The following is a 115343-nucleotide window of genomic DNA, read 5'->3' as shown; positions in this document are numbered from 1 at the left end:
AAAAAAGCTACCCAAAATGGATAGCATTACAATTTTTATTAAAAATATAGTAATTATAGCTTTTCTGAATGGAAAAATGTCTAAAACTAACGATTAAGTCGTATCAGCGCTCCACTGCCACTTTTCTTACTCTCTGCGGCTAAATATAATAATTCTTCAGCATGTTTTTTAGTGAGGTCGGTTATTTCGGATCCAGATATCATTCGGCCGATTTCATTAATTTTATCTTCAACCTGCAATGGAGTAACAGAAGTCTTTGTTCTTCCGCCTTTTATAATTTTGCTAATAAACAAGTGGGTATCAGCCATCGCAGCAACCTGAGGCAAATGCGAAATACATAACACCTGGGATTGGCTTGCCACCTTATAGATTTTCTCGGCAATTGATTGAGCAACCCTGCCGCTGACACCAGTATCAACTTCATCGAAAATAATCGAAGTTACGCCTTGATGCTGAGAGAAAATACTTTTTAGAGCCAGCATAATTCGTGATAATTCTCCTCCTGAAGCAACTTTTGATAAAGGCTTTAATGGCTCACCAGGATTTGTTGATATGTAAAATTCGACATGATCCACACCATTTTTGGTAAACTGCATTGTATTAGACTCAAAGCGAATTTCAAAAACGGTTTTCGCCATATACAATTCTTTAAGCTCTTTATGTATTAACTTTGTAAGTTTGTCTGCCCATTTCAGACGAATTTCCGTTAACTGTTTCGCTTCTAGCATTAAGTCTTTTTTTATCGATGCTAATTCTTTTTCTAATCCGCTTATATGTGTTTCTTTATTTTGTAATGTTTCAATTTCTTCTTCAATTTTTCCGGCGTATTCTAATATTTCATCAATTGTTTTACCGTATTTCCGTTTTAGTCGATTAATTTCATTTAGACGATCTTCAATTTCATGCAATCGCTGCGGATCAAACTCTAATGCGTCTAATTCCGTTCTTAAGGATCGTGCAGCATCCTCCAATTGGTAGTAGCTGTTTGAAACAGCTTCATACATGTCCTTATATACGCTATCAATGGAAGCAGCATCCTCCAGATGCCCCATAACCATACTAATCCAATCAAGCCCCTTCTGTTCCCCTTGTAGGGCGGTATGACTCGATTGAAGAGCCTCAAACACTCGTTCAAAGTTATTTAGTTTTCTTTTTTCTTCAAAAAGTTCTTCATCTTCATTAATCTTTAAATTTGCATTTTGGATTTCATCCAATTGAAACGAAATGAGATCGAGCCGGTGAGCAGTCTGTTGGTCATTTTCACTTAATGCCTTTAACCTTTGCACTGTTTGCTCATAACGCCGAAAAACTTGCTGGTATTCCCCTTGAGAAGGGCAAATATCATCGGCACCAAATTGATCAAGCAATGTTAAGTGTCTCGACTCATCCATTAATTCTTGATGCTCATGCTGGCCATGAATATCAACAAGTGTTGACCCAATTTCCCTAAGAGTGGCAATCGTCACTAACTTCCCATTCACCCGGCAAATACTTTTACCCGACTGGGAAATATCTCGTCGTAATATAACCATTCCTTCATCAATGTCGATTCCAAATTCAAGAGCTTTAGCAATGACAGGATGTTTACTATCATCTAGCTGGAAAAGTCCTTCAATTTCGGCACGCTCCTCGCCATGTCGAACAAATTCTGCAGACCCTCTGCCGCCAACTAATAAGTGAATAGCATCAATAATGATCGATTTTCCTGCCCCAGTCTCTCCCGTTAAAACCGTTAACCCCTTTGAAAAAGTTACAGACAAGGTTTCGATAATAGCGAAGTTTTTAATAGATAATTCTGCTAACAAGGAACATTCCCCCAATTAAAGCATATCTAGGAACCGATTTGTGATAACTTCAGTATCCTCTGGAGTTCGGCAAATAATTAACATCGTATCATCTCCGCAGATGGTTCCTAATATTTCTTCCCAATCCAGATTATCAATTAATGCGCCAATGGCCATTGCATTACCTGGTAAGCACTTCATGACAAGCAAATGACCTGCTGAATCGATCCGCACGAACGCATCAATTAATGATCTTTTTAATTTTTGTAACGGATTAAATCTTTGGTCGGCAGGCAGGCTGTATTTATACCTTCCATCGCTTAAGGGAACTTTAACAAGATGTAATTCCTTAATATCCCTTGAAACCGTAGCTTGGGTTATATTGTAGCCCGCATTCTTCAGTTCATCGACTAAATCATCTTGTGTCTCTATGTCATTACTTGCAATAATTTCTCTTATTTTAATATGACGTTGGCCTTTATTCATTGTCTCACCCCATAATCATTAAAAACATTTATCTATGTATTATGTACTAAAACATGCTTCTACCCATATGTTAGCCGATTTTTATAAACTTGTACATTTTTTCTTTTAAAAATGGCTGTGTTAAATGTGGCTGTTGATTAAGGGCCTTGAATACGAAGAAAAGGATAAGCATCTGCCTATCCTTCTGAATTTTGTTTTGTTTTAAATTCCAAATGGGAGTCCTTTACAATTTCAACAGGTGTGACAGGTAATTGATTGTCGCCGGTTTCCCGTTCGCCTTCCCATTTTAAGTGGAGCAAGTATTCAATATTCCCATCACCACCAGTAATTGGTGAAAAGGATAAGTTTTTAATTGTATAACCTTGTTCCAGCGCAAAATGAATGATTTTATCAATTACTTGAAGATGCACTTTCTCATCACGAACAATCCCCTTTTTCCCAACCTGTTCACGACCAGCTTCAAATTGAGGTTTAACCAGAGCCACTACATCACTTTCAGTAACTAAAAGTGTTTTTAAAACTGGCAAAATTAAAGTTAACGAGATAAAGGACACATCAATTGTGGCGAAATTCGGCATTTCTCCAATTAAATCAGCAGGTGTAACATAACGGAAATTGGTCCTTTCCATCACTACAACTCGTTCATCCTGTCTAAGTTTCCAGGCGAGTTGATTATAACCTACATCCAAAGCATAGGACATCTTTGCTCCATTTTGCAGTGCACAATCTGTAAAGCCTCCCGTAGAAGATCCAATGTCTAAGAGCACTTTATTTGCAACACTGACATCGAAAACTTTTAAGGCCTTCTCAAGCTTTAATCCCCCACGGCTAACATATGGAAGCATTTTTCCTTTTATAGAAAGCGGGATATCAATTTTGACTTTCTCTCCAGGTTTATCCAACCGTTCTTCATTCGAATAAACAAGCCCTGCCATAATTGAGCGCTTGGCCTTTTCCCTTGTTTCGATTAAGCCTCTTTCCACTAGTAATATATCTAAGCGTTCTTTATTTTTCATTTCTTAAGCCCTTTGTTGTTTTTTTCTAGCTAGAATGGACATTCTTTTGACTACCTCTTCGGTTGTTAAACCAATCTCTTCAAGAAGGGAGTCAACATTCCCATGTTCGATAAATTTGTCTGGAATTCCGATTCTATCAATGTGTGAATGATAAAAGCCATGGTTTTGCGCAAACTCAAGAATTGCACTCCCGAAACCGCCTTGTAAAGCAGCCTCCTCAATGGTGAGAATCGGCATATGTTTTGAAAGGAGATTAGTAAGCATTTTTTCATCCAATGGCTTAATAAAACGGGCATTTACAACCTTGACAGATATCCCTTTCTTTTTAAGGATCTCAGCAGCTTTTAACGCCATCGGTATAGTTGTTCCAAAGGTTAAGATTGCTGCATCATCGCCTTCTTTAAGAACTTCCCATGTACCAATTGGAATATTATGATATTCCTGATCCATTGGAACCCCAAGTCCATTTCCACGTGGGAATCTCATGGCAATCGGGCCGTCATCATAATTTAGTGCGGTGTAAACCATATGTTGGCCTTCATTTTCATCCTTCGGCATCATTAATACCATATTGGGAATATGTCTTAAAAAAGCAATATCAAATACACCTTGATGGGTTTCCCCGTCTGCACCAACCAAACCGGCACGGTCAATTCCCATAAAGACATTTAAATTTTGCCTGCAAATATCATGAACAACCTGGTCATAGGCTCGTTGTAAAAAGGTTGAATATATAGCAAGAAAAGGTTTCATATTTTGTGTAGCTAAACCAGCTGCTACTGTCGCAGCATGCTGCTCAGCAATCCCAACATCATACATTCGCTCAGGGAATTCACTCGCAAAGCCTTCAAGTTTAGAACCAACAGGCATCGCAGGTGTAATCGCAACAATTCGGTCATTAGTTCGAGCAAGCTTACGAACAGTTTCACTCACAAGACTGCTCCAGGCTGGCGGTGGAGTTTTTGCGGGCTTAACGAAGGCGCCTGTATCCATTTTATATGGTCCAGTTCCATGCCATGTTCCTGTTTTGTCACTTTCCGCTGGATGGTACCCTTTTCCTTTTTTAGTAATTACATGAAGAAGGATTGGGCCTTCTGTCTTTTTGGCATAACTGAAGTTTTCAAATAACGCTTCAAAGTTATGGCCATCAATTGGACCAAGATAAGTAAATCCTAATTCCTCAAAAAACATTCCTGAAACAAATAAATATTTAAGGCTGTCTTTCACTCTCTCAGCAGTTGCTGCTAATTTCCCACCCACTGCAGGTACTTTTTTCAGCAGTACTTCTAATTCATCTTTTACCCATTGATACTTTCCAGCTGTACGTAATTGGCCAAGAATATTATGAACGGCACCGACATTAGGTGCGATTGACATCTCGTTATCATTTAAGATAACAATCATGTCTTTCTTCTCGTGACCTATATGATTTAAGGCTTCCAACGCCATTCCACCAGTTAAGGCACCATCACCGATCACCGGAATGACAAAAGATTTTTCCTTTTTTAAATCTCTAGCTATGGCCATTCCCATCGCCGCTGAAAGAGATGTGGAACTATGACCAGTTTCCCATACATCATGCTCACTTTCAGTTCGTTTCGGGAATCCGCATAAGCCTTTATATTGGCGCAATGTATCAAACTCACATGCCCTGCCGGTTAAAATTTTATGAACATATGACTGATGTCCCACATCCCAGATAATCTTATCTGTAGGACTGTTAAAACATTTATGTAGAGCAATAGTTAATTCAACAACACCCAAATTTGGTCCAATATGGCCTCCAGTAACAGACAGCTTTTCAATCAAAAATTTTCGGATATCTTGACTTAAAGCCTCCAATTCGGTATTCGACATGCCTTTTAAAAAGGCCGGGTCTTTTATTGATAATAGATCCATTTTTGGACCACTCACTTTCATACGTTTATGCATTCTCTGTTTAGTTGCTGTGTAAAAAGGACACATTCAGAAAATTTAACTTTGATTAAAAAATAGCCGCTAACACTTGAGTGATAACGGCATTGACAACGTTTTCTACAATGAAAATAATTATAACACACTTATTTCAATGCCTCAAATTCCGTTTATTAATGGTCTCTTGAAGCAACTAAATCAGTTATTTCCAAAAGTAGGTTTGTATTCAACCCCGTCATGCCTAAATATTTCTTTGACAGGTTAATTTGTTTATGCAATGCTGCAGCTGCCCCTTCAAGTGTTAACAATTGCGGATAAGTACTTTTATGATTATTGGTATCACTTCCAACAGGCTTCCCAATTATTTGTTGATTCCCAACTAAATCAAGAATATCATCCTGAATTTGAAAAGCGATACCTAAATGATGTGCGAATGCTGAAAGGTTTTCTAATTGGTTTTGACTTGCACCTGCCATAATCGCCCCCGCAAGAACACTGAACTTAAGCAACTTTCCTGTTTTATGGATGTGTATATACTCAAGTTCTTCTAAAGTTAAGGATTTTCCTTCTCCTTCCATATCAGCCACTTGGCCGCCAACCATTCCTTCTGTTCCTGCAGCCTTTGCTAATTCAAGCACTAATCTTAGTTTCGTTGCATCTGATGCAATCTCAGGCGGTATTTTCCCTATTACCTCAAAACTATAAGTTAATAATGCATCTCCAGCTAATATAGCTATTGCATCACCAAAAACTTTATGATTTGTCGGCTTTCCTCTCCTTAGATCATCATTATCCATGCTTGGCAAATCGTCATGTATGAGGGAATATGTATGGATCATCTCAATAGCCGAAGCAGCAAGAAGCCCTTTTTGCGGCTCTACTCCAAATGCGTCTAAAGTAGCGAATAGTAATAGCGGGCGTATACGTTTGCCACCTGCTTCAAGGGAATAAATCATCGATTCCTTAATGATAGGAGGGGCATCAAGCTTATTAACCAGAATCCGAAGCTCCGAATCAAGCAGAAGTTTATGTTCGTGTGCAAATACATCTAGTAACCCGGTTCCCAAGTCTTATACCTCCTCGTCAATGGTAAAACTCTCTGTTCGACCGTCCTCCGTAATAATCTGTGTTAATTGGTCTTCAACACTTTTCAATTTATCGTGGCAAAGTTTAGACAACTCCATCCCTTCTTTATAGAAGCTAATTGCTTCTTCTAAAGGTACATCACCTTCTTCAAGCTTATCCACAATTTGCTCTAATTTAGTCATTGCATCTTCAAAGGATAGTTTATTTTCAGTCTTCACGTTTTTCGCTCTCCTTAATATTCTCAACTTTACAATATAGACTGCCATCTGTTAATTGAATCTGAACTTGCTCGTTCATATTCACTTGATGAATACTTTTTATCAGTCTGTTCTCTTCCGAATATGCTAAACTATAGCCACGTTCCATAATTTTTAAAGGGCTTAATGCCCCTAAGGTGGAAAGAATTCGTTCAAATTCAGTTTGTTTTTTTGAAAATACTTGGAGCATGGCACGTTTCATTTCTTTATTGGTAAGTTCTAATCGCTTATTTGCTTCCTGTAAAGATTGGCTAGGATGGTTTCTCTGTAAGCGTTTATGAAGAATTTCGTGTTGCCCTTTTTTAATTTGGGACAACCTAGACGCCCCGCGGACAAGCATTTCCGTTAGTTTATCAACCTGTTCTAGTTTTTGTTCATATAGTCGATGCGGATAACGAAAGGCATATGATTTCTGAACACGTGTTAACCGTTCTTTTTCTAACTGAAATTTTCCTTTCATTGTACGTAGAAGGCGAGTTTGCCGTTGCAAGACTCTTTCCATTAGCTCATCAATATGCGGAACAGCAAGTTCAGCTGCACCCGTTGGAGTCGGTGCACGTAAATCTGCGACAAAGTCAGCAATGGTAAAATCAGTTTCATGCCCAACGGCTGAAATGATAGGAATGTCTGAAGAAAAAATTGTACGTGCAACGAGTTCTTCATTAAAGGCCCACAATTCCTCGATGGAACCTCCACCCCGTCCAACAATTAACACATCTATTCCAGTCATGCTATTTGCTTTAGAGATAGCCTTAGCAATCGATGGTGCGGCATTTTCACCTTGTACGAGGGCAGGAAAGACAAGGATATTTGCAATGGGATATCGCCTTTTAATTGTTGTAATGACATCTCTAATAGCAGCCCCTGTGGGCGAAGTAATCACACCAATTGTTTTTGGATACAATGGTATCGTCTTTTTTGCTTCAAGTGCAAATAATCCTTCTGATTCAAGTTTTTGTTTAAGCTGTTCAAAAGCTAAAAACAATTCCCCAATTCCATCTGGAAGCATTTCTTTTATATAGATCTGATATTGACCACTTGGTTCATATACCGAAATTTCACCTTTTACGATAACTTTCATGCCGTTTTCTGGCGTGAATTTCATGGTCCGAGAGTGACTCGAAAACATAACGGCAAGAATACGGGCTTTTTCATCCTTTAAGGTAAAATACATATGTCCGCTCGAATGCTGTTTAAAATTTGAAATTTCACCTCTTACATGCACATCACGTAAATGCGGGTCTGCATCAAATTTTCTTTTTATGTACTTGGTTAGAGCATTCACAGTTAAATATCTTTGTTCCTGCATATGTAACTCCTTTTTTACCCAATATTAAAGAACACTTCGATTAGCGAAAAACAGTCCTTATCTAAAATAACAGATAAGGACAATTCCTACCTCTAATTGCGGTCAAGGCTTTCTGCAGCTGATTTTAGGGTATTATACATAAGCATCGTAATTGTCATCGGACCCACACCTTTAGGAACAGGTGTAATGTATCCGGCTTTTTCGGACACTTCAGCAAAATCAACATCACCACAAAGCTTTCCGGCTTCATTACGGTTAATACCTACATCAATGACGACAGCACCATCTTTTACATGCTCAGCTTTAATAAAGTTTGCTATCCCAACAGCAGCAATCAGGATATCCGCTTGATTCGTATGGAACTTTAAATCTTTTGTTTTCGAATGACAGTATGTAACAGTCGCATGCTGATTAAGGAATAATTGTCCAACCGGCTTGCCGACAATATTACTTCTCCCAACCACAACAACATGCTTCCCTGCTATTGAAATACCTGTCTCTTCTAGGAGGACCATAATTCCGTAGGGAGTACATGGAAGGAAGGCATTCTGCCCTGTCATCATTCTTCCAATATTTATTGGGTGAAATCCATCAACATCTTTAAATGGAGAAATCGATTCAATCACTTTTTTCTCATCAATATGTTTAGGAATAGGTAACTGCACTAAGATTCCGTGAATATTATTATCGTTATTTAACTCATCAATTTTTGACAGTAATTCCTCTTCGGAAATCTCCTCTGGCAATTCAATTAAAACAGAATTCATTCCAAGTTCTTTACAGGCTTTTTCTTTATTTGTTACATATGTCCTAGAAGCGTGGTTATTTCCGACTAGGATAACAGCAAGTCCAGGAGTTACCCCAAGTTTTTTTATCCTGCTAACTTCTTCAGCTATTTCCATTCTTTTCTTTTCTGCAATTTCTTTTCCATTAATAATTATTGCGGTCATTTTCTCTTCACCCTTTACTCTCCTAAATTCTCAATCCATTAATCGTTTAAAAGCTTATGTTTCACCTTTGAAAGCACACCATTAATAAACTTACTTGATTGGTCATCTCCATATATTTTTGCTATTTCGATGGCTTCATCTAAAATGACATTTTCCGGAACTTCCGTTCGGAAGAATTTCATTTCATAGGCAGCTATTCTTAATAAATTTCGATCAACTGTTGCCAAGCGGTCCATCGACCATTTTTCTAAATTATCACTGATTAAATTGTCAATTTCGGCTTTTTGCTCGATTACCCCTAGAACAAGTCTAGTTAGATATTCGTCACCCGCCTCTCCTTCCAATACATGTTCAATTGCGTCTGAAGGCTCAGTATTACTTATATCAATTTGAAAAAGTGCCTGCAGTGCCTTTTCCCTTGCTGTTCTTCTTTTCATTATACATTTAACTCCTTTAGAGAAATTAATTAAATTTTGTCTATTTTTCATACACATTAATAGTAATAATTCATGGAATAGGTTTCACATTAACGATAATAGCATAACTAAAAATGATTCGCACTCTAACCTTGTTATTTTTCCAATATGTAAGCACTTTTATTTATAACAATATTCCAGAAATAGAAAAACCAAAGGAATAAACTCCTTTGGTTTCCAAATTTTAGACTTCCGTGTCAATTATTTCTGGTTCAATCTTTTGGTTTTCAAATTGTATGCCTACCACATGAATGTTTACTTCCTCAGCATCTAGAGCAGTCATATTCAGCAATGCTTGCCGAATATTATCCTGAACTTTACTTGCCACAAATGGAATCGAGATTCCAAACTTCATCATACAATAAACATCAACTTTTATTCCTGACTCGGTGAGTTCTACTTTTACGCCTTTACCATGGTTTTTTTTCCCTAAGCGTTCAACTACACCTGTTGCGAAATTCCCACGCATCGCAGCAACACCTTCTACTTCAGAAGCAGCAATTCCTGCAATAACTTCAATCACTTCAGGAGCAATTTCAACTTTTCCGTGTCCGTTATTGCCTTGTTCCATTTCCAAGACACTAAACTCACTCATTCATTACACCTCCAAATTTTAATGGGACTTCATCACATCGTGCAATTCCAAGAATTTTGTATTAAAGCCGCCTTCTACAAATTTTTCATGATCGAGCAGTTTTAAATGGAATGGAATGGTTGTATGAATACCTTCTACAACAAATTCACTTAAAGCACGTTTCATTCTTGAAATTGCCTCTTCCCTGCTTGCGCCATATGCAATGACTTTCGCAATCATGGAATCGTAATATGGCGGAATCGTATACCCTGGATAAGCTGCTGAGTCAATTCGTACACCAAATCCACCTGGTGGAAGATACATGTTGATTTTTCCAGCGGACGGGAGAAAATTCTTTTCCGGGTTTTCGGCATTAATCCGACACTCGATTGCCCATCCAGTGAAAGTTACATCCTTCTGATTTAACTTTAATTTCTCTCCAGAAGCCACTCGGATTTGTTCTTTAATGAGATCTATCCCGGTGACCATTTCTGTTACAGGATGTTCCACCTGGATTCGGGTGTTCATTTCCATAAAATAAAATTTTCGATTGCGGTAGTCATATATAAATTCTACCGTGCCGGCACCTGAATAATCAACAGCTTTTGCAGCTTTTACAGCTGCATTTCCCATTTCTTCTCTTATTTCTCCATCTAATGCTGGTGATGGTGTTTCTTCAAGAAGCTTTTGGAGTCTCCGTTGAATCGAACAGTCTCTTTCTCCTAAATGAATGGTGTTACCATAGGAGTCAGCAAGGACTTGGATTTCAACATGACGAAAATCCTCAATATATTTTTCAATGTAGACACCAGGATTTCCAAAGGCTGTCATCGCTTCTTGCTGTGTGATACTTATGCCTTTTACTAATTCCTGTTCGTTCTTGGCAACGCGAATTCCTTTGCCGCCTCCGCCCGCTGTTGCTTTGATAATTACTGGATATTGGATTTTTTTTACAAGTTCAAGTGCCTCATCGATGTCGTTAATAATCCCAGTTGACCCTGGGACAATTGGAACACCGGCTTCCCGCATGGTTTCTCTTGCAATATCCTTTGTACCCATCTTTGTAATCGCTTCTGGGCTTGGACCGACGAATGTAATATTGCATTCCCGGCAAAGCTCTGCGAAATCAGCGTTTTCAGCTAAAAACCCATAACCTGGGTGGATAGCGTCACAAGCTGTTAACCTCGCTACACTAATAATATTTGTTACATTTAAATAACTGTCTTTTGATGAAGTTGGTCCTATGCAGTAGGCCTCGTCTGCCAGCTGAACATGTAATGCTTCTCGGTCTGCTTCAGAGAAAACAGCTACCGATTCAATTCCCATTTCACGGCATGCACGAATAATTCTAACTGCAATTTCCCCTCTGTTTGCAATTAACAGTTTTTTTATCATCCTGTTATCGCTCCTAACTTAAGGTTTTACTAAAAATAAAGGCTGTCCGTATTCTACTAATTGACCATTTTTAACAAGGATTTCAACAATTTCTCCGTCAATTTCTGCCTCAATCTCATTGAATAATTTCATTGCTTCAACAATGCATACAATGGAATCTTTTGTTACGTTCGATCCCTGTTTCACATAATTATCAGCGTCAGGAGTTGGTGAGGCATAGAAAGTCCCTACCATAGGCGATACAATTTTGTGAAGATTTGTTGTATCGGCTTGCTTTACTGTTTCTTGCTTTTGAACTTCCTGGCCTACTTCCTGAACGGCAACGGATGGTGTTGCAGTTTGAACGATTGGTGCTAATGGAGTTGGTACAGCTTCAATTACAGATGGAGCAGCACTAACTTGTGAAACATATGTAGCCGAAACATTTTTTTTCATTTTAATTTTTGAACCTTCGTTTTCATATACAAACTCATCAATACTAGATTGGTCCACCAATTTTATTAATTCGCGAATTTCTTGAACTTTTAACATTGAGTTACACCCCTCATACAACAAAATTATGACTAACTACTATAACTATACGATAATATCTAGTGAAAGTTCAATGATGTATATTATCACCATAGAAAATCCCACCCTCTGCCTTATACCTCTATCTTAATATTTTTATGAACAAAAGGGAATTTTGGACAGTGGATGTCTCACAACATATTATTTTACCCTATTTGAGGGTCCACAATCAAAAAAAAGGAAAGTCAGTGACTTTCCTTTTTGGTCGTAACTTATTTTGTTGGCTGGAATTCTACTGCTACATAATTGGTTTCACCAATTTCTTTTTTCACTTGTAAGATGATTTTATTTGCCTCAGTTGCGGAAGGCTTATTCTTAGATTTAACGGTAACTCTTACTTCCTCACCATCAGCTCTGACCAATGCATCTTCATAACCCATTGTTTTAATTAGGGTTTCAAGTATTTCTTCTTTTTGTGCTGTTTGATTCAATTTATCCATTTGGTCTTTTACCTTGCTGCGTTCGACAGCTGGAAGATCAGTTGAGGCAAGCTCAGTCGTTAAATCCTCTTGCTGTTGACTCCTTAGGTCATCTAACTTCATTCGAAGTTCTTCAAACTCTTGATCACCAGCAACGGTTGATACAATTGTTTTATCATCCTTAGCCTCTGTTTTGGTTGTTGTTGTTTTTGTTGTTGTTTTTCCTTTATTTTGTTCCTTGGCATCTTGCTGTATAGCTGCAAGATCATTACTCTTCTGCTCTGGTGAAGTAATGTAATATACAGATAATACTACAACTAAACTTAACATCGTTAATAACCAAACTGTTTGTTTTTTCAATAACATCTAAAAACACCCCTTTTATTTTTTAGGCATTACTGCTACGCGATGGCTTGGTACATCTAAGGCGCGTGTAACGGCTTCTACAATCCACTTTTTTACTTGAATATTGTCTGCGCCTTTCGCAACGACGAGAACACCTCGAATTTCAGGCTTTTTCGTTTCAACCACAATAGGAACCTCTTTTTCACCATCACGGATGATGACTAGTTGCTCATCTGTTGAGGCCTCTTGAACTTTACGTTCCCCGCCTTCTCGATCTGTTTCTTCTGTCGTTTGTGATTTGGAAACCCTATTTTTTTCTAGAACCTTTTTATCAGTTGAATCGATATTGACGACAACTGTAACATCCCTTACCCCTAACATTTGCTGGAGGGCTTTTTTAAGTTGATTTTCATATTTTTCCTCATATTCGGACACAGCCTTATTGCCTGAACTCTTGCTTTGACCAAAGGCAGGTACATCTTCGGCATTGACCTTATCACTGGCCGTAACCGGGATATCTGCTGAACTCTGGTTTTTTTTGAAAACAATATTGCCAACAAGCATAAAGGCTGCACCAATGCATAAAACAACAATCATATATTGGTATTTACCTGGCTTCTTTTCAGAATTCCCTTCGAATTTCAGCACCTTTTTAAGCCATGAAAATGGCCCCTGGTTTTTATTATCCATTTTTGTTATTACTCCCCCCTTCAATCGAAACTTCAACTGTTTTTTCGGTCACATTCCATTTTTGCGAAAGAAAAGCGGCTATTTTTTCAGTTTCTTCTGTTGAGCTTTTAGATGGAAGAGGTGTTTCTGTGTTAATTTCAACTTGTTTAATTGCTTCGACTGTCTTCACTTCATTTTCTGGTTGTTTCAGAAGAACCATAACCTTTTGGAGGTTTTCAGGGAATGCTTGGTCGCTTTCTTCATTTGTGGCAAGATCAATTTTCGCGATCTCCAATCCGTATTGTTCCATCAACTCCTCTTTCACGTCCTTTTCCAGTTGGACAGCCATTTCTTCTAAAATATATGCATGTTGTATGGCTTGTATTTCTTTTTTCTTCAAATCTATTGAATTTTTCATATTTTTTTCTCCAGGGGCTTGATATGAAGGGATAGATCCAAGTGCAGTTTCAAAATCCTTGGAGATCAATTTAAAGATTGGGGTTAGAATAATGGCAATTAAGAGGAGCCCCGTAACCATTTTCGTATATTTTTGCATACTTGAATTTGGGAGGAGCATATCAATTACCGTTGCTAATAAGATAAAGAGAATAATATTCGTTACCCACTCTATTAAAAAATCCATTTTTATCCCCCCTATCTTATCATCATCGTCAGATTTCCAGCTGCTACAATAACTGTTACACATAAAAAGAACATGAGTGACACAATACCCAGTGCAGCGAAAACATATATGACACTTTTACTAATAATATCTAGACAGGTAATGATTGGACCGCCGCCTAACGGCTGTAAAATTGCAGCAGCAAATTTATAAATAAAGGCAATCATTAATATTTTAATAGCCGGAAAGGCTACGATAATAAGTAAGATTCCTACCCCAGCAATACCTACCGTATTTTTTAATAGGACCGATGCACTAACGATCGTATCTGTAGCATCTGTAAACATCCTGCCGATTACAGGAATAAAATTTCCTGTTACAAACTTCGCTGTCCTGATTGTTATCCCATCAGAAACCGCAGCTGAAGCCCCTTGTACTGAGATAACACCAAGGAACACCGTTAAAAAGAGTCCCATTAGCCCAATACTCCAATTTCTTAGCAGCGCAGCTAATTGTGACACTTTATATTGCTCGGACATCGTACTCACAATACTCAAAAGTGTAGCTAGAAAAAGGAGAGGCAGAATGATGTACTGCATAAATAATCCGCTCATATTCATAAGAAATAAGACCACCGGATGAAAGAAGGCTGCTGAAATCAGGCCTCCTGATGCTGCAATTAATGCAAGTAAAAGTGGGACAAGAGCAAGCACAAACGAGACCATCGAACCGATTGCCTCATTTGTATAACTGATTGCGATATGGAAGCTATTTAGAGCAATAATGACTAACACCATATAAACAATCGAATAGGCAACTTTGCTAATGGCGCTTTTCTCGAAAGCATTTTGCATCGACTGAAGGAACATACTAAAAATGGTTAACATAATCAATGAACCTAGTAATTTACCGTTTGCAACAAATTCTTGAAAGGCAAATTTTACGATTCCCAATCCCCATTGCTTTAAAGAAAATTTTTTCTCACCACTAATGAAGTCATACAAACTGCCTTTTTGACTTTCTGGAAGGAATCCCCCATATTTATACTTGATGTCCTCCCAAAATTGTTTAAGTTCTGTGATATCGAGCGATTTGAGCTGTTCATCAACCAACTCCTGGGGGGAAAGCGGATTGGTTTGGTCTTTTCCCTCTTCAGCAGCTTGTACACTTGGAATCAATAAAAAAAAGAATACGAGAATGATAATAGGAATAAACTGCCATCGCTGCTTCAATTTCTTTAACACCTCTTTTTCAGGTATGTCATTAACTTGGAATAAGCTTGATGATTGTTTCTATTAAAACAGTTAAAATCGGAATAGCCATCGCAAGAATAATAATTTTTCCAGCTATTTCAATTTTGGAGGAGAGTGCTCCCTGACCTGCATCCTTGGTAATCTGGGCAGCAAATTCAGCTATATACGCAATTCCAATGATTTTAAGGATCGTTTCAATATAAACCATATTCACATTTGCATTCACTGCCAGTTTTTCAAGCATATGAATAATTTCATATATTTTATCTATTAAAAATAGAAATATGACACAGCCTACAAAGACGACTAAGAGAAAAGCAAAATTAGGCTTTTGTTCCTTTACAATTAATGCGAGAAAGGTTGCTACGAGTGATATGCCGACGATTTTTATGATTTCAATCTTAGGGCCCCTCCTTTCATTGAAATAGAAATACGGATTTAATTTTTTGAAAGAGATCATCCACAATGGAAGCTACCTGAAATAATATATAAATAAACCCAAACAGCGTGACCCACTGAGCGTATTCTTTTTTTCCCACTTGGTCCAAAACGGTATGCAAAAAGGCAACCACGATTCCCACACCGGCAATTTTAAATATGATATCCACTTCTAACCCCATTGCTTTTCCCCCTAAAATAATAAAATAATCAGTAATAATCCTGACAAAAATCCCAGGCTCTTTACCATTTTTTCGTATGTTGCTTGTGCTTGAATCGCTTCTGCCTCTTCTCTTTCTAGATGTGTCAGTGTCAGCATTATGTGTTTTTGCTGGGAGATACGATCATGCCGACCTAGGGTTTCCCCGAATTGCTTCATAATTTCAAATTCTCCCTGCTTTAATGCTGTGGAACTCCATATATCTCTTAAACTCGTTTCCCAGGCTTCTTTAACCGTTGTCTCAGTGTCTGTTAATTTCTTGGAAAAGGCTTCAAAAAAGGGCGAAAGTGGTTTGGATAATTGGTCGGCTAACCTTCGGGCCGCTTCATGTAACGGTGTATGACCGTACATGATTTCTGCTTCAAGTGATTGAAGTGCAGACCTTAATGCCCTGAGCTGTCTTGGTCGTTCACTAAAGCGTCTGGAAATCTCAAACCCAATCCAGGTTGTCGCGACAATTATGAAAACAGCACCTATAAGCTTAATCATTTATGTCACTCTCACTTTTTGATTCATTTCATTACCATTCGCATCTAAAATATGTGTAATTGTCCCCGGGCCCGATGACCTATCTAAGACAATAAAGCGTTGAAAAATTCTTTGTTCGAGAATATATCGTAGAGATGGTCTGTTCTTTACTTCTTCCATGCTCGTCCCATGTGTGGTCATCATCAAAGTGATTCCTGCATGAACAGCCTCTTGGATCGCCTCACTATCTTCTTTCCGTCCGATTTCATCAACTACCAATATATCTGGACTCATAGAACGGATCATCATCATCATTCCTTCAGCTTTCGGACAGGCATCTAATACATCCAAGCGGTCACCAAAGGTCAATTGCGGGATTCCATTAACACAACCAGCAATTTCACTTCGTTCATCTACAATTCCGACCTTACTTGACTCTATTCCCCTTACTCCGAATCCCGAGGAAGCAATTCTTGCAATATCACGTAGTAATGTTGTTTTACCTGTTTGGGGCGGTCCAATCACCATCGTATGCATCCATCTGGCTTGAAAGATGTATGGTATAAGCGGTTCTGCTATCCCTACCTTCTCTCTGGCAATCCGGATATTAAAAGAGGAAATATCTCTAATCGCCTTCACCTTACCACCCTCAAGAATTACCTTGCCTGCGAGTCCAATCCGATGTCCTCCAGAAACAGTTATAAAACCCTGCTTAAGCTCTTCTTCAAGTGTATAGATGGAGAAATGACTTATTTTATTCATTAGATGAATAGCATCTTCCGGTTGGATAATATAGGATAAAAATCTGGGTTTCCCTCTCATTGTTATTTCAATTGGTCGATTGATGCGAATACGAATTTCTTCTAATTCTTCTTTTAGGTTAGGAGGGATTTTGCTGATTAGGTCTGCTATTTTTTTAGGTAAAAAGTTTAGGATTTTTTCCACTAGTGCAACCTCCTCTTAATTGCATTTATCATTATTTAAAATGTATGCCTGCTTGGTCACATTATGACTTTCAAATCTGTCATTTCTTCTCAAATTCAATCCATATGGCTAGAAGTAAACTTTATATGTAAAAAGGGGAATTAATTTTCGGAATGTTTCTTAAAATGGGTCGTATTTTATAGGAAGGAAAAACCACGAAGGAGGAATTTAAAAGTGGACAATTACAATTACCCTCCCCATAATCGAAATGGACACTCTCAAAAGGGTCACTTCATTAAAGTATCAGGTGAGGGGGAAATAGCCGTACAGCCTGACTCGGCTTCAGTAAACCTAGGGATTATTACTGAAGGTAAGCAATTAATCACGGCGCAGCAACAGAATTCCGTTGAAGTGACAAAGGTAATCGACTCTCTCATTGCACTGGGCATAACTAAAAATCATATTCAAACCTTCGATTATCGAATTGAATCCGATTATGATTATGATCAAGGGAAACAAATATTTCGAGGCTATAAAATAACTCATATTTTGAAGGTAATAATTGATGACTTATCAATCATCGGAAAGGTTGTAGACACAGCTGTTCAGAACGGGGTAAACTACATCTCTAATGTTCAATTTACTGCAAAAAACAAGGAATTATTTTATCAGCAGGCTTTAGTTCTTGCAGTAAATAATGCCACTGAAAAAGCCAAAACGATTGCAAGCACACTAAATGTATCGTTAAATCCTACACCCATTCTAGTTGTCGAGGGAGGAAGTTCGGTTCAGCCTGTATTTACTCAGTCTGCCACTTTCATGAAAACTTCCACACCACTAGAACCCGGACAAATCATAGTCAAAGCAGAAGTAATCGTAGAATTTAAATTTAAGCCTTTAAATTAAAAAAGGATGGAGCCGATTTGTTGGTTCCATCCTTTTTTGTAGTTTAGTTATCATATTTCTTTGCCCAATTATATAATTGCATTTCTGTCACTGGTCCATTAAAATGCTCTCTTATTACCCCTTGTTTATCAATTACAAAGGTTTCAGGCTGGCCTGTCACATTATACATTTTCGAAACTTTAGCATTATAATCGAATAAATAATTCATTCCAGCTTTATTTTTCTCTGTTACTTTATTAATCTTATCCATGGTCTCCCCGCGATTAATCATAAGGAAGTTGTATTGATTCCCATATTCTTTTTGGAACGATTCTAGTTCCGGTAGCTCTTCCTTACACGGAGCACACCATGAGGCAAAATAATTCAATATTACAACTTCTCCCTTAAAATCACTGAGTTTGGTTGTACTTCCATCTAAATTTGGCAGTGAAAAATTATACGCTTTATCCCCTACATCTGTATGTTTGCCTTTTGTTACTAAACTATAACCAAAGAAACCGAACATACCTACAATAAGAATCAATACGAATAATTTAATGACCCGCTTGTTCATCGTATTTCCTCCTGACACCTCTAAGGTTCTATGCAAAAGGCCTGTTAATTCAACACAGGCCCTAAATTACATATTAATTATTTTTCTAGTTGTTTTAAGAATTCAATTTCTTTCTTCAGTTTTGTATGTCTCTTACCAAGTATTAGCATATATGAGAATATAACAACCCACGCCACTGAATACGCACCATACATAAATTCAAATCCCATGATTAATTCCTCCTATTTTTCCAAGTCTTCTCGTAATTTTTCTTTATACCGCTCAACTCTAAGTTTCATTTTTTCAAAGGAAACACCTTTATGAAGAAGGTAAGAATAAAGAATGGTAAATGCTGCAAGTGAAACAAACAGGGCTACTAACATGGTACCTTCAATACCTCCGCCTTTTTGGGAAGGTCCCTCACCAAATACTATTGGGTGGAATTTTGTTTGCCACCAGCGAATCGCGAAGAATACAATCGGAACATCAGCAAACCCGATAATTCCAAATACAGCAGCCAGCCTGGCTTTTTTATCCCAAACTCCATCCATCTGTCGTATCATAATGTAGGCTATATAGATGAAAAATAGAATCAACGTTGTAATTAACCGCGGTTCCCATACCCACCAAGTATTCCACGAAGATTTTGCCCAAATCGGACCTGTCGTTAAAACGATGATTGTAAACACCACACCAATTTCTGCAGAAATATAGGCATAGGTGTCAAATATTCTTTTTCGCTTGATTAAAAACAAAATACTAAATACAAATGTTACAAAGAATGCCATGAATGCAAGCCATGCAGAACTTACATGAAAATAAAAGATTTTTTGGGCCGCTCCCATCGTTACTTCTTCAGCCGCAAAGATAAAGATAAAATACAGGGCAACCAGCATAGATATAACTGTCGCACCAAATAAAATCTTTGACAGATCCAGGCTCTTTTTAACATTTATTTGAGTTCCAGGAAGTACTGCTTTCTCCCGTTCGAGATTCATACTCATCACTTAAACCTCCAGCACATAATCTATTAATAAGAAACAAACAACAAAGAAGATAACATCGTACGCTGTAACCAACTGGATCCAAGCCACGGCACTTGAAAATTTCTCCATGTTGGTTAGGATGATTCTTGTTGCTTGAACAACACCGATTAAGATGGGTGTCGTTATCGGAAACAGCAATAGCGGAAGCAGCATTTCGCTGCTTTTAGAATTGGCTGCTAATGCAGCAAGGAATGTACCAATGGCGATAAATCCAAAACTTCCCAAGAAAACTACTAAGATAAAATAAGGAATACTTCCATAGAATTTGAAATCAAACAATAGGAACAAAAATGGGATCGAAACAAGTTCTACGATCAGCATCATGGTAAAATTGGCTAAGAACTTTCCTAAATAAATGCTGGCTGCCTCCATTGGTGCCACCAATAATCCTTGCATCGTGTCATTCCGCTGCTCTGAAATAAACGACCGGTTTAGACCTAATATTCCTGCAAAAACGATAATAACCCAAATAACCCCAGGAATAACTGCTTTGGTTGTATTATTAGCAGGGTCAAAGGCAAAGCTGAAAACCACAATCACTAGACCAGCAAATATAATTTGTGTGACCATTATTTGCTTCGTTTTTAGCTCGGAATATAGATCCTTTTTAGCTAGTAAGAGGGCTGTTCGAAAAAGGTTCATGATACGCCCTCCACTAATTGCTCATATTTCTCAGAAACATATCCTAAGTTTTGATTTTCAATCCTAAAATCATCGACAATCTTTCCATTTTTAACAATAATAATCCTGTCGCAGATTTCAGCTGCTTGTTTAAAATCATGTGTTACCATCAAAGTAGTCGTCCCTTTTGCTTTCATAGAAAGGATCACATTGTTCAATATCCCAATAGCTCCTTGGTCCAACCCTGTGTGCGGCTCGTCCAATAAGAGTATTTCTGGTTCATGAACAATTGCCCGTGCGATAGCAATCCTTTGATTCATCCCGCGTGAGAAGTTCTTTACAGGTTCATTCAAAAAGAATGATAAGCCTACCTCTTTTACAAGCTCCGTTGCTCGTTGTTCAACATTTTTAACACCATATATATTTCCGAAGAAGACAATATTTTCTAACGGTGTGTAATGATCATAAAGCAAACTGGAATGGGGTAAATAACCCATTATTTTTTTTATTTTTATATGGTTTTTTTTCAAATCCATACCATTAACCTTGATCAGTCCTGATGTAGGTTTTATTAAGGTTGCCAGCACTTTAAGAAGTGTACTTTTCCCTGCTCCATTGGGTCCGAGTATGGCAACTGTTTCTCCTTTATTTATTAAGAGGTCTACACCACGCAAGATAAGTTTATTATCGGCTTGCTTCGTTAGCTTTTTTATTTCTATCATTTGCAGTCTCTCCCATCCCAGCTGCTACTCTACATAGTTACGCAGATTTAATTTTACTTGGACAAGATGTTGTTTATAAGCTTCAAGCTTTGCGTGGTATTCATCCTCTGAAAGCTTCCCATCACCGAAGGATTCTTCCAATTCTATGATCTTATCCATAATTGCTTTTTGCTTGGTCATTAATAGTTTAAATGCTTTCTCTTCCTTATCTGCTCCAAGACGTTCGTCTAGTATTCTTGCTTTCCTCCTAAAATAGATATAATAAGAGATTCCTGCAATGACAATCGCCACTAAAATAATCAAGAACACATGCGGGTTAAAGCGATGTAATGGGGATTGTGCCCAGATTCTTAAATGACCAGGATTATGGAAAGCAGGCGCTGTGTGTGTGACCGAACTATTATTTTCACTTTCACTAGTTGCTTCCGCCTTCTTGGTCTCATCTGCAGGTGGCTGAACATCTTTGTTATAAACCAGAGTAAACGCCTGGTTAGCCTTAAGTCCTTCAATACTATAGCCAAAGTAATTTTGGTCATCAAATTTGAAGCTGCCTTGACTTGTCGCTTCAGCGCCCTTTACTTCAATACTTCCTCTTCCTTCTGGAACGAGAATCTGCATCATTTGTACGGGATAGTCCGATTTTAAACTTATTACTTTCCCCTTTGCCATTCTATAGCTGTATGGCAATACCATCGTTTGATTGGCTGGAATTGGTGATGTTGTAATGAACCCCTTATCCATCTCTTTAAAAGCAATTTGATTATCTAAAAAGTTAAGATCTTCTGCACCTTCAGGAAGGGTTACATTTAAGACTGCTTCACTTTTTCCGTCACCTTTAAATTCTTGTCCAGCGGTATTTGTATAGTTAACCATATTCATCATATTCGTCCCACCGTCTTCTGTAGGACTAATCACGATATAATGCATATCAATTGAAACCTTTGAATCTGATGCCGCTAAACCATGAAATGGGATTAACAGCATCATCCCGAGGAAGAAAACGGTGATTTTTTTGATCACTTTCCTTCCCCCTTTTTGTTCTTATAGGTCTTCATCTGAGCTTCAATTTCTTTTTCCACTTCATCCATTAAATCTCTGTCGATATTCGTTTGCATTAATTCTTCTTCTTCCTTCATAATACTAGCAACTTCTGTCTCATATTGTTTCTTTAAATGCTTATAATCAGCGTGTGAGATTTTATCCATCTTGAACTCAAATTCTATTTCATTTAGAGTGGTCAAAAGTGCTTCTTTGGTAGCATTGATATCTTTCCCTTTGGAAGAAACCTGTATATACGTATCCCACTTAAATAAAGGTGATAAGATTAGAAATAGACAAGCAAGCGCTAAAATGGTTGTAAAAATCATCGAAATGACGGTGATATCTTGCATATTGTTCACATCCTAAAGATACTTTTTGCGTTCTTCATCAATGATGGAGGAAAGGATTTCTCCTTCTACTTCATCCTCGGGACTCTCGTATTCCGCCACATCTTCTTCTGTTCCTTTTTTCTTCACCCATTTACGGATGATAAAAAACACAGCAATTCCAGCAGCGCCTATTACAACAAACGGCAGGACCCAAGCGGTTAGACTAAAACCACTTTTCTCCGGTGAAGTTAATATCTCTTCCCCGTAAATATTGATGTAGTATTCACGTATTTTATCCTTATCCCATCCCTTATTCATCATCTCAACTAAGTCTGCTTTAAACTCAGTTGTTAGATTACATGTATTGGGATCACATTCATAATGATTCTGACCGCAGCCACATGTACAAGCGAATTGCTGAGCAACTGCTTTGAATTCGGCAGATTTATAGTCAATCTGTTTTGCAGCTTCCACGCGTAGGAATGATCCTTGAAAGATGGCCAAGAAAATGAGAAGCCCAATATAAATTTTATTTTTCATATTATGACACCTCTTTACGAACTCCTGTGTACCTCGGAGTTACATTTCCATATTTTCCATTCCAAACGGCAAACAGTGCACCAATAACAATCATGAAAGATCCAATCCACAACCAATTCATCATTGGATTAACCTTTACAACAAATGTAGCTTTTCCATCGTCTTCCCATGCGCTTAATACGATGTATAAGTCTTCCTTAAGCGAGGAAATAATGGCAACCTCAGAAGATGGCTGTTCCCAGTTCCCATAAAACACCTTTTCAGGCTGGTATGTGCCCAGCTTTTTACCATTTCTAAACACGGTTACATCGGCATAAACGATGTCATTAATTCCTTCTTTTTTCTGATCTAACCGGTCATAATTGATTCGATAATCTTGTAATTCAATTGACTTTCCTAAATCGACTGTTTTCATTGTTTGTAAATCATAGTTCTGTGAACCAATAATCCCCATTGTAATAAAGGCAATTCCAAGGTGTACGATATATCCTCCATATCTGCGTCGATTTCGTATCATTAAACGATAAAGGGCAACTAATGGAGATTCCTTGGTCATCTTCCTTCTTGCTTTCACACCTCTATAAAACTCTAAGAAATGAGTAATTAATAACAGACTGATAACTCCATAACCAATGACTGCCCAGGCCTTTTGAATTCCTAAAACTACCATTAAAATCATCGCTAGGATCGCTAGGATTGCCGGAATCATAAAGTTTTTCCTAAGATTTTTTACGGTAGATTTCTGCCAAGCAAGCAATGGACAAACCGCCATGATAAACATCATTGATAATAAAATCGGTGCTTCAACCTTATTAAAGAATGGAAGTCCAACCGTAACTTTTGTACCCCGGACTGCTTCCGATACTAACGGGAAAATGGTTCCCCAAAATACAGCAAATGCAGCCCCAACAAGTAATAAATTATTAACTAAGAAGCTGCTTTCTTTAGAGACAAAGGAGTTAAACTCACCTGCACTCCTTTTTAGCAGGTTGTAGCGGCTCATCAATACATAAAGCGCTCCAATCACCGCCACGCCCATAAAGATTAAGAAGTATAATCCTAGGTTTGAATTGGCGAAGGCATGGACAGATGTCAGTACCCCGCTTCGTACAAGGAAGGTACCAAATAAAGTAAGTGCATAGGAAACAATGATTAAGCTAATATTCCATATCTTTAACATGTTTTTTCGTTCTTGAATCATGACGGAGTGCAAGAATGCAGTAGCCGTTAACCACGGCATAAAGGAAGCATTTTCAACTGGATCCCATGCCCAGTATCCGCCCCATCCCAGTTCAACATAAGCCCATTGCCCGCCAAAGATATTACCCAGACTTAAAAATAACCAAGCAATAATCGTCCACCGTCTTGTCATTTTAATCCAGAAATCATCAACATTTTTTAAGATCAGTGCAGCCATCGCAAAGGCAAATGGTATGGCAAGACCAACATATCCTAAATAAAGTGTGACTGGATGTATAATCATACCAGGGTTTTGAAGCATTGGATTTAAACCCTTACCTTCGATTGGAATCTCATCTAATAGAATGAAAGGTTTTGCTACAAAGCCTAGAATAAAGAAGAAGAAAACCGCATTTGCTAGTAAGATGGCAGAAATATATGGGACCATTGGGTTCCCCTTCAACTTCCGTGAGAAAGCAATCATACAGGTATATAGAGTTAAGAAAAACGTCCACAATAACAACGAACCGGCATTACCCGCCCATAGTGCGGTCAGCTTATAGATGATAGGGAGTTCACTGCTTGTATAATCATGAACATATTCATATTGAAATTGAGACGTTGCTAAAAGGTAGAACAATGATAGCATTGCAAGTGAGGAACAAACTAATAATGCAATTAATCCGCCTTTACCACTGTTAACGTATTTTTGATTTTTCTTGCTAATCCCCAACGTGATAATAAGAAGAGAATAAATCGCAATGGCTAAGCCTATATAAATTGTTGCATTGGCAAATAAATACATTTCGTCACCTTCTTAAGTTAGCCTGTTATTTTTCTTTCGGTGTTTTATTTAACTTATCTTTATGTGTCTCAGGGTCGTATTCCTTGATGTCTTTTCCTTCATATTTTGACGGACATCTTGTTTTTACTGTTTCTGCAACGAATGTGTTCTTTTTGGTTGGTGCTCCTTGGAGGATTGTTATGACACCTTCTGAGAAATTATCCGGCTTAGTTCCATTGTGAATGACGTGCATTACATTACCATCGTTATCTTTTACATCAAATTTTAATTCAATTTTGTTTGCATCCCATTTAATCGAGTCTTCAATTAATAAACCCTCAACTGTAACAAAATCATCTTTATGTTGTTCTTGAGTAGCCAATAGTTCTTTCATTGTTAGTTCGACTCCACTTGACCCAGGAGTTGCTGCCATCAATAGGAAAACAATGGCACCCGCAATAATAAACCCACCAAGCATGACAATCGTATTTTTTTTCATTCTATTCACCTCATTAGATTAATTTTTTCATTTCCTCTTCGTACATTTCTTGATCAATCTTTCCTGTTAACAGCTTTTTGCGTAATTCTTTCTTTTCCTCAGAATTTGCGATTTTGTTGTCCTTTTTTGCCGTTTGAGTTTGTTTCTTTGGTTGTGTTTTAGTTTGTTTGGTAACCTTAGACGCTGATCGAGAATTTCCTTTTAAGCCCAGGAATACAAAGAGCCCTGCTATAACAATCGCTATTCCAATGATTGCTGCACCACCAAGTCCGATAATTGGACGGTTGGAAGTACTGGTAGTTCCACCATTTTTAACCACTTGATCAGTTGCAGTTACTCCACTATGGTTTTCATCGTTTGGCGGCTGCTGTTTGTTTATTGCTTCCATCGTAGATTCCGTACCATCTTTTTTATATGAGAAGGAGTATTTTAAGCCTGCATCAGCTTTTACATTTTTGTATTGGTAGTAATAAAGCTCTTCTCCATATTCATTTTTCGAATTGTTCTCGGCCTTTGGCTCAATTTTTATTTCTTTAGCATCCATGGGAGCATAAAAAATTACATCTAAAAGATCGATATTAGCTTTATTTTTAAGCTCATATGTAAAAGTCTTGTTGTCCTTAACATTTATCGATTTTGTATAGTACTCAATAACAAATTCGTAAGTTTCATTATTCTTAATCGCCTTAGCTGGCTTCCAAGTAATAAGTCCTTTTTCTTTATCAACATCATACGGACGCTGAACTTCAGGCTTATCTTTTTCAGGAAATTCTGCTACCAAGAAGGCTTCAAAGCCTTTATCCATTGCTGGAACGGCAATCTCAATCTTCCCATCATAATCTTGACCACTTTTATTGGTAATGGTTCCGTATTGACCAACTAATAAGGACGGAATATCACGTGACCAACCTTCAGGATAATCAAACTCTGGCATTACTTGAATCTGCATTTCCTTAAAAGGAAATTTTTCTGCCTGAAAGGCTGTTTCAGCACCAGCCTTCGGGGTGATGAAATTCGTTAGAAATGATGTGATTACAAATAATGCCAGCCACTTTTTCTTTAGCATCTTAATCCTCCTTGACTTGAAGAAAATACTATTTTTTACTATAGTCCTCTTTGAAATAAATATAATCTTTATCCGAACTTATTTGTTGAATCACTCTTGAACATTTTGTTAAAGGATATAAATCGTTGCGTTTTCGTCAAAAAACCACCACAAAATGTTCACATTTGGTCCATCATGCAAAAAAGACCTGAATCCACTTGATAGATTCAGGTCTTACAACTATATTCCATTTATTACTTCTCTAACGATCGGATATAAGTAACAATATCGCTAATATCCTTTTCTTTCAGTTGGCGGGCACCTTCTAAACCCTTTAATGATGGGCCCATCCGTGTTTCTTCACGACCATATGCAGCATCAATCCATATTTGTTTATCAGTAGTGTATTTCAAATATTGTGGATTAGAAAGCGCCGTTCCCATTTTCTCCTTACCAATACCAGCTTCACCATGGCAGTTAAGGCAATATAAGTTAAATTGCGCCCTCCCACGCTCTGGATCACCAGATATTGTTTTTGGGACATCATATTCAATTTCCTTTGTTTGCCAGTCTCTTATAAAAGCAACAAGATTCTTTAAGTCCTTGTCTGATAATCTTGGGCCGTAGGCAGGCATAACTGTGCCTTCTCTTCCATGCTTCATATAATTATATAGGTCTTTATCGGATACATTGCTTAAAAAATTCTGGCTATTTAAGGCCGTTCCAGTTTTTGAGCCTTCTCCTTTTCCTGTCTCACCGTGACAAGAGATACAATTTTTATTGTATATTTTCTCACCTGCAGCAATAGCCTCTGACTTCTTGCTATCAAAAATGCCACTATTACTAATACAGACAATAATGCCAATAATAATCAAAATATAAAATCCGATTAATATTTTCTTCATGGGTTACCCTTACTTAGGTTCGGGCGTTGGGGTTGGCTCCCCAATATCTTCATATTTACCTGTAATTAATTGATAAATTTTATTAGGACTCTTTCCACTAAGATGCATCTCAACTGCATCTCTGGCTATATCGATGCAAGTGTCGCAAGATATTCCGTGAGAATCCCACTCTGTCACTATATTATTTCCACCAACCTGTTTTACAAAGCAATCTAAATTGCTCTTATGTCCTTCAACAACGCACCCACAATAGCAAGGAACCGAAGCTACGACTTCTGGATAAGTTGCAGCCATAACATAAGTTTCATTAATCTTTTCAGATGTATTCAGAACAAAATCAGGTAATGGCGAATGTTTTTTATCAAGTTTCCAAGTTTCATCACTTAGTTTGGAACTGCAGCCAGCTGCAACAATGGCAAACAAAATCCCAAGGAACAAGAGAGATGTAATTCGTTTCAATATCTGTTGCCCCCCTTCCTTATAGTTTTAAATACTCTTTTAGTTTAGCAAAAAGAAATTAGTCAAAAAGTAACTAAATCTTACTATTTCGTGAAGTTTTTTAAGTAGTTTAAGTTATTAACTTTTTCCTCATCACTTATTCATCCTTTATTACATATTCATCATATCGTGACTAGAAGTTGAACCGGTACCAAGCGATGGGTCAATCATCCCAAATATCATTGCGATGTGAGCAACTACTAAAAAAATACTTACAAAGATGGCATGAATTTTCAGCTTATCTTCCTCCGATTTATTTCTATAAATAATTCCTAAATCAAGCAGTGCCATGCCAAGGAATGGAATAATTCCTAGTAAATAAAAAGTAACAGCTACAACGTCAATCCAACCTTTCCACTCCCCATTTACAGTTAATGGAATGTAAGCTGTTTTCATAAGGTAAATAAATATTCCTGTAAAATAAAAGCCTGCAAAGATTCCTGTTACTTTATTCAATTTTTTTAGTGCGCCATCTAATTTTCTTGTAAACAATATCGCTATTTCCGAAATCGCAAGGATTTCTGCACAAATGACTGGAACCGCCATAAAAATTAATAAATTCCAAGGTTGATTGTCTGCTAATAATCCCATATAATGCGTCATATTCATATTCATCTTCTCCTTTAATTTTTCTACATCCTTAATGTAGTGAAAAAGTGTGCAGAAACTTAGGAGAAATTATGGAGAAATTGTTAAAAAAAAGCCTTAATCCGACAATTTTCGGATTAAGGCTTTTATAATAATTATGCACGAGAAACGTATGAACCATCAGAAGTGTTAATAATTAATTTATCACCTTGATTGATAAAGAATGGCACTTGAACATTAAGTCCTGTTTCAAGGGTAGCATTTTTAGTACCTCCAGAAGATGTGTCTCCCTTAATTCCAGGTTCAGTTTCAGCTACTTCTAAAGTAACGTTATTTGGTAATTCGACCCCTAGGGTTTCATAGTTAAACATCATAATGTGTACTTCCATGTTTTCTTTTAAGAACTTTAATTCATATTCAATGTTTGCTGCTGGTAATTCTACCTGCTCATAAGATTCCATATCCATAAACACGTGATTATCGCCGCTTGCATATAGGTATTGCATTTTACGATTATCAATTTGTGCTTTCTCTACTTTTTCACCTGCACGAAACGTTTTTTCTTGAATGGCACCATTACGTAGGTTACGAAGTTTGGAACGAACAAACGCCGCACCCTTACCTGGCTTTACGTGTTGGAAATCGAGAACACGCCATAGGCCTCCATCGACTTCAATCGTTAATCCTGTTTTAAAATCATTTACAGATATCATGTTAAAATCCTCCTAAAATCGTTACAGTATTATTAGTTCTTTTGTAGAATGTGTAAGTGCTTCGTTATGGTCCTTTGTAATCAACGTATCATCTTCAATTCGTACACCGCCGAGACCTGGGATATAAATGCCTGGTTCACATGTTACCACCATTCCAGGTTCTAGAACGACATCTGATTTCATCGACAATCCAGGACCCTCATGAATCTCAAGTCCAATCCCGTGTCCAGTTGAATGGCCAAAGTATTCACCATAACCTTTTTCTGTTATGTAATCTCGTGTGATTGCATCTGCTTCCTTACCGGTCAATCCTGGTCTGATTCCCGCCATCCCACGTAATTGGGCTTCAAGAACAATTTCATAAATCTCTTTAAGCTTGGCATCTGGCTCGCCAACTGCCACAGTTCTTGTAATATCAGATACATAACCATTGTAATAACATCCATAATCCATTGTTACAATATCTCCAGCCTCAATAACTTTGTCACTTGCCACACCATGAGGAAGTGCAGAGCGATGACCTGAAGCAACAATCGTATCAAATGAAGAAGATGTAGCACCAGCTCTTCTCATAAAAAACTCTAACTCATTCGATACTTCTAATTCCGTTTTTCCTGGACTAATGAAGTCTAAAATGTGTTTAAATGCAGCATCAGCAATATCAGCTGCCACCTTTAATATCTTAAGCTCTGAATCCGTCTTTATCAAGCGTAACTTTTCAATTACTCCGGAAATCGGAACAAGTTCAGCTTCCATTTCCTTATCATATAATTTAAAAGAGGAAAACGTTAGAAAATCGGCTTCAAATCCAAGCTTTTGAATGCCAAGTTTCTTTACTTGCACCGCTACCTCCTCAGGGATAGATCCTGTAGTCTTTATAATCTCAAATCCTTGACATTGTTTTGTTGCTTGTTCAATATAGCGGAAATCTGTAAGAAATTGCGCTTTATCTGCACTAATTAAAACAACACCTGCGGTACCAGTAAAGTTAGATATATACCTTCGATTAAATGGACTTGTGATCAAGATTCCATCTATTCCATTTGTTGAAAAATTAGATCTCAATTTTTCTATTTTTTCCATGATATTCTCCACTCTCCTTTTCAAATCAAATGAGGACAAAAATATTTTATCATAACCTACCAAATCCGACTAATCGAAACTTAGGCTGATTCCTCTTTCTCTTGAACTTTATTATTTTGATACTCATAATTTATGGAATATCCAATAAAAATTCCATATACGATATATATACAAATGGAAGTAATGATTGTATCTCGGTTTAAATCAAAGAAAGGCTTTATTCCTGGAAATAGTGGATTGAGTAAGAAAAATACCACTGCAAACAATACAAGGCCATACCCAAGACCAAACCAAAAACCTTTGAACTTTTTCAAGGCAGCATAATAAATAAACGCAGCAACCACTGAACAAATTCCAATTAAAATGATGGAAATGAGTGTACCAAGCCATTCATGCTTCCAATCGCCTAGCGCCCAGGGCTCCAGTATGACAGTGGGACGAATTTCTGTAAAACTTAAATAGGAAGCTATCCAGCCAATTGTTCCCCAAAACAAGCCTCCAAATAACCCTGTCCAAAAGACCATTACCGGAAAGGACATGGGTTTAGGATAATTACCTATTTTTTGTTCATTTGCCATTATAACAACCTCCATTAACTTTCTGCTTCTTCGCTGCCTTAATTGCCGTCCATCATTCTTGTAATACTGTCCCTAAAACAATACAGGGTCAACAAAAGGCCATAATAAATTCCATTTTTTATTATGTCCTTAGGTATACAATCCCTTGCATAAAAAAAAACTTTTTAATTGGAAATATTATGTCATTCCTAGAGGTTTTTTTGTTTTTCTAGTAGAATAGAATTAAGTACATACAGATTTTTTCTACTTCTGCTGTTGTGCAACTTTTGATTAGGTTGGTGTTATGTATATGTCTAGTTCTCAAAAACCTGTTTATGGCGGCCAAGCGGTTGTCGAAGGTGTTATGTTTGGCGGTAAGCATCATTATGTTACTGCGGTTCGCAGAAAGGATCAATCTGTAGAATATTTTCATTTGCCACGTAAAGCAAATCCTTATTTTACAATGTTAAAAAAAATCCCTTTTCTACGTGGGATTATTGCCATTATTGAGTCGAGTGCAAATGGATCTAAACATTTAAACTTCTCAACGGAAAGATTTGATGTTGACCCAAAAGAAGATGAAATCATAAAAGAAAAAGAAGTCTCTAAATTAACCATGTATCTTGGAGTAGCAGCAATTGGTGTCATCTCATTTTTATTTGGTAAATTCGCTTTTACATTAATTCCAGTATTCCTTGCCGTTTTAACAAAACCAATATTCCCTTCTGATTTTGCTCAAGTGCTAGTGGAAGGCTTTTTTAAACTGATCTTGCTAATTTCTTATATTTATTTTGTCTCACTTACTCCATTGATAAAAAGAGTGTTTCAATATCACGGAGCTGAACATAAAGTAATTAATACATTTGAAGCCGGTGTAGAGTTAACTGTTGAAAATGTGCAGGCTCATTCCCGTCTCCATTACCGCTGTGGCAGTAGTTTCATCTTATTTACCGTAATTGTAGGTGTTTTCGTTTACATGTTTGTACCGACAACTCCGCTTTGGTTACGAGTTGTCGACCGGCTCCTTTTAATCCCGGTTGTATTAGGAATCGCCTTTGAAATCCTGCAATTAACGAATAAACTCAGAGATGTTCCAGTATTAAAGTATCTAGGGTTACCTGGTCTTTGGCTTCAACTAATAACAACGAAGGAACCACAAGATGATCAAGTGGAAGTGGCGATCCTTTCTTTTAACAGATTATTAAAAATGGAGAAGGAATCTGAGTTCTCAATAGAAAGTGAAGAAATTGTCTAAATCTTTGTTTGATCGTGTTTAAAAGATCATAAAAATGCTTAAGATGCTCTTAGGGAGGTGGCTTTCTTGAAAAATCGGACATTTGTTAATGTGGTTATTGGGGGACTTATCATTCTTGCATTACTTGGTGTTATTGGTACATTTACAGCTAATCCAGCCGGTTTCATTCAAAGTATAGCTGTCATGGCACTGGTTGTTTTAGTCGTTTATTTCCTAGTTCGAAAGTTTACCAGCTCAAGCCCTCAGAAAAAAGAGCAGCGGGCATTTCTAAAAGCAGCAAAAAAATCAAAAAAACGATTACAACAAAAGAGTGGGGAAGGTACTGTTAAGACATCCTCTCTCGGGACCTTAGCATCATTGAAGAAAAACAATAAGTTAAAAAAGAAATCCCCTGCTCATTTGACCGTTATCGACGGCAAAAAGGGGAAAAAGAAAAATCGAGCGTCACTATAGGCGCTCGATTTTTTATATTTTTATGCACGGGCATAAGACAAATCTTAATTAATACCCCCATGTTTTCAAAAATTGTTTCGCTTTTTCTTTTCCTAAATTAAATAATTCGAGTTTCTTTTCCTCAGTTAAAGAAAATTCAGTAGATAAAACACCCTCCGTTGGGATAAAGATTATATTCTTTACATGTTTTTTGGAAATATATCTGGAATCGTGGGCATCTTTCATCGTTTCAAATAAAGCAGCAAATAATTGTACCGCATTTTTGATTTTATGTTTTTCATGCCCATACTCACTAGAGTTTAATTTAATTCCGAGCACTGGTCTTACTTTTTGTACATTTTCCCTATCAAAAAGCCACATTGGAAAATTGCTCAGAACTCCTCCGTCAACTAATACATTCATTCCGTCCATTGAACGCATTTTAACCGGCTCAAAGAAATAAGGGATACTGCAGCTGATTCTTATCGCTTTAGCAATGGGGAATGAGCCCGGTGAAATGCCATATTTCGGTAAATCATCAGGTAAAACAATCATTTGCCCATTTGAAAGGTCTGAAGCGATGACCCTAAGTGCCTGAGGGGGTAAATCTGCGAATGTTTTTAACCCTTTTGCCTCAAGTTTTTCACAAAGCCATTTTTCAAGCACGTTTCCTTTATAAAGTCCTAGCCTCCAATAGACAAGCAGCCATTTTGCAAATGGGAATGGAATGATTGTTTTGCGGGCATCCAATAATTTTGAAAGATCTAATTCGTCGACCAGTTGGAAAATTTCTTTACTGGTATAACCGGCGGCTATTAATGCGGCAACGATGGATCCTGCACTTGTTCCTGCCAACCTTACAAATCGTAAACCTTTATCTTCTATTTCTGCACAGGCTCCAATTAGGGCAAACCCTTTTATTCCTCCTCCGGAAAAAACGCCGTCTATAAACATGGCAGTCACTCCTAAAGATGAAGTTATTTTTACATCTTTAAGCAGTTGCATTAATAAATAGTACGGTAGACAAGCAGAAAATTTATAAATAAAAAAGAACATCGTCTTTGCACGATGTTCTTGGTTTATTAATAATTTTGAAAACGCTTAACTATTCATTAAAATCTTTTTGCTCCAATAAATCTTGGCTTCCAATAGCTGTTGCTTGTATATGCGATTGAAACGCCCTTTGAAGATGATGATTGAATCATTTTTCCGCCACCTATGTATATTGCCACATGACTAGGTTTGCTAGCCTTATTTTGGGAGAAGAACATTAAATCTCCAGCCTTTAAGGATGTAACACGGTATCCTTTTTTGTAAAACATTTCAGCTGCCGTTCTTGGCAATACTTTTCCAGCCTTACCATAAGAATATTTAACCAAACCTGAGCAGTCAAATCCTCTTGGTGACAACCCGCCCCATCGATATGGAACTCCGAGATTTGCTTTTGCAACATTGATTGCTTTTGTATGATAATAGGCCGCTTCCGCTTTATCACCCATAGTGGTAAACAATGAACTAAGAATAATTGTCATAGCTACGGCTGCAATGAATTTTTTCAACATCTTGTTTAATCCCCCTGTGTGCTTCGATACTATTAATATACAAAAAAAGAATAACACCGAAGTAACAGCTAGATTACAGTTAAATTACAAATTTCGACTTTATTCTAAAAATTCCAGTAAATATATTCATGTATTTTGTAGTATTTTAAAATACTTATCAGTTTTATCGACATTTATTACACAAAAAAAATGGGGGAAGTTCTTCCCCCATTAATTACAAATTATAAACCACATTTTAATTGGGCTCCGCAGTTTGTACATGTGTTACAGCCGCCCATTTCTTTTACTTTACCAGTACGGCACACCGGGCATGTGTTCCCGACTTCAGATCCGATTGTAACACTTGTTGAACGAAGTTCGCTGATTGTATCAACAAGGACTACATGCTGTTTTGGTTTTTCATTAAAAATGGATAATTGTTCATTTGTGTTTTCTTCTGCTTTCAGTGTTAGTACCTGTGAATCGCGTGAGCCATCAACATAAACAGTTCCGCCTTTAGCTCCGCCACGGTATAAACGCTGGTATACTTTTTCAACCTGTTCTACGCTATACCCTTTGGGTGCATTGACCGTTTTACTGATGGAGCTGTCGATCCAGCGTTGAATGACACATTGAACATCTGCATGTGCTTCCGTCGTAAGTTCCATCGCAGTAACAAACCAGTGTGGCAGATTGTTTTCATCTGCATCAGGGTGCTTATCTAGGTATTCTTTGACGATATCCGCTTTTACTTCAATAAATTTACCAAGACGTCCGCTCCGGAAGTAAGAGAATGAGAAATAAGGCTCAAGCCCGGTGGAAACTCCAACCATTGTCCCAGTAGATCCCGTGGGAGCAACAGTTAATAAATGAGAGTTTCTAATTCCACTGTCTAAAATAGATTGGCGGATATCATCTGGCATTTTCTTCATATATCCTGTATCGATGAAAGCTTGTCGTAATCGATTGGTTTCATTTGGTGTTTCCCCAGTTAAGAATGGGAAGCTTCCTTTTTCTTTCGCCAATTCAATTGAAGTTCTGTATGCAGTAGTTGCAATTACTTCAAAAACTTGATCGACTAGTTCGTTTCCTTCTGGTGATCCATACTTCGTTTCACAATAAATTAGCATGTCATGTAAGCCCATTACTCCAAGTCCCACACGTCGCTCACCAAGTGCCTGCTTTTTATTTTCTTCAAGGAAGTATGGTGTTGCGTTGATTACATTATCCTGCATCCGCACACCCACGGCTACCGTTTTCTTAAGTTTTTCAAAATCAACAGTTTTTGTTTCTTTATCAGCCATTTCCGCCAAGTTGACTGCTGCGAGGTTACAGACGGAAAATGGTGCAAGTGGTTGTTCTCCACATGGGTTTGTTGCAACTACCTGTTGGCCATATGCTTTTGCATTGGTCATGTCGTTTGCGTTGTCGATAAAAAATATTCCAGGTTCTGCTGAGTAGGTCGCGCAAATATTGATTAGGTTCCATAGTTCTTTTGCTTTGAACTTTTTATACACCCTTACTTTATGTCCAAGTTTTTCCCACTCGCGGACGTCACCAACTCTATGCCATTCTTCATTATAAATCTTCATTTCTTCTTGATCATAGTGTTCAACATATGGGAAGCGTAGTTCGTATTCACTATCGTTTTCAACAGCTTCCATAAATTCCTTTGTTAAACACACAGAAATGTTTGCCCCTGTAAGGAATTCAGAATTATGAACAGTATAATTACCACCCGTTAATAATTTCTCTTCTGCATCAGCAATGATGTTTTCATCAAATCCACCGAAGCCTTGAATGTTTTTATAATTTACAATTCCTTGGTACATTGCAGTTTCTCTAGGAGTTAAAGGTGTAAACTTTAACTTATCTTTAGCAAGCTTTTTAATGGTTTCATCATTTGTATTTTCAATTAAGAATCGTAGAATTCTAGGATTTTGCATCTTAGAAATAATAAATTCAATAATGTCTGGATGCCAGTCAGCTAGCATGATCATCTGAGCTCCGCGTCTTGATCCACCTTGCTCAACCAAATGCGTTAATTTCGCAATATCATCCAACCATGAAACCGAACCAGATGATTTACCATTCACGCCTCTAGCTAGTGTATTACGCGGTCTCAATGTTGAGCCATTTGTTCCAACACCGCCGCCGCGGCTCATAATCTCCATTACCTGCTTCCGATGGTCAGAGATCCCTTCACGTGAGTCTGGGACGAAAGGCATAACATAGCAATTGAAGTAAGTGACATCGGTATCTGCCCCAGCACCGTAAAGGACGCGGCCTGCAGGAATGAAGTTCATGTTGACAAGTTCTTGATAAAACCGTTCCGTCCATTCTCTTCGCTTCTCTTCCGTTTCTTCTACAGAAGCAAGACCCGTAGCATTACGCTTCGCAATTTGCTCGTAGAAAAGCTCTAACGGCTTTTCAATCACATCTAAAGACCTAATAATCACTCCTGTGCTAGCTTCTTCAGGATCATCGAGTACTCCTCTAAATTCCTCTTCCACTAAAACTTTTGCTTTTTTCTTTTCCCAGTCGATTTCCTGGATATAGCCAAGGCCGCGAGCTGGAAATTTTGGATCCTCTTTAATAGTTAAAACAACGAAGTCGCCGTTTGTGAGAGTTATTTTTGCAGTGTCTTTAAAGGTATAGCGGTCCAACATTACCAAACGAGAAACACCTTTGTGAGTTATTTTCATATCTGGGGTAACTGGATGCACCTGGGGGAATAAGCGGATATCCTCATTCAACCTTTCAAAATCAATATTCATTGTTTGTCTAAAAACTACAGACATGAGAACAACTCCTTCATGTAAATATCTACCTATTGTGCTAAATCTAGCTGTATTACGCTATATCTAGTTGGCTTGTATTTTTAGGTTATCATAGGCACCCAGAATAAATCAACTAAATATCAACATATAGTACCGAAAATATTTTCGACACCACTATATATTGTGAATCAAACAAACAAGATTCATTTTGTCAAACTCAAAAAATAATATAATTAATAGTAATCAATAGCATTAATACGATTTTCGTCATAAATCAGGAAAATTCAACAAAATTCGCAGGTTGCTTATTTGCTAAAATAACAAAAAAGCGACGAGTCGCCGCTTCCAATTATCTCTTATAATTCCATTCATCACTCTCATAGCGCTCTTTTGCAATCTTTTCAACGTAGGCTAGTTCTTCTTCATTTAATTGATAAGGCTCTAGCTCAATATTTAGACCTTCCGCAAAGCCCTTATAAAAAGCTTCCTTTGCTTCCTCAAGAGAAATTCTCCTCGGACTAATCGCGTTGATGGCAACCGCTTTATCCTTAAAGGCTTTCCTCATTCGTTCCTTTACTCTTTCACTAGGGTATTTAAATAAACTAAATAATTTATCCTCATCTAAATCCAACAATATGGATCCATGCTGTAATATGACTCCCTTTTGCCTTGTTTGTGCACTGCCCGCTACCTTTCTGCCTTCGACCACAAGCTCATACCAACTTGGAGCATCAAAGCAAACAGCAGAGCGAGGGTTTTTCAATGCATCTCTTTCTTCCGCTGTTTTTGGGACTGCAAAGTATGCCTCAAGTCCTAAATGGTGAAATCCTTTTAAAATACCTTCAGAAATCACACGATAGGCTTCCGTCACTGAATTTGGCATTTCTGGATAGTCTTCAGAAACGATTACACTGTAGGTTAGCTCGTGCTCATGAAGCACTCCACGACCGCCTGTAGGTCTCCTGACAAAACCTAATTGGTGAGCTTTGACTGCTTCCATATCAATTTCCTTTTCCACTTTTTGAAAATATCCTACTGACAGGGTTGCCGGGTTCCAGCCATAGAATCGAATCACCGGAGGTATTTTCCCCTCACTATGCCAATCAAGTAATGCTTCATCTAAAGCCATATTAAAAGATGGTGAACTATTTCCGGTATCAATAAAACGCCAAACTTCTTTTTTCATTTAAAAACCTCATTTTTTATATTATTTCGAGTTTAAGTCTACCAAAATCTGATATAGATTCAAAATAAGATGTTTCTGCTATAATTAATTTAGGCAGTTTTGAAAAGATTTTTTAGCATTCATCTTTATCTTTATGAGATTGGCTTATATAATAAACTAGTGCAGGAAAGCTTGAAAGGAGCAAAAAGAAATTGAGTTCACTTTATCCCTTATTAATTATCATTGCAGCAATTATTATCTATTCCGTTTTCACCTTTTTCTATCAGAAAAGGATTGTTAAAACGGTAACAGAAGAAGAATTCCGTGCGGGATACAGAAAGGCACAACTAATAGATGTTCGTGAAGCAAACGAATTCGAAGGCGGCCATATTTTAGGATCACGTAATATCCCAATGTCACAAATGAAAATGCGCATGAAAGAAATTCGTCCTGATATGCCGGTATATTTATACTGCCAAAGCGGGATGCGCAGTGCCCGTGCAGCACAATTCTTACACCGAAAAGGCTACAGAGACCTAACCCAACTTCAAGGCGGGTTCAAAAAATGGTCTGGTAAAGTTAAAACGAAAAAATAAGAACATAATCTTGGTTCCGGTTATCTATCGGAACCTTTTTTAGTGTAATAAATTAAAAGGTCAGATTCCATAATCGAATCTGACCTTCTTTTTATTAAGCTTGTTGATATTTTAAGACTGGTTTACGAGCAGCTTTTGTTTCATCCATGCGGCCGACCACAGTTGTATGTGGTGCTTCTTGAACGATTTCTGGATTTTCTTCTACCTCTTTAGCTATTTGGATCATAATATCGATAAACGAATCCAATGTCTCTTTTGATTCCGTTTCTGTAGGTTCAATCATGATACATTCTTCTACATTCAACGGGAAGTAAATGGTTGGCGGATGGTAACCAAAATCGAGCAGGCGCTTCGCAATATCCAATGTACGGACACCTAGCTTCTTCTGGCGTCTGCCGCTTAGGACAAATTCATGCTTACAATGACGATCAAATGGTAGATCATAATATTCAGCAAGTCTTCTCATCATGTAGTTCGCGTTTAATACAGCATACTCTGTTACTGCTTTTAAGCCATCCGGACCCATTGAACGAATATATGTGTAAGCACGAACATTAATGCCAAAGTTTCCATAATATGGCTTCACTCGACCAATAGACAGTGGACGATCATAATCAAGAACAAACTCTTCGCCTTGTTTTGTGATAATTGGTTTTGGCAGGAACGGAATCAAATCTGCTTTGACGCCAACTGGTCCAGAACCAGGACCGCCACCACCGTGTGGGCCAGTGAACGTTTTATGAAGATTTAAGTGAACAACATCAAATCCCATATCTCCAGGTCTAGCTTTTGAAAGAACCGCATTTAAATTAGCTCCATCATAATAAAGCTTTCCACCTGCTTCATGAACAATTTCAGCTAATTCAAGAATGTTTTCTTCAAATAAACCAAGCGTATTCGGATTAGTAAGCATTAGTGCTGCTGTATCTTCACCAACCACTCTTCTTAAATCTTCAAGATCAACTAGACCATGTTCATTGGATTTAACGGTAATGGTTTCGAGACCTGCAATTGTTGCTGATGCAGGATTAGTCCCGTGTGCGGAATCAGGAACAATGACTTTTGTACGTTTCATATCACCGTTGGCTTCATGGTAAGCGCGGATCATCATTAATCCGGTCCATTCCCCATGCGCACCAGCTGCTGGCTGTAGGGTCACTTCGTCCATCCCGGTAATTTCAATTAAATGCTCCTGCAAATCGTATAAAAGTTCAAGAGCACCTTGTACAGAACTTTCATCTTGCAGCGGATGGACATGTGCAAAGCCGTTAAAGCGGGCTACATTTTCATTAATTTTCGGATTATATTTCATCGTACAAGAGCCAAGTGGATAAAATCCTGAATCGACACCATGATTTCTTCTTGAAAGTGCCGTGTAGTGGCGCATGATGTCAAGTTCCGAAACCTCAGGAAGTTCTGGTTCTTCAGTGCGAATATAACCATCAGGAAGAAGGCCATTGAGATCTAGTTCTGGTACATCCATTTCTGGCAGACTATAGCCGATGCGGCCTGGTGTGCTAAGTTCAAAAATGAGTGCCTGGTCTTGATTATGCATGGAAATCCCCCAATTCTTTCACTAGAGTATCAATTTCTTCCTTCGAGCGTTGTTCTGTTACAGCAATCAGCATATGGTTAACTAGTTCTGGATAATCACGACCTAAATCATATCCGCCAATAATTTCTTTTTGTAAAAGCTGTTGATTAATTTCCTTGACAGGTTTATTTAATTTTACAACGAATTCGTTGAATGAATGACCTTCATAAACCACTTCAAAGCCGGCTTCCTTAAATGCATTTTTTGCATAATGAGCCTTTTGTAAGTTGGCTGCTGCTATCTCACGGACACCCTTTTTACCAAGAGCCGTCATCGCTACAGATGCTGCAAGGGCATTTAATGCTTGGTTGGAACAAATATTTGAAGTCGCTTTATCACGACGGATATGCTGTTCACGAGCTTGCAAGGTTAATACAAACCCACGGCGGCCTTGGTCATCTGTCGTTTGTCCAACAAGACGTCCAGGAACTTTTCTCATTAACTTAGAAGTAACTGCAAAATAACCGCAGTGTGGCCCGCCAAAAGCGGTTGGAATTCCAAACGGCTGGGCATCACCAATCACAATGTCGGCACCAAATTTACCTGGAGGTGTTAGCACCCCAAGGGATAATGGATTACTTGATACAACAAACATAGACTTGTTGTCATGGATAATTTCTTCAAGTTCTTTTAACGGCTCGATTCGGCCAAAGAAGTTTGGATATTGGACAATCACAGCTGCAACATCCTCATTAACCAGCTCTTTTAATGAAGCTATATCCGTAACCCCATCTTTCACAGGTACTTCGACCACATTTAGGTACTGTCCCTTTGCATAGGTTTTAAGAACATCGCGCGCTTCTGGATGTACTGCACTAGAGACTACAATTGTTTTTCTTTTTGTATGGCCTGCACTTAGCATCGCTGCTTCAGCAAGTGCGGTTCCACCATCATACATAGAGGAATTGGCCACATCCATGCCAGTTAATTCACAAATCATCGTTTGAAATTCAAAGATTGCTTGAAGTTCACCTTGAGATATTTCTGGTTGATATGGTGTATAAGCTGTATAAAATTCTGATCTTGAAATAACATGGTCGACAATAACAGGCATGTAATGGTCATATACACCTGCACCTATAAAAGAAACATTTCTTTTTAGGTCAGCGTTCCGGCTAGCCATCTTAAACAGTTCTTTCATTAAGTCTGTTTCAGACTTGGCTGCTTTGATATTGTATTCACCCTTAAATCTTACTTTTTCAGGGATATCGCTAAACAGTTCATCAATAGAGGAAACACCAATTGCCTCGAGCATAGCCTTCTTATCTTGTTCAGTCATAGGTAAATAGCGATGTTTCATAAACCTAACTCCCTTCTGTTATTTCTTTTCTCTTTTATAAAATGGTGTTGGAACGACAGTAGCCTTTAAGCGTTTGCCGCGAATCTCCACTTCAACAACGGATTCAAGGCCTGTAAATTCCGAATTAATTAGAGCAAGACCAATATTTTTCTTTAACGTTGGTGATTGAGTGCCTGTTGTAACCTCACCAATTAACTGGTCATCACTATAAACAGGGTATCCATGGCGAGGAATCCCACGATCAATCATTTCAATTCCTACCAATTTTCTAGTTAAGCCCTGTTCTTTTTGCTGGATTAACGCTTCTTTCCCGATGAAATCAGCTTCCTTTGATAATTTCACGGCGAAGCCAATCCCTGCTTCTAGTGGTGAAATTTCTGCAGAAAGTTCTTGGCCATAAAGTGCTAAAACTGCTTCAAAACGCAATGTATCGCGGGCACCTAACCCAACAGGGATTACTCCGTCTTCCTTACCTGCGGCTAAAATATCTCCCCAAAGGTCAACTGCATCCTCTGCATCACAATATACTTCAAATCCATCTTCACCGGTATAACCTGTTCTTGAAACTAAAGCTTTTTTTCCATTAAGGATTACCTCTTGCTGGAATTTGAAAAAGCCAATCCCGCTCAAATCTGTATTCCCAGCGAGCTTTTGCAATACTTTTTCTGCAAGTGGTCCCTGAAGGGCGAGTTGTGCTGTTTTATCTGATAAGTTTTCTAAGCATACATCGCCAGTTAGATGGTCTTCCAGCCACTTATAATCTTTTTCAATATTTGATGCGTTAACTACTAAAAGGTAATGATTGTCCTCAATTTTATAAACCAGCAGGTCATCGACAGTACCGCCATTTTCATAACACATGGCAGTGTACTGGGCACCTCCATTTTTAATTTTTGAAATGTCATTCGTCATCATTTTTTGTAAAAAATCCAAGCTATTAGTGCCTTTTACTTCCACTTCACCCATATGGGAAACATCAAATAATCCTGCACGTGTGCGAACAGCTTCATGCTCATCTTTAATGCTGGAAAATTGGACTGGCAGCTCCCAACCTCCGAAATCAATGGTTTTTCCTCCCCATTCCTTATACACATCAAAAAGCGGAGTTCGTTTTAATTCAGACATTCTTAATCCCCCTTCAATCTTTGGCACATAATATTCTTAGGATAACCATAAAAAAGGACAGAAACCTCCCATGTAACGTAAGAAGGTCTCTGTCCTTGCACCTGAAAGTTTACCTCTAAAGGCTTTCCCCTTTGGTGGCTGAAAAATCTAATCAGCACTCTCCAGAGCTGCGTCAAACAAGAGTTCTTTTGCCTGAGAGATTCACATTTCTGCTTGCTCCTTCGGCGCTACAAAGGTAGTCTCTCCCCTTGTTATCATTCGCATTATAATATTATCCAAAATGGTCATACTAATTATACTTATAAAATAAATTACTTTATTAAAATATTTAAAACATTCAAGACTATTATCATCCTACCATTAAAATTATACATTGGGCAATAACTTTATTAGAAAAGAATATAGCTGGAAATTGTAAAAAAGGAGTTGACACCATGTCGATCGAAATTGAATTTGATTCCTCTTGGAAGGATGATTTTCTACATAGAATCGATAACGATGGTCCATGGGGGAATTGGGACCTTTTTAAACTTGCAATTGGAGTAGAGAAACATCTCGTTGTTCCTGATTTCAACGGTTTATTAGCACCAAGTCATTTATCTAATTTAACCCCGCTTCCACACCAACTCGAAACAGCGAAACAAGTGATTGAAAATATGAACGGAAAAGCTATCCTTGCTGATGAAGTTGGGCTTGGAAAAACGATTGAAGCTGGATTAATTCTAAAAGAATATATGATACGCGGATTGGTGAAAAAGGTATTAATTCTTGTCCCTGCTTCCTTAGTTACACAATGGTCGATCGAGCTAAATAGCAAATTTTTCATCCCTGCCATATCACAAAGAAAAAGCTATGTGTGGGAACAGTGTGATGTCGTCGTTTCGTCAATTGATACAGCTAAACGTAATCCACATCGTGACATTATCTACAAACAGGACTATGATCTCATCATCATTGATGAAGCACATAAACTAAAAAATAACAAAACAAAAAACTACGAATTTGTTCAAAATCTGAAAAAGAAATTTTGTTTATTGTTGACGGCAACTCCGATTCAGAACCGAATCGAGGAAATTTTTAATCTAGTTTCGTTATTAAAACCAGGACATTTAGGGAGCGAAACGGCATTCTATGAAAAATACAAGCGTGATGCACGATCCTTAAATGATGATGAACATTTAAAAGAATTAGTAAACAAGGTCATGATTCGGAACAGGCGGGCAGAAACAGGAATCGAATGGACAAAACGGCATGTCGAAACGATTCCAATAGAATGTACCCCTGAGGAGAAAGGTCTTTACGAGTCAATTACTGACTTAAAATGCGAAGGGAATTGGGTACAAACTAGTTCATTCTCAGTCATGACGTTGCAGCGTGAGGCATGCAGCAGCAGAGAGGCCGTTTTTTATACATTAAAGAATATGCTGCAAAAAAAGGAAAACCCAACTCCAGCTTTCGAAGAACAAATTCAGTATTTAATGAAAAAGGTCGAAGCTGTTCAGAAAAATTCCAAAGCGGAAAAAGCTTTAGAGTTAATTCAAAAGGTAAATGATAAAGTGATTATTTTCACAGAATATCGTGCCACCCAAATGTACTTACAATGGTATTTAAAACAGCATGGAATAACATCTGTCCCTTTTCGCGGCGGGTTTAAACGCGGGAAAAAGGACTGGATGAGAGAATTATTTCAAAAGCATGCACAAGTTCTAATTGCGACAGAAGCAGGCGGAGAAGGAATCAACCTTCAATTTTGCAACCACATAATTAATTTTGATTTGCCATGGAATCCAATGAGGCTCGAGCAGCGGATTGGTCGTATTCATCGTCTCGGGCAGGAAAAAGATGTCATGATTTATAACTTTGCAATTAAAAACACTGTCGAGGAGCATATCTTAAAGCTACTTTATGAAAAGATCCATTTATTTGAAAAAGTAATCGGCGAACTTGACGATATTTTAACAAAGTTGGAATTTGGCAATATTGAAGACCACTTAATAGATATATTCGGACAATCCTCTACTGAAGGAGAAATGCGCATTAAAATGGAAAATTTATCATCAATGATTGAATTTGCAGAATCGATGAAGAAAGGAGATTCCCATGCAGCAGCAGGAAATTCATAATTTTCTATTGACCTATTTTCAGGCCAATGATTGTGAAATTGTGGAGAATGGCCCTGGATATTTAATGGTTCAGTTAACAGTGGAACTTGACAAGGAATTAATGAACCGGCCTTTTTACTGGCACTACTTAGAAAAAACAGGCGGAATTCCAAATCCGATGAGGCTAACCTTTATCACGAATCAAGATGCCGCTCCTGAAAACATCAAAGGGGAAATCATTCATTTTGGTTCTCCTCGTCTACATCAAATTTTTGCTTCGACAAAGAAACTAGCCAGCTATATGCGGCTTTACGAAAATCATCGCCATCAGAACAGGCAGACTCCCTTGCTGCCATGGCTATGTATGAATGTTAAAATCTCTTATCAATGTGATCGTAAGCGTGATATTTTTAAGTCAATCGGTTTACAACTTATAAACGGAACAATGGTTGAAGATTTCCATAACAGGCTTCTGCAAATTCCGTTAACACCAAAAATTCCGGATTATTCCTTTACCTTATCACCATTAGTGAGGCCGCAGAGTGGGATGTCAAGGATAGAAACGTATCTATCTTCCGAGATTGAGAAAGATGACCACTCCTGGGCTGAAGACGCAAGAAAACGCTGGGAGCAGGATTTACGACTCTTAAATCATTTTTATGAAGATGTCGAAGAAGAAAATGAAAACTTTGAAACGGAAAAACTAGCCCTAAAAGAACAATACGAACCAAAAATCACCATCTCCTTCATCAACGGAGGCCTCTTCTATCTAACTGACAAAGCTATATAACGGAAAGGGTGTCAGGCACCATGTGAAAATTTCACATGGTGCCTGACACCCAAAAATATTTTGCCGAAAAAATAAAAATATTTTTTGAAAATAAAAAAGGATTAGCAGGAACTCTGTCGAATATTATCAAATGAAAAATAATAAAGGCGGTGGTACCTATTGTTAGCGCGATAGAAATCTTAGCAAATCGAATTATTGCAGATGCGGCACGGAACCAGGCAACAGATATTCACATTATACCAAGGAAGAATGACACACTCATTCAACTACGATTAACCAACAAACTCATTCCCCGACTATCCCTTCCAAAAGACGAATGCGACAGATTAATTTCACATTTTAAATTCACAGCCAATATGGATATCGGCGAAAGAAGACGGCCTCAAAGTGGAGCATTTTTTTGTGAAGTTGACGGACAACTAATGGGCTTAAGACTATCCACACTTCCTTCTAATAACAGAGAGAGCCTTGTCATCCGGCTGCTGCCACAGCAAGAACAAATCCCTTTTCACCAACTCTCACTATTCCCATCAATGACACGAAAACTACTCGCCCTTCTCAAACATGCTCATGGTCTTATCATTTTCACCGGGCCAACTGGCAGCGGCAAAACAACTACACTTTATTCCCTTTTAAATGAAACAGCCCACCTATTTCACCGCAATGTCATCACGCTCGAGGATCCCATCGAAAAAAACTATGACTCCGTCCTGCAAATACAAGTCAATGAAAAAGCAGGTGTAACATATGCAGCTGGTCTAAAGGCTATTCTACGTCATGACCCAGACATTATTATGGTCGGTGAAATTCGCGATGCTGAGACGGCGAAAATTGCAGTAAGAGCTGCCTTAACAGGCCATCTTGTCCTCTCCACGATGCATACTCGCGATGCGAAGGGGGCGGTCTATCGCCTGCGAGAGTTCGGAGTGAATTGGTTAGAAGTTGAACAGACGCTGATTGCGATAACAGCACAAAGATTAGTTGAACTCTCCTGCCCTTTTTGTGAGGGGGAATGCACCCCTATTTGTTATTCCTATGGCAGATGGAAACGTGCGAGTGTATTTGAGCTATTATCAGGAAGAAATTTACACGGTGTAATGAAGGCAGCCCAAGGCGATAAAATAAATCCGCGTTACCGCACCTTAAAAGATGTAATAAACAAAGGTATTGCCCTTGGTTATATTCAAGAATCTGAATACGAGCGATTGGTGTATGATGATGAATCGTCATAAATGGACAGTGAATGAACAAGCAAATTTCTTGAGAAGAACTGGTGAACTTTTGGCAAGGGGATATCCAATTGCACTTGCAATTGAATCCATAGCATTACAATTACCCTCTAAACGAAAGGAGGAACTTAATGATTGTTTAGAAGAATTGAAAAAAGGTTTACCATTTCATGTTGCCTTAAATAATCTTGGCTTCCAAAAAGACTTAGTCGGTTATGTCTATTTTGCCGAACAACATGGCTGCTTTGCGGATGCTCTGCTGGAGGGAAGTGAACTTGCATTACTTAAAGACAAAGATTTACGCAAGCTTCTAAAACTGCTTCAGTATCCTGCTTTGCTTATCGTCATTACAGGTTTTCTATTTATTTTCGTCGAAAATACATTACTGCCAAGGTTCACAAGTCTTTTTTCGTCCCTTGGTCTAGAAGCAAATTTTTTCATGAATGTCATTTACACTTTTGATCGTTATTTTCCAATTGTTATCAGCATCTTGCTTTTTATTCTAACTTTGGGGGCAATTTATTACTTGCTTATATTTCGAAAACTCTCAGTCCTAAAACAAAGGGCACATCTAGTTCGCATCCCAATTGTTGGCAGGATCCTCAAATTACTGTTTACTCACTACTTTTCCATTCAACTAAGCTTCTTACTTTCCGGTGGATTATCGGTTTCTGAAGCACTCCTACTCTTTGAACAGAATCTCAGACATCCTTTTTACAGTCACTTAGCTACTGCAATGAAAAGCAAGCTTATTACCGGAGAAAGATTAGAGTCAATTTTGGCAACCATGTCATACTTCGAAAAAGAATTTCCGATGATTGTAAAACATGGACAAGAAAATGGAAAGTTGGAGCAGGAACTGCTATTTTTCAGCAAGCACTGTATCACAAACATGGAAGAAATGATTCAAAAACGCTTATCAACCATTCAGCCTATTCTTTACATTATTATTGGATTCCTTGTGGTATCGATGTATTTGGCCATCCTATTACCCATGTTTCACCTACTTGATGGTATTTAAAAAAATTGGAGGTTAGTTAGAATGATGAAAAATGAAAAAGGTTTTACATTAATAGAAATGATGATTGTTATGCTAGTAATCTCAGTACTGTTAATTATTACAATTCCTAACGTTGCTAAACATAATTCAAATATCAACAATAAAGGCTGTGAGGCCTACGTGAAAATGGTCCAGGCACAAGTACAAGCATATGAAATGGATAAGAACAAAATCCCCACAATTGCGGAACTAAAAACAGAAGGATATTTAAAGGAAGACGCTAAAGGTTGTCCGAATGGAAAGACAGTTGCAATAGACGTTGATGGTAATGTAACTGCAACAGAAAGTAACTAATCCCTAATGAAAAACAATCAAAACGGCTTCACTTTAATTGAGTCCCTGTTAGTTCTCTCCATCTTCATGATTATCTCCTCAATTACAATTTTCTCCTTAAAACCGCAGCACTCAGTCCTGGAGGATGAGGCCTTTTTAACCCAATTAAAAGCAGACCTATATTATTCACAACAATATGCTATATCTCATCAACATGAAGTATCCGTTGTGATTCTTCCAACGCAGTATAAGTATTACATGCTATTGAGAACCGACCTGCCGCCAATCCTCATGCGAAATTATTCAAGAAATATTTATCTTGCGGAAGGTTCCATACCCTTATATTTCAAATTCCTAAACGATGGAAATGTGAACCAGTTTGGTACCTTTCTCATCCAAACCAAAAATAAAACCTATCAAATGACCGTGTTAATCGGAAAGGGACGGTTTTATGTTAAGGAGTTCTAAAGGCTATTTTCTGCTTGAGCTTCTGCTTTCCCTATCAGCATTGTTTATAATTAGTTTGTTTTTACTGCCATTATTGACCGAACTAAGAGAACAATCCCGACAATTGGAATTAGAAAATAAGGCCCGACAGTTGATGTACGAAGAATTACAAGCGAATTTAGTCAGTAATCGGGGAACATCAAATTCCACTTCTATTCAAAATGGAATTGAATATCAAATCATATGGAAAGACAGTGAGTTGGCTGGACAAAAGGAGGTGTGTGTGAGAGTTGAAAAAAATTCGTTCCTTCCTGAAGTCGAAGTTTGCGGGTTGCTTGAATGACGATGCATTTACACTTATTGAAGTGCTTATTTCTTTTTCTATTTTCACAACAATTATTTTTTTTATGACACCATTATTCCAAATAATTCTTAATAATAAGGATACGGAGGCATCTTTACAAGCAATGGAGTGGGATGTTTTTTCGAGCCAAATAAAAAAGGAGATTCGGCTTTCCAGTCGTGCAGAGGTAATCTCGAATCGGTTAATTCTAACAAAAGAAGCGGAAACCATCCAGTATGAAAAGTACGGAACAAACCTTAGGCGCCGTGTGAATTCAACTGGTCACGAAATACTCCTCCAAAATGTTTCACAGTATTCGTTCACTCTCATAAATAATGCCGTCAAAATCGATGTAACTGACCTAAGGGGAAGAAAATATTCAGTTACTGCTTTCTTAATGGGAAATTGGCTGAATGTCCCATGAAAAATAATGAGAGAGGCTTTACTTACCCACTTACCTTGTGCCTTCTAATCATTTTTTTATTATTTCTTTCGGGCCGAATTGAAGTTTTGTTATCCGAAAGAAAAATGGCTCACGAAACGAATACAATCATGCTCGAGGAGTATTATTTCCTCTCGTCAGTAAAAAAAGTTGAAGCGATGTATCAAAAAACTAGCACATTGCCTGCTAAAGGGACGATTACGTATGTAAAGGGAAACATGGATTACCAAACTGAAACACCCATTGGGTATATTCAAAAAGTCAATTTTACATTGCACCTCAATACTGATGATATAACAGTTAACGGAAGGGGATATTTTGATTCACGGACCAAACGATTATCCAAATGGCTTGAATTGAAATAGTTAAATATGGGCATACTTGTTCATGAAAATTAAAGGCAGGTGTGTGTCCATGAAAACCAATGACTATGTAAAATTCATGACCCAAACGATTGTAAAATATGCAGATCAACCGAAGGATGAAAGGAAGCGTCTTCGTACCGAGCGAAAAGAAACAAAAGCTTCTTTCTGGTATCGTTGGTTCGGTATACTTCCTTACATCCTCTATTTTGAAGTTAAAAAGAGGCGAAGAATGTAACTTCTCAATAAGCTTTATTTTTCCAAAATAACGATATTTTTACTGTTGACAACTGATTTCATTACCGTAACTTGCTGTCTTTTTAACATATTGTTACAATATTAAGTCGCTAATTGTGAACATTTTCTAAACATACTGTGTTAACATTGTTAACCTCATTCCCATGTTAGAAGGGCTGTATTATAATGGAATAAATTATGGGGGTCCGAGGTGAACAATGATGGAACAAACATTAAAGATAACAAACGTTTTATCAGATCCAACACGGTACTATATTTATCAATACATTACCAAACGGCATCAAGAAGTAACAGTACAAGAAGTGGCAGAAAACTTTAATATTCATCCAAATGTTGCACGATTGCATTTATCAAAGCTTGAAGATGTGAATATGTTATTGTCTGAAACGAAGAAAACTGGTAAAGGCGGCAGACCGAGTAGATTATATCGTCTATCAGATGATGTAATACAGTTGCATTTCCCATTTCGTGACTACATGCTCTTATCTAAAGTCGCAATCCAAACCATGATTTCACTTGGAGAGGCTGGAAAAAAAGCACTTTTCCTTACTGGAAAGCGTTTCGGTGCAGAGCTAATTGAACAAGAAAAGGCAAAAAGGGCGTTTGGAGAGGAATTAGAATTTGACCAAAAGCTAACAATATTAAAAAGTGCTGCAACTCTTGCTGGCTTTTATCCTGAATTTGAAGCAAATGGTGATAAAACAAAAATCTATTTCCAAATTTTCAATTGTCCATTCAAAGAAGTGGCCGAAAATCATTCGGAAACGGTTTGTAGTATGCACCATGAATTCTTGAAGGGAATGTTTGGGGCACTTTTTGAATCAGTTGAGTTAATTGAAAAGGATAACATTATTTCTGGATGTGAAACTTGTTCTTATCAAGCGCTTGTAACAAACTAATTCGAAACCATTATTTACATTGTACCTCCTTTTACTTTATAATATTGTAATGATGGGATCGCAGGGTAAAAGGAGGGATACATATGGATCGCATGTTCAGAGTTTGTGGTTTCTGGACGGGCATTTTTACAGTAATGTTTTATCTTGGTGATTTGGATAAGACGGCAATGTTATTCTTAGCCCAGACAGGTTTTTTCGTTCTGCTTAGCTATCTAAAACTATCCGAGCGCATGTATTTGTGGGTATTCGGAGCTTATTTAACCGTTTTCTTCGCAGGCTTCACTTATTGGACAACGTTCATGATGACGCCTGGTGCAGGACATTAAGTAACCAATAGAAAAAAACGCCGGAAAACTCCGGCGTTTTTTCTTTATTCGATGAAGATATCACTCAATTTTAATTTAAGCCCTTTTTGCTGGATAACTACATGAAAGTAGGAACTAATCCCTGAGGGCATAATTAAACTGCGAATCGCTCGATTCCGTTTACTTACCTCTGAAAAGGGATTGGGATCATAATGGTTTGCTAATTCTTTCAGAATACCTGCCTGTAATAAAAACTCATCCTGCCTTAGCTTTGAAATAATTTCTAAGTTTTCCTGTTCACCTTTTCGAATAAGATAATCAAAATGGATATGAGTTGTGATATCCATTTCACCAGGGTTTTGCAAGATGTCATCAATCATCTGGTGCTGATAATAACCTCTTAAACTCCCCTTTACCCTTCTAGGGTCCATCCACTCCTCATTTGTATAACCATAATCAGCTGTTACTACAATCCCTTTTAACAATGCACGGGAGATTTCCTTTATCATCTCCACCATGGCTAACGGGACCTCCAACCGCTGCTTTTCCTTTAATTCAATCTGGCTTTCCTTTAAAAACAATTTGATATCTGAATTGGTTAAAGGTACCTTTTGTTCATACAGTTTATTATTTCGAATTCCTATCATAACTTCATGAAGTTCATCCTTTTCTTTTTCAATGACATGAACTGGTAATGCATCAAAGAGTTCGTTAGAAAAAATCATTCCTTCAAATGCGGTAACTTCGTTAATGTTCTCCACTTGGACAATTGGAAAATCGGCCATTAACAGTTCCCGTTGCAGTTTCCGATGAAAAGGGCTGCTTTCAACAATAATATATGTTAAAGGGGTTTGAATCCTTTCTTTCCATTCCTGTAAAAACGCTTTGGCGAAACGTCCATTTCCAGCACCTATTTCACAAAATACAGGGTCAAGTTGTGCCCTCTTACATACTTGAGAAAACCATGTTGCCATCAATCTTCCATATATATCAGAAATATTACTTGTTGTTATGAAATCACCTTGCCGCCCAATTTTTGGTTTATCCTTCATATAATAGCCAAATTCAGGATGATACAATGCTGAACCAATGTATTTTTCATAGGTGATTAACTCATTGGGAGAAGTTGAAAATAATGTTCTAAAAAATGTGTTCATATATGCTCCTTTTCAAATAAACACTATTGACACAGTGAAAACTTTATAATATTGTAAGGTTAGTAGCTTAAACTTTATCCCCTCCCATATTAGAATAGAATATCCCCCAGAAAAACCCTTCTCATTTCGGAGAAGGGTTTTTCTAAATTGTCTCCCCTAGTTGCTAAAATCCATTCAAAAACGGATTACTGTCCATTTCCTCACCAATAGTTGTCACAGGTCCATGACCAGATAATACAAACGTTTCCTCAGGTAATACAAGCAGCTTATCGTGTATACTTTTTAATAACTGTGATGCGTTCCCTTCCGTTAGGTCTGTACGGCCAATACTGCCCTGAAAAAGGGCATCTCCAGAGATAACAAATCCTTGCTCTTCAAAATAACAAGAGATACTTCCTGGTGAATGACCAGGGGTATGAAAAATGCTAAATTCAAATTCACCTATTTTCATAACGCCTTCATTTTTAATAATCTGATCAGCCGGATTGACTCTTATTGAATCCTGAATCATAAAAAATTGTGAACCATTTCGTGCAGGGTCACCAAGCCAGTTTTCTTCCTTTTTGTGAAGATATACTGGAATTTTATAAAAGTCCCTTACTTCATCGACACCTCCGATATGATCAAAATGTGCATGAGTTAGAATAATGGCAAGTGGTTTCAGTTTTCTATTATTCAACAAATGAATGAGCTTTTTCCCTTCACTGCCGGGATCAAAAATTAAACATGATCGGTCGGAATTTTCTACGATGTAACAGTTAGTTTGAAGTGCCCCCAATGGAATTTGTTGCCATTTCATATTTTCGTACCTCCAATTGAATTTGCGATATCATTATTTTACACTAAGTATTAAGCAGAGAGAAAGAATACAAATTCACTCGAGTTCTTTTTTGCTCTCGACAAACGAAAGAAAAAAATATAAAATAAGAATCGAATGTAAATAATATAGGTACATAATTTTCTTTAATTTGTTTGATGTATGCCTGCTTATAATAATAAAAGGGGGATTTTTCATGGGTTTAGTAATTATCTTTGCTATCGTAACAATCCTTGCGGCTTACGGTGGATTTTCAGCACTAAAGAAAAAAAATTTCTTAGCTGCATTTTGGGGTGTAGCTTCATTTGTGGTTTTCGGCTGGTTTACAGTTATGACCATCATTAATTCTGGATTTCCAACAGGAACTCACTAAGAATTTTAAAAGACTGCCAAACGGCAGTCTTTTTATTTTACATGGAGTGAAATTGTCCACAACTCACATATAACTTCTTTGTAATCCCTTTGCGTTTAGACCTCATTTAAAAGGCTAGTAACCCGGTCTACTTTATATTCCATACTTCGCTTGACATCTCTTCTGTCATCAATACGAATCGTTGTAGCCACCCGCTGGATTCCTTCAGAGAAGGGTACCTCGTGCATTTCTTGAATAACTTCAAATAGGATGGAAAGTTCACCTTCGATAATGGTATTCATGGGTGTTAATTGAAAACGTATTTTCCCTTCCTCTTGATATTTTCTCAAAACCTTTTGAACACTTGCTACATATTTACTAACACTAGGAGTTTCTGTTCCAATTGGAATAACAGTTACATCTACAATAGCCATGACTGAATACCTGCCTCTTTAAGTTTTTGATTCAACGTGATTTTATCATAACAGAAGCTAAAATAAAAAAATGACGCTGTCCATACTAGTGTCATTCTCTTATCAAGTCATATATTTTCTTATTATTAAGGTCAATAATTTTTTCAAACCGATTCCCATACAAAACAGCCTCACCTGAAGGTGACAGTATCAATGGCTCATTTTCTAATCCTTCCATTATTAGATCGCTGCGGCCATTCTTAAGATTATAATTTACAAGTTGGAAACCCTCTGAATAAGCATCTGATTCTCCACCTGATAGGGGTCTTAGGGTAGTAAATTGGCTTTTTTCTTCATTATAGCCATAAAAAGGAACTAACCAATCTGAATACTTTGTTAACTGCGGCATTGAAAAAGTAGATAGTTTACGTAGTTCTTTATCATAAAATGAATAACTGGACATGGATTGGTTTTGTTCATTTATGGTGATTGTCATGGTTAAGTCAGGAAACGCAGAAAAATGAATAACTGAAGAAAACAACTTCTTCTCAATCCCAGTTTCTAAATTTCTAGCATTAAGTGGTGCAAATAAGGATGGCTGATCTTCATTCCAATTAATCCAAGCTATCTGATTTCTAGCTATCCACTTCATAAAAGGCTGAGGCACATCAAGTTCGGTTGTGGTTGATTGTTCCAAGTCCAGTAATAACACTTGAAAACTCCAATCCTCAGCAAATTTTGTTACTAAGACCTGAGAATCATTATACGGATTCCATTCAAATGCTAATTCATAGGATGGAAAATCCTTTTGAAGGATTACTCTTCCTTTTGTATTAATTATTGTAACTAATCCTTCGGCTGCTGATTGCGAAGTATGGATAAGAATATTTTTTCGGGAAGGACTAATTTGTACATTGATGATGGGATATTCACTTTTATAAATTAATTCACTGTTACCTGCAAAGAGATCGTAGCGGTATATACTTGAAGATTGTTCTAGATTCGTAATATAGAGGACTTGTTTCTCAGAAAGCCAGCCGGCAAGTTTGGAAAATTCACCTTCAGGGATAGAAATTGGTAATTTCCACTTATCTCCAGAAGCAGTGGTAACCGGAGATTTAGGCTTTACGTTTTTAGCAGGAACTTTTAGTTTTACTTGCTCGTTTTGAGCGCATGCACCTAAGATGAGAATCAAAAATAATAAATAGAGGACCGGAAACTTTGGAATTATACTATTTCTCCTGCTCAATTTAATCAATACTTCCTCCTCTCTTATTCTCTCTCAAAAATAAGTACGTTTTTTGAACTAAAATGTTTCAATATTATAACAAATTTTTCAAAATAGAAAAAAAGCCATACATGTCTATTACAAGTAAAGTAATAAAGGAAAAACCGCACCACTGCGGAATTCCCTTTATTTTCTACTGATTCAAGTTACTTTTAATAAGCCATGCAGCACCAAGTACACCTGCATCATTTCCGAGTGTAGCCAATGCTAGTTTTGTTGAGTCACCAACTGCTGAAAAAGCAAACTTCTCAAAATTACTTTTTACTGGATTTAATAAAATATCGCCTGCTTTAGAAACACCGCCTCCAAGAACGATTTTTTCCGGATTAAGTGTATTGGCAATACTAGCTAATGCAAAGCCTAAGTGAAATGAAACCTCATTCAATACGGTCTGAGCCAACCGATCATTATTGCGTGCCGCATCAAAGACGTCTTTAGCAGTAATCGTGTTATTCTCAGTCATTTTTGCAGTTAATTCACTTTGTATCCCCTTAGCAAGTTCCATTCGGGCTAAGCGTACAATTCCTGTTGCAGAAGCCACGGTTTCAAGACAACCCGTTTTCCCACAGTTACATTGTGCTCCATCAAATGGAATGGCAGTAATATGGCCGATTTCACCAGCTGCACCATTAATACCTTGAACAACTTTTCCACCAGTAATAACACCTCCCCCGACACCTGTTCCAAGGGTAACGCAAACAAGATCCTTCGCACCATTGCCTGCACCCATCCACATTTCACCCAACGCTGCACAATTCGCGTCATTCTCAATCGCAGCTGGGAGTGAAGTTGCGTTCTCAAGAATTTTCTTTAAAGGATAGTTATTTGGCCAGCCTAAGTTTACAACATTTAAAAGTATGCCCTTTTCATAGTTAACCGGACCGGGTGACCCCATACCAATTCCTATTAAATGATCTTTTGTTTGACCAAGTTCCGTTAGTTTTTCATCAATTGCAATTGCGATATTATTGGTTATGTTTTTTCCTTCATTCGTATTATCCGTTGGAATTTCCCATTTACGAACGATCTCGCCATCCATTGTTATAAAAGCTAGTTTAGTTGTTGTACCACCAAGGTCAACACCGACAATCCATTGTTTCGACAATAAAATCACCTATCTTATTTTTTTTCTTTTTGAAATTGTATTTCATGCCTCAAAATTAATAATGCGGTTTGGAATTCTCTTGGTTCTATTAGTTGTGATTGATATAGTTCCTTTAATTCCATTTCCATTAATTCAAGGTCAGCAACCCGATCACCAATATAAATTATTGTTCCAAATCTCTTTAAAAATTGTTGAATATCATAAATTGTTTTCATCCTATATCTCCTAGTTATTTAATGGAGAAAAAAATATTATCCAAGAAAAAGTATAACCTACCGCGGCATCTATCCTCAAGAAAATATAATCTTAGTTTTAGAGAAACTTCAATTCTACTCCCCATTATTGGAAGTTTGGAGTTGGCGATTAATCTCTTGTAGTAAATCAGCATAATCCTGTTGATTCGGATTAAGCTTCATAGCCTGCTGTATATTTTCCTTAGCTTCTTCCAATTCTTTTTGTTCCAGGTTAATAAGCGCTAAATTAAAGAAAGCCTCATCAAAACTTGGGTCTAGTTTTATTGCCTTTTCTAAATGTGTCTTGGCTTCTGTGAGCATTTCCTTCTTAATTTCTACGAAGGACAAGAGAAAATAAGTTTTCTCTGATACATTCACTGCATTTTTTTCAGATTCCTTTAATACGTTATATGCCTTATCATAATTGTTTTGTTTTATATATTCCTGTGCCATTAACAAACTGGAGTTTTCATCATGAGATTTTCCAGATGCACTATAACCGTATAATAGAGAACCCCACAACAGTGCTGCGGATGCAATTAAAAATAACATTTGCAGCAGTATTTTTTTCTTCTTAGGCAAGTAGACAACACCAGCGGCAAGGAATCCCCCAACCAATCCACCTAGATGTCCAGCATTATCTATTCCAGATGCAGAGAACCCAATCATCAAATTTATTCCGAGCACAACAAGCAAATTTACTCCCATTGTTCGGAAAAATAATTTCGGGTAAATAACTCCGAAATAAAGTAACGCACCAAAACAGCCAAAAATTGCACCACTTGCCCCTGCTGATAAGTTAGCACTAAAGATAAAACTAGCAATAAAGCCTGTAACTCCGGCAAATAAGTAAATCACTAAAAAGCGAAGGCTTCCATAAATTCTTTCTACTTCTATACCAAGAAAGTATAAAGCTAATGTATTCATCGCTAGATGGACGAAACCAATATGAAGAAAAACCGGAGTAATAAATCTCCACCATTCCCCATCAACAATCAATTGATTGACTTTTGCTCCATATTTAATCAAAGTGGAAGTATTGGTGCTCCCGCCATTAACTTGAAGCCAGAAAAAAACAGCAATCTGGATTGCGATAAATACATAAGTAAAGAATGGTTTACCACTTAATAGAATCGCTCGTTCCGTCTTTACTTTTTTTATTGCATAATCTAAGGCTGCTTTCTTCATTAATTCAACATCTTCTTCTGAATAGTTTTCATTTATAGAAAAAGAAATATCAAGCGATAGCCTCTCGGATAAATGTCTGAAACCTTCCTCGTATTGTCCCTGCGCAAATAGGACCGAGGTAACCATGGTCTTATTTCCATCTGAATGAACAAAAGGCTTTGCGAGACGAAATTCGTATTCATCAACAGGTGGAAATTGACTGACGTAGATGTTAACGACCTTCAACTCATGACGACCAATTTGTTTTCGGACTTTTTCTCCATTGGCAGCAGTAAACTCAATATCCCGCTGCATGGCATTACTCCAGTCCAAATTGTGATGCAGCATGCGAATGATAGGTGCTTTTTTATTTTCGAGCTTTTCGAGCCATAATTCTTTTTGATTTTCAAATAATTGAATAATACGATAACCATGATCAGATATCAATGAATAGGCCAAATTCCAAAAAATGAATCCTTCTCTATTACTCATTTCCCCCCAACTTCCTATGTAAGAATAAGCTTCAGGCAAACCTGCTTTCATTTTATTCGTCTTTAACTTTCATTATAAACGAAATCGTTCGTTACAATAATCAAACAAGTTGATTATTTTTTGCAGCCAACTTAATAAATTAAAACAAAAAAACCATCTGTGGTTTTCACCATTCAGATGGTCTTCCAAACATCGATTGCATCATTTTTTGCTTTAAACCTGGGAAACTCATGATTGAGCCTACAGCAATTCTGCGCATCCAACTAGATCCTAGAAGGACATTAATAAGTCGGAATTTGTACTTATAAACCAAATACCCTATTGAACCAATCATTAATATGGATGTTAATATGCGAGACATCATCATCCCTCCTTCTTCTATTTTGTGATGAAGAAGAATAAATTATCCAATAAAAATGATTGAATTCTTATTAATAGTTCTTAAAGACAGGTTCCATTGTTTTCTTTAATACATTCACGGAATTCTCGAATTTTGCTTGCTCTTCTTGATTTAAATTCAGTTCAACCACTTGTCTAACTCCCTCACGATTAACTACGGCTGGAACACCAATAAAAATATCGTTTTGTCCGTATTCTCCATCTAGATAAGAGGAGACAGTGAGGACAGAATTTTCATCACGGAGAATTGCTTTGGTCAATCTGACAAGACCCATAGCAATTCCATAATAGGTTGCACCTTTTCGTTCAATGATATGGTAAGCAGCATCCCGAACATTTAGAAAGATTTGATCAAGGTCCGTTTGGTTAAAACCACTTTTGATTTTTGACCAATCATTAATGGAAGTTCCAGCAATATCAGCATTGCTCCACACAGGCAATTCTGTATCGCCATGTTCTCCAATGATATAGGCATGCACGTTTCGGGTGTCCACATCAAAATAATCACCCAACAAAAACCGAAAACGAGCTGTATCTAAAATCGTCCCTGAACCAATTACCCGTTCTTTCGGTAAACCTGAAAATTTCCAAACCGCATATGTTAAAATATCCACTGGATTTGTGGCCACAAGGAAAATACCGTCGAAACCACTTGCCATAATTTCGTCCACAATTCCTTTGAAAATTCTTGTATTCTTTTCTACCAAGTCAAGCCGTGTCTCTCCTGGCTTTTGATTAGCACCTGCTGTGATCACGACAAGATCAGCCTGACCACAATCCTGGTAACTACCATACCATATCTTTGTTCGCGATGGAGAGAATGGTAAGCCATGATTTAGATCCATCGCGTCTCCTTCTGCTTTTTCCTTATTTAAATCAATTAAGACTAGTTCTTCCGTAATGCCTTGATTTAATAGTGCAAAAGCATAGCTTGAGCCAACAAATCCGGTTCCTATGAGAGCAACTCTATTTACGCGTCGATTTACCATGACCATTCCTCCATTTGAAAGTATAATAATACTGTTACAAGTTCAGTTGATAGGATGGGTTACTTATTTAAGTACGTGATTATGATTGCAAGCAAAGCAGCAATAAATCCTGAAAGAAAATTCACCATATCATTATCTACAAAGCCCCACCCTTTTATTCTAGTGGTCTGCATCTGACAATGACTCTTCTTCTCAGTTTCAATACCACATTGCCCACATACATATACCTGTTGGTAATAGGCTCCAATCAACGTATCAATGACATTCCCGAGATAACCAAATAAAAATACCAAACAAGTTAAAAAAAGATCTAAATCAAAAAGCCAAAATCCGATAATTGAAATGAGGAAAGAGCCTGCAAATGATGCCGCACTTCCTAAAAAACTAATCGCTCCAGATGTCCCTTTTTCGACTCGTTTAAAGGTGCGTATGTATAAGGGGTCTTGTTTACTTAAACTGCCAATTTCAGAAGCCCATGTATCAGAATTTGCACTTGCAAGACAAACTAAAAAGCCAATTAACCAAATCATATCATGATTAAAATAATGAATGATACTGAAAAGTCCCGCAGCTCCTCCATTCGCAGCAACTTGACCCCAATCTCTTGTAGCGCCTTTTGCCAACTTTTCTTCTATTATGTACTTTGAACTACTCTTATATTTTGACCAAAAACTTGATGAAGTATAAAAAGCACCAAGCAGGCAAATACCGTTCACACCGAATCCTAAATAAACCGCTAGTCCAACAATACTTGCTGCAAAAGCACCCGATTGGGTCAAAGATTTAAAGTGATAACCTGAAGCGGCTGCTAAAAGGATAAAAATGAAGATAATAATGGTTTCAATCATCTTATCTTGATAACCTCAACGTTTGTAATAATTTTTGAAACAGGAATATCATGATCCTCCACAAGAAATTGTGGCACCAGCTGCTCGGCAAAGGCAAGTGAGAGGGTTTTACCAGAGTATTTTTGTAAATAACGATCATAATAACCTCCTCCAAAGCCCAAACGGTAACCTTCTCGTGTATAGGCCAAACCTGGAACAATGAGTAAATCAATCCTATCAGCCCTCATTGGATTGGTTATTTCCTCAATTGGCTCTAGTAAACCATAAAATACTGTCTCGAGTTGCGAAAAATCGGTGATTGTTCTAAAAGTCATCTTCTTTTCCTTGGGGTCACATTTTGGGACAACTACTTGTTTCCCTAATTCCCATGCTCTCTCAATAATTGGATATGTATCAACTTCTGGCTTTTTTGATATGGTTAATCCTATCACTTGTGCTTGTTTCCAATCTTGATCCTCATAAAGTTTGGACGCTATTTTATTTGAATAATCTTCGTATAAAGGTTTTGTAAGACTCGAAAGTTTCTCTTTCATATCATTGCGAATAGACACTTTATTATTCATCACAGGAAACCTCACCTCTAATTTTTAGGCAACAAAAAAAGCAGCAGGAAGCCCTACTGCTTATTTTGTTTCACGGTGTGCTGTTGTACGTTTTTCTCTTGGGCAATATTTCTTAAGCTCAAGACGATCTGGATTATTACGTTTATTTTTTGTTGAAATATAGTTACGATCTCCACACTCAGTGCAAGCCAATGTAATATTCACGCGCATGTTTATTTCCCTCCAAACAATTAAGCATTTCATTCATACGACTTATCCATAATATCATTTTTTAAAAGGAAATGCTAGTATGTTTTTTTTAGATAATTATTGTATTCATTCCGTTTGCTTTAAAAGGGCTTGCTCCATTGAGAGTAATTCGTTTTTATTGGACCCTGTAATCGTCCATGTGCTCATTTTTCCAATATCATGCGGACCTAACGACATTTTTATTGAAAAAATACTAGAGGCAGGCGTTTTTGCCATTGGCAGGTAATTTAGGTTCCCTTTCTGAAGAGAATTCCATATTTGATCAGTAAAAACCTTCCATTGTGGCATGGCCGTGTATTCCTTCATTCCAACTCCATTATGTTCTCCATTAACCAGATAATTATTATTATTTGCATGATGAAAGATTCTTTTATCTGTCGGTGATACAAAGGCAAGATTGTCTTGAGTAACAATTGGATAGTAATGCATGGCCAAAACTTTCATCTCTTTCGTTTCCTTGCTGTGATTACTAATATAGACGCTTGAATATCGAATTTTGGAGTGGGGTTGCTCCTCTTTCACTTTGATAACTATTTCTTCGTTATGTAAAACCTTTTCCTTGCAATCTTGGAGCCAAAAGTACTTTCCGTTAACCCATAAACCGGGAATAAACTGAAGTGTTTCCTGTGGAAGGTGGGGGCTAGGTTTCTTTTGTTGTAGCTGTTTAATTTTATTCATCGAATTACACCTTTTTATTCATTATTTAGTGTTTCATTTACTTCATTAGAATGTTCACGTTTGTTTAAATGATACATACTACTATAATCCATCCTTTTTTGCGGATGCTCTTCATATTGCTTAATTTGAATTAGATCATAATTGATGTCAGTTCGATTCGGTATTTCCATCATCGGAGTCTGAATGATATTGGAGCGAAACAGCGGAAAAAATTCTTTATCTGAAACATTAATCCCTAATTCTGCAACATAATCTCGATTTGCAAACAACCCTTTTATGAACCAATGTCCATTTTGATAGGGAATCTTGATTTCAAAAAAATGGTGAGCGTTTTTACCAGTAAAATCCAAATCGGTAACATCATAAATTCGAACAACTGGCTTCAGTCGATAAAAATTTAGATGAAAATATCGTTCCATAATTGTTTGGGGTATGTTAGAAACTTCCCAGAAGAGAAGCATTTTACGGGGAGTAACTAGCTTAGCAATCATTTGACTCTTAAGCGGAAGATAGTCTGTAGATGGATGGTTAGTTATATTTCTGCCATCTCCTTTTAAATTAGTAGTTTCATAAACCATTTTGTCCTCCATTTCTGCAACTGATTAATATATGCGCGAATTTTCGAATTATTCTTAATAGATGATAATTTAATCGTACCACCAGTTGCTACCGCACACAATAAACGCAAATTGTCGTTTCTTGGAAACTTTGAGATCCAATACTTTCCGTATTACTAAAAAAAGATAAGGCAGAAAACGCCTTATCTTTTACAACTCTATGATCCTTTAGGCATTTAAATTAACTCGGTTTCCTGTTACAAGGTAAATGACATGTTCTGCAATATTCGTTGAATGGTCTGCGATTCTTTCGATATATCTACAAACAAATGCCAATTGAATAATTTGGTTGGTCGCATGTGGGTTTTGTGGAATATGGCCTAACAATTCTTGTATTAAAATTCCAAACATTTTATCCACTTCATCATCTTTTTCTGCACATTTTTTTGCAACCTTAATATCCTCTGAATAAAAGGCCTTTATGGAATCTGAAACCATCTCCAAGGCCATTTCCATCATTTTTGGGATATCAATTATTTCTTTAAAATGCTTTTCATTACCAATATGCAATGCTGATTTAGCAATATTTACTGCAATATCTGCAAATCGCTCAACCTCAGATGATACTTTTAAAGCTACATTTATTTTCCTAAGATCAGTCGCAACTGGTGATTGTCTTGCAATTAATAATAATGCTTTATCATTTATTTCATATTCTAAATCATCGATTTCATTATCACCATCGATAACTTGCTTAGCCTTTTCCATATCCTGATTAATAAGAGCAATCATCGCTTCCTTGATTGCATGCTCCGATTTTTCAGCCATTGTTAAAAGCAAATCTTTCAACTCTTTTAAATTATTATCAAAAATTGCCCTTGTACTCATAGTAGACACCTCATCATCCGAATCTTCCTGTAATGTATCCTTCAGTCCGTTCGTCTCTTGGATTTGAAAAAATTGTCGATGTTGAATCTAATTCGATTAATTCACCCATTAAAAAGAATGCAGTCTTATCTGAAACCCTTGATGCCTGCTGCATGTTGTGGGTTACAATAACAATCGTATATTTTTCTTTTAATTCTAAAATCATTTCTTCGATCTTTAGCGTAGAAATTGGGTCTAACGCAGATGTTGGTTCATCCATTAATAACACTTCTGGTTTGGTTGCCAGTGCTCTTGCAATACATAACCTTTGCTGTTGTCCCCCTGATAGTCCCAATGCAGGAGCATGTAAACGATCCTTGACTTCCTCCCATAGCGCCACATCCATTAGTGATTTAATGACAATTTCATCAAGATGCTTCTTTTTTGTGATCCCATGGACTCTTGGTCCATAGGCAACATTATCAAAAATAGATTGCGGAAACGGATTTCCCTTCTGGAAAACCATTCCCACATGTTTGCGTAAATCGACGAGATCCACTTTCTTATCTAATATATTTTGGCCATTAATATTAATTTCGCCCGTCATTTTTACATTTGGGACCATATTAATCATCAAGTTTAGCGTTTTAATAAATGTAGATTTACCACATCCCGAGGGGCCGATGATAGCGGTAACCTCTTTCTTGTTTATCGGAAAATTGATGTTTTTTAATGCATGATGCTCACCATACCATAAATTCAGATCTTTTATATCAAAAACCTGTCTGGTTAATGTTGAAGTTTCCACAACTTTTCCCCCTTATCCAAACCTTCCAGAGATATATTCCTCTGTCTTTTTAACAGATGGATTGGTAAAAATCTTTTCAGTATAATCATATTCAATGATATCACCGCTCAAAAAGAAAGCTGTTTTATCGGAAATACGGGATGCCTGCTGCATATTATGTGTAACGATGATTATCGAATATTCCTTTTTTAAATCAACGATTAAATCCTCCACTTTTGCATTGGATATCGGATCTAGCGCCGATGATGGCTCATCAAGAAGCATGACCGTAGGTTTCATTGCAATCGTCCTAGCAATGCAAAGACGCTGCTGCTGCCCGCCTGAAAGGGATAGTGCAGATTTATGAAGCCTGTCCTTTACCTCTTCCCATAATGCAGCTTTTTTCAAACTCTCTTCGACAATTTCATCCAGTTTGCTTTTCTTCTTGATTCCAGCAAACTTAAGGGCATGCGTAATATTTTCATAGATTGATTTTGGAAAAGGGTTGGGTTTTTGAAAAACCATCCCTATTTCCTTACGGAGAGCAACAACATCTATTTGCTCCGACAAGATATTAAGATCTTCATAAATGATTTCTCCCACTGCTCTTGCACCTGGAATGAGATCATTCATTCGATTGATACTTCTTAAAAAAGTCGACTTACCACAACCGGACGGACCGATTAGGGCAGTAACGGAATTTTTTTCTATATCCATTGAAATTCCATTTACTGCTCGTTTTTCACCATAGAATATTTCTAAATTATTTACCTCTAATATTAGATCATTTTGTAATTGGCTGTTTGATCGAACAGCTTGGTTTACCATTTCCTTTTCCTCAAAAGCATTAACCATTCTATCTCCCCGCCTTTTATTTAGATGCAGTAACTTTCTTATGAATCATACTTCCAATCCACCTTGCAAGTAAGTTAAATACTAATACCGATAATACTAAAACAGCAGCTGACCCATTGGAAACTTCTTCAACATCAGGTATTAACCCTTGTGTGTTTACGGACCAAATGTGAACAGCAAGCGTTTCAGCCGGACGAAAGATATTTAATGGTGATTGAGCGGAAAATGGATTCCAGTTTGCGTAATCAAGTCTTGGTGTTGAAAGTCCAGCAGTAAATAATAGTGCAGCTGCTTCCCCAAATACACGCCCTGCAGCAAGAATCGCTCCCGTTAAAATAGACGGAAAAGCACTAGGTAATAAAACAGTTTTTATCGTATGCCACTTGGTAATCCCTAACGCAAGACTTGCCTCTTTCAAATCTCTTGGGACTGCACGAATTGCATCCTCACTGACACGAACAATTACCGGTAAGTTGAAAACAGTTAATGCTAAGGCTCCTCCCAAAATGGTGTATCCCCAGCCTGTTAAATTAACGAACATTAATAAACCAAACATCCCAATAACAATAGATGGCAGCGAGGCTAAAACTTCTATACAAGAACGGATTATGTCGGTAATCCTTCCTGGCTTTGCATATTCCGCCATATAGATTCCACCGCCTATACCTAACGGAAGAGCGATTAACATCGTAATAAATAATATATAAAACGAATTGAACAACTGGTCGCGAATGCCCCCACCGGCACGTACATTGCTTGATGGAGTGGTTAAAAATTCAAGAGAAATATGTTTAAGTCCATTAACCAAAATATAATAAAATAAACCAGCTAAAATAGAAATGATTATGATTGCAATGGTAATAAATACGCCTGTAGCAATTCGATCTGCAGTTTTACTGTTCATTACATTTTCCTCCTTGACGATAGGTAGCGAATGAGGAGAATAAACGCGAACGACATGATTAATAAAATTAAGCCCATTGACCAAAGCGTATTATTTTCTACGCTACCATAGGTTGTATGACCCATGTTTAGAGTAATAATGGTTGTTAAGGTTGCTGAAGCATCTAATAAACTTGTTGGCAGATCTCTTACGTTACCAATAACCATCTGTACCGCAAGTGCCTCTCCAAATGCTCTTGCCATACCAAGAACAATAGCAGTTAAGAGGGTAGGTAATGCTGCAGGTATTAATACTTTTCGTATCGTCTGCCAGCGAGTAGCGCCGAGTGCATACGAACCTTCACGAAGATTTTTAGGCAGTGAACTCATCGCATCTGTTGCAATCGTTGTTACAGTCGGCAAAATCATAATTGATAAAACAATGGTACCTGATAGCAAGCTAAAACCAAGTCCTCCCACATGCTCCCTAATAAATGGGACTAACACTGTAAGCCCAATGAAGCCATAAACAACAGATGGAATTCCAACCAAAAGTTCTATGACTGGCTGCAAAATCTTTCTACCCCATGAAGGTGCAATTTCTGTCATAAAAATGGCTCCGCCAATACCTAATGGTGCTGCAACAATGGCTGATAGAAAGGTTACCGCAAATGAGCCAAAAATAAACGGTAACGCTCCATATTCAGGTTTCGCTTGATTTGTAGGGTTCCAATGAGTACTGGTTATGAATTCAATAAGACTTACACCATTTTTAATAAAGGATTGTAAACCCTTTGAGCCCAAGAAAATGGTGATCGAGATTGTTGCTGATATCATTATGACAGCACACAAGATAACGAGAATTTTCCCGCGTAATTCCCCATCCAGCCAATTTTTCTTAGACTTTAACAATCTGTCTTTTGCAGGTACTAACTTTTCCATAATGCACCAAACACCCCTAAAATACGTCATAATAGGGTAAATGCCTACTAGCATTTACCCTTTCATTATTCAACCCGATTTCTAAAGATCTTTTTGATTCCCTTTAGCATCGCGTTCTACTTTCATTTTTGTGACAGGAAGATATCCTTGTTCTTTTAATAGAGTGTTTTGGATATCGTCAGACATTAAATAGTCAAGGAACGCTTTAGCAAGATCTTTTGCTTCACCTTTTGTATAAGAGTGTTGGTAAGCCCAAACTGGGAATTTACCAGATTGTACATTTTCTTCTGTTGGTTCTACACCATCGATTGCAAGTGGTGTGACAGATTCGTCAGTGAAGTATGAGAATGCAAGGTAACCAACAGCACCATCCGTTTCATTAATAATCTTTTTAACTGTGTTTGATGAATCTTCGGTAATTCCTTCCGCAGGTGTAGCACCATCAAGAGCGAACTTATTGAATACTGCACGTGTTCCTGAAGAGTCTGGACGATTCACAAGAACGATTTTTTGATCAGCACCGCCAAGTTCTTTCCAGTTCGTAATTTTTCCAGTGAAAACTTTAATTAAATCTGCTTTTTTAATATCTTTAATACCAACTTTAGGATTAACAGCAGCAGTCATACCTACAACAGCTACTTTATGGTCAACAAGTTGATCAGCCGGGATGCCTTCTTTTTCTTCTGCAAATACATCGGAGTTACCAATCTGTACAGATCCTTCAGCAACTTGTGATAAGCCTGTACCAGATCCACCAGCATTAACTTGAACATCGACTTTTGGATTTTCAGCCATAAATTCTTCTGCAGCAGCGGCAACTAATGGTTGCATCGCAGAGGAACCAGAAACGCTTAAGGTGCCAGAGAGTTCAGTGGTTTTAGTATCTTTATTTTCAGTTCCTTCATTTTTATCAGTAGAAGCTCCGCCACATGCAGCTGCAAATACCATTAATGCGGCAAGAGTAAGTAATAGGCCGAATTTTTTTAAGCTTTTCATTTGTTTAATTCCCCCTGTGAATTTAGATTTGTTTTTATTTGTTCTGCCTTACATGTATAAGAATAAAGCTAAACTGTTAACTGAGTTTTAATCTTATGTAAAGGTTTTGTAAATGAATGTTGAGTTTTTGTAAATTATGAATAAAAAACACCTGTCTCCGACTTGAGAGACAGGTGTTTGGGTTGTTGAGTTTACTCGTTGTTACTTGTGGTTTCTTCCTATTGTTCAGATGTTGATTTTTTTTCTTTTTCTTGACGTTCTTTCTTTAAATCAAAATAAGCATCCAAGACTCTTCGCCCTATTAGGTTATTAATACTTGGACCACTGTTTCCTTGATATGCCCACGGTACGACAACAGCCATAGCTACCTCGGGATTATCAGATGGTGCAAAGCTGACGAGGCTTAGGTTCATTACTTCTGTGCCACGCTTTGATTTATCAGATCCATCATAAAACGCCTGTGCCGTTCCTGTTTTTCCTGCAGGGGAATAATCTGCACTCTTAAAGTAACTTACAGCAGTACCGTCACCCACCTGCATGACCATTCGAAATCCTTCTTGAACCCGTTTTATCCATGATTCTTTCATATCTAACCGGTTTAATACTTTAGGTTGGATTTCCTCGACAATCGGACCTAATTCATTATTTTCCATGACAGGTTCGCGAATTTCCTTAACGAGATGTGGCTGGATACGATTACCACCATTCGCTATTGTAGAGACGTACTGCGCTAGTTGGATTGGTGTATACGTATCATACTGACCAATCGATAGGAACAGGAGTAAACCAGGAGTTCTTTCAGGACCTGGAAAGCCGCTCATTTCATTAGGCAGGTCAATCCCCGTACGCGTACCTAAACCAAACTGACTGAATGACTGCCGCATCGTATCAAAGGCTGAATAATCGAGCGGTAATGGTTGATTAGCACGATACTGTCCACCTGCCATCGCGATAACGGTTTTCCACATATAGACGTTGGAAGAAACCTGTAGTGCCCTTAAATCATTTATCCGGCCAAATGTTCTCCATGAAGACATAACAGGTGAGCTAGCAATTCTCAAAGGTTCGTCTAGTTGGGTCGAACCAGGTTGAATTGCCCCCGTTTTATAACCAGTTAAAATCGTTGCTCCTTTTACTGCAGACCCAACGTTATAGGAAGTCGTAATATTTCCTCCAGCAAAGTCATTCATGACTGTTTTACCTTTTTTATCTTTACTAATTTGTTTTCCAGCCAGTGATAAGACTTCACCGGTATGGGGATCCATTAGAACGACGAAAGCACGATCGAGTAGAGCAGTATTTGGTTTTTGCTTTGCACTCCACATTTCTTCTTCGATGATATTTTCTACCTTCTTCTGAAGATCCATATCAATCGTTAAAACAAGATCTTTACCCCTCTTGCCTTCAGAAACTACTTCTGTGGAAAGGATTTTCCCCGTCTTATCGGTTACATTTTTCACTTTTGCCTTTTGACCATGCAGGACATCTTCGTATTTTAATTCAAGATAACTTTTTCCGACTCGGTCATTACGGCTGTAGTCACGGGCCATATATTTTTCTAACTGCTCTTTGGGAATCCCTGCTTCAGAGGTAGTAACATCTCCTAATATTGACTTTAGTGTCTTCCCAAAAACATACTTTCGTGTCCAATCAGTTGTTGTATCAACACCAGGTAAATTTTCTAGGTTTTCACTGACAACCGCGAATTCTTCAGGTGTAACGTCTTTATTTTTAACAATTTGTGGTGTTAAGGCATAACCACTGTTAAAGACTCTATAGATCGCAAGAGTTTCAAGCTCTTCACCAACAATACTTTTCACTTCTTTATCAGTTATTCGATCAATCTGAAGTTTATAAATTTGCTTATCATCTAACTTCTCTTGTTTATAGAGGTCCCATTCTTTTTCAGTAATTTTTGCTTTTGCTTCTTCGGGATGTTTTATAATCCAATAATCCTTTCTATCCCGAATAGGAACTTTTTTTGCATCTTCAGTTTTGTCAATGATTTTTGCCAATTTTGCTGCGCTTTCTAACATTTCCTCTTGGGTAGTTTGTTGATATTTTGTGTATGTAATCGCGTTTAATGGCGTATTATCAACAATAATTTTCCCATTACGGTCAAACATTTTCCCCCTAGGAACAGGGTTATTTACTGTAACATCTTCTGTCCGTTCAATTTCACGTTTAAAATCATCCCCAAAAACGATTTGTAATTCGCCAAGTCTTAGAATGAGGACAGAAAATAGCATGAATACCACAAAGAATAACATGTTTAAACGAAATGGCACATGTTCCTTCTTTTTTTTCTTTTTATTATTCAAGGGATAAAAACACTTCCTTTTTCACGGCTTAAGCTTAACTTTCTCTATTTTATAGGATTAGTCTGCTTTTTTCTATGAAAAACCCTTACCAATTTCTCTGGAAAAAATGCCAAAGAAAAAAATGCGCTGAGTAAAAAATCTACTCAACGCATTTCGGGGCTGGTAAGTGTACCCTTTTAAGAAAAAAATAGATGCATGTATGCCCAGCACCTAAAATGAGAAGGAGAATGGGAATACTGTTTTCAGCTTTAAACCAAGTGATAGCTGCTAAAAAGGATACTATAGAAACGATTCTGCCCAGATTCAAGTATATTTCTCGAACAACAATATATTCAATCCTCATTTCAGCAGCCTTCCATCCAGTTCCAATAACATCGTATGTAGTTGACATATACGGCACGAGTAAAAGCGGATAAGCGATTGCAATCATCCCTCCATAGATTAGCAATTTAACAAAATTAACGTCCCAAACAATTAATAGAACAGATGCATATAAAATAATCCCACCAATAAGGATGGCTTTTTTTCGATTTTTTTGTTTTATTAATCGTGAAGCAAAATAATACGCTACAAATGATACGCCTGAATTAAGAAGACCGAATGTACCTAGAGACAATTCACTTCCCGTCGACAGGTAAACAAAAACAGAGATAACAAATGCAAAGGTACCTTCCCTCAAGCCCTGAAAAAAGTTAGCATTCGTAATTAAACGCCAATTTTCATTTTGTTTTCTTTCATTTAGAATTTGCATGAAGCAATAGCTGCCCGATGATGGCCGTGGTTTCAACGAAAAACTCATAAAAACCGCCAGCGCGAATAAAGCAAGTGATAGCCCAAAAACAATCGTGTAGCCTGTATATTTTTCAAATCGTGTAATGATGAACCCAGCAGCGATGGGGCCAATCATTCCGCCAGCAGATGATAATATCCCTAAAAAACCATTAAAAAAATCTCTGGTATCTGGTTCGGTAATTTCAAACGTTAACACATTGTAGGCAAGCCAATAAAAACCATACCCTACTCCTAAAAAGCTACCTAAAAGAAGTAAATAGGTTGAAGCATTTGTTCCAAATACTAAAACCATTACATAAAATAGAGCTAAAAAAATTACACCAATTCTAAGCACAATTACCCTGTCAATTTTTTTCGCCCATCGTCCTGCTAAGATAAATGTAAGCAATTGTAGAATAACGGTCGATAGGTTATAGAAGGCGATATCTGAGTATTTTCCCGTCTGTTTCCAAAGATAAATATTCACAAAGGTGTTAGACAAAGCAATGCTTAATGAGTATAGCCCTCCAATAATCAGCAATAGTGATAAATCTTTTGTAAGTTTAACATCACCCAGTATCTTAAATTTTTTTGCCATTAAAAACTCCCCTTTATCTTATGGGTAGTCTTTATCAAGCCAGTTTTTCTTATTCACATAAAAAAAGACAACCAAAGGGCTGCCTTTTTTCATTAATATTATTTTGCTTGGCTGTAGCGTTTTGACACTTCATCCCAATTTACTACATTCCAGAAAGCGGAAATATAGTCAGGGCGCTTGTTTTGATAGTTTAAGTAGTAAGCATGCTCCCATACATCAAGACCAAGGATTGGAGTTTTGCCTTCCATTAATGGAGAATCTTGGTTTGGTGTACTAGAAACTTCTAACTCACCATTGTTTACAGATAACCATGCCCAACCAGATCCGAAACGAGTAGTTGCTGCTTTAGCAAACTCTTCTTTAAAGCTTTCGAAGCTGCCAAATTTGCTGCTGATTGCGTCAGCTAATTCACCTGTTGGTGCACCGCCGCCATTTGGAGAAAGGATTTGCCAGAATAAAGAATGGTTAGCATGTCCGCCGCCATTGTTACGAACGGCTGTACGAGCAGCCTCTGGAACCGCATCCAAATTAGCAATAACTTCTTCAACTGATTTAGAAAGTAATTCTTCATTACCAGCTAAAGCGTTATTTAAATTTGTTACATATGTGTTATGGTGTCTTGTGTGGTGAATATTCATAGTTTCTTTGTCAATATGTGGTTCAAGTGCGTTTTCTGCATAAGGTAATTGTGGTAATTCAAATGCCATTTTAATTCCTCCTATGTATAAATGATTTTATCGGCCTTAGAATTTCGAATATTTCTAAAGCTTTCCTCCTTAAGATACCAAAGTTGGTTATTTGTATCAAATAAAATGCTTAGGTACTTAACATAGATACCATTCCCTTTATGTAGGATATTATTCAAAAATATAGTATTGAGCCATCCATTCGTAATTTTTCGAAAAATTGTCACCTTTTACCTAAAGGGCAATCTGTCAACGATTTTTGTCATATCCGACTTTTGTCACTTCCAAATCATGTATTAGCCATATTGACACGTAATAAATTATTTATTTAAATCAAAGGGAAGTGGTACATAAGGAGTGATTTTCTATGCAATTAAACCGTTCTTCTATATATAAGTTATTAACTGCATTTTTTCAAAAAAAAGAACCCATTCAAAAAATTAAAGCCGGTTCAATTCTTTTTCAAGAAAAGGATGCTGTAGAGTATGTTTACTTATTACTTACAGGGAGTATTTCACTTGGAAGAGTTCATTTACGCGGTAAGGATTTTATTTTAAAAATCTTAAATGATCAAGAATTAATTGTAGAATACCAACTTTTTAAAGATATTCCTCATTATCAGTTTTATGCAAAAGCACTGACTGATTGTGAAATGATTCTAATAAGAAAAGAGCAATTTGAAGATTTCATTTTAACAGACCCTGAGGCAATGAATGCTTTTGTTACATGGTTAAGTACAGGTTATTTAAAAGCTCAGATGAAATGCCAGGACCTCATTATGAATGGAAAAAAAGGCGGTTTATATTCGATCCTCATTCGCTTATGCAATTCATATGGGATAAAAACAGAAGAAGGTATTCTAATTGACCTGCCCTTAACACATCAGGAACTGGCTAATTTAACATTCGGAACACGTGAAGTAATTCAACGCTCTTTAAAAGATCTGCGCGAAAAGAATATTATCTCCTATGATAATCAGAAGTTTACGATAAAAAAACTGAATTACCTAAAAGAAGAAGTCGACTGCCAAAACTGCTCCTTTGAAATTTGTGGATTGAATTAATTGAAAAAAGCCACCTAGGTGGCTTTTTTAAAGTACAACGATGAAAAAATAGATAATCATTATTATTTGAATAATGGTTTTTGTGACAACACTACTTATGAAGCCAATCACTGACCCAAATCCAACTTTTATGCTCTCCATGAAACTTCTTTTGTTAAAAATTAATTCCGCTGCAATGGCCCCGATAAACGGCCCAATGAGAATTCCTAAAAAAGGAATAACAAAAGGGCCAACCAAAATACCAATCGTACTCCCCCAGACACCCGCCTTAGACCCGCCATATTTTTTAATTCCAATCATATTGGCAATGTAGTCAGCAATAAAAAGAAGGACAATAAACAAACCTTGTATCAACCAAAAATACCATCGAAAGGGTTCAAAGCTAAAAAAGACCCCATATAATAAAAACCCAGCTAATAAAAACAATACACTTGGAATAATCGGATAAACAAGACCTACAAACGCGACGATAAATAACAATATGACGATACTCCAATATACTATTTCCATTCTACTCATCCCTCATAACTTGTTGTTATTATTAAATGTATACATTCCTTCATACGATTAATCTTATGAACGGTTTCAAATTTTTTATAAATGGTATCATTCTTGTGTATAACCCTTACTAAAGATACAATAGATGCTGAAGCATTTATTTGTATTTATGTGTAAAGGTGGTCATTATGAATATTTTTAAACAACTTTATAAAAGTATCTATTCCCCAAAGGATATTGCCTTGTTTCGGTTTCAAGGAATCGGAAAGACAATCCTATATGTCTTTTTCTTAACTTTCATTTCGATTCTCCCGTCTGTTATTTATTTAAGCACAGCTCTTACCTCTGGACTGGACAGTGCAGAGACAATTATCAATGATAAATTACCTGATTTTTCTATTGAAGATGGACATTTAACCGCGGATACCAAGGTTCCAATTACGATAAATAAGGATGACTTTACAATCATTCTCGACCCAACAGGTGCTATTTCTGATACTGATGTCGAGGATGAAGGTAATGCTTTTGCATTATTGGAGGATCAATTTGTATTTGCAGCAGGGGGCAGAGTTGAAACATACCCCTATTCGATGTTAGAAGGATTAGCCATCACAAAGGGTGACTTTGTCGATTTTATTAACGGAATTGGCGGTATGAAATGGATCATCATCCCTGTAGGAGCATTATTCATTTATTTATTTGCAAGTGCTGGCAGTTTTATTGAAGTCACAGTATTGGCTTTGATAGGATTGTTACTTAAAAATCTTATTGGAAGAAATTTAAATTACCGGCAGTTGTGGAGAATGGCCGCATACAGCGAAACATTGCCCACCCTGTTTTTCACCATCATGGCTGCCATTAAAACAACGGTGCCTAGCAGCTTTATGATAAATTGGTTTGTCGTAATCATCGTATTATCTTTAGCGATAAAGGAAATACCGAAACCCAAAAAAGTGAACTAAGTTGCGCCCCTAGCGGGCGTTTTTTTTTATAAACTCGTTCTTTTTATCATTGGACAAGCATACCAATGTACAAACTGTCCTATTTGGAGGCTTGTCCGATGAAAAAATTATTTGGTTTCTTACTAGCCGTTTTAATTATATATGTCATCTATATTGACTTAACTGTTGGTACTCTCCCTTCTTCACTAACACAGCAGGTCGATGCTAAAATCGAAGCACCCAAACTGCAAGTGAAATCAGACCTGCCTTCCTTTGAAGCAAAGGTGGAACCTGGAGCAACCGTGATATCAATTGTAGAACATCAATTGGATAAACCACTTCCAGTCTCGATTACCGACTTAATTCAGGACTTCCGAAAACTAAACCCTGGGGAAACACCAGAAAAAATTCAAATTGGGTCCACATATCATTTCCCTGATTACTCAAAATAAAGAAGATAATGCTTATTCTTGTCAAAAATAGTGAAAGGCTGATAAAATAAAAGGCGGATTGTTTTTATATACCATATTCGAATCCCATTTTGAAGGAGCGAATTACACGTGAGTGAAATAATACATCGCACAAAGACCCGGCCAATTAAAGTAGGTAACTTAACAATTGGCGGGAGTAACGAATTATTTATCCAAAGTATGACTACAACAAAAACACATGATGTCGAAGCAACTGTTGCTGAAATAAAACGTCTTGAAGAAGCGGGCTGCCAGATTGTGCGGGTGGCTTGTCCTGATGAACGCGCGGCAAATGCTATATCTGAAATAAAGAAAAGAATTAACATTCCACTTGTCGTTGATATTCATTTTGACTATAAATTGGCTCTTAAAGCCATTGAAGGCGGAGCAGATAAAATTAGAATCAACCCAGGAAATATTGGCAAACGCGAAAAGGTGGAAGCTGTCGTAAAGGCTGCAAAAGAACGTGGTATTCCAATCCGGATTGGTGTCAATGCAGGTTCGCTTGAGAAAAGAATTTTAGAGAAATATGGTTATCCGACAGCCGACGGCATGGTTGAGAGTGCTCTCCACCACATTAAAATTCTTGAGGACTTGGATTTTCATGATATTATTGTTTCCATGAAAGCATCTGATGTTAATCTTGCGATTGAAGCTTATGAAAAGGCATCTAGAGCATTTGATTACCCACTCCATCTTGGGATTACGGAATCAGGGACTCTTTTTGCTGGCAGCATAAAAAGTGCCGCTGGTTTAGGTACTATTTTACACAAAGGAATCGGGAACACACTTCGCGTTTCCTTAAGCGCGGATCCTGTTCAAGAAGTAAAGGTTGCCAGAGAACTATTAAAAGTGTTCGGTCTTTCTTCTAACGCTGCCACATTGATCTCCTGCCCGACTTGTGGTCGGATTGAAATTGATTTAATCAGTATTGCAAATGAAGTAGAAGAATACATTGAAAAAATTAAAGCACCGATTAAAGTAGCGGTATTAGGCTGTGCTGTTAACGGTCCTGGAGAAGCTCGTGAAGCTGATATTGGAATCGCCGGTGCTCGTGGTGAAGGGCTATTATTCAGGAAGGGTGAGATTGTCCGCAAAGTTCCTGAAGCGCAATTAGTAGAGGAATTGAAAAAGGAAATCGACCAAATTGCTGAGGAGTACTTTCAAAAAAAGGCAGAAGAAGAAAAAGTCATTCAATAACATGAAGAAACCCGGTATAATCACCGGGTTTCTTTTTGCTCCTATGCAGGTTTACGTTAAAAGAACGGGAGAATAAAGATACCGATTACAATCGAAATTGCACCGATACCAATTGCCCAAGCACCTAAACCATTGGCCCCTCTTCTTCTGGCAACGAAGCCTAACACAATCCCTGCAGCACCAAAAAGTATAGGCATAACAAATAGTGATAAAATCGAAAGCACTAACGCAAGCGTCCCAATACCAGTACCACCAGCAGCTTTTTCCCTTACCTCATCGTGTTCCCTTCTGCGTATAAGAGGAACAGGTGCAGCAATCTCTGCAGCTGTCTCTTCCCTATATTCAGAAGAATGTATCGGAACCGAAGCACCAATCCTTGGTGTAGACTCTTCTTTTTTCAAAGTGTAGTGAGCCTTAATAGGTTCAGTAAATTCTGATGCGGTTTCCTCCCTAAATGAAGTAGGAGAATTGGGTATATCTTGACCAATTGTTGAGCTTTGAAGAGCCTCTTGCACTTTCGTGTCTCTTTCGTCTGCCATCCTAATCCCTCACTTTCAGTAATAGGAGCATTAATTATTGTTTGCTTAAGAATATATTTTAGTATGTCAATGTTTGCCTAAAATAGTTTTTTATTTCTATTCTCAAAAAATTAATTGTAAATAGTTACTTTATTGAACCCAATACTTTGGTAAAATATAAAGAGATACGGAAAAGAAATAAGAAAGTGAGTCTACACATGAAAAAAAGATTTGGCATCGATATCGATGGAACTGTAACGTGCCCAAAATCATCCATCCTACCTTTTATTAATAAAGCATTTGAACTGAACATTTCGTATGAGGACGTTACCCAATATGAATATACTCCATACGTAAATGTCTCTGAAAAAGTGTTTGCTGAATGGTTCACAGAAAACGAACCGATTATTTATGCCAATTCCCCTCTTGCGAATGGAGCAGAACATGTCCTTAAAAAATGGGAAAATCAGCATGAATTGTTTTTTATCAGTGCTCGTAGTTCTCATTTGCTTGATATTACCATTAAATGGTTTATTGATAATGGCTTAACCTTTGATCACATCGAATTAATTGGCTCACATGACAAAGTCGCATCTGTTAAAAAGCATAGCTTGGATATCTTTTTTGAGGATAAGCATGATAATGCGGTTATGATACATGAAGAGTGTAAGATCCCAGTCATTTTATTTGATACGCCATATAATCAAGACCCCATTCCAAATGGGGTAATTCGTGTAAATAACTGGAGTGAAGCAAACAAGTGGGTAGAACATTGGATGAAGGAAAGTCGCCCCTTGGTACAAACGTTCTAACAACTACCTATAAAAAACAGCTTGTGTGTTCACAAGCTGTTTTTTAATGACATTCAGGACAAAGACCGTAAATCTCGAATTTATGACCGGAAATATCGTATCCTTTTAAATTTTCACTCAGATTTTTCATTGGGCAGGTATCAATTTCTTTTGTTTTTCCACAAGTCAAACAGATGAAATGATGATGATGGTGTTGCCTTGAACATGAAAAACGGAAATGCTTTTCACCTGATAATTCAGTCATCTCTAGAATTCCCATATTAACAAATAAAGAGAGATTCCGATAAATCGTATCAAAGCTCAGACCAGGGTAATCATCTTTCAGGTGATCCAATACGTCCTTAGCCGTTAAATATTTATCACTATCTGCAAATAATTGCAGCATATCTTCTCTTTTACCTGTTTGTTTAAATCCTTTTTCTTTTAAATATTGTATCGCTTCATCAACGTTCATCAGGCTGCCCCCCCTTATGAATTAATAATTTTTTATAAAAGATGGAGATAATTAAGATGAGAACGGAAATCATCACAATCGTGCCTCCGGGAGCCAAATCTAGGTAGTAAGCTGTAAACAAGCCACCAAGAACTGAAACTTCACCAAACAAAACAGATAAGAAGATGGTTTGCTTAAATCCTCTGGCTATCCGAATACTGGCAGCAACAGGTAATGTCATTAGTGATGACACCAATAAAATCCCAACAATTCTCATCGATGCCGCTATCACCAAGGCCACCATGACAATAAATATGAAATGAATACTTTTCGCTGCAATGCCGGATGCTTTTGCATGTTCCTCATCAAAAGATAGTAAAAACAGTTCTTTATATAATAAAATAATCACCAGAATCACTAAAATACCAATTATAAACACGACCCATAAATCTGTTCTGCTTACAGCGGAGACACTTCCGAACAAATAACTGAACAAGTCTGTATTAAAGCCATTGGCGAGTGAAATAAATATGACTCCTAAGCCAATCCCGCTCGAAAGGATAATTGGAATCGCAAGTTCTTGGTAGTGCTTATAGACACTTCTAAGTTTCTCGATGAATAATGATCCTCCAACTGAAAAAACCATTCCTAAGTATAGTGGATTTAAACCTGCCATCATGGCCACATTTCTTTCTAGAAGCAAACTTGCTGCTATCCCGGCTAATGTTACATGGCTTAGGGCATCTGCTATTAATGATAACCTTCTGACAACAACAAACACTCCTAATAACGGGGCAATAATCCCGATCATCATCCCGGTTAAAAAGGCATTTTGTAAAAATTCATAATGGAAAATTCCTTGAATCATCTTATAACGCCTCCGTGCTCGTGATGATGGGCTAGCAGGTGAACATCGTGCCCATAGGCTATAGACATATCATCCGCTCGGAGTTGTTCAAATTCCTTTGTTTCTCCATGAAAATGCAAATGTTTATTTAAGCAGGCCACATGTGAAACTTTATCCGAAATCGTTCCAATATCATGTGTAACCAATAGAAGCGTAATTTCACGATTTTTATTTAATTCCCCAAGCATTTGATAAAAATTACTTACATTCTCCGCATCTACACCAACGGTTGGTTCATCGAGAATGAGGAGGCTCGGTTCACTAACTAGGGCACGGGCAATAAAAACTCTTTGTTGTTGACCTCCAGAGAGTTCGCCAATATTTCTGTTACTGAACTTAGTCATCCCAACTGCATCCAAGGCATCGAGGACTTTTTGAGCATGTTCCTTTTTAAAAAACTTAAACATTCCTAGCTTTTTCGTCAAACCACTCTCGACCACTTCAGATACAGTTGCCGGAAAACCAGTGTTGAAAGAATTAGCCTTTTGAGAAACATAGCCAATTTTTTGCCAATCCTTAAATTTATTTATTTCCTGACCAAATAAATAAATTTCTCCTTTTTGCGGCTTTAATAATCCTAAGATCAACTTCAAAAGAGTTGATTTCCCAGAACCATTAGGTCCGACAATCGCCAAGAAAGAACCATGAGGAACAGTAATATTGATATCCTCCAGAACCGCATCTTTTTCATAACGATAAAAAAGCTTTTTTATTTCAATAATTGATTGCATAATCTGCACATCACCTTTTAATTATAAGAATCATTCCGATTTACCTCAAGTAGTATACAATAGGTCTGATGGATTGTAAAGCCAACGACACTACAGTTAGTTTGTTGTTTCAAAAAATCTGTAATCACACTCTGGGAACTTCAACATACATTAGGGTGAGGAGTGGTGAGTGTGACAATTTTTCAGAGCATCATTAATCATAAAATCAATACGATAACCGCTGAAGAACTGCTAAAATACGCTGAACAGTTTAATATCTCAGTGACTAGGCAGCAAGCAGGGAAAATTGCGGAATACTTAAGAGGGAAAAATGTTAATATTTTTGATGATTCACAGCGGGCACAATTAGTAAAAGAAATTGCCAAAACTGCTGGTCCAACAACTGCACGAGAAGTGAATAAATTATTTATGCAACTGGCCAAAAAGTAAAAAGCTGTGACTTTCACAGCTTTTTTACTTATGACTCCATGATTAAATTCAGCAAATTCTCATCAAACTTTTGCTCACGAAGCATATTGATTTCAAACTTATAGGGTGCTTTTTTATTATTCTTATCTTCACCTACAAATGGAGTTTCTAAAATTTTAGGAACATCTGAAAGTTGTGGATGGTGGACGATATAATTAAGTGCCTTGAAGCCGATATGTCCAAAACCGATATTTTCATGTCTGTCTTTTCTCATCCCGACAGCATTTTTACTATCATTAATATGCAAGACCTTCAGTTTGTCCAAGCCAATAATTTTATCAAATTCATTTAATACTCCATCGAAATCCTCGACAATATTATAACCCGCATCATGGGTATGACAGGTATCAAAGCAAACGGATAGCTTATCACTATAGTTAACACCGTCCATAATCATGGCTATTTCCTCGAACGATTTACCACATTCAGAGCCCTTCCCTGCCATCGTTTCCAAGGCAATTTGCACTTGCTCTTTCCCTGTTAAAACTTCGTTTAATCCTTCGATAATTTTTTTAATGCCCGCTTCCGTTCCAGCACTAACATGTGCTCCTGGATGAAGGACAATTTGCTTTGCTCCGATTGCCTCGGTTCGTTCAATTTCTGTTCGAAGAAACCTGACACCCAATTCAAATGTATCTGGATTAGTTGTATTCCCAATATTGATGATATAAGGAGCATGGACAATAATTTCAGAAATACCGTTTTGCTCCATATGTCTGCGTCCGGCTTCAATATTTAGGTCCTCTATTTTTTTTCTTCTTGTATTTTGCGGAGCTCCCGTATAAACCATAAACGTATTTGCACCATAGGAAACTGCTTCTTCACTTGCTGCAAGAAGCATGCCTTTTCCACTCATTGATACATGTGATCCTAATTTCAGCATGCCTTTTCTCTCCCTGCTTCCATTATTTTTTTCTTTGTTCGATTCTTCGTTCTCGTTTTTTTATTTTATCCATTTCCCACTGCATTTTCTTTTTATACCCAGGCTTAACCTTAGTTGGTTTTTTTACCATTGATTTGGCTTTTTGATCGGCTTTATCCTCTTGTCTTACACGAGTCTTCCGCTTATTTCGCTCATCAATTTTCACAAATTCGTTATTTTTAAGATCAACGTAATTAAATTGAATCCCCATTTTTTCTAATCGATTTAACGCATCCTCATCTGATGCTTCATAGATTGTCAGTGCAATCCCAGAATATCCGGCACGAGCAGTTCGCCCGACGCGATGGATATAAAAATCTAAGTCTGTAGGAAGTTCATAGTTGATGATATGGCTGACCCCTTCAATATCAATTCCTCGTGAAGCAAGGTCCGTGGCAACTATATATTGGTACTCTAAATCCTGAATTTGCTTCATCATTTGTTTTCGTTCACGTGGGTTTAAATCACCATGAACTCGTCCAACTTTTAACCCTTTTTCATTTAAAAAGTAGGCCACTTCTTCAGCCATTTTTTTAGTATTCGTAAACACGATCGCTAAATAGGGATTGTACGCAACAAGTGCATCATGAACTAGCTGCTTCTTACTCCGATGTCTTGAAGGCAGGAGGTAGTGTTCTAAATTTTCTGCTGACCTTCTTTTTGGTTCAATTTGAATGGTTTTCGGATTTTCCATATACTTTTTCAGGAATGGTTTTAATTTTTCAGGGATAGTTGCTGAAAAAACAAGCATTTGCAGATTTTCAGGCATTTTTCCAGCTACTCTGTCCAGATCCTCAATAAATCCCATGTCTAACATCATATCTGCCTCATCGACGACCAATATTTCCGCAGTATGAACAAATAATGCCTTATCACTCATCAGGTCCTTGATTCTTCCAGGAGTTCCGACAACTATATGTGGTTGGACTTTTAATTTTTCAATCGTCCGCTGCTTGTCCGTTCCCCCAATGTAGCATCTAGTCATTATCGCTTGCTCTGGGTTGCAGTGTTCCGTTATTTTTAGAATTTGATGGTAAATTTGCGAGGCTAGTTCTCTGGTAGGTGCAGTTATGACAGCCTGTACTTCCGAGCGTTTCGGGTCAATTTTTTCGAGAATAGGAAGAACAAAAGCGAGGGTTTTCCCTGTTCCTGTTTGGGATTGGCCGATAGCACTTTCTCCCTTTAATACAATTGGAATCATACGTTCTTGAATTTCAGTCGGTTCGGTAAATCCGAATCCTTTAATAGCTTCTATAATAAATGGTTGAAACGTAAAACGAGCAAAACGGTTTTCTTTCATATTGTTTCTCCTTATATTAAAACTTTGGATTAGTTTTTCTTATTTCAGCATGATTAACACTTTTTATCCATCATGCAATTATAGTCAATATTCCTTCAAAACTCCAGTTATCTTTCGTTTTAATATCATTTTCTACCTTCTGCCAACTTTTAAACAACTAATTTTAGTCTTTGTCCTGTGTATAATACCTAAACCAAATTAGGATAGGTGCATAATTTAAAGCATGAGGCAATTTGAAAGGAGGCTAAGATATGCAACCAAGATCTAGAATGCCTATGCAAGGGGGAATGGGACCCGGGCACTTTGGGCGGAATAATCAGATGATGAATCCCGGATTTAACCCTTTTGGCAGCAGGAACCCCATGATGGGGCCCTCATCCAACCAATTTGGAGGAGGGTTTAACCCGATGATGGGGCAAATGATGGGAAGACCTAATCAGATGAATACAAGGGGCGGTGGAATCCTTTCGAAATTATTCGGAAGAGGTAACCAAGCAGGCGGCTTTATGGGGCTGCAATCAGCTGGCAAAGCTGCATCCGGAGGTGGAGGCCTGCTTCAATCGTTAAGTAACCCCGGCGGATTAACAAGTATGTTAAATAATACCCAGCAGGTACTAAAAACAGCCCAGTCCCTCGGTCCGATGGTCCAACAATATGGCCCGATGATAAAAAATATCCCTGCGATGTGGAAGATTTATAAAGGATTTAAAAATGCCACAAAGAATACGGATGAGGCCCAAGATGAAAATAGCCAACAAACCGAAGCAGCCTCAGATGAATCATCTTCTCATGAAGTATCTGAAAATAAAAGTACAAAAAAGAAAGTACAACGCAAGAATAATCAAGAGCCAGTTTCTTCAAAAAGGAAAACTCCCCAAAAGGGTTCTTCCATTCCTAAAATGTATATCTAAAGGAAGAATGCTGGCAACAGCATTCTTTTTTTCCTAAAACTGTTAAGGAAAAATGTATCTTTGTATTATATCTATTAGTTTTATATAATAAATACATAAAACTATGAATCAATGTCTTTTTTAGGGGGACTTTTAATATGCAAATCATCAAAATTTCGCCACGAGGCTATTGCTACGGTGTTGTTGATGCAATGGTTATTGCTCGAAATGCGGCTTTAGATAAAACATTACCTCGCCCTATCTACATATTAGGGATGATCGTTCATAATAAACATGTGACAGATGCTTTCGAGGAAGAAGGCATTATTACCCTAGATGGAAAAAATCGCATGGATATTCTCGATAAAGTAGACACAGGAACCGTTATATTTACTGCTCATGGAATATCGCCAGAAGTAAGAGAATTAGCTAAAAAGAAAGGACTAGTAACGATAGACGCTACCTGTCCAGATGTAACTAGAACCCACGATTTAATTGAAGAAAAAACAAAACAAGGATATCAAGTCATCTATATAGGTAAAAAAGGCCATCCAGAGCCTGAGGGAGCCGTTGGTGTCGCACCTGAAATGGTGCACTTGGTTGAAACTCCACAAGATGTAGAGGCATTAACAATTGACAGTAACAAATTGTTGGTCACTAATCAAACAACGATGAGTCAATGGGATGTATCCGATACGATGAAAAAAGTTCAGGAAAAATATCCACATGTTGAAGTCTATAATGAAATTTGCCATGCCACACAAATTCGCCAAGAAGCAGTTGCTGAACAAGCAACAGAAGCAGAAGTAACTATTGTTGTCGGTGATCCGAAGAGTAATAATTCCAATCGCCTTGCTCAAGTTTCAGAGGAAATTGCCGGCACGAAAGCATATCGCATTGCTGATATAACCGAGTTAGAAATTGCTTGGATTAAAGACGCGAAAAACGTTGCCGTCACATCTGGAGCTTCCACTCCAACACCAATAACAAAAGAAGTTATTACATTCCTAGAGCAATTTGATCCAAATAATGAAGCTACATGGGACCGCCGCAAAAAAGTTCAGTTAAACAGAATCCTGCCAAAAGTAAAAAAATAGCATCCAAAAATACGAAAAGAACCGTGTCAACTTGACCGGTTCTTTTTATATTTGGCTGTGTTAAAGGTTAATGTTTATTTTGGCACTCTGTTGATTGGAGTGGAAGGTGCGAAGACTCCTGCGGGAGTACGGGGCAGGGGAGACCCCGTAGGCGCTAAAAGCTCCGAGGAGGCTCCCCGCAACGCCCGCGGAAAGCGAAGCACCTGGAACGGAAATCAACAGACATGTTTAACACAGCCTTATATTATAAAAATTTGAATGGATCGGTATTTTCATCAGATGGAAATATTTCTACAGCAAACCCGGAATCTTGGCACATCTTTTGTAAGGTTGCAGATAATCCTTTTTTCATTACTTTTTCAACATTATGACCGGGATCAATCATATTCAAGCCCTGCATCATTGCATCATGTGCGGTGTGATAATAAATATCCCCCGTAACATACACATCTACCCCTTGATACTTGGCATTCATGAAGTATTTATTCCCATCTCCGCCCAACACTGCTACCTTTTTAATCTTTGCAGACAAATCGCCGACCACTCGGACATTGGAAACTTCTAGTGATTTCTTCACTTTTTCCGCAAATTCTTCTAATGTCATTTCTGGAACTTTCCCGATACGGCCTAGACCGAGCACTTCCCCTTTGTTTTCAAGTGGATAGACATCATAGGCCACTTCTTCATATGGATGGGCTTTGATCATAGCAGTGATTGTCTTTTTGAGAATCGATTCTGGGACAATTGTCTCAAGCCTCACTTCCTCCACTTCTTCTAATCGGCCTTCTTTACCAACAAATGGATTCGTATTTTCTCCTGGAATGAATCGACCTGTACCACTGCCTGAAAATGAACAATGGCTGTAGTTCCCAATAAATCCTGCACCTGCATTACCAAGGATTCTCCTGATCTCCTCTGCATGGCTGATGGGAACAAAAACAACTAATTTCTTTAGCTTAGTTTCAAATGTAGGGACTAGAACCTCTGTATCTTCCAGTTCTAGTGCTTCTGCAAGAAGGTCATTTACCCCGCCTGTTGCTACGTCGAGATTCGTATGCGCTGCGTAAACAGCAATATCATGTTTCAATAATTTTTCAATGATTTTCCCCTGAACGGAATCCGTTAACAAATTCTTAAGGGGGCGATAAATAATCGGATGATGAGCTATAATGAGTTGGACATCCTTTGCAATGGCCTCATCGATTACATTTTCGAGGACATCGAGTGCAATCATGATTCGTTCAACTTTTTTATTTAAACGACCGATTTGTAATCCAATTTTATCGCCTTCCATCGCCAAACCTTTGGGCGAAAACTGTTCAAACAATTGAATGACTTCGTGTCCATTAGGAATCTTCATTCGTTAAAGCCCCCTTTACAAGCTTAATTTTGCCGATGATTTCTTGTTTTTTATCTACCGTTTCAGGAGATTGGGCTGCATTCTCTAGTGCCTCATATATCCGTTCCCAATTATTCATTTCTGCTGTCCATTTCTTCTTAAAAGTCTCATCCTGTCCTTGAACAAGGAATGGTCCTACTAATAGCCCTAAATCTTGATTTTTATTATACGGCTTATACGGGTCGCCCTTTTCTCCGATTAATATTTCGTATATTTTCCCATCTTCTTCGAGTATTTCTTCAGCAATAAGTTCCCAATTATTTTCTATAAACCATTTCCTAATGGAGATGGCACTAATATTTGGCTGCAAGACAAGGCGCTTGACTGTGGTTAACTTTTCTTTACCATTCTCTAAAATACTTGCAATCAAAGCCCCGCCCATACCAGCGATAGTTATACAATCGACTTCTCCATCTTCTATAACCTCTAGACCATCACCCATTCGCACCGAAATGATATCAGTCAATCCTTCTGCTAATACATTTCTTTCTGCTAATTGAAATGGACCTACTGCAACTTCACCTGCTATCCCAAAAGACAATCCTTCGTTTTTAGCTAAGAAACAAGGTAAATATGCATGGTCTGAACCAATATCGGCAAGCCTTGCCCTATTTGGGACATATTTGGCAACCGCTGCTAACCTAGCTGATAATTTATCTGTATTCAATCATACCACCACTTTTATATGTAATTTATATAGTATAAAAAAAGTCCTTCACAGATGCAAAGGACCTTTTCTAATTATTTAATTGTTGCTAACCAATCAGCCATTGCAGCTGCTTGTTCTTCTTTAACAAGTCCTGCTGGCATGCCTGTACCCTTACCTTTTGTTACAAAGGTCATAATTTCTTCTTTAGAATACTTGCTGCCTACACCTTTAAGTGATGGTCCTACAACCCCTTGGTACTGATCGCCATGACAGCCAATACAAGATTGCTTGTAAATGTCTTCTGGCTTTGATGCGGCAACCTCAGTTTTCTCAGTGCCTTCTCCTTTATCCTTCGCAATTTCTTTACTATCACCAAGGCCTTTGAAAGACAAAATTAGCATCAGCACAATTCCAAAAGCCATGATGAGAACGTAAGGAATAACCGGATTTCGCTTCATGATATAACCTCCCTTATGTACGAACGTCAGTAAATATATAGTCTACAAACAACTACTATTTTACTCGAAAAAGAACCGAAGGAAAAGCCCTAAACTTATTTTATCACTATAATCTTAATAAAAAAAAGAAAACAGGCTAAATTAGTCAATTATCTAACTTAGCCCGTTCTTATTTTTCACTATTTTATTTTTTTAACACCCAATTAACCTTGAAATGACCATTCTTTGGACTTCAGAAGTACCTTCGCCAATTTCAAGCAACTTTGCATCCCTCATCATTCGCTCCACATGATATTCTTTCATATAACCATAACCGCCATGTATTTGAACAGCTTGATCAGTCACTTCCATGCAAATTTCTGATGCATAGAGTTTACACATCGCCGACTCCTTTGAAAATGGTCTTCCCTGATCCTTTAACCACGCTGCCTTATACACCATATTCCGGGCCAATTCAATTTTCATTGCCATGTCAGCAAGTTTAAACTGGATAGCTTGGAAAGAGGAAATAGACTTCCCAAACTGTCTTCTTTCCTTTGCATAGGCTAAGGCTTTTTCATAGGCCCCCTGAGCAATCCCTACAGCCATCGCACCAATCCCTATACGTCCGCCGTCTAACGTCATTAAAAACTGTTTAAAACCCTCTCCACGCTTCCCTAAAAGGTTCTCAACTGGTACTCGTACATCCTCTAACACTAATTCCGTTGTATTTGATGAATGAAGACCCATTTTTTCATAGTTATCAATTATAGAGAACCCATCAGTACTAGTCGGAACAATAATTGCACTTATTTCTTTTTTTCCGTCCTTCTCTCCAGTTATAGCAGTCAATGACAGGTGCTTGGCGTAACTAGCATTGGTGATAAAACATTTATTTCCATTTATGACAAACATATCATCTTCTTCTCGTGCAGATGTTCTAGTCCCGCCTGCATCTGATCCGGCATTTGGCTCAGTAAGGCCAAACGCTCCAAATGATTCTCCAGTACAAATCGGCGTTAAATACTTTAACTTTTGCTCCTTGGTGCCAAATAAATTCAGGGGTGCCCCTCCTAGAGATATATGAGCAGAATAGGTGATTCCTGTGGAACCGCATGCTCGGCTTAATTCTTCGGTTACAATCGCAAAGCTAACCGTATCTGCTCCTCCTCCGCCATATTCCTCAGGAAAAGGCAGCCCCATAATACCCATCTCGGACAACTTTTTAAATATTTCCACTGGGAATTGTTTTGTGCGGTCCCGCTCGATCGCACTTGGTGCGACCTCCTCGTCTGCAAATTGACGCATGGTTCTTTTTATCATTTCTTGCTCAGAAGTTAAGTCAAAATTCATGTCCATCCCCCTTATCCGAAACCTTTTGAATGCGCTTTCTTTATTATTATAAGAGGAATTATCTTTATTTCACAATACTTAAAAATTTTTAAAAATTTTTAAAAATATTCTATTATATGGATATAGAAAAAATTCAATTAATTCATTCCTACAACTAAAATCTTCCACTATCCTGATAATGGAGAACAAACTTTATCCCTTTTTTACAAAAATAAAAGATGAAAAACCATGTCAGGAAATTTTCATGTCTATTTGCAAAATGAGAGACAATTCAGTAAAATGGATTCAAATACAGAAAGTGCTTACATTTCCATCACGGTATTACCTAATTTCTTAAGCTGGGAACAAAAAAAATAGCCTACTTCAAATGATGAAGTAAACTATTTATTAATGAATTTTATTCTAAGAAATCTTTTAATCGTTTACTGCGGCTAGGATGGCGTAATTTCCTTAATGCCTTAGCTTCAATTTGACGGATACGTTCCCGTGTAACACCGAAGACTTTACCAACCTCTTCAAGTGTACGAGTCCGCCCATCATCCAGTCCAAAACGCAGGCGGAGGACATTTTCTTCCCTGTCAGTAAGTGTATCTAGGACATCTTCAAGCTGCTCTTTTAATAACTCATAAGCAGCATGTTCTGAAGGTGAGGTTGCGTCCTGGTCTTCAATAAAATCACCGAGGTGGGAATCATCTTCTTCACCAATTGGTGTTTCAAGTGATACAGGCTCTTGGGCAATTTTCAAAATCTCCCTAACCTTATCAGGTGTTAAATCCATATCTTCACCAATTTCTTCTGGCGTTGGTTCACGGCCAAGATCCTGAAGTAATTGACGCTGAACACGAATTAATTTATTTATGGTTTCAACCATATGCACTGGAATACGGATAGTTCTAGCTTGGTCAGCAATTGCACGTGTAATGGCTTGGCGAATCCACCAGGTTGCGTACGTACTGAACTTAAAACCTTTTTGATAATCAAATTTTTCAACGGCCTTAATTAATCCCATATTTCCTTCTTGGATAAGATCAAGGAATAACATTCCGCGGCCCACATAGCGCTTGGCAATACTTACTACCAGCCTTAGGTTTGCCTCTGCAAGGCGTCGCTTGGCTTCTTCATCGCCTTGTTCAATACGAAGCGCCAATTTTTTTTCTTCATCAGCGGAAAGCAGGTCAACCCGGCCGATTTCTTTTAGATACATACGAACCGGATCATTTATCTTAACTCCAGGAGGAACGCTAAGATCGTTTAAATCAAATTCATCATCATCACCTTTTGCTAATTGCTTAGGATTTGGATCTTCCTCTTCACTATCGCCAACTAGTTCAATACCTTGGTCACCGAGGAACTCAAAAAATTCTTCCATTTGGTGAGAATCTAATTCATAGTTAGCCAATTTCTCAGCAATATCATCATAGGCAAGGACGCCGGTTTTTTTCCCCAGTGCCGTTAACTGGTCTTTCACTTGTTCAAAAGTGAATTCATTTTCCACTTCTTTTGAACGGGCTGATTTTTCAGCAGCCATATGTCCCACTCCTTCCAGAATCAAAGACAGTAAAAATGGAATCTATAGAGATTTACGCAATTGAAGGATTTCCATTGCAATTGCTGCAGCTTTACTAAAATCACTTTGTCGCTCAGCTTCTTTTTGTTCCACTTCTTTTTCTTTTATCTTTAACAATTTTTGATAATTCAACACCTGTTTGATATAATCACTTAATTCATGATTTGTTAACTCATCGTTAATGGGCATCATTTCAATGTTTGCAACCATTCTTCTGAGATTATCATCTTGTATATAGGACAAAAACGCACTTGAATCAGACTGGAAATGTTCTTCATAAAAAGCTAACAGATAGGTTATTATTGCCTGATGTTCATCAATATTAAACGTATTACCCTGTAATAAATCCTGTACCTTATAAGCCACATCTCGATCCTTTAACATGTGCGCAATTAATCGTCTTTCTGCTGTATAATGCTTTGGCTTAAGTTTACTATCTTGCTTTGGGACTAAAATAGGCTTATTTACAGGTTGCTTACTTCCAGTTGATTTTCTTTTTTCTGCGAAGAATATCTCCTTTTGCTGCTGTTTTAAAGCATCTAGTGAGAGTGAAAATTCAGCCGCAAGTTGCCTTAAATAGTGATCCCTTTCAACTGCTTTATTCAAAGTGCTGATTTCCTTAATTAACACTTCGATATATGCAAGTCTATCTCCTTCAAGTTGCAGATTTTTCCCCCTGCGAAAGTAAAGAAATTTGAACGCCATCCACGTTAAACTTGCACCAATAACCTCACTTCGGAATTTTTCGGGACCATTCTTTTTAATATATTCATCTGGGTCCATTCCATCTGGCATCATCGCAACCTTTACTTGAAATCCACCATTGCTAAGGTGGTTTCCAGCACGATATGCTGCCTCAATGCCGGGTTTATCAGAATCGTAGCAAATAGTTACGGATTGGACATTTTGCCGTAAGAGGGCTATATGTTCATCTGTCAAGGAAGTCCCCATCGTAGCGATACCATTTTCCACACCAGCGCGATCTGCAGAAATGACATCAGCAAATCCCTCGAATAAAACAGCAAATTGCGATTTTTTTAAATTTGGCTTCGCATGATGGTAATTGTATAAAATTTTACTTTTATTAAAGATTGGCGTTTCAGGACTATTTAAATATTTGGGCTCGTCGGCCCCAAGCGTTCTTCCTGAAAAAGCAATCGTATTGCCGTTTCGGTCAAAAATCGGAAACATTATTCGATCCCTAAATCGATCGAAATATGTCCCATCTCTTTCACGTTTGATAATTAATCCGGCTTTCTCCATCCATTCAGGCGGAAAATCTCTTTTTGAAAGAAATTTAAAAACATAATCCCATGAATTTAAAGAATACCCAATTTGAAACTTATCTATTGCTTCTCGAGTGAATCCCCTCTGCAGCAAATATTCCAAAGCATGTTGACCTTCCTTTGTATTTACTAGCAAATGATGGTAAAATTTCTGTAATAGCTCATGAGCACTTAGAAATGCTTGATGCTCTTCCGAAAACTTTTTCTTACCATGTTCGCCAGACAAATTGATTTCAAGGTCAATATTAGCCTTTGCAGCTAGTTTAATGGCTGATTCTTGGAAGGAGATACCTTCCAGCTCCATTAGAAATGAAAAAACATTCCCACCAGCGCCACAACCAAAGCAATGGAAAATTTGTTTATCAATAGATACTGAAAATGATGGGGTGCTTTCTCCATGGAATGGACATAATCCGAAGTAATTTCGCCCCTGTTTTTTCAGTTGAACATAATCGCTGATTACTTCGACAATATCAACAGACTGACGAATTTGATTAATCTTTTCTTCGGCAATACGCTCTGCCATGTAAAACAACTCCATTTGGTCTATCAGGTATTCGGCAGGCACTCTTTTAATTCCTGCAAAATTCGACAAAATCTTTGTTAATTCTGTCTTAAATTTTTCACGTTCTTTAGTTTGAAAAGGTTTTGTTTCCTTTCCATATATCCCCCTTTTTCTTGCCTATGCGAATCAACATATTTCCAGTCTGTATATGTAGAATTTTCTTCCTTCATATGATGAACGTAGAAAGCAACAAAAAGAACACGGGGGGCTAAACTCCAACACTCTTTCGACAATCTCCGCTTTATCCGGGCATGAATCTACATCGGCATAAATAGTCGGATTGCCTTTTACATAAGTATTAATTCTACATTACTCCGCATATTCCTTCTTTAACAAATAACTTTTGTAAAAGGAGTTATGTCGAATTCTTTTTAGGGGGTCCCCTTGACATCTAACAATAAATAGTTTATTCGTTCATAAGCAAGTCTAAACCTAAAAAGATATATTTTTATCACAATTTTTTATTATAGTACAATTATTATCATTTTACCATAACTTTTTATTATTATTATTCCACTTTCTATCAGTAGAAAACACATAATCAAATGATTATGTGCTAAACTCGCCCTTTATGAAAATAATTTAAGATAACATTTGCCGTTTCTTCTACCGCTTTATTGGTAACATCAATAACAGGGCAATTTATTTTCTGTACTACTTTTTCAAAAAAGATTAATTCCGCTTTGATCCTGTCGAGAGTAGCATAACTTGCCTTATCATTTAAACCTAAAGAAATTAACCGTTCCCGTCTGATATTGTTTAACTTTTCAGGACTTATTTTCAGACCAAAACATTTCTCACTTGGAACTCTATAGAGTTCTTCTGGCGGATCCACTTCTGGTACAAGCGGGACATTAGCTACCTTTAATCGTTTATGAGCTAAGTACTGTGAAAGTGGAGTCTTTGAAGTTCTTGAAACCCCTATTAATACAATATCTGCTTTTAATATTCCTCTTGGGTCACGACCATCATCATATTTTACAGCAAATTCGATTGCTTCCACTTTTTTAAAATAATCTTCGTCTAATTTTCGAACAAGTCCTGGTTCACATAAAGGTGTTTTTCCACTAAACTGTTGAATCTGATCCATAATTGGACCAATTAGATCGACAGCTAGAATCCCTTCCTGTTCAGTTCTATTCTTAATATATGTACGCATTTCAGGTTTGACCAGCGTAAATGCAACCATTGCTTTATCTAATAAAACAAGTGAAAGAACTTCATCAATATGTTCCTTATCTTCCACATATGGGAATCTTTTTAATGTCATTCCTGAGCCATTGAATTGGCTTATTGCTGCTTTTGTAACTAATTCAGCGGTTTCCCCCACTGAATCGGATACTACATAAATAATTGGCGATCTCATTCTCCCTCAACAACCCCTCAATATGTTATCTTGTTACTCATCACCCAATGCAACGAACGCTTTGGTAATATTTGTTTTGGTTATTCTTCCGATAACCTCAAATCCATTTTCTGTTTTCCGGACCACTGGAAGTGCATCGATTTGTTTTTCAATTAATTTCTTAGCGATATCAATTAATAAATCTTCCCGTTCACACATGGTGATATTAGGCATTCTTGTCATAATAATATTAACAGGTATAGTAGTCAGTTCTTGCTTACCTATACTAGCCCGGAGCAGATCCTTCCTGGATAATACTCCAACCAGAATGGTGTTTTGATCTACTACAAATAATGTTCCCACATCTTCTAGGAACATCGTACAGATTGCATCATAAACGGAAATATTTTCATTTACCACAACAGGGATGGACTGATAATCTTTCACGTATATTTTTTGCAAATTTTCGGTTAAAAGCTGTGTCCCAGATTTACCAGTATAAAAATAACCTACACGGGGCCTCGCATCTAAATAACCTGCCATCGTCAGAATGGCAAGATCCGGTCTAAGAGTCGCCCTGGTCAAGCTTAATTGCTCTGCAATATGTTCTCCCGTGATAGGCCCATTTTCTTTTACAATTTGCAAAATATGTTCTTGCCGTTTGGTCAGTTCGATTGTTCACACCACCTTTGTTTCACATTTAGAAAGGGTTTTATCTCAAAAAGCTTACTTTATTAGGAATATTATATACTATTGAATCTATTAAGAAAACTCGCCAATCGGCGAGTTTTTCCTTAAAACATCATCTTTTCTTGCAAGAAGCTAACTAGTTCATGTATCGAGATACGCTTTTGCTCCATTGTATCACGGTCGCGAACTGTAACCATATTATCTTCTTTAGAGTCGAAGTCATAGGTAATACAAAACGGAGTACCAATTTCATCATGACGACGATAGCGTTTTCCAATCGATCCTGATTCATCATAGTCTACTGAAAAATGTTTAGCCAGAGTGGCGAAAACTTCACGTGCTTCTTCTGACAATTTCTTTGATAGTGGAAGAACCGCTGCTTTAAATGGAGCTAATGCAGGGTGGAAATGCATGACCGTTCTAGATGTACCATCTTCAAGCTGTTCTTCATCATAAGCATCAATTAAGAATGCTAACGTAACGCGGTCTGCCCCTAGAGATGGTTCAATACAATAAGGTACATACTTTTCATTTGTTTCCGGGTCAAGATAATGGAAGTCCTCGCCAGAATACTCCATATGCTGCTTCAAATCATAATCTGTTCTTGAAGCAACCCCCCAAAGTTCACCCCAGCCAAACGGAAACTTAAATTCGAAATCAGTTGTTGCATTACTGTAATGAGATAATTCATCCTCTGAGTGGTCGCGAAGTCTTAAATTTTCCTTTGTAAGGCCTAATGACATTAACCATTGTTCTGCAAATTGCTTCCAATAATCAAACCATTTCAACTCCTCACCAGGCTTACAGAAAAATTCAAGTTCCATTTGTTCGAACTCTCTTGTTCGGAACGTGAAGTTACCCGGAGTAATTTCATTTCTGAAACTCTTTCCAATTTGAGCAATACCAAATGGCATTTTCTTTCTCATCGTCCGCTGGACATTTTTAAAATTAACGAAGATACCCTGGGCTGTTTCAGGACGAAGAAAAATTTCATTTGTACTAGATTCTGTTACTCCTTGGAAGGTTTTAAACATTAAGTTGAACTGGCGAATTCCAGTAAAGTCATGACTGCCGCAATCTGGACAAGCGATATTGTGTTCTTTCACTAACTCTTCCATTTTTTCAAATGGTAAGCCATCGACGACCATTTCAATGCCTTTTTCATCGAGAGCATTTTCAATTAATTTATCGGCACGGTGACGTGCTTTACAATTTTTACAATCGATCATCGGATCATTGAAGTTCCCAATATGGCCAGATGCTTCCCAAGTACGCGGGTTCATTAAAATACTCGCATCTAATCCAACATTATACGGCGACTCTTGGACGAATTTTTTCCACCATGCCTGCTTAATATTATTTTTAAATTCAACGCCTAACGGGCCGTAATCCCAAGTATTTGCAAGGCCTCCGTAAATCTCTGAACCAGGAAAAATAAATCCTCTGTGTTTTGCATGTGAAACGATTTGTTCCATTGTTACTTTCATTGAAATTGCTCCTTTAAGTATAAATTTTATTCAAACAAAAAAACTCCCGTTCCTATGCTAGACTAGCATAGGGACGAGAGTTACCCGCGGTTCCACCCTAATTGCTGCTAAGAAGCAGCCTCTTTTATTGTGTTACTAAACACAAAGATTGCTCAGGAACGCCTTCGTTAGTTCTCTATACCCTAGCTTACACTACCCTAGGTTCGCTTTTATAGAGGATGACTAAGTACTCTTCTCCGTCACTGCAATTATTTTATTAATGAAAATAATAGCGAAAACTCCAAACATTGTCAACTGGGCGATTATAAGAGATTGCGAAATTTATCCATGGAATTTAGAAACTTTTTGGATTTAAGGTGCAAACCAGAATACTCCTCATAGTAGGCAGTAATCACCGTCTTAAGTTCAGCTTTCGTTTCTTCTTTAACAGAAATATTTCCTAACCTTGAAAGATCAAAATAATAAAATACCCTTAATAATTTAACCGCAGCAGCTGATAGTTTAAGATGGTACGGATCTTTATCTAGACATCGATGACAGATAAACCCGCCTTCACGAATCGAAAAAGAAAAATGTCCGTCTGTACTGCCGCAAACGGAACATTGATTTAAAATTGGGTTCAATCCCATCACATTTAACATTTTCATCTCATAAATATTCATGAGGATATCTGGGTCATAACCTTCATTTAAGTAATTTAATGTTTGAAAAAGCAACTCAAAATGAAAAGGATTTGGTTTCTTTTCATCCGTGCATTTATCCGTTAATTCGACAATATAACTAGCATACGCAGTTAAAAAAATATCTTCACCAATCGACCTTAATGATGTAGCTGTTTCTCCTTGCTGCAGGCTGCCTAAACCAGTTCCTCTTGCAATTAGATAATAACCATGTGTAAAAAGCTGTGTGATGGAGGAAAGGCGGCTGTTTGGCTTTTTTGCACCACGAGCCATGACTCCAACCTTTCCCCATTCCCTAGTATATATTGTTACAATTTTATTTGTTTCACCATAATCAGTTGTTCTAATAACGATGCCTTCACACTTCTGAAGCATTATTGTCACCTTCTAAAGTAGCACGAAGACAAACTTATGAAACGGGAAAATCGATTTGTGCTAGCTCATCATTCAGATTTCCGGGTATTTCCTGGTTTTCCTTCTCTAGTTCTTTAATGAGAAGATATGTGTCAATATTACCTGTTTGGAGGAATACTTTCCACGTAAAATCCATCATCGAAAACCCCACCTTTCATATTTAGACTAGCTATCATTCGGTCCCAAACCTTACAATTATCATAGCCTGCCAGCGCAAAAATCATAAGACGAAATATTTGTTAATGTTGTCCATGCATAATTTAAAATAAACGGTAATATTTTAGTTAGGGCTTATTTATTAATATTCATCTTCGTTAAAACCATAATCTCGAAGCTGGGACATCTTATTACGCCAGTCTTTTTGAACTTTTACCCATAACTCTAAATACACCTTAGACCCTAAAAGATTTTCTATATCAGCCCGTGCACGCTTACCAATTTCTTTTAACATACTTCCTTGCTTTCCAATAATGATTCCTTTTTGGGAATCACGTTCAACAATTACAGTTGCCATGACATCAATCATGTCTTTACCCTCTCGTCGTTCCATTTTGTCGAGAACAACAGCGAGTGAGTGTGGAATTTCTTCTCTTGTTAAGTGAAGGGCTTTCTCTCTGATTAGCTCTGTTATAATAAAGCGTTCCGGGTGATCTGTCACTTGGTCTGCTGGATAGTATTGTGGCCCCTCAGGCAAGAAAGACTTAATCTGTTCGAGCAATCGTTCCACATTATTACCTTCAAGCGCTGAGATGGGTACAATTTCTTTAAATGGATATTTTTCTTGATATGATTCAATAATTGGCAATAATTTATCAGGATGAACTTGATCAATTTTATTAATGACAAGGAAGATTGGCGTATTAACGGTTTGAAATTTTTCAAGGATAAATTCTTCGCCACGTCCAAACCCTTCTTCGGCATTCACCATAAACAAAATCAAATCTACTTCTTTAAGCGTATTCACTGCTACCTTCATCATAAAATCGCCTAATTTATGCTTTGGTTTATGAATTCCTGGCGTATCAATAAATATCATCTGTGCATCATTTACTGTTAATACACCTTGGATTTTGTTACGAGTGGTTTGCGCTTTATCACTCATGATAGCAATTTTTTGGCCAATCACGCGATTTAGAAATGTGGATTTCCCGACATTGGGCCGGCCTATTATAGAAATAAAACCTGACTTATAACCTTTGCTGGAGTTCTCATTATTTAACATGTAAATCCTCCGATGTAACAGTTACACATACTATTGCTTCTTCAATTAGGTGTTCGATATTCACTCGTGTTCTTCCCTTCCAGCAGATATCTGCTGTTCCTTTATTTTACCTCAAAATCCATTGAAAATCATTACTTATAGTTGAAAAAATTTAAAAAATTAGAATTTTCTCATAAATCAGCAAGTCTACTTTTTTTGCTGTTAAGTCATTTTACCGAATTCATTATTCGATTTCAAATTATGTCAAATCCCTATTCTAACTGTCTAAAATAACGCTAAAATATAAGGTAAAAAGATCACAATCCCAATGACAACGGATAGAATGGCATATACAAAGACGGCGCCAGCCGCCAAATCTTTAGCCTGTTTTGCCAAGGAATGATATTCTCCAGTTACGAGATCTACTACTCGTTCAATCGCTGTATTCACCATTTCGAGCGCAAACATTCCTCCTATTGCCACAAGGATAAATAACCATTCAGTTTTAGTAATTGAAAAATAAAACGAAATAAGTAAAACAACAATCGAACTAAAAAAATGGAAGCGCATATTCCTCTCGCCCCTCAAGGCAGTTGCAATTCCTGCGAATGCATACGAAAATGACCTTAGAAACCCAAACTGTGCCGGTTTAGCGTTTGAGTCCATATTCGTCTAAAATATCCTTCTGCAATGTAAACATTTCTTTCTCTTCTTCTGCCGTCATATGATCATAACCCAGGAGATGCAAGAATCCATGCACAGCTAGAAAACCAAGTTCACGTAAGAAAGAATGTCCATATTCTTCTGCCTGTTCTATTGCTTTAGGAACAGAGATAATGATATCACCCAAAACCCGAGGCATATCGGCTCCTACAAGTTCCATTTCACCTTCCCCTAGTTCTTCCATCGCAAACGAGATAACATCGGTTGGCTTGTCTTTATCGCGGTATTCTCGATTAATTTCCTGAATTCTTTCATTTGAAACAAATGTGACAGAAACCTCACTATGCTCTTCCACATCCTGTTTTTTTGCGGCAAAGTTAATTACCCGTTCGATTTCAAGCATTTGTTCTTCTGTAAGTGTTTCTGTTTCATCGATACAATCAATTAGTAATGTCATGCTTGCTTCACCTTCTTTATCAATTCTGGATACTCAATTCTAGAGTGAAAAATCCCTTTTAAAGTTTCACATAACGCTTCAGAAACCGTTTCAATTTCTTTCATTGTGAGATCACATTCGTTTAATTGTCCATCTTGAAGACGATCTGCAACAATTTTCCTAACTAGTGATTCAATTAATTCAGGCGTAGGCTGGGATAAAGAGCGAACAGCCGCTTCCACACTATCAGCAATTCCAACTACTGCAGACTCTTTTGTTTGTGCCTTAGGTCCAGGATATCGATAATCTTCTTCCTTAACCTCAGTATCAGCTTGGACTGCTTTGTGGTAAAAGAATTTTAGTAAGGTAGTTCCATGATGCTGCTCCGCAATATCAATAATTTCCTTGGGCAAATTGTATTTTTTCAAAATAGAAGATCCATCTGTTACATGTGCAATAATAATATTCGCACTTTTATCTGGCGGGAGGCGATCATGTGGATTCTCAAGATGCATCTGGTTTTCAATATAAAAATTAGGGCGCTTTGTTTTTCCAATATCATGATAATAACTTCCTACTCTTGCTAAAAGGCCATTCGCTCCAATTGCTTCACAAGCAGATTCCGCTAAATTAGCGACCATCACACTATGATGATATGTACCTGGTGCTTCCATTAAAATTTTTCTAAGCAATGGATGGTTGGGATTAGAAAGTTCGATTAGCCTCATCGTTGATAAGATTCCGAAACTCGCCTCAAAAAAAGGAAGGAGTCCAATCGTTAGTACTGCTGAACCTATCCCTGAAACAAGGGCTGTAATGAGATAATATCCATACTCAGTTCCAGTAAATTGTCCATTCGGTAAATACATTAACGCTAAGATTGTCAACAGGTTTACGAGTGCCGCAAAGGAGCCTGCCTGAAAGATTTTCGACCGTTGATTAAGTTTACTTAAAAATAGGATACCCGCTAAGGAACTGAATAGGATATAGATACCCTCTGAAAAATTTAAAGTCCCTGTAACCCCTTCATTAAATAAAATACTGCCGCAAACCGCCATGATAATCGACATTAGTGTGGCTAACTTTTCATCAATTAATATTTTAATTAACATCCCTCCTAGAGCAGCAGGGAATAAATAGCCAATTCCAGCAAAATTAAAAATTTGCAGCATGCTGATGATTTTCATAATAAGTATCGAAAGGATGAATATTATCCCAAATAATAACAAGTCCGTCTGCCTTTTTCCTGGTATAGACTTTATTTGAGAAAAATAAAAATAGAGAGCTGATAGTATAATCGTTATAAGAACGATTAAGCCGATAAAAGGTTTGAACGATCGTTCATTATCAAGGAGACCGACTAACTTTAATTGCCGATAAATATCCTGGTTAATTAACTCTCCTTCTTCAACAATAATTTGCCCCTGAAGAATTTTGGCAGGTTCCACACTTTCTACTGCTTGCTGTCTCAGTTCCTCGGTCGCATTAGGGTCATAAAACTCATTTTGAATAATAGCATACCTGCCTAATTCGATGACACCACTTCTTAAATTATCATTTAAGGTGGTGTATTTTAATTCTTCCTCTACCCTTTTCTTGGCATTCTCAACATCATCTGCAGAAATCCTTTGGGCCATTACATTATTAATCGCTGTAACAGTTAAATCCTTAGCAATCGATAATTCATCATGACTGGCTTGGACTAAAGCAACAAAGACTTGATCAGAAAGTCCCTTGGAGACATTTGGTGTTAATTTAGCTTTTAACCGGTCCATTTTTTCTGAATCACTTGGTTCAGCTTTTTCAGGTTTTTCTTCTGTTGCTAACTCAGCATGCTTGTTAATTTCTTCTTTTATTTCGTCATTCATTTCAACTGTGGCTTGAAAAATGGAGCTAATTAAATCCACTCGATTTTGTGTATATTCTTTTTTTAAGGTATAGACATCCTGCACCTGATCTATTGCGTCTTTACGCTTATTTTCTGTACTTTTTCTATCTTCCACTGTTCCTGGCGAACGAATTGTTTTTTCCGCAACTGAAAATAGGCTTAAATCTAATTTCTCAGGTTTTACATTACTATACATTGCTGCTAATAACACGGTACCTAACATTATAAAGAATAGTACTAGAAAGAAAGTTATATCCAGCAGCTTACGTATCCGTATGAAGTATTGCTGAAGTTTACCCAACTATATCCCTCCAACCACTGCCCTTGAAAACAGATTCACTTTGTTCATAAATCAATTCTCAATAATTGTCATATTTTCACTGTTTTTGCTTCATGTAAAATGATAACAGTTTTTCGTACAAGTTTCACCTTCTTTAGAAGAAGATTTGTTTTTACTACATTTTTCAGAAAAAAAGAGGCAAACCTTTATAGGTCTACCCCCCTTGTTATTGTTGAATTGCTTTCTTCTCGTATGCTTCTATAATTCTTCCAACGAGCGGATGACGAACGACATCCGTTTGTTCTAAAAAGATAAAAGATATTCCGTTGACATTTTTTAAGATTGCTTCTGCTGCAACTAAGCCGGATTTTGCCCCTTTTGGCAAATCAACTTGTGTTTGATCCCCAGTGATAACCATTTTGGACCCAAAGCCAAGTCTTGTTAAAAACATTTTCATTTGTGCATGTGTTGTATTTTGGGCTTCATCTAAGATGACAAATGCATCATCCAATGTACGCCCCCTCATATAGGCAAGCGGGGCAATCTCAATTGTCCCTCTTTCCATTAACCTTTGTGTATGCTCTGCCCCCAACACATCGTGAAGTGCATCGTATAAAGGTCTTAAATATGGATCCACTTTTTCCTTTAAGTCTCCAGGTAAAAAGCCAAGACTTTCCCCTGCCTCAACCGCTGGCCTTGTTAGGATTATTTTATTTACCTGTCCATTTTTAAGGGCGTTAACAGCCATGACAACAGCTAAATAAGTTTTACCCGTTCCAGCAGGCCCAATCCCAAATACAAGGTCATTTTTTTTGATGGCCATCACATATTGTCTTTGACCAAGTGTTTTAATTCGAATAGTTTTACCTTTTACATTTTTGCCAATTTCTTCTTCATATAAATTCACAAAATATTCTAATGTCCCTGCATTCGCCATTTGCACCGCATATAGGACATCTCTTTGACTAATATTTATCCCTTTACGGATCACAATCATTAATTTATTAAGAATCTGCCCTGCCAGAATAACCTTTTCTTCGTCCCCTGACAAACTAACTGCTTCACCACGAGTAATGACTGTGACTCCAAGTTCCTGTTCAATGATTTTTAAATTGGAATCAGAATTCCCTAGCAAACTTATTGCTTCTGCAGGATTTTCAAGCTGTACACTTATGGTAGTTAACTTTTCTGTCATTCACTAGTCTCCTTGGAAATCGGTTGTCCGACCGCAATATTTTCTATCACCTTAAAATGAATATCCAGTATAACTTTACCATTTTTATTTGCTTTGTGTAAAATTTTTTCATCCTTTATGATAGCATCCTCATCTAACTGCCCTTTTATTTGTTTTTTTGCCAGTTCAATTGCTATTTGTTGTGCCTCCTTATTAGTATAGGAACGCTGCACCTCTTCTCGCTCGCGAAGTGTCTTATTGAGATAAGAAACTGGCAATTCCCACTTCAAGAAATGAATTTTATGAACATTCTCTTCTGTTTCATAATTACTGAATTCTGGCTTACCAAACCCCCAAACTGGGAGTTCAAAATTGCCAAGTAAAATAAAATGTTTTTCCTTTTCTTTACCGTTATAGACTTTAAAGTTGGTTTCTAACGGGAGTTCAACGTGACTTTTATACCAAGTTTCGCCCCAAACTTCACCCTTAGCAGCAACCAATTCCGGATTTTCTTCTTGACCAAATGCACCGGATACTAGGAGTTGTCCCCTCTCTACGTGATCATTAATATCCACCATTTTTTGGCCATTTTCAATGTACATATTAACAATTACTGCTTTCTTTTTCGCAATCAGATTCCTCGGTGATAATTTTTCCGGTTTTTTTGGTTCATTTTTTTCGACTACCTGGAGGTGGAAGGTTGTCCCTTTTAACTCCACACCAACCCATGTTAATTCTCCAACATTATTAGTCAGTTTCCTTTGAATACCTTCCACATTATCTACAAAAAATTGCAACTTGCCAATTTTCACACCCATCTTGTCCAATTCTTTACGGATTTGGTACTCTGTTGCTGGTTTTGCGCCTTTAATTTCTATTCCCCAGATAACATTAGACAGAACCAATAATAGTAACAAGAAAATTCCTGCACCTGCTATAAAGCCGCTATTTTTCAGCATTCTGCGAAATAAAAAAGGAACCCCGTTCCTTCGTAAGAAGGATATGGAGCAATCACTTTTCCTAGCATATTGTCTAATATTCTTGGCATCTTTAAGCCTCATATTAAACGTTATTGTCTCAGTTCCATGTCTTTTGATATTCCAGATTGGAAAATCATTTCTTGTCAGGACATTTATAAATCGTTCAGTGCCCTTGCCTGATACTTTAACAGTAACCCTGCCATTAAAAAATTCGATCCACTGGTTATTCATTTTGTTCCTCCCGGATTTTCATTTATATAAATGACCTGATCAATTTTCCCTTCAAGCAAAATTTCTTCAGGTAAAATTGTTTTAATTACAAAAGATTTACCCTTTATTAATAACTGCCCTTGCTTTAACAGCAAGCGGAGTTCTTTATCAGTAAATACCAACAACCCCCGATGATTCTCAATATAGACATGAATTTGCCCAATCATCGTAATACGGGGTAAATCCATCATGACATCTTGAGGAAGATCCATTTTTTTAGCCATCCAGTTACGAACCCGCCCGGCCCAGTTTTTTGCCATAAAAAAAGAACCCCCTTTCATCTCATATTTATGAAATGAAAGGATGTTCTAGCACACCTTTTTCGTATTAACTAAGTTGATTTACCACTAACTGTTTCTCGGACGGTATGGCTTTTTAGACCGTGGTTCCCCAAGAATCTCAGCCCAGACAATACTGTTAATAAGCGTTTTTTCATCAGGATTAAGGGAGATGTCGCTTCCATCTTCCTGTCTAGGAGTTACTTCTACTTTATCAGTCTTTTGTTGGGCAACGGACATTCCGATCCGTTTGACCTCAGTCCCTTGTTTTAGTTGAAGGTATTTATTTTCAAGATTATCTTTTGGAATATCTGGAATATTCTTTGATTTTAATGGGCCATTTGTTCGGGATTCTTCAAAATCCAGTTGTTTTTTTACCAAAGTTCGAATTTCCTCAAAAGTTTCCTTTGAAAATGTTTTGTTTCTAGATGCTCCTTTCTTCCCTTTGGCATTACGGAAAACGATAGAAACAATACCGATGATAATCATAAATAGTATGCTTTCCAATAATCTCCACCCCTTTCATATCCCAAAGTGGATTATTGTCCGTCTTTTTTGTCTCCAGTCATCTTACCGATAGAACCTCTCATATCAGTGTCTGCTGAAATATTTTTATAGTTCATATAATCCATTACACCTATATTGCCCGATTTAAGTGCTTGAGCCATTGCCAGAGGAACCTCTGCCTCAGATTCTACAACCTTAGCCCTCATCTCTTGAACCTTTGCTTTCATTTCTTGTTCGAGAGCCACAGCCATCGCCCTGCGCTCTTCTGCTTTCGCTTGAGCAATTTTCTTATCTGCTTCTGCTTGCTCTGTTTGTAATTCAGCCCCAATATTTTTACCGATATCTACATCCGCAATATCGATGGAGAGGATTTCAAAGGCCGTTCCAGCATCTAGGCCTTTGGAAAGGACAGTTTGGGAAATTAAATCTGGATTCTCAAGAACCTTGCTATGACTATCTGAGGAACCAATGGTAGAGACAACACCTTCCCCGACACGAGCAACAACTGTTTCTTCCCCCGCACCACCAACAAGTCGTTCGATGTTAGCTCGAACAGTAATTCTTGCTTTCGCCTTTACTTCAATTCCATTCATTGCCACACCAGCGATAAATGGCGTCTCAATGACCTTCGGGTTAACACTCATCTGAACCGCTTCTAAAACATCACGACCAGCTAGATCAATAGCAGCACAACGTTCAAAGGATAATTCAATATTTGCCCGGTGTGCCGCAATTAGAGCATTTACAACTCTGTCAACATTACCGCCGGCTAGGTAATGGCTCTCCAGTTGATTAGTGGTAACGTTTAAACCCGCTTTATGGGCCTTTATAAGGGGATTAACCACCCTGCTTGGCGTTACCCTCCTAAGCCTCATTCCAACTAATGTAAAGATACTGATACGCACACCTGCTGCCAGAGCAGAAATCCACAACATGACCGGTACAAATGATAATAAAATCCCAAATAATATTAAGGCGACTACTACAACCGCAATAATAAAAATCGTTCCGTTACTAGCTAACATATTTAAACCCCCTTCTTAATTTAACTCTCTTACAACAATACGTGCCCCTTCGACTTTTATCACTTTAACGAGAGCGTTCTGCTCGATAAATCCTCCTTCACTAACTACATCGACTCGTTCATTATCAATAATAACCGTTCCAGCGGGCCTCAATATCGTTAGGGCGAAACCTTCCTTCCCCAACAAATCAGTCCTGTTAATATTGGAGACATATCCGTCTTCTTTCCTAGCTGAATCAAATAGGACCATTTTATTAAATAGAACAAGTTTTTTATTAAAAATCTTAATCATCATAAAGAAAACTAATACGGATAAGAAAATAGCTATTAAGATAGATACGCTAATTTGGATTGTATCTTCTCCTGCTAAAAAAAGACTTAATATTAATGCAGCGACCCCTAGTGTACCTGCAATAGCTCCAGGTAAAAAGAACTCGAGGAATATAAGGATTAAACCAGCCACAAATAATAGTAAGGTGCCATAGCCTGCAAGACCTGCTTGGAAATGGCCATAAAAGAATAAAGTGAGCGCTAACACACCGATAAATCCTGCCACACCAAACTTTGTTGAAAATAGCTCCAGTACAATTCCGATTCCCGCAATCGACAGAAGGATGGTTACAACAATCGGGTCAGTAAGAAATTGCGTCATTCGAGAGCCCCCTTTCTTTCTTAAGTCTCGACTATACTTATTACGTATGTAGATAAATTAAGTTTCATTATTAAAATTAAAAAGACTGCAGGCCAGAGACCTGCAGTCTTTATGTCAGAATACTATGAAAGGTGTTGTTGTACAAGTTTATTTACAAGTGCCCCATCTGCTTTACCCTTTACTTTAGGCATAATTGCAGACATCACTTTTCCCATTTCTGCTTTTGATTTTGCGCCGACTTCAGAAATCGTTTCTTTAACGACCTCTGCCAGTTCCTCTTCAGAAAGCTGTTTTGGCATATATAATTCAACAATAGCCAACTCCGTGCGCAACTTATCAACTAGGTCTTCACGACCAGCTTTACCAAATTCATGGAGGGAGTCTTTGCGTTGTTTTACTTCGCGAGAAAGGACCGTTAACTCAACATCTTCGGCAAGCTCTTTCGTACCGAGCTTAATAGCTTCATTTTGCAATGAAGCTTTAACCATCCGAATGACTGAGAGTTTGTCTTTTTCCTTATTTTTCATCGCTTGCTTCATATCATTATTTAAACGCTCGAGAAGACTCATTACATACACCCTCTCTTAGAACTTACGTTTTCTAGCAGCCTCAGACTTCTTCTTGCGTTTTACACTAGGCTTTTCATAGAATTCGCGCTTTCTAGCTTCTTGTATAGTACCAGATTTAGATACCGTACGTTTGAAGCGACGAAGAGCATCTTCAAGCGATTCGTTTTTACGAACAACAGTTTTAGACATTCTCTTTCCCTCCCTCCGAACACAACACACTTACATTCAATCCATGTACCTTGCAATTATAATATAACCTTGATACAAGGTCAACTGAAATTCGCACTGATAAAACAAGCTTTTTTTTTTTTATTCAAATAAACGAAAGCTAGTCTAAATATCCCCTTAAAAAGTGGCATGTCCCTCTTGGTACTACCATACAATGAAGCGAGGGGGGCCAATATAATGCTATACATATTATTATTTGTTCTTTGCATTTTATTATTTATCTTTGGGATGACCATTATTAGATTTGCACTGTTTAATTTATCTGCAAATAAATTAAAGGGTTGGCTGATAAAACTGACTAGTACTCCCTTAAAAGGAATGCTGACAGGGACATTTATTACTGCACTTTTACAAAGCAGTACCGCCGTAATGGTAATTACAATTGGGTTAATTTCAGCAAGAATAATGACCTTCCCTCAGTCAATTGGGATTATTCTCGGCACAAATATTGGAACTACCTTTAAAACAGAATTAATTACATTTAATATTGATAAAGTCCTCGTTCCTCTCGCCATTTGTGGCGCATTGCTTATTTTATTTAAAAATAAAAAAGCGAGAAGTATCGGGATGCTGCTATTTGGTATCTCTTCTGTTTTTGCATCTATGAAAGGTTTCGAGATGCTTGCTGTACCATTAACATCAATGAATTTTATCAATAATTTTATCCTTTCAATTAATGATCATATTCTTTTAAGCCTGTTAACTGGTACAATTATTACAGCTATTATTCAATCAAGTACAGCGATGACAGGAATTGCAATGAGTTTTTTATTAACTGGTCTTTTGCAGCTTGATGCAGGTATAGCTATTGTCCTTGGTGCGAATATTGGTACATGCATCACCGCTCTTATTGCTTCGATTGGAGGCGGCAAGGAATCGAGATTAGCTGCATTTGCGCATGTTTGGCTCAATGTATTTGGGGTTTTGCTTTTTATCCCACTAATCCCAACACTTACTGAAAATGCTTCACTTCTTGCAGATACAAAAAATGTACAATTAGCACATATCAGTGTCATTTTTAATGTAGTGACATCGATAATTGTCTTACCTTTTGCAACGAGATTTGGAAAGATGATTTTATTCTTACATGATAAACCACCCAAAAGACCATTAACATGATAATGAGGGTAGGAATGAAGGATTATGTACTTTTAATAGTTCCCATTCTAGACCTTTTTCTAGCTCAATGGGAACTGTGGACTTCTCACAGTGGACTTCTCACAGTGGACTTCTCACAGTGGACTTCTCACAGTGCCCGCTCTATGCTTTTTTTCTTATTACCGGGCACTGTGGACTTCTCACAGTGCCCGCTCTATGTATTTTTTCTTATTCACGGGCACTGTGAACTTCTCATAGTGCCCGCTCTATGTATTTTTTCTTATTCACGGGCACTGTGAACTTCTCATAGTGCCCGCTCTATGTATTTTTTCTTATTACCGGGCACTGTGGACTTCTCACAGTGCCCGCTCTATGCTTTTTTTCTCATTCACTCGCAATATTTAATAATTTGATGTGACTGTAAGACCATTAACGATCGCGATACTAGAACTTGCCCCGATTCTAGTTGCGCCGGCCTCAATCATTTTTTGGACATCTTCTGTACTTCTAACTCCACCGGATGCTTTTACACCCATGTCCGGACCGACTGTTTTCCTCATTAAGGCAATGTCCTCAGGTGTGGCTCCACCTGTAGAGAATCCTGTGGAAGTTTTAACAAAATCTGCACCAGCCTTCAAGGCTAGCTCACAGGCACGAATTTTTTCTTCTTTGGATAACAGACTATTTTCAATAATCACCTTTGTATGTGCCTTACCCTTTGCAGCCTCAACAACTGCTCGGATATCATTTTCCACTAATTCATCGTTATGATCTTTTAGGGCTCCAATATTAATGACCATATCCACTTCTTCTGCACCATGCTCAATAGCGTTCTTAGTTTCAAATGCTTTTGTTTCAGAAGTAGTCGCCCCTAATGGAAATCCAATTACGGTACAAACCATCACTCCACTGCCTTGCAACAATTCCTTTGCGGTACTTACCCATGTTGGGTTTACGCAAACCGAAGCAAATTTATATTCCTTTGCCTCGTGGCAGAGGGCTTCAATTTGCTGTTTTGTCGCTTCGGGCTTAAGTAGGGTATGATCAATCATTGCAGCAATATTTGTAGTAGACATGAACATACTCCCTTCGATTTTCCATTCGTATTTTCAAAAAAGAACTGAGTGAATCTGAAAGTAATTTGCTGCTGTCAATAGTTTAACCTAAACACCATAAAAAAAAAGGACCTAAATGGTCCTTAAATGGCAGCTTCTTCTTCAATAAACAATTCTGTCTTGGATATAGAATCCTCAACAACCTTAACAAATTGCCCACGATTGTATGGGTATCCGGCTTGGTTAATTTTGACTTTAACAATTTTACCAATCATATCCTCTGGTGCCGAGAAAATAACTTTCATGTAATTATCAGTGTATCCGATTAGATAACCCGAATTGGCTTCTTCTGCTGATACCTCTTCAGGAATCACTTCTAGGACTTCACCCTCAAATCTTGAAGCATATTCTTTTGCCAATTGATCGGAAAGCGTGATGAGACGATGAACTCGTTCATTTTTAATTTCTTCATCTACTTGGTCTTCCATCCGCGCAGCGGGTGTTCCTGTCCGTTTAGAATAAGGGAACACATGAAGCTCAGAAAACTTATGTTCGTTAATAAAATTATACGTTTCCATAAACTCTCCCTCAGTTTCACCTGGGAAACCGACAATGACGTCCGACGTGACAGCAAGGCCTGGAAGAACTTCTTTTAGTCGGTCTAATCTTTCTCCAAAGAACTCCATTGTATATTTACGGCGCATTCTTTTTAAGACAGAATTCGACCCTGATTGTAACGGAATATGCAAATGTCGGACCACAATAGGAGAATGTTTAATCACTTCAATAACTTCATCAGTAATCTGACTTGCTTCTATGGATGATATGCGCAGGCGCTTTAGTCCTTTTACTGCTTCCAAATCACGAAGTAATTGGGCAAGATTGTAATCCTTCATGTCTTCCCCATATCCGCCTGTGTGAATACCTGTAAGAACAATTTCCTGATAACCTGCATCAACTAATTGCTGAGCTTGCCGAATTACTTCCTTCGGATCACGTGATCTCATTAAGCCACGGGCCCAAGGAATAATACAGAACGTACAGAAATTGTTACAGCCTTCTTGGATTTTTAAAGAAGCGCGAGTCCTGTCTGTAAAGGAGGGAACATCTAGTTCTTCATAGACGCGGCTTTTCATGATATTGCCAACCCCATTAATTGGCTGACGCTCAAGCTTATATTGCTCAATATATTCAAGCATTTTTATCCGGTCCTGTGTTCCCACAACAACATCAACACCTGGAATAGCCATAATTTCTGCAGGGGATGTTTGCGCGTAACATCCTGTTACACAAATAACCGCATCAGGATTTTTCCTAACGGCACGACGAATGACTTGACGGCTTTTTTTGTCGCCTGTATTTGTTACTGTACATGTATTGATAATATAGACGTCCGAAATTGATTCAAAATCAACCCGTTCGTAACCTTCTTGTTTGAATAACTGCCAAATAGCTTCAGTTTCATAATGATTTACTTTACAACCTAAAGTATGAAACGCAACTGTTGCCATTATTTTTCACCTCATTAATTCAAAATGATAGGAAATTGCTGATAGTGCATATAAAGGGGCTGTTTCGGTACGTAATATTCTCGGACCTAACCCACAAACTGCAAATTCATGATCCTTTAATTGCTTAACTTCTTCATCAGTTAAGCCGCCTTCTGGGCCAAAAACGATAAGGAGTGTTTCGCCCTTATTGATTTTTTTAAGCGTATCAGCAAAAACGGAAGTTTCCCCATTTCTACTCTCTTCCTCAAAGGCAACTAATTTATAATGAAAATCTTTGCTTTTTAATAGCAAATCTTTAAAGCTAATTGCACTCATGACATCTGGTAAAAAGGCACGATGGGATTGCTCCGCAGCTTCTTTTGCAATCTTTTGCCATCTGTCTACTTTTTTCGCTGCTTTTTTTTCATCCCATTTAACGACTGAACGAGCTGCTGAAAATGGAAGGAATTGATGCGCACCTAGTTCTGTTCCTTTTTGGATAATCCATTCCAACTTGTCCCCTTTAGGCAGCCCACTTGCAATCGTAATTGTAATGGGCAGTTCGGAAACCTCATCTATCCATTGTACAACGTCTGCAACAACACTTGTATCGGTAATTTCTGCAAGAGCACATACTGCTTGCTTCCCTTCTAGATTAACGCAAATAATTTGGTCACCAATTTGCATGCGCATAACTTTTACGATATGATGGCGGTCTTCATCATCAATCAAAAAGCTCCTGTCATTTGCTCGTTGTTTAACAAAGTATCGTTGCACACTTTTGCACCCTCTCTAAACCATTTACACTTAATTTTACTAAAGAAAAGTCTGTTCTAAAAGCATGGCACGAAAAAAAGGGGTATGTTACCCCTCTTATTCAACCATTATATCCGTTTGGCAACAATAGCAACCCAATCTTCCATCAAAATTGTTTCGGATATCTCAAAGCCAACAGCAACTAACGCATCTTTGACTTGATCTTTTTTCTGCTGGATGATTCCAGAGGCAATGAATGATCCGCCAGGTTTGACAACTCTTGCAGCATCATCAGTAAACCGTAAAATAACCTCGGCCAAAATATTAGCTACAACAACATCAGCAGAATTTTCCTCTACACCATCTAGTAGATTATTTTGGGCAGTAACTGCTCGATCACTTACTTTATTAAGTTTAATATTCACTCTTGCTGTTGTTACTGCTACTTCATCAAGATCAAATGCACGAACATCTTCGGCACCTAGCATAGCTGCTGCAATGCTTAATACCCCCGAACCTGTTCCAACATCGATAACCCGGTCACCAGGACGAACAGTTCTTTCAAGAGCCTGAATACACAAGACAGTAGTCGGGTGTGTTCCAGTTCCAAACGCCATTCCTGGATCTAATTCAATTATTAATTCATCACTGCTGACCGGAGTATAAATCTCCCAAGTCGGTACTATTGTAAATTTTTCAGAAATTTTCACAGGATGATAATATTTTTTCCATGCTGTTGCCCATTCTTCTTCATTTACTTCACTTATTGTCACTTTATTTTTACCGATATCGATATTATGAATAATCAAATTATTAATGGATTCTTTAATTGCATCCACCGTTTCACCTAAAAAGCTATTAACCGGAAGGTACGCCTTTAAAATCACACCTTCATCTGGATAATCATCGGGATTGAGTTGATAGATTTCTCCAAATTGATCTTGTCTTTCTTTCGTCAGTTCAAATGGATCTTCAATGACTACGCCACTCGCCCCAGCTTCGTGCAAAATATGAGAAATAGGTTCAATCGCCTCATTTGTTGTGTGAATACTGATTTCAGACCATTTCACATCTACCAACTCCAATCCTTACTCGCTTTTAAAGGCACGTTTTACTTTTGAGAAAAAACTTTCTTCGTGTTCACCAATTGGAGAAGAGCCACTAAGCTCTGCGAATTCCTTTAAAAGCTGCTTCTGTTTATCCGATAACTTTGTTGGGGTAATAATCCGAACAATAATATATTGATCGCCAACACCGTATCCTCGAACGTTAGGAACACCTTTTCCTTTTAAACGGAATTTTTTCCCCGTTTGTGTACCTGCAGGAATTTTCAGTTTCACTTTCCCGTGTAAGGTAGGTACTTCAATCTCATCACCTAATGATGCTTGAACGAAAGTGATCGGCATTTCACAATAAATATCATCGCCATCTCTTTCAAAAAACTCATGTTGCCTTACATGGAATACAACATAAAGATCTCCTGGAGGTCCACCGTTAATTCCTGCTTCTCCCTGTCCTGTCATGCGGAGTTGTTGACCATCATCAATGCCCGCAGGGATTTTAACATGAATTTTCTTGCGTTTTTGTACTTTTCCTTTTCCATCGCAAGTAGAACATTTATGTTTAATTTCTTTCCCAGTCCCATTACAGTGATTGCAGGTACGTCGATTGACGATTCTTCCAAATGGAGTATTTTGCTCTACATTTAACTGACCTGTTCCATGACAGTGCTGGCATGTTTCTGGTTTCGTTCCAGGTTTTGCACCAGAACCACTGCATGTTCCACAAGTTTCTTCGCGCGGAATTTCAATATCTGTTTCTTTCCCAAAGGCTGCTTCTTCAAAAGAAACCGTCATCGTGTATTGAAGATCTGCTCCTTGTCTTGGTGCGTTTGGATCACGTCTTCTTCCGCCTCCACCGCCGCCAAAGAAAGTATTAAAGATATCTTCAAATCCTCCAAAGCCGCCGCCAAAATCGCTACCGCCAAAGCCTTGGTTTGGATCTGTATGGCCGAATTGATCATAATGGGCCTTTTTCTGATCATCGCTTAATACTTCATATGCTTCTGTTATTTCTTTAAATTTATCTGCCGCATCTGCTGCTTTATTTATATCTGGATGATATTGTTTTGATAGCTTTCGATAGGCTTTTTTTATTTCATCCTTTGAAGCACTTTTACTAAGCCCTAGTACTTCATAGTAATCCCGTTTACTCATGATTACCCACTCCCGAATCTGTCACATAAAGGTTATTGTATCATTCATCACAATGTTAATGCAATAAAAAAGCCAAAGCCCATAGTTCTGACTTTGACTTTTTTCTGAGCTGTAAAAACTCTTATAAATGTCTAGCTCCAGCGCCTAGGGGCTCGGGGTCATAAGCCAATCTGTCAAGAAGGTAAAAAGCAACCTTCTCGCCAGCTCGTCTTATGCCTGTCGCCCCTGAACAAGGCGCTTCCGCTTTTCTACTTATCTTCTTTTACTTCTTCAAATTCTGCGTCAACAACATCATCTTTAGGACCTGCAGTATTTCCAGCTTCAGGGCCACCCTGTTGGGCTTGCTGAGCAGCTGCCGCTTGTTCATAAAGTTTAACTGTTAGAGCTTGAACGATTTCTTGTAATGCATCCTTTTTCGCACGGATTTCTTCAAGGTCGTTTTTCTCAATCGCAGCTTTTAACGCATCCTTAGCTTCATTAGCTTGAGCTACTTCACCAGCATCAACCTTACCTTCAAGATCCTTTAAGGTCTTTTCGGTTGTAAAGACAAGTTGATCTGCTTCGTTACGAAGTTCCACTTCTTCTTTACGCAGTCTATCTGCTTCTGCGTTTTCTTCAGCTTCTCTAACCATGTTTTGAATTTCTTCATCTGATAGTCCAGTTGAAGACTTAATTGTGATTTGTTGTTCTTTATTTGTGCCAAGGTCTTTTGCACGAACATTTACGATACCGTTCTTATCGATGTCAAAGTTCACTTCAATTTGCGGAATTCCACGTGGTGCCGGTGGAATATCAGATAATTGGAAGCGTCCTAATGTCTTGTTATTAGCAGCCATTGGACGTTCCCCTTGAAGAACATGGATATCAACAGCAGTCTGATTATCAGCAGCAGTTGAGAACACTTGTGATTTAGATGTAGGGATTGTTGTATTACGATCGATTAGCTTCGTAAATACACCACCCATTGTTTCAATACCAAGGGAAAGTGGTGTAACGTCAAGCAATACAACGTCTTTTACATCCCCAGTAATAACTCCACCTTGAATCGCAGCACCCATTGCTACCACTTCATCTGGGTTAACCCCACGATGCGGCTCTTGTCCTGTCGCTTTTTTAATTGCTTCTTGAACAGCCGGAATACGTGTTGAACCACCAACTAGGATTACTTTATCAATTTCTGAAGGCGTTAAACCAGCATCGCTTAATGCTTGGCGAGTTGGACCCATTGTACGCTCTACAAGATGAGCAGATAATTCGTCAAACTTTGCTCTAGTCATGGTTACTTCAAGGTGAAGCGGACCAGCGGCACCAGCAGTGATAAATGGTAATGAAATTTGCGTAGAAGTTACACCTGATAAGTCCTTTTTCGCCTTTTCAGCCGCATCCTTTAAGCGTTGTAGTGCCATTTTATCTTGTGAGAGGTCAATTCCATTTTCTTTTTTGAATTGGTCTACAAGGTAATCAATAACGACTTGGTCAAAATCATCTCCGCCAAGGCGATTATCACCAGCAGTTGATTTAACTTGGAAAACTCCATCGCCTAATTCTAGGATTGAAACGTCAAATGTACCACCGCCAAGGTCATAAACAAGTATTGTTTGATCTTCGTCGGTTTTGTCTAATCCATATGCAAGTGCAGCTGCAGTTGGCTCGTTGATAATACGTTCTACTTCAAGACCAGCAATTTTCCCTGCATCTTTTGTTGCTTGACGTTCTGCATCATTAAAGTACGCTGGTACTGTAATTACTGCCTTTGTAACTGGCTCGCCTAGATAATCTTCTGCATAAGACTTTAAGTATTGAAGAATAATCGCAGATAATTCTTGTGGTGTATACTCTTTACCTTCAATTTCCACTTTATAATTTGTGCCCATATGACGTTTGATGGACATGATAGTGTTTGGATTTGTAATTGCTTGACGTTTAGCCACTTCACCAACTTGGCGTTCCCCATTTTTAAAGGCGATTACGGAAGGAGCCGTACGATTCCCTTCTGGATTTGGAATAACCTTTGGTTCGCCACCTTCAAGGACAGCAACACAAGAGTTGGTTGTACCAAGGTCGATACCGATAATTTTACTCATTTCCTTTTCCTCCTAGAAAAAATATGTAGTTTTATTGATTTACTTTCACCATTGCAGGTCGGATAACACGGTCTTTTAATAAATAACCTTTTTGAAATTCATCAGTGACAATGTTTGAGCCATAGTTCTCATCCTCACCCTGCATGACAGCTTGGTGCTGATGCGGATCAAACTCTTTACCTACAGATTCAATTGGTTCAACACCTTCAATTTTCAGGGCATCAAGCAAACTGCGGTAAACCATGTCCATTCCTTGTAAAAGTGTCTTAGTTTGTTCATTATCTGCTTCAATTTTCATT

The 115343-nt window shown here is 37.7% G+C and carries 130 protein-coding genes, 1 riboswitch and 1 other annotated feature (1 of these 132 only partly in view); of the genes, 26 read left to right on the top strand and 104 right to left on the bottom strand.

The window, feature by feature from the left end; translation table 11 throughout:
• Positions 1 to 86: 86 nt before the first annotated feature.
• From recN to spoIIIAA, 20 genes are all read right to left on the bottom strand, one after another.
• Positions 87 to 1805 carry a DNA repair protein RecN gene (gene recN, locus BR30_RS0102715; protein ID WP_026563646.1) on the bottom strand — a complete coding sequence of 573 codons (1719 nt, stop codon included), beginning with the start codon at positions 1803 to 1805 and terminating at the stop codon, positions 87 to 89.
• 15 nt (positions 1806 to 1820) lie between these two features.
• Positions 1821 to 2270 carry a transcriptional regulator AhrC/ArgR gene (ahrC, locus tag BR30_RS0102710; protein WP_026563645.1) on the bottom strand — a complete coding sequence of 150 codons (450 nt, stop codon included), beginning with the start codon at positions 2268 to 2270 and terminating at the stop codon, positions 1821 to 1823.
• Between the two features lie 176 nt (positions 2271 to 2446).
• Positions 2447 to 3286, bottom strand: a complete 840-nt coding sequence (locus BR30_RS0102700; RefSeq protein ID WP_026563644.1) for a TlyA family RNA methyltransferase — start codon at positions 3284 to 3286, stop codon at positions 2447 to 2449.
• 3 nt (positions 3287 to 3289) lie between these two features.
• Positions 3290 to 5185, bottom strand: a complete 1896-nt coding sequence (gene dxs / locus BR30_RS0102695) for a 1-deoxy-D-xylulose-5-phosphate synthase (RefSeq protein WP_026563643.1) — start codon at positions 5183 to 5185, stop codon at positions 3290 to 3292.
• Between the two features lie 188 nt (positions 5186 to 5373).
• The gene (locus BR30_RS0102690; RefSeq protein ID WP_026563642.1) at positions 5374 to 6267 is read right to left on the bottom strand and encodes a polyprenyl synthetase family protein; all 894 of its coding nucleotides are present in this window, start codon (positions 6265 to 6267) and stop codon (positions 5374 to 5376) included.
• 3 nt (positions 6268 to 6270) lie between these two features.
• The gene (locus BR30_RS0102685) at positions 6271 to 6552 is read right to left on the bottom strand and encodes an exodeoxyribonuclease VII small subunit (protein WP_051633434.1); all 282 of its coding nucleotides are present in this window, start codon (positions 6550 to 6552) and stop codon (positions 6271 to 6273) included.
• A complete protein-coding gene (gene xseA, locus BR30_RS0102680; RefSeq protein ID WP_026563640.1) occupies positions 6494 to 7852 on the bottom strand; it encodes an exodeoxyribonuclease VII large subunit in 1359 nt (452 codons plus the stop codon). Before xseA ends, BR30_RS0102685 begins: the two co-directional genes overlap by 59 nt.
• A 92-nt stretch (positions 7853 to 7944) precedes the next feature.
• Complete coding sequence (gene folD / locus BR30_RS0102675) at positions 7945 to 8802, bottom strand: bifunctional methylenetetrahydrofolate dehydrogenase/methenyltetrahydrofolate cyclohydrolase FolD (protein ID WP_026563639.1); 858 nt, start codon at positions 8800 to 8802, stop codon at positions 7945 to 7947.
• A 38-nt stretch (positions 8803 to 8840) separates the two neighbouring features.
• Complete coding sequence (gene nusB, locus BR30_RS0102670; RefSeq protein WP_026563638.1) at positions 8841 to 9239, bottom strand: transcription antitermination factor NusB; 399 nt, start codon at positions 9237 to 9239, stop codon at positions 8841 to 8843.
• A gap of 223 nt (positions 9240 to 9462) precedes the next feature.
• Positions 9463 to 9873 carry an Asp23/Gls24 family envelope stress response protein gene (locus BR30_RS0102665; protein ID WP_026563637.1) on the bottom strand — a complete coding sequence of 137 codons (411 nt, stop codon included), beginning with the start codon at positions 9871 to 9873 and terminating at the stop codon, positions 9463 to 9465.
• Between the two features lie 18 nt (positions 9874 to 9891).
• Positions 9892 to 11247: an acetyl-CoA carboxylase biotin carboxylase subunit gene (gene accC, locus BR30_RS0102660; RefSeq protein ID WP_026563636.1), complete on the bottom strand. Its 1356-nt coding sequence runs from the start codon at positions 11245 to 11247 to the stop codon at positions 9892 to 9894.
• An 18-nt stretch (positions 11248 to 11265) separates the two neighbouring features.
• Positions 11266 to 11778, bottom strand: a complete 513-nt coding sequence (gene accB, locus BR30_RS0102655) for an acetyl-CoA carboxylase biotin carboxyl carrier protein (RefSeq protein ID WP_026563635.1) — start codon at positions 11776 to 11778, stop codon at positions 11266 to 11268.
• A 251-nt stretch (positions 11779 to 12029) separates the two neighbouring features.
• Complete coding sequence (locus tag BR30_RS0102650) at positions 12030 to 12602, bottom strand: SpoIIIAH-like family protein (protein WP_026563634.1); 573 nt, start codon at positions 12600 to 12602, stop codon at positions 12030 to 12032.
• A 15-nt stretch (positions 12603 to 12617) separates the two neighbouring features.
• The gene (gene spoIIIAG / locus BR30_RS0102645; protein ID WP_026563633.1) at positions 12618 to 13271 is read right to left on the bottom strand and encodes a stage III sporulation protein AG; all 654 of its coding nucleotides are present in this window, start codon (positions 13269 to 13271) and stop codon (positions 12618 to 12620) included.
• Positions 13264 to 13893: a stage III sporulation protein AF gene (gene spoIIIAF, locus BR30_RS0102640; RefSeq protein WP_026563632.1), complete on the bottom strand. Its 630-nt coding sequence runs from the start codon at positions 13891 to 13893 to the stop codon at positions 13264 to 13266. The genes spoIIIAG and spoIIIAF overlap by 8 nt, the downstream gene beginning before the upstream one ends.
• Before the next feature lie 11 nt (positions 13894 to 13904).
• The gene (gene spoIIIAE / locus BR30_RS0102635; protein WP_026563631.1) at positions 13905 to 15104 is read right to left on the bottom strand and encodes a stage III sporulation protein AE; all 1200 of its coding nucleotides are present in this window, start codon (positions 15102 to 15104) and stop codon (positions 13905 to 13907) included.
• Positions 15105 to 15135: 31 nt separating this feature from the next.
• Positions 15136 to 15585, bottom strand: a complete 450-nt coding sequence (spoIIIAD, locus tag BR30_RS0102630; protein ID WP_081825328.1) for a stage III sporulation protein AD — start codon at positions 15583 to 15585, stop codon at positions 15136 to 15138.
• Complete coding sequence (gene spoIIIAC, locus BR30_RS0102625) at positions 15542 to 15745, bottom strand: stage III sporulation protein AC (protein WP_007084610.1); 204 nt, start codon at positions 15743 to 15745, stop codon at positions 15542 to 15544. The genes spoIIIAD and spoIIIAC overlap by 44 nt, the downstream gene beginning before the upstream one ends.
• Positions 15746 to 15756: 11 nt before the next feature.
• Positions 15757 to 16272: a stage III sporulation protein SpoIIIAB gene (spoIIIAB, locus tag BR30_RS0102620; RefSeq protein WP_026563629.1), complete on the bottom strand. Its 516-nt coding sequence runs from the start codon at positions 16270 to 16272 to the stop codon at positions 15757 to 15759.
• Positions 16273 to 17196, bottom strand: coding sequence for a stage III sporulation protein AA (spoIIIAA, locus tag BR30_RS0102615; protein WP_026563628.1), 924 nt, complete (start codon positions 17194 to 17196; stop codon positions 16273 to 16275).
• Positions 17197 to 17409: 213 nt separating this feature from the next.
• On the opposite strand from spoIIIAA, the gene BR30_RS32565 reads away from it, so the two are divergent.
• Positions 17410 to 18081 (top strand): SIMPL domain-containing protein, encoded by a 672-nt coding sequence (locus BR30_RS32565; protein ID WP_051633433.1) that lies wholly within the window; start codon positions 17410 to 17412, stop codon positions 18079 to 18081.
• Between the two features lie 43 nt (positions 18082 to 18124).
• Here the strand turns inward: BR30_RS32565 and BR30_RS0102605 are convergent, their stop codons facing one another.
• The 17 genes from BR30_RS0102605 to BR30_RS0102525 all read right to left on the bottom strand — a co-directional run bounded on the left by BR30_RS0102605 (position 18125) and on the right by BR30_RS0102525 (position 30784).
• On the bottom strand, positions 18125 to 18634 hold the full coding sequence (locus BR30_RS0102605; RefSeq protein ID WP_035444959.1) for a TlpA family protein disulfide reductase: 510 nt from the start codon (positions 18632 to 18634) through the stop codon (positions 18125 to 18127).
• A 77-nt stretch (positions 18635 to 18711) separates the two neighbouring features.
• Positions 18712 to 18843, bottom strand: a complete 132-nt coding sequence (locus BR30_RS35610) for a CcmD family protein (protein ID WP_081825327.1) — start codon at positions 18841 to 18843, stop codon at positions 18712 to 18714.
• A gap of 12 nt (positions 18844 to 18855) precedes the next feature.
• Positions 18856 to 19617 carry a cytochrome c biogenesis protein gene (locus tag BR30_RS0102595; protein ID WP_081825326.1) on the bottom strand — a complete coding sequence of 254 codons (762 nt, stop codon included), beginning with the start codon at positions 19615 to 19617 and terminating at the stop codon, positions 18856 to 18858.
• Between the two features lie 3 nt (positions 19618 to 19620).
• Positions 19621 to 20301: a heme exporter protein CcmB gene (locus BR30_RS0102590; protein WP_026563625.1), complete on the bottom strand. Its 681-nt coding sequence runs from the start codon at positions 20299 to 20301 to the stop codon at positions 19621 to 19623.
• A complete protein-coding gene (locus BR30_RS0102585; RefSeq protein ID WP_026563624.1) occupies positions 20298 to 21002 on the bottom strand; it encodes an ABC transporter ATP-binding protein in 705 nt (234 codons plus the stop codon). Before BR30_RS0102585 ends, BR30_RS0102590 begins: the two co-directional genes overlap by 4 nt.
• 24 nt (positions 21003 to 21026) lie before the next feature.
• Entirely contained in the window at positions 21027 to 22022 is a 996-nt protein-coding gene (locus BR30_RS0102580) for a hypothetical protein (RefSeq protein ID WP_026563623.1), read from the bottom strand.
• Entirely contained in the window at positions 22019 to 22393 is a 375-nt protein-coding gene (locus BR30_RS0102575) for a hypothetical protein (RefSeq protein WP_026563622.1), read from the bottom strand. Before BR30_RS0102575 ends, BR30_RS0102580 begins: the two co-directional genes overlap by 4 nt.
• 12 nt (positions 22394 to 22405) lie before the next feature.
• Positions 22406 to 22912 (bottom strand): cytochrome c-type biogenesis protein, encoded by a 507-nt coding sequence (locus BR30_RS0102570; RefSeq protein WP_026563621.1) that lies wholly within the window; start codon positions 22910 to 22912, stop codon positions 22406 to 22408.
• Position 22913: 1 nt separating this feature from the next.
• A complete protein-coding gene (locus tag BR30_RS0102565; protein WP_026563620.1) occupies positions 22914 to 24896 on the bottom strand; it encodes a heme lyase CcmF/NrfE family subunit in 1983 nt (660 codons plus the stop codon).
• 25 nt (positions 24897 to 24921) lie between these two features.
• Positions 24922 to 25374: a cytochrome c maturation protein CcmE gene (locus tag BR30_RS0102560; protein WP_026563619.1), complete on the bottom strand. Its 453-nt coding sequence runs from the start codon at positions 25372 to 25374 to the stop codon at positions 24922 to 24924.
• Between the two features lie 13 nt (positions 25375 to 25387).
• Complete coding sequence (locus BR30_RS0102555) at positions 25388 to 26440, bottom strand: hypothetical protein (protein WP_026563618.1); 1053 nt, start codon at positions 26438 to 26440, stop codon at positions 25388 to 25390.
• Positions 26441 to 26673: 233 nt separating this feature from the next.
• On the bottom strand, positions 26674 to 27324 hold the full coding sequence (locus BR30_RS0102550; protein WP_026563617.1) for a c-type cytochrome: 651 nt from the start codon (positions 27322 to 27324) through the stop codon (positions 26674 to 26676).
• Between the two features lie 9 nt (positions 27325 to 27333).
• On the bottom strand, positions 27334 to 27783 hold the full coding sequence (locus tag BR30_RS32560; RefSeq protein ID WP_051633432.1) for a PCYCGC motif-containing (lipo)protein: 450 nt from the start codon (positions 27781 to 27783) through the stop codon (positions 27334 to 27336).
• A gap of 150 nt (positions 27784 to 27933) precedes the next feature.
• On the bottom strand, positions 27934 to 28431 hold the full coding sequence (locus BR30_RS0102540) for a DUF6803 family protein (protein ID WP_026563616.1): 498 nt from the start codon (positions 28429 to 28431) through the stop codon (positions 27934 to 27936).
• A 134-nt stretch (positions 28432 to 28565) separates the two neighbouring features.
• The gene (gene efp, locus BR30_RS0102535) at positions 28566 to 29123 is read right to left on the bottom strand and encodes an elongation factor P (protein ID WP_026563615.1); all 558 of its coding nucleotides are present in this window, start codon (positions 29121 to 29123) and stop codon (positions 28566 to 28568) included.
• Positions 29124 to 29144: 21 nt separating this feature from the next.
• Positions 29145 to 30206, bottom strand: coding sequence for a M24 family metallopeptidase (locus tag BR30_RS0102530; RefSeq protein ID WP_026563614.1), 1062 nt, complete (start codon positions 30204 to 30206; stop codon positions 29145 to 29147).
• Between the two features lie 80 nt (positions 30207 to 30286).
• Positions 30287 to 30784 carry a YqhR family membrane protein gene (locus BR30_RS0102525; protein ID WP_026563613.1) on the bottom strand — a complete coding sequence of 166 codons (498 nt, stop codon included), beginning with the start codon at positions 30782 to 30784 and terminating at the stop codon, positions 30287 to 30289.
• Positions 30785 to 31073: 289 nt separating this feature from the next.
• Between BR30_RS0102525 and BR30_RS0102520 the strand changes: the two genes are divergently transcribed.
• Together BR30_RS0102520 and BR30_RS0102515 are read left to right on the top strand one after the other, a co-directional pair.
• Positions 31074 to 32018, top strand: a complete 945-nt coding sequence (locus tag BR30_RS0102520; protein ID WP_026563612.1) for a DUF1385 domain-containing protein — start codon at positions 31074 to 31076, stop codon at positions 32016 to 32018.
• A 57-nt stretch (positions 32019 to 32075) separates the two neighbouring features.
• Entirely contained in the window at positions 32076 to 32471 is a 396-nt protein-coding gene (locus BR30_RS0102515) for an SA1362 family protein (protein WP_331280756.1), read from the top strand.
• Between the two features lie 48 nt (positions 32472 to 32519).
• Here BR30_RS0102515 and BR30_RS0102510 read toward each other — a convergent pair whose 3' ends face one another.
• From BR30_RS0102510 to BR30_RS0102495, 4 genes are all read right to left on the bottom strand, one after another.
• Positions 32520 to 33404, bottom strand: a complete 885-nt coding sequence (locus BR30_RS0102510; protein WP_026563610.1) for a patatin-like phospholipase family protein — start codon at positions 33402 to 33404, stop codon at positions 32520 to 32522.
• Between the two features lie 158 nt (positions 33405 to 33562).
• A complete protein-coding gene (locus BR30_RS0102505) occupies positions 33563 to 34012 on the bottom strand; it encodes a C40 family peptidase (RefSeq protein WP_051633431.1) in 450 nt (149 codons plus the stop codon).
• A gap of 221 nt (positions 34013 to 34233) precedes the next feature.
• On the bottom strand, positions 34234 to 36792 hold the full coding sequence (locus BR30_RS0102500) for a vitamin B12-dependent ribonucleotide reductase (RefSeq protein ID WP_026563608.1): 2559 nt from the start codon (positions 36790 to 36792) through the stop codon (positions 34234 to 34236).
• A 328-nt stretch (positions 36793 to 37120) separates the two neighbouring features.
• Positions 37121 to 37957 carry a lipoate--protein ligase family protein gene (locus BR30_RS0102495; RefSeq protein ID WP_026563607.1) on the bottom strand — a complete coding sequence of 279 codons (837 nt, stop codon included), beginning with the start codon at positions 37955 to 37957 and terminating at the stop codon, positions 37121 to 37123.
• Positions 37958 to 38148: 191 nt separating this feature from the next.
• Here BR30_RS0102495 and BR30_RS0102490 point away from each other — a divergent pair, with 191 nt between their 5' ends.
• Entirely contained in the window at positions 38149 to 38532 is a 384-nt protein-coding gene (locus tag BR30_RS0102490) for a rhodanese-like domain-containing protein (protein WP_026563606.1), read from the top strand.
• 94 nt (positions 38533 to 38626) lie between these two features.
• Here BR30_RS0102490 and gcvPB read toward each other — a convergent pair whose 3' ends face one another.
• Genes gcvPB through gcvT form a run of 3 tightly spaced genes read right to left on the bottom strand, consistent with a single transcriptional unit; the run spans position 38627 to position 42551 of the window.
• Positions 38627 to 40087 carry an aminomethyl-transferring glycine dehydrogenase subunit GcvPB gene (gene gcvPB / locus BR30_RS0102485; protein WP_026563605.1) on the bottom strand — a complete coding sequence of 487 codons (1461 nt, stop codon included), beginning with the start codon at positions 40085 to 40087 and terminating at the stop codon, positions 38627 to 38629.
• The gene (gene gcvPA, locus BR30_RS0102480) at positions 40080 to 41426 is read right to left on the bottom strand and encodes an aminomethyl-transferring glycine dehydrogenase subunit GcvPA (protein ID WP_026563604.1); all 1347 of its coding nucleotides are present in this window, start codon (positions 41424 to 41426) and stop codon (positions 40080 to 40082) included. The genes gcvPB and gcvPA overlap by 8 nt, the downstream gene beginning before the upstream one ends.
• An 18-nt stretch (positions 41427 to 41444) precedes the next feature.
• Positions 41445 to 42551, bottom strand: coding sequence for a glycine cleavage system aminomethyltransferase GcvT (gcvT, locus tag BR30_RS0102475; RefSeq protein ID WP_026563603.1), 1107 nt, complete (start codon positions 42549 to 42551; stop codon positions 41445 to 41447).
• A gap of 170 nt (positions 42552 to 42721) precedes the next feature.
• A riboswitch (glycine riboswitch) is annotated at positions 42722 to 42809 on the bottom strand.
• Between the two features lie 176 nt (positions 42810 to 42985).
• Here gcvT and BR30_RS0102470 point away from each other — a divergent pair.
• The 12 genes from BR30_RS0102470 to BR30_RS0102415 all read left to right on the top strand — a co-directional run bounded on the left by BR30_RS0102470 (position 42986) and on the right by BR30_RS0102415 (position 51082).
• Positions 42986 to 44674 (top strand): DEAD/DEAH box helicase, encoded by a 1689-nt coding sequence (locus tag BR30_RS0102470; protein ID WP_026563602.1) that lies wholly within the window; start codon positions 42986 to 42988, stop codon positions 44672 to 44674.
• Positions 44652 to 45443 carry a YqhG family protein gene (locus tag BR30_RS0102465; RefSeq protein WP_026563601.1) on the top strand — a complete coding sequence of 264 codons (792 nt, stop codon included), beginning with the start codon at positions 44652 to 44654 and terminating at the stop codon, positions 45441 to 45443. The genes BR30_RS0102470 and BR30_RS0102465 overlap by 23 nt, the downstream gene beginning before the upstream one ends.
• Positions 45444 to 45592: 149 nt before the next feature.
• Complete coding sequence (gene comGA, locus BR30_RS0102460; RefSeq protein WP_051633430.1) at positions 45593 to 46675, top strand: competence type IV pilus ATPase ComGA; 1083 nt, start codon at positions 45593 to 45595, stop codon at positions 46673 to 46675.
• On the top strand, positions 46662 to 47693 hold the full coding sequence (gene comGB / locus BR30_RS0102455; RefSeq protein ID WP_026563599.1) for a competence type IV pilus assembly protein ComGB: 1032 nt from the start codon (positions 46662 to 46664) through the stop codon (positions 47691 to 47693). Before comGA ends, comGB begins: the two co-directional genes overlap by 14 nt.
• Positions 47694 to 47717: 24 nt before the next feature.
• Positions 47718 to 48026 (top strand): competence type IV pilus major pilin ComGC, encoded by a 309-nt coding sequence (comGC, locus tag BR30_RS0102450; RefSeq protein ID WP_035444984.1) that lies wholly within the window; start codon positions 47718 to 47720, stop codon positions 48024 to 48026.
• A gap of 6 nt (positions 48027 to 48032) precedes the next feature.
• Positions 48033 to 48473, top strand: coding sequence for a competence type IV pilus minor pilin ComGD (gene comGD, locus BR30_RS0102445; RefSeq protein WP_026563597.1), 441 nt, complete (start codon positions 48033 to 48035; stop codon positions 48471 to 48473).
• Entirely contained in the window at positions 48457 to 48795 is a 339-nt protein-coding gene (gene comGE, locus BR30_RS0102440) for a competence type IV pilus minor pilin ComGE (protein WP_026563596.1), read from the top strand. The genes comGD and comGE overlap by 17 nt, the downstream gene beginning before the upstream one ends.
• Positions 48743 to 49219 carry a competence type IV pilus minor pilin ComGF gene (comGF, locus tag BR30_RS0102435; protein ID WP_231507608.1) on the top strand — a complete coding sequence of 159 codons (477 nt, stop codon included), beginning with the start codon at positions 48743 to 48745 and terminating at the stop codon, positions 49217 to 49219. Before comGE ends, comGF begins: the two co-directional genes overlap by 53 nt.
• Entirely contained in the window at positions 49201 to 49602 is a 402-nt protein-coding gene (comGG, locus tag BR30_RS0102430; protein ID WP_231507607.1) for a competence type IV pilus minor pilin ComGG, read from the top strand. The genes comGF and comGG overlap by 19 nt, the downstream gene beginning before the upstream one ends.
• 49 nt (positions 49603 to 49651) lie before the next feature.
• On the top strand, positions 49652 to 49837 hold the full coding sequence (locus BR30_RS0102425) for a YqzE family protein (RefSeq protein WP_026563593.1): 186 nt from the start codon (positions 49652 to 49654) through the stop codon (positions 49835 to 49837).
• 220 nt (positions 49838 to 50057) lie between these two features.
• Entirely contained in the window at positions 50058 to 50756 is a 699-nt protein-coding gene (locus BR30_RS0102420; protein WP_026563592.1) for a helix-turn-helix transcriptional regulator, read from the top strand.
• Between the two features lie 83 nt (positions 50757 to 50839).
• On the top strand, positions 50840 to 51082 hold the full coding sequence (locus BR30_RS0102415) for a DUF2626 domain-containing protein (RefSeq protein ID WP_026563591.1): 243 nt from the start codon (positions 50840 to 50842) through the stop codon (positions 51080 to 51082).
• 44 nt (positions 51083 to 51126) lie between these two features.
• On the opposite strand, the gene BR30_RS0102410 is transcribed toward BR30_RS0102415, so the two are convergent.
• A complete protein-coding gene (locus BR30_RS0102410; RefSeq protein WP_026563590.1) occupies positions 51127 to 52218 on the bottom strand; it encodes a class I SAM-dependent methyltransferase in 1092 nt (363 codons plus the stop codon).
• Positions 52219 to 52381: 163 nt separating this feature from the next.
• On the bottom strand, positions 52382 to 53017 hold the full coding sequence (locus BR30_RS0102405) for an MBL fold metallo-hydrolase (protein WP_026563589.1): 636 nt from the start codon (positions 53015 to 53017) through the stop codon (positions 52382 to 52384).
• Positions 53018 to 53231: 214 nt separating this feature from the next.
• On the opposite strand from BR30_RS0102405, the gene BR30_RS35605 reads away from it, so the two are divergent.
• A complete protein-coding gene (locus tag BR30_RS35605) occupies positions 53232 to 53408 on the top strand; it encodes a DUF2759 domain-containing protein (RefSeq protein ID WP_026563588.1) in 177 nt (58 codons plus the stop codon).
• Positions 53409 to 53503: 95 nt separating this feature from the next.
• Here BR30_RS35605 and BR30_RS0102395 read toward each other — a convergent pair whose 3' ends face one another.
• The 21 genes from BR30_RS0102395 to BR30_RS0102295 form a co-directional block, all read right to left on the bottom strand.
• On the bottom strand, positions 53504 to 53821 hold the full coding sequence (locus BR30_RS0102395; RefSeq protein WP_026563587.1) for an MTH1187 family thiamine-binding protein: 318 nt from the start codon (positions 53819 to 53821) through the stop codon (positions 53504 to 53506).
• A 91-nt stretch (positions 53822 to 53912) separates the two neighbouring features.
• The gene (locus BR30_RS0102390; RefSeq protein ID WP_026563586.1) at positions 53913 to 55058 is read right to left on the bottom strand and encodes a YqgU-like beta propeller domain-containing protein; all 1146 of its coding nucleotides are present in this window, start codon (positions 55056 to 55058) and stop codon (positions 53913 to 53915) included.
• 163 nt (positions 55059 to 55221) lie between these two features.
• Positions 55222 to 56193, bottom strand: a complete 972-nt coding sequence (locus BR30_RS0102385; protein ID WP_026563585.1) for an ROK family glucokinase — start codon at positions 56191 to 56193, stop codon at positions 55222 to 55224.
• A gap of 14 nt (positions 56194 to 56207) precedes the next feature.
• On the bottom strand, positions 56208 to 56408 hold the full coding sequence (locus BR30_RS0102380) for a YqgQ family protein (protein WP_026563584.1): 201 nt from the start codon (positions 56406 to 56408) through the stop codon (positions 56208 to 56210).
• 114 nt (positions 56409 to 56522) lie between these two features.
• Positions 56523 to 58085 carry a rhomboid family protein gene (locus BR30_RS0102375; protein ID WP_026563583.1) on the bottom strand — a complete coding sequence of 521 codons (1563 nt, stop codon included), beginning with the start codon at positions 58083 to 58085 and terminating at the stop codon, positions 56523 to 56525.
• A 166-nt stretch (positions 58086 to 58251) separates the two neighbouring features.
• Positions 58252 to 58446 (bottom strand): hypothetical protein, encoded by a 195-nt coding sequence (locus BR30_RS0102370; protein ID WP_026563582.1) that lies wholly within the window; start codon positions 58444 to 58446, stop codon positions 58252 to 58254.
• Between the two features lie 70 nt (positions 58447 to 58516).
• A complete protein-coding gene (locus tag BR30_RS0102365) occupies positions 58517 to 59473 on the bottom strand; it encodes an L-lactate dehydrogenase (RefSeq protein WP_026563581.1) in 957 nt (318 codons plus the stop codon).
• A 59-nt stretch (positions 59474 to 59532) separates the two neighbouring features.
• Positions 59533 to 60321, bottom strand: a complete 789-nt coding sequence (locus tag BR30_RS0102360; RefSeq protein ID WP_026563580.1) for a DUF92 domain-containing protein — start codon at positions 60319 to 60321, stop codon at positions 59533 to 59535.
• Positions 60318 to 60884: a 5-formyltetrahydrofolate cyclo-ligase gene (locus BR30_RS0102355; protein ID WP_026563579.1), complete on the bottom strand. Its 567-nt coding sequence runs from the start codon at positions 60882 to 60884 to the stop codon at positions 60318 to 60320. The genes BR30_RS0102360 and BR30_RS0102355 overlap by 4 nt, the downstream gene beginning before the upstream one ends.
• A gap of 60 nt (positions 60885 to 60944) precedes the next feature.
• Positions 60945 to 61094 carry a 50S ribosomal protein L33 gene (gene rpmG / locus BR30_RS0102350; protein WP_015594975.1) on the bottom strand — a complete coding sequence of 50 codons (150 nt, stop codon included), beginning with the start codon at positions 61092 to 61094 and terminating at the stop codon, positions 60945 to 60947.
• A gap of 105 nt (positions 61095 to 61199) precedes the next feature.
• Positions 61200 to 61811 (bottom strand): hypothetical protein, encoded by a 612-nt coding sequence (locus BR30_RS32555; RefSeq protein ID WP_051633429.1) that lies wholly within the window; start codon positions 61809 to 61811, stop codon positions 61200 to 61202.
• 14 nt (positions 61812 to 61825) lie between these two features.
• On the bottom strand, positions 61826 to 62389 hold the full coding sequence (locus BR30_RS35090) for a DUF4912 domain-containing protein (protein ID WP_051633428.1): 564 nt from the start codon (positions 62387 to 62389) through the stop codon (positions 61826 to 61828).
• A gap of 207 nt (positions 62390 to 62596) precedes the next feature.
• Entirely contained in the window at positions 62597 to 63256 is a 660-nt protein-coding gene (gene phoU, locus BR30_RS0102335) for a phosphate signaling complex protein PhoU (protein WP_026563578.1), read from the bottom strand.
• 13 nt (positions 63257 to 63269) lie between these two features.
• Positions 63270 to 64043, bottom strand: a complete 774-nt coding sequence (gene pstB, locus BR30_RS0102330; RefSeq protein ID WP_026563577.1) for a phosphate ABC transporter ATP-binding protein PstB — start codon at positions 64041 to 64043, stop codon at positions 63270 to 63272.
• Between the two features lie 12 nt (positions 64044 to 64055).
• Positions 64056 to 64850, bottom strand: a complete 795-nt coding sequence (pstB, locus tag BR30_RS0102325; RefSeq protein ID WP_051633440.1) for a phosphate ABC transporter ATP-binding protein PstB — start codon at positions 64848 to 64850, stop codon at positions 64056 to 64058.
• A gap of 43 nt (positions 64851 to 64893) precedes the next feature.
• Entirely contained in the window at positions 64894 to 65781 is an 888-nt protein-coding gene (gene pstA / locus BR30_RS0102320) for a phosphate ABC transporter permease PstA (protein ID WP_026563575.1), read from the bottom strand.
• Positions 65781 to 66701: a phosphate ABC transporter permease subunit PstC gene (gene pstC / locus BR30_RS0102315; protein WP_026563574.1), complete on the bottom strand. Its 921-nt coding sequence runs from the start codon at positions 66699 to 66701 to the stop codon at positions 65781 to 65783. Before pstC ends, pstA begins: the two co-directional genes overlap by 1 nt.
• Before the next feature lie 81 nt (positions 66702 to 66782).
• Complete coding sequence (locus BR30_RS0102310) at positions 66783 to 67697, bottom strand: phosphate ABC transporter substrate-binding protein (protein ID WP_026563573.1); 915 nt, start codon at positions 67695 to 67697, stop codon at positions 66783 to 66785.
• 218 nt (positions 67698 to 67915) lie between these two features.
• On the bottom strand, positions 67916 to 69967 hold the full coding sequence (locus BR30_RS32545; RefSeq protein ID WP_051633439.1) for a peptidoglycan D,D-transpeptidase FtsI family protein: 2052 nt from the start codon (positions 69965 to 69967) through the stop codon (positions 67916 to 67918).
• 190 nt (positions 69968 to 70157) lie between these two features.
• Entirely contained in the window at positions 70158 to 71387 is a 1230-nt protein-coding gene (locus tag BR30_RS0102300; RefSeq protein ID WP_026563572.1) for an MFS transporter, read from the bottom strand.
• 98 nt (positions 71388 to 71485) lie between these two features.
• Positions 71486 to 72094: a superoxide dismutase gene (locus BR30_RS0102295; protein WP_026563571.1), complete on the bottom strand. Its 609-nt coding sequence runs from the start codon at positions 72092 to 72094 to the stop codon at positions 71486 to 71488.
• A gap of 346 nt (positions 72095 to 72440) precedes the next feature.
• Here BR30_RS0102295 and BR30_RS0102290 point away from each other — a divergent pair, with 346 nt between their 5' ends.
• A complete protein-coding gene (locus tag BR30_RS0102290; RefSeq protein WP_026563570.1) occupies positions 72441 to 73136 on the top strand; it encodes a Crp/Fnr family transcriptional regulator in 696 nt (231 codons plus the stop codon).
• Positions 73137 to 73163: 27 nt separating this feature from the next.
• Here the strand turns inward: BR30_RS0102290 and BR30_RS0102285 are convergent, their stop codons facing one another.
• On the bottom strand, positions 73164 to 73646 hold the full coding sequence (locus BR30_RS0102285; protein ID WP_026563569.1) for a DUF456 domain-containing protein: 483 nt from the start codon (positions 73644 to 73646) through the stop codon (positions 73164 to 73166).
• 176 nt (positions 73647 to 73822) lie between these two features.
• Between BR30_RS0102285 and BR30_RS0102280 the strand changes: the two genes are divergently transcribed.
• From BR30_RS0102280 to ispG, 3 genes are all read left to right on the top strand, one after another.
• A complete protein-coding gene (locus BR30_RS0102280; protein WP_026563568.1) occupies positions 73823 to 74596 on the top strand; it encodes a DUF1189 domain-containing protein in 774 nt (257 codons plus the stop codon).
• Positions 74597 to 74694: 98 nt separating this feature from the next.
• Positions 74695 to 75027, top strand: a complete 333-nt coding sequence (locus BR30_RS0102275; protein WP_026563567.1) for a hypothetical protein — start codon at positions 74695 to 74697, stop codon at positions 75025 to 75027.
• A gap of 117 nt (positions 75028 to 75144) precedes the next feature.
• Positions 75145 to 76245, top strand: coding sequence for a flavodoxin-dependent (E)-4-hydroxy-3-methylbut-2-enyl-diphosphate synthase (ispG, locus tag BR30_RS0102270; RefSeq protein WP_197032281.1), 1101 nt, complete (start codon positions 75145 to 75147; stop codon positions 76243 to 76245).
• A 56-nt stretch (positions 76246 to 76301) separates the two neighbouring features.
• On the opposite strand, the gene BR30_RS38650 is transcribed toward ispG, so the two are convergent.
• Positions 76302 to 76784, bottom strand: a complete 483-nt coding sequence (locus BR30_RS38650; protein WP_197032278.1) for a DUF4190 domain-containing protein — start codon at positions 76782 to 76784, stop codon at positions 76302 to 76304.
• Between the two features lie 197 nt (positions 76785 to 76981).
• Here BR30_RS38650 and BR30_RS0102260 point away from each other — a divergent pair, with 197 nt between their 5' ends.
• Positions 76982 to 77575 (top strand): 5' nucleotidase, NT5C type, encoded by a 594-nt coding sequence (locus BR30_RS0102260; protein WP_026563564.1) that lies wholly within the window; start codon positions 76982 to 76984, stop codon positions 77573 to 77575.
• A gap of 43 nt (positions 77576 to 77618) precedes the next feature.
• Here BR30_RS0102260 and BR30_RS0102255 read toward each other — a convergent pair whose 3' ends face one another.
• The 3 genes from BR30_RS0102255 to BR30_RS0102245 are packed head-to-tail and all read right to left on the bottom strand — an operon-like array spanning position 77619 to position 79646.
• Complete coding sequence (locus BR30_RS0102255; protein WP_026563563.1) at positions 77619 to 78029, bottom strand: zinc uptake transcriptional repressor Zur; 411 nt, start codon at positions 78027 to 78029, stop codon at positions 77619 to 77621.
• Positions 78019 to 78876, bottom strand: a complete 858-nt coding sequence (locus BR30_RS0102250; RefSeq protein ID WP_026563562.1) for a metal ABC transporter permease — start codon at positions 78874 to 78876, stop codon at positions 78019 to 78021. The genes BR30_RS0102255 and BR30_RS0102250 overlap by 11 nt, the downstream gene beginning before the upstream one ends.
• The gene (locus BR30_RS0102245; RefSeq protein WP_035444947.1) at positions 78873 to 79646 is read right to left on the bottom strand and encodes a metal ABC transporter ATP-binding protein; all 774 of its coding nucleotides are present in this window, start codon (positions 79644 to 79646) and stop codon (positions 78873 to 78875) included. Before BR30_RS0102245 ends, BR30_RS0102250 begins: the two co-directional genes overlap by 4 nt.
• 171 nt (positions 79647 to 79817) lie before the next feature.
• On the opposite strand from BR30_RS0102245, the gene BR30_RS0102240 reads away from it, so the two are divergent.
• Positions 79818 to 80075: a DUF2624 domain-containing protein gene (locus BR30_RS0102240; protein WP_026563560.1), complete on the top strand. Its 258-nt coding sequence runs from the start codon at positions 79818 to 79820 to the stop codon at positions 80073 to 80075.
• Between the two features lie 28 nt (positions 80076 to 80103).
• Here the strand turns inward: BR30_RS0102240 and BR30_RS0102235 are convergent, their stop codons facing one another.
• Together BR30_RS0102235 and BR30_RS0102230 are read right to left on the bottom strand one after the other, a co-directional pair.
• A complete protein-coding gene (locus BR30_RS0102235) occupies positions 80104 to 80997 on the bottom strand; it encodes a deoxyribonuclease IV (RefSeq protein WP_026563559.1) in 894 nt (297 codons plus the stop codon).
• A 22-nt stretch (positions 80998 to 81019) separates the two neighbouring features.
• The gene (locus BR30_RS0102230) at positions 81020 to 82336 is read right to left on the bottom strand and encodes a DEAD/DEAH box helicase (protein WP_026563558.1); all 1317 of its coding nucleotides are present in this window, start codon (positions 82334 to 82336) and stop codon (positions 81020 to 81022) included.
• A gap of 251 nt (positions 82337 to 82587) precedes the next feature.
• On the opposite strand from BR30_RS0102230, the gene vrrA reads away from it, so the two are divergent.
• The gene (gene vrrA, locus BR30_RS0102225) at positions 82588 to 83247 is read left to right on the top strand and encodes a VrrA/YqfQ family protein (protein ID WP_026563557.1); all 660 of its coding nucleotides are present in this window, start codon (positions 82588 to 82590) and stop codon (positions 83245 to 83247) included.
• 137 nt (positions 83248 to 83384) lie between these two features.
• Complete coding sequence (locus tag BR30_RS0102220) at positions 83385 to 84323, top strand: 4-hydroxy-3-methylbut-2-enyl diphosphate reductase (protein WP_026563556.1); 939 nt, start codon at positions 83385 to 83387, stop codon at positions 84321 to 84323.
• A 244-nt stretch (positions 84324 to 84567) separates the two neighbouring features.
• Here the strand turns inward: BR30_RS0102220 and BR30_RS0102215 are convergent, their stop codons facing one another.
• From BR30_RS0102215 to rpsU, 23 genes are all read right to left on the bottom strand, one after another.
• Positions 84568 to 85683 carry a Nif3-like dinuclear metal center hexameric protein gene (locus BR30_RS0102215; protein WP_026563555.1) on the bottom strand — a complete coding sequence of 372 codons (1116 nt, stop codon included), beginning with the start codon at positions 85681 to 85683 and terminating at the stop codon, positions 84568 to 84570.
• Complete coding sequence (locus BR30_RS0102210) at positions 85670 to 86389, bottom strand: tRNA (adenine(22)-N(1))-methyltransferase (protein WP_026563554.1); 720 nt, start codon at positions 86387 to 86389, stop codon at positions 85670 to 85672. The genes BR30_RS0102215 and BR30_RS0102210 overlap by 14 nt, the downstream gene beginning before the upstream one ends.
• Positions 86390 to 86463: 74 nt before the next feature.
• On the bottom strand, positions 86464 to 86829 hold the full coding sequence (gene cccA / locus BR30_RS0102205; RefSeq protein WP_026563553.1) for a cytochrome c550: 366 nt from the start codon (positions 86827 to 86829) through the stop codon (positions 86464 to 86466).
• A 192-nt stretch (positions 86830 to 87021) separates the two neighbouring features.
• Positions 87022 to 88161, bottom strand: a complete 1140-nt coding sequence (locus BR30_RS0102200) for an acyl-CoA dehydrogenase family protein (protein ID WP_026563552.1) — start codon at positions 88159 to 88161, stop codon at positions 87022 to 87024.
• A 397-nt stretch (positions 88162 to 88558) separates the two neighbouring features.
• Positions 88559 to 89689: an RNA polymerase sigma factor RpoD gene (gene rpoD, locus BR30_RS0102190; protein WP_026563551.1), complete on the bottom strand. Its 1131-nt coding sequence runs from the start codon at positions 89687 to 89689 to the stop codon at positions 88559 to 88561.
• A gap of 42 nt (positions 89690 to 89731) precedes the next feature.
• On the bottom strand, positions 89732 to 91540 hold the full coding sequence (gene dnaG / locus BR30_RS0102185) for a DNA primase (RefSeq protein WP_026563550.1): 1809 nt from the start codon (positions 91538 to 91540) through the stop codon (positions 89732 to 89734).
• A gap of 595 nt (positions 91541 to 92135) precedes the next feature.
• A complete protein-coding gene (locus tag BR30_RS0102180; protein WP_026563549.1) occupies positions 92136 to 92945 on the bottom strand; it encodes a pyruvate, water dikinase regulatory protein in 810 nt (269 codons plus the stop codon).
• 33 nt (positions 92946 to 92978) lie between these two features.
• Complete coding sequence (locus BR30_RS0102175) at positions 92979 to 93599, bottom strand: transcriptional regulator CcpN (protein ID WP_026563548.1); 621 nt, start codon at positions 93597 to 93599, stop codon at positions 92979 to 92981.
• Between the two features lie 119 nt (positions 93600 to 93718).
• Complete coding sequence (locus BR30_RS0102170) at positions 93719 to 95101, bottom strand: glycine--tRNA ligase (RefSeq protein WP_026563547.1); 1383 nt, start codon at positions 95099 to 95101, stop codon at positions 93719 to 93721.
• Positions 95102 to 95167: 66 nt separating this feature from the next.
• Positions 95168 to 95353, bottom strand: a binding site (T-box leader).
• A gap of 50 nt (positions 95354 to 95403) precedes the next feature.
• Complete coding sequence (gene recO / locus BR30_RS0102165) at positions 95404 to 96156, bottom strand: DNA repair protein RecO (protein ID WP_026563546.1); 753 nt, start codon at positions 96154 to 96156, stop codon at positions 95404 to 95406.
• Positions 96157 to 96190: 34 nt separating this feature from the next.
• Positions 96191 to 96334 carry a YqzL family protein gene (locus tag BR30_RS35595; protein ID WP_066257674.1) on the bottom strand — a complete coding sequence of 48 codons (144 nt, stop codon included), beginning with the start codon at positions 96332 to 96334 and terminating at the stop codon, positions 96191 to 96193.
• 159 nt (positions 96335 to 96493) lie between these two features.
• The gene (gene era, locus BR30_RS0102155; protein ID WP_026563545.1) at positions 96494 to 97417 is read right to left on the bottom strand and encodes a GTPase Era; all 924 of its coding nucleotides are present in this window, start codon (positions 97415 to 97417) and stop codon (positions 96494 to 96496) included.
• 264 nt (positions 97418 to 97681) lie between these two features.
• Positions 97682 to 98062, bottom strand: coding sequence for a diacylglycerol kinase family protein (locus tag BR30_RS0102150; RefSeq protein ID WP_026563544.1), 381 nt, complete (start codon positions 98060 to 98062; stop codon positions 97682 to 97684).
• Entirely contained in the window at positions 98046 to 98516 is a 471-nt protein-coding gene (ybeY, locus tag BR30_RS0102145) for an rRNA maturation RNase YbeY (RefSeq protein ID WP_026563543.1), read from the bottom strand. Before ybeY ends, BR30_RS0102150 begins: the two co-directional genes overlap by 17 nt.
• Positions 98513 to 100684 carry an HD family phosphohydrolase gene (locus BR30_RS0102140; protein ID WP_026563542.1) on the bottom strand — a complete coding sequence of 724 codons (2172 nt, stop codon included), beginning with the start codon at positions 100682 to 100684 and terminating at the stop codon, positions 98513 to 98515. Before BR30_RS0102140 ends, ybeY begins: the two co-directional genes overlap by 4 nt.
• Before the next feature lie 205 nt (positions 100685 to 100889).
• Entirely contained in the window at positions 100890 to 101858 is a 969-nt protein-coding gene (locus tag BR30_RS0102135) for a PhoH family protein (RefSeq protein ID WP_026563541.1), read from the bottom strand.
• The gene (gene yqfD, locus BR30_RS0102130; RefSeq protein ID WP_026563540.1) at positions 101855 to 103048 is read right to left on the bottom strand and encodes a sporulation protein YqfD; all 1194 of its coding nucleotides are present in this window, start codon (positions 103046 to 103048) and stop codon (positions 101855 to 101857) included. The genes BR30_RS0102135 and yqfD overlap by 4 nt, the downstream gene beginning before the upstream one ends.
• On the bottom strand, positions 103045 to 103347 hold the full coding sequence (gene yqfC, locus BR30_RS0102125; RefSeq protein WP_026563539.1) for a sporulation protein YqfC: 303 nt from the start codon (positions 103345 to 103347) through the stop codon (positions 103045 to 103047). The genes yqfD and yqfC overlap by 4 nt, the downstream gene beginning before the upstream one ends.
• Before the next feature lie 87 nt (positions 103348 to 103434).
• Entirely contained in the window at positions 103435 to 103872 is a 438-nt protein-coding gene (locus BR30_RS0102120; RefSeq protein ID WP_026563538.1) for a hypothetical protein, read from the bottom strand.
• A gap of 32 nt (positions 103873 to 103904) precedes the next feature.
• Positions 103905 to 104897, bottom strand: a complete 993-nt coding sequence (gene floA, locus BR30_RS0102115; RefSeq protein ID WP_026563537.1) for a flotillin-like protein FloA — start codon at positions 104895 to 104897, stop codon at positions 103905 to 103907.
• Between the two features lie 15 nt (positions 104898 to 104912).
• Positions 104913 to 105548, bottom strand: coding sequence for an NfeD family protein (locus tag BR30_RS0102110; RefSeq protein ID WP_026563536.1), 636 nt, complete (start codon positions 105546 to 105548; stop codon positions 104913 to 104915).
• A gap of 122 nt (positions 105549 to 105670) precedes the next feature.
• Positions 105671 to 106117 (bottom strand): GatB/YqeY domain-containing protein, encoded by a 447-nt coding sequence (locus BR30_RS0102105; protein WP_026563535.1) that lies wholly within the window; start codon positions 106115 to 106117, stop codon positions 105671 to 105673.
• Positions 106118 to 106132: 15 nt separating this feature from the next.
• Positions 106133 to 106306: a 30S ribosomal protein S21 gene (gene rpsU / locus BR30_RS0102100; protein WP_015595024.1), complete on the bottom strand. Its 174-nt coding sequence runs from the start codon at positions 106304 to 106306 to the stop codon at positions 106133 to 106135.
• Positions 106307 to 106522: 216 nt separating this feature from the next.
• Here rpsU and BR30_RS0102095 point away from each other — a divergent pair, with 216 nt between their 5' ends.
• On the top strand, positions 106523 to 107464 hold the full coding sequence (locus BR30_RS0102095; RefSeq protein ID WP_026563534.1) for a Na/Pi symporter: 942 nt from the start codon (positions 106523 to 106525) through the stop codon (positions 107462 to 107464).
• Between the two features lie 380 nt (positions 107465 to 107844).
• On the opposite strand, the gene deoC is transcribed toward BR30_RS0102095, so the two are convergent.
• From deoC to grpE, 7 genes are all read right to left on the bottom strand, one after another.
• Positions 107845 to 108519, bottom strand: coding sequence for a deoxyribose-phosphate aldolase (gene deoC, locus BR30_RS0102090; RefSeq protein ID WP_035444944.1), 675 nt, complete (start codon positions 108517 to 108519; stop codon positions 107845 to 107847).
• 122 nt (positions 108520 to 108641) lie between these two features.
• Positions 108642 to 110009: a tRNA (N(6)-L-threonylcarbamoyladenosine(37)-C(2))-methylthiotransferase MtaB gene (gene mtaB, locus BR30_RS0102085; RefSeq protein ID WP_026563532.1), complete on the bottom strand. Its 1368-nt coding sequence runs from the start codon at positions 110007 to 110009 to the stop codon at positions 108642 to 108644.
• Positions 110010 to 110015: 6 nt separating this feature from the next.
• Positions 110016 to 110765, bottom strand: coding sequence for a 16S rRNA (uracil(1498)-N(3))-methyltransferase (locus BR30_RS0102080; RefSeq protein WP_026563531.1), 750 nt, complete (start codon positions 110763 to 110765; stop codon positions 110016 to 110018).
• A 107-nt stretch (positions 110766 to 110872) separates the two neighbouring features.
• Positions 110873 to 111814: a 50S ribosomal protein L11 methyltransferase gene (gene prmA, locus BR30_RS0102075; RefSeq protein ID WP_026563530.1), complete on the bottom strand. Its 942-nt coding sequence runs from the start codon at positions 111812 to 111814 to the stop codon at positions 110873 to 110875.
• 18 nt (positions 111815 to 111832) lie between these two features.
• Positions 111833 to 112960, bottom strand: a complete 1128-nt coding sequence (dnaJ, locus tag BR30_RS0102070) for a molecular chaperone DnaJ (RefSeq protein ID WP_026563529.1) — start codon at positions 112958 to 112960, stop codon at positions 111833 to 111835.
• A 248-nt stretch (positions 112961 to 113208) separates the two neighbouring features.
• The gene (gene dnaK, locus BR30_RS0102065) at positions 113209 to 115044 is read right to left on the bottom strand and encodes a molecular chaperone DnaK (protein WP_026563528.1); all 1836 of its coding nucleotides are present in this window, start codon (positions 115042 to 115044) and stop codon (positions 113209 to 113211) included.
• Between the two features lie 31 nt (positions 115045 to 115075).
• Positions 115076 to 115343, bottom strand: partial view of a nucleotide exchange factor GrpE gene (gene grpE, locus BR30_RS0102060; RefSeq protein WP_026563527.1) — the final stretch only. Its footprint extends 332 nt past the window's final position; only the last 268 of its 600 coding nucleotides appear in the window; the start codon falls outside the window, past its right edge; it ends in the stop codon at positions 115076 to 115078.

It is taken from the genome of Bacillus sp. UNC41MFS5, from assembly GCF_000686805.1.
Note: the sequence above shows the minus strand (reverse complement) of the source record. Positions and strands in the feature narration are given on the sequence as shown.

Excerpts from the sequence above, each read along its gene's own strand:
- BR30_RS0102355 (WP_026563579.1), bottom strand. The coding sequence starts at position 60,884 with ATGAATAATAAAGTGTCTATTCGCAATGATATGAAAGAGAAACTTTCG.
- BR30_RS0102575 (WP_026563622.1), bottom strand. The coding sequence starts at position 22,393 with ATGCAAGATATCACCGTCATTTCGATGATTTTTACAACCATTTTAGCG.
- rpsU (WP_015595024.1), bottom strand. The coding sequence starts at position 106,306 with ATGTCTAAAACTGTTGTTCGTAAAAACGAATCGCTTGAAGATGCTCTT.
- BR30_RS0102590 (WP_026563625.1), bottom strand. The coding sequence starts at position 20,301 with ATGAACCTTTTTCGAACAGCCCTCTTACTAGCTAAAAAGGATCTATAT.
- BR30_RS0102510 (WP_026563610.1), bottom strand. The coding sequence starts at position 33,404 with ATGTTTATAGACGGCGTTTTTTCCGGAGGAGGAATAAAAGGGTTTGCC.
- BR30_RS0102380 (WP_026563584.1), bottom strand. The coding sequence starts at position 56,408 with ATGAAAACAATTTATGATATTCAACAATTTTTAAAGAGATTTGGAACA.
- BR30_RS0102595 (WP_081825326.1), bottom strand. The coding sequence starts at position 19,617 with ATGAGTATGAATCTCGAACGGGAGAAAGCAGTACTTCCTGGAACTCAA.
- BR30_RS0102560 (WP_026563619.1), bottom strand. The coding sequence starts at position 25,374 with ATGAAAAAAAATACGATTGTCATGCTTGGTGGGTTTATTATTGCGGGT.
- BR30_RS0102365 (WP_026563581.1), bottom strand. The coding sequence starts at position 59,473 with ATGGTAAATCGACGCGTAAATAGAGTTGCTCTCATAGGAACCGGATTT.
- BR30_RS0102260 (WP_026563564.1), top strand. The coding sequence starts at position 76,982 with ATGAAAAAAAGATTTGGCATCGATATCGATGGAACTGTAACGTGCCCA.
- pstA (WP_026563575.1), bottom strand. The coding sequence starts at position 65,781 with ATGAACAGTAAAACTGCAGATCGAATTGCTACAGGCGTATTTATTACC.
- BR30_RS0102360 (WP_026563580.1), bottom strand. The coding sequence starts at position 60,321 with ATGATTGAAACCATTATTATCTTCATTTTTATCCTTTTAGCAGCCGCT.
- BR30_RS35605 (WP_026563588.1), top strand. The coding sequence starts at position 53,232 with ATGGGTTTAGTAATTATCTTTGCTATCGTAACAATCCTTGCGGCTTAC.
- BR30_RS0102495 (WP_026563607.1), bottom strand. The coding sequence starts at position 37,957 with ATGAAAAAAGAAGTTTGGCGTTTTATTGATACCGGAAATAGTTCACCA.
- BR30_RS0102520 (WP_026563612.1), top strand. The coding sequence starts at position 31,074 with ATGTCTAGTTCTCAAAAACCTGTTTATGGCGGCCAAGCGGTTGTCGAA.
- spoIIIAG (WP_026563633.1), bottom strand. The coding sequence starts at position 13,271 with ATGGATAATAAAAACCAGGGGCCATTTTCATGGCTTAAAAAGGTGCTG.
- BR30_RS0102200 (WP_026563552.1), bottom strand. The coding sequence starts at position 88,161 with ATGAATTTTGACTTAACTTCTGAGCAAGAAATGATAAAAAGAACCATG.
- gcvPA (WP_026563604.1), bottom strand. The coding sequence starts at position 41,426 with ATGAAACATCGCTATTTACCTATGACTGAACAAGATAAGAAGGCTATG.
- dnaK (WP_026563528.1), bottom strand. The coding sequence starts at position 115,044 with ATGAGTAAAATTATCGGTATCGACCTTGGTACAACCAACTCTTGTGTT.
- BR30_RS35090 (WP_051633428.1), bottom strand. The coding sequence starts at position 62,389 with ATGGTTTATGAAACTACTAATTTAAAAGGAGATGGCAGAAATATAACT.
- BR30_RS0102530 (WP_026563614.1), bottom strand. The coding sequence starts at position 30,206 with ATGGAAAAAATAGAAAAATTGAGATCTAATTTTTCAACAAATGGAATA.
- BR30_RS0102570 (WP_026563621.1), bottom strand. The coding sequence starts at position 22,912 with ATGAAAAATAAAATTTATATTGGGCTTCTCATTTTCTTGGCCATCTTT.
- cccA (WP_026563553.1), bottom strand. The coding sequence starts at position 86,829 with ATGAAGCGAAATCCGGTTATTCCTTACGTTCTCATCATGGCTTTTGGA.
- BR30_RS0102415 (WP_026563591.1), top strand. The coding sequence starts at position 50,840 with ATGGATCGCATGTTCAGAGTTTGTGGTTTCTGGACGGGCATTTTTACA.
- spoIIIAC (WP_007084610.1), bottom strand. The coding sequence starts at position 15,745 with ATGGGGTTAGAAGTGGATATCATATTTAAAATTGCCGGTGTGGGAATC.
- gcvT (WP_026563603.1), bottom strand. The coding sequence starts at position 42,551 with ATGTCTGAATTAAAACGAACTCCGCTTTTTGATGTGTATAAGGAATGG.
- BR30_RS0102505 (WP_051633431.1), bottom strand. The coding sequence starts at position 34,012 with ATGTTGAAAAAATTCATTGCAGCCGTAGCTATGACAATTATTCTTAGT.
- nusB (WP_026563638.1), bottom strand. The coding sequence starts at position 9,239 with ATGAAAAGAAGAACAGCAAGGGAAAAGGCACTGCAGGCACTTTTTCAA.
- BR30_RS0102220 (WP_026563556.1), top strand. The coding sequence starts at position 83,385 with ATGCAAATCATCAAAATTTCGCCACGAGGCTATTGCTACGGTGTTGTT.
- BR30_RS0102095 (WP_026563534.1), top strand. The coding sequence starts at position 106,523 with ATGCTATACATATTATTATTTGTTCTTTGCATTTTATTATTTATCTTT.
- floA (WP_026563537.1), bottom strand. The coding sequence starts at position 104,897 with ATGTTAGCTAGTAACGGAACGATTTTTATTATTGCGGTTGTAGTAGTC.
- BR30_RS0102235 (WP_026563559.1), bottom strand. The coding sequence starts at position 80,997 with ATGCTGAAATTAGGATCACATGTATCAATGAGTGGAAAAGGCATGCTT.
- BR30_RS0102500 (WP_026563608.1), bottom strand. The coding sequence starts at position 36,792 with ATGTCTGTAGTTTTTAGACAAACAATGAATATTGATTTTGAAAGGTTG.
- comGB (WP_026563599.1), top strand. The coding sequence starts at position 46,662 with ATGAATCGTCATAAATGGACAGTGAATGAACAAGCAAATTTCTTGAGA.
- BR30_RS0102310 (WP_026563573.1), bottom strand. The coding sequence starts at position 67,697 with ATGAAAAGCTTAAAAAAATTCGGCCTATTACTTACTCTTGCCGCATTA.
- BR30_RS0102300 (WP_026563572.1), bottom strand. The coding sequence starts at position 71,387 with ATGGCAAAAAAATTTAAGATACTGGGTGATGTTAAACTTACAAAAGAT.
- BR30_RS0102555 (WP_026563618.1), bottom strand. The coding sequence starts at position 26,440 with ATGCTAAAGAAAAAGTGGCTGGCATTATTTGTAATCACATCATTTCTA.
- era (WP_026563545.1), bottom strand. The coding sequence starts at position 97,417 with ATGTTAAATAATGAGAACTCCAGCAAAGGTTATAAGTCAGGTTTTATT.
- phoU (WP_026563578.1), bottom strand. The coding sequence starts at position 63,256 with ATGAGTACAAGGGCAATTTTTGATAATAATTTAAAAGAGTTGAAAGAT.
- yqfD (WP_026563540.1), bottom strand. The coding sequence starts at position 103,048 with ATGAATAACCAGTGGATCGAATTTTTTAATGGCAGGGTTACTGTTAAA.
- BR30_RS0102180 (WP_026563549.1), bottom strand. The coding sequence starts at position 92,945 with ATGAGATCGCCAATTATTTATGTAGTATCCGATTCAGTGGGGGAAACC.
- mtaB (WP_026563532.1), bottom strand. The coding sequence starts at position 110,009 with ATGGCAACAGTTGCGTTTCATACTTTAGGTTGTAAAGTAAATCATTAT.
- BR30_RS35595 (WP_066257674.1), bottom strand. The coding sequence starts at position 96,334 with ATGATGGATTTTACGTGGAAAGTATTCCTCCAAACAGGTAATATTGAC.
- dnaJ (WP_026563529.1), bottom strand. The coding sequence starts at position 112,960 with ATGAGTAAACGGGATTACTATGAAGTACTAGGGCTTAGTAAAAGTGCT.
- BR30_RS0102290 (WP_026563570.1), top strand. The coding sequence starts at position 72,441 with ATGCAATTAAACCGTTCTTCTATATATAAGTTATTAACTGCATTTTTT.
- BR30_RS0102470 (WP_026563602.1), top strand. The coding sequence starts at position 42,986 with ATGTCGATCGAAATTGAATTTGATTCCTCTTGGAAGGATGATTTTCTA.
- BR30_RS0102285 (WP_026563569.1), bottom strand. The coding sequence starts at position 73,646 with ATGGAAATAGTATATTGGAGTATCGTCATATTGTTATTTATCGTCGCG.
- BR30_RS0102375 (WP_026563583.1), bottom strand. The coding sequence starts at position 58,085 with ATGAGTAATAGAGAAGGATTCATTTTTTGGAATTTGGCCTATTCATTG.
- BR30_RS0102405 (WP_026563589.1), bottom strand. The coding sequence starts at position 53,017 with ATGAAATGGCAACAAATTCCATTGGGGGCACTTCAAACTAACTGTTAC.
- BR30_RS0102110 (WP_026563536.1), bottom strand. The coding sequence starts at position 105,548 with ATGACGCAATTTCTTACTGACCCGATTGTTGTAACCATCCTTCTGTCG.
- BR30_RS0102135 (WP_026563541.1), bottom strand. The coding sequence starts at position 101,858 with ATGACAGAAAAGTTAACTACCATAAGTGTACAGCTTGAAAATCCTGCA.
- ybeY (WP_026563543.1), bottom strand. The coding sequence starts at position 98,516 with ATGACATTACTAATTGATTGTATCGATGAAACAGAAACACTTACAGAA.
- BR30_RS38650 (WP_197032278.1), bottom strand. The coding sequence starts at position 76,784 with ATGGCAGACGAAAGAGACACGAAAGTGCAAGAGGCTCTTCAAAGCTCA.
- BR30_RS0102585 (WP_026563624.1), bottom strand. The coding sequence starts at position 21,002 with ATGATAGAAATAAAAAAGCTAACGAAGCAAGCCGATAATAAACTTATC.
- BR30_RS0102245 (WP_035444947.1), bottom strand. The coding sequence starts at position 79,646 with ATGCAATCAATTATTGAAATAAAAAAGCTTTTTTATCGTTATGAAAAA.
- BR30_RS0102605 (WP_035444959.1), bottom strand. The coding sequence starts at position 18,634 with ATGAACAAGCGGGTCATTAAATTATTCGTATTGATTCTTATTGTAGGT.
- BR30_RS0102230 (WP_026563558.1), bottom strand. The coding sequence starts at position 82,336 with ATGAAAGAAAACCGTTTTGCTCGTTTTACGTTTCAACCATTTATTATA.
- BR30_RS0102295 (WP_026563571.1), bottom strand. The coding sequence starts at position 72,094 with ATGGCATTTGAATTACCACAATTACCTTATGCAGAAAACGCACTTGAA.
- BR30_RS32545 (WP_051633439.1), bottom strand. The coding sequence starts at position 69,967 with ATGTTATTCTTTGTGGTATTCATGCTATTTTCTGTCCTCATTCTAAGA.
- BR30_RS0102425 (WP_026563593.1), top strand. The coding sequence starts at position 49,652 with ATGAAAACCAATGACTATGTAAAATTCATGACCCAAACGATTGTAAAA.
- comGC (WP_035444984.1), top strand. The coding sequence starts at position 47,718 with ATGAAAAATGAAAAAGGTTTTACATTAATAGAAATGATGATTGTTATG.
- BR30_RS0102370 (WP_026563582.1), bottom strand. The coding sequence starts at position 58,446 with ATGTCTCGCATATTAACATCCATATTAATGATTGGTTCAATAGGGTAT.
- accB (WP_026563635.1), bottom strand. The coding sequence starts at position 11,778 with ATGTTAAAAGTTCAAGAAATTCGCGAATTAATAAAATTGGTGGACCAA.
- rpoD (WP_026563551.1), bottom strand. The coding sequence starts at position 89,689 with ATGGCTGCTGAAAAATCAGCCCGTTCAAAAGAAGTGGAAAATGAATTC.
- spoIIIAD (WP_081825328.1), bottom strand. The coding sequence starts at position 15,585 with ATGATCTCTTTCAAAAAATTAAATCCGTATTTCTATTTCAATGAAAGG.
- yqfC (WP_026563539.1), bottom strand. The coding sequence starts at position 103,347 with ATGGCAAAAAACTGGGCCGGGCGGGTTCGTAACTGGATGGCTAAAAAA.
- BR30_RS0102255 (WP_026563563.1), bottom strand. The coding sequence starts at position 78,029 with ATGAACGTTGATGAAGCGATACAATATTTAAAAGAAAAAGGATTTAAA.
- folD (WP_026563639.1), bottom strand. The coding sequence starts at position 8,802 with ATGACCGCAATAATTATTAATGGAAAAGAAATTGCAGAAAAGAAAAGA.
- BR30_RS0102650 (WP_026563634.1), bottom strand. The coding sequence starts at position 12,602 with ATGTTATTGAAAAAACAAACAGTTTGGTTATTAACGATGTTAAGTTTA.
- BR30_RS0102700 (WP_026563644.1), bottom strand. The coding sequence starts at position 3,286 with ATGAAAAATAAAGAACGCTTAGATATATTACTAGTGGAAAGAGGCTTA.
- BR30_RS0102420 (WP_026563592.1), top strand. The coding sequence starts at position 50,058 with ATGGAACAAACATTAAAGATAACAAACGTTTTATCAGATCCAACACGG.
- rpmG (WP_015594975.1), bottom strand. The coding sequence starts at position 61,094 with ATGCGCGTGAATATTACATTGGCTTGCACTGAGTGTGGAGATCGTAAC.
- BR30_RS0102105 (WP_026563535.1), bottom strand. The coding sequence starts at position 106,117 with ATGAGTCTTCTCGAGCGTTTAAATAATGATATGAAGCAAGCGATGAAA.
- ahrC (WP_026563645.1), bottom strand. The coding sequence starts at position 2,270 with ATGAATAAAGGCCAACGTCATATTAAAATAAGAGAAATTATTGCAAGT.
- BR30_RS0102215 (WP_026563555.1), bottom strand. The coding sequence starts at position 85,683 with ATGAAGATTCCTAATGGACACGAAGTCATTCAATTGTTTGAACAGTTT.
- dxs (WP_026563643.1), bottom strand. The coding sequence starts at position 5,185 with ATGGATCTATTATCAATAAAAGACCCGGCCTTTTTAAAAGGCATGTCG.
- deoC (WP_035444944.1), bottom strand. The coding sequence starts at position 108,519 with ATGTCTACTACAAATATTGCTGCAATGATTGATCATACCCTACTTAAG.
- comGE (WP_026563596.1), top strand. The coding sequence starts at position 48,457 with ATGTTAAGGAGTTCTAAAGGCTATTTTCTGCTTGAGCTTCTGCTTTCC.
- BR30_RS0102410 (WP_026563590.1), bottom strand. The coding sequence starts at position 52,218 with ATGAACACATTTTTTAGAACATTATTTTCAACTTCTCCCAATGAGTTA.
- pstC (WP_026563574.1), bottom strand. The coding sequence starts at position 66,701 with ATGGAAAAGTTAGTACCTGCAAAAGACAGATTGTTAAAGTCTAAGAAA.
- BR30_RS0102150 (WP_026563544.1), bottom strand. The coding sequence starts at position 98,062 with ATGGACTCAAACGCTAAACCGGCACAGTTTGGGTTTCTAAGGTCATTT.
- BR30_RS0102550 (WP_026563617.1), bottom strand. The coding sequence starts at position 27,324 with ATGAAGAAAATATTAATCGGATTTTATATTTTGATTATTATTGGCATT.
- BR30_RS0102395 (WP_026563587.1), bottom strand. The coding sequence starts at position 53,821 with ATGGCTATTGTAGATGTAACTGTTATTCCAATTGGAACAGAAACTCCT.
- BR30_RS0102525 (WP_026563613.1), bottom strand. The coding sequence starts at position 30,784 with ATGGCAAATGAACAAAAAATAGGTAATTATCCTAAACCCATGTCCTTT.
- spoIIIAF (WP_026563632.1), bottom strand. The coding sequence starts at position 13,893 with ATGGATTTTTTAATAGAGTGGGTAACGAATATTATTCTCTTTATCTTA.
- spoIIIAB (WP_026563629.1), bottom strand. The coding sequence starts at position 16,272 with ATGATTAAGCTTATAGGTGCTGTTTTCATAATTGTCGCGACAACCTGG.
- BR30_RS0102465 (WP_026563601.1), top strand. The coding sequence starts at position 44,652 with ATGCAGCAGCAGGAAATTCATAATTTTCTATTGACCTATTTTCAGGCC.
- BR30_RS35610 (WP_081825327.1), bottom strand. The coding sequence starts at position 18,843 with ATGGGATTTGAATTTATGTATGGTGCGTATTCAGTGGCGTGGGTTGTT.
- dnaG (WP_026563550.1), bottom strand. The coding sequence starts at position 91,540 with ATGGCAGAGCGTATTGCCGAAGAAAAGATTAATCAAATTCGTCAGTCT.
- BR30_RS0102170 (WP_026563547.1), bottom strand. The coding sequence starts at position 95,101 with ATGAAAGTAACAATGGAACAAATCGTTTCACATGCAAAACACAGAGGA.
- gcvPB (WP_026563605.1), bottom strand. The coding sequence starts at position 40,087 with ATGCATAATCAAGACCAGGCACTCATTTTTGAACTTAGCACACCAGGC.
- BR30_RS0102540 (WP_026563616.1), bottom strand. The coding sequence starts at position 28,431 with ATGAATATGACGCATTATATGGGATTATTAGCAGACAATCAACCTTGG.
- xseA (WP_026563640.1), bottom strand. The coding sequence starts at position 7,852 with ATGCAGGAACAAAGATATTTAACTGTGAATGCTCTAACCAAGTACATA.
- BR30_RS0102275 (WP_026563567.1), top strand. The coding sequence starts at position 74,695 with ATGAAAAAATTATTTGGTTTCTTACTAGCCGTTTTAATTATATATGTC.
- vrrA (WP_026563557.1), top strand. The coding sequence starts at position 82,588 with ATGCAACCAAGATCTAGAATGCCTATGCAAGGGGGAATGGGACCCGGG.
- comGD (WP_026563597.1), top strand. The coding sequence starts at position 48,033 with ATGAAAAACAATCAAAACGGCTTCACTTTAATTGAGTCCCTGTTAGTT.
- BR30_RS0102565 (WP_026563620.1), bottom strand. The coding sequence starts at position 24,896 with ATGTATTTATTTGCCAATGCAACAATTTATATAGGCTTAGCCATTGCG.
- accC (WP_026563636.1), bottom strand. The coding sequence starts at position 11,247 with ATGATAAAAAAACTGTTAATTGCAAACAGAGGGGAAATTGCAGTTAGA.
- BR30_RS0102665 (WP_026563637.1), bottom strand. The coding sequence starts at position 9,873 with ATGAGTGAGTTTAGTGTCTTGGAAATGGAACAAGGCAATAACGGACAC.
- recO (WP_026563546.1), bottom strand. The coding sequence starts at position 96,156 with ATGCTTCAGAAGTGTGAAGGCATCGTTATTAGAACAACTGATTATGGT.
- efp (WP_026563615.1), bottom strand. The coding sequence starts at position 29,123 with ATGATATCTGTAAATGATTTTAAAACAGGATTAACGATTGAAGTCGAT.
- BR30_RS0102280 (WP_026563568.1), top strand. The coding sequence starts at position 73,823 with ATGAATATTTTTAAACAACTTTATAAAAGTATCTATTCCCCAAAGGAT.
- BR30_RS0102685 (WP_051633434.1), bottom strand. The coding sequence starts at position 6,552 with ATGGCAGTCTATATTGTAAAGTTGAGAATATTAAGGAGAGCGAAAAAC.
- pstB (WP_051633440.1), bottom strand. The coding sequence starts at position 64,850 with ATGGTAAACCAAGCTGTTCGATCAAACAGCCAATTACAAAATGATCTA.
- BR30_RS32555 (WP_051633429.1), bottom strand. The coding sequence starts at position 61,811 with ATGAATAAAATTAAACAGCTACAACAAAAGAAACCTAGCCCCCACCTT.
- BR30_RS0102250 (WP_026563562.1), bottom strand. The coding sequence starts at position 78,876 with ATGATTCAAGGAATTTTCCATTATGAATTTTTACAAAATGCCTTTTTA.